Raw genomic sequence first — 113,292 nt, 5'->3', positions numbered from 1 at the left:
CGACGAGGAATTCCTCGCCCGTGTCCACGAGTTCGCCGGGTACCGCCACGAGGCGTTCGACGTGCCGGAACTGCGTGAAATCCTCCTGCCCGTTCTGCGCGCCGACGTCGCCATGCACGAGAACTACCGGCCGGCCGACGGCGAACCGCTGGCCGCGCCGATCACCGCGCTGCGCGGCGCCGACGACCTCCTGGTGTCCGCTCGGCAGTCGCGTGAATGGGCGACCTGGACCCGAGGCGCCTTCGCCTACCGGGAACTCCCCGGCAGCCACATGTACCTGGCCGAAAGCCCTGATCCGCTGCTGCGCGTCCTGTCCAGCACACGGCTCTGAGGGGGACGACACCATGAGACTCACGGGCAAGACAGCGCTGATCACCGGCGCAGCACGCGGCCTGGGACGCGACTGCGCCCTCAGATTCGCCGCGGAGGGCGCCGATCTGGTGCTCCTCGACATCGGACGGGACATCGACGGTGTCCCGTACGCCCTCGGTTCGCAGGCTCAACTGGACTTCACGGCCCAGGAATGTGAACGGGCCGGTGCCTGCGCCGTCGCCGTCACGGCCGACGTGCGCAGCCAGGACGACTGTCAGGCCGGTGTCGCCGCCGCCCTGGAACGCTTCGGGCGCCTGGACGTCCTTGTCAACAACGCGGGCATCGCCGCGCCTTCGGGAAAGCTCATGGAGGACATCACCGAGCCGGAGTGGTTGCTCATGATCGACGTCGATCTCTCCGGCGCCTGGCGCATGATGAAGGCGGCACTTCCCCATATGGCCGGGCAGCGTTCGGGCAGCATCGTCAACGTCTCCTCCACCGCAGGCCTGGTCGGGTACCGGCGCTTCGCCGGATACGTCGCGGCCAAACACGGACTGATCGGCCTGACCAAGGCCGCGGCACTGGACTACGCGCCCGCGCAGGTTCGCGTGAACGCCCTCTGCCCGGGATCGGTGCACGACGCCCCGGCGCGAGAGGGCCGCATGCTCTCCGAGATCGCACGGTCGCTAGATGTGTCCGTGGCGGAACATGAAACGATCTTCGTTCGTGACCAGCCCATGAACGCCCTGATCGACCCCGCCGATGTCTCCCATGCCGCCCTGTGGCTCGCGAGCGACGAATCCCGCCAGGTCACCGGCACCGTTCTCACGGTCGACGGCGGCTTCACGGCTCGCTGACGGTACCCACTCCCACTCACCTTTGCACCGGCGGAGGACCGTTCATGACCATACGCGCGATCACGGATACCGTGCCGCTCCAGCCGGGTGCGGCATGCCACAGCCTCGCTGTCAGGCTCGCGCTCGGCTTCGAAGCCGAGCGCACACGCGAACGGCTCGCCGAAGCCGATATGCAGACCGTGTACGGCGGGGCGAAGCTCTGGACCACCCGCGTGCACGCGCGGGTGGCGGCACCCGAGGCACAGCGCAGACGAGCTGCTGAGGCGGCGCGTCCGATCCGCGCAGGAGTCGCTCCGCTGCGTGCGGTGCTGCTGCGCTACGACGACGCGCACGATCTCATTCTGGTGGCGGACCGTTCCCGCGTACCGCTTCCGAGCCTGCGCCAGGCCGCCGCTGTGCTGACATCTCTGCTGACGTCCGAAGACCCCGCCTCTGGTGCGGTCCTGGCCTGCGACATGCTCCCGGAGCCTGCCCCGGACTCCGGCCGAGGGGACGCCCTTCGGCCCGCATGGGGACTCCCCGACCACCACGACGCATCCCCGACAGGCTGGACCTCGCTGAACCTCGCGCTGGAGAGCGCAATCGACAGGACGTCCCTCACCGGGGCCACGGCGCTGACCGTGGCTCGGTACAGCGGAGAGGAGACCGTCCGGCTCGGCACCCTGGACCCCGCCGAACATCCGGAGCCGCGCGTCATCACCCTCACGACGTATGAGGGCCGTCACGACGTGTCCGACCTGCTCGCCCGCGCCGCAGCCCGCCCCGAGGAACGAACGGATCACGAACCTCTGCCGAGTGTGGGCATCATCCACACCAAGGAGGGCCGAGAAGAGTACGAGCCCACACTGGGGCCGCTGTTCCCCCTCACCCTCCGCGTCACCGAACGGGCTGACGGAACGCTGGACGCCATCTGCCGATTCGAAGAGGCAGCCGTCTCCCGCACCATCGCCGAACAGTTCTGCTCCTATCTGGCCGGGGTCGCCGCGCAGCTGGGCTCCGGGACAGGGCGGCGGCTGCTCACTGAGGTCGACCCCCTGACCGGTGATACCGCACGCGACATCCTCGCCCTGGGGGGACTGGGCACCACGGCTCCCCCGTCGGATGGGGCGATTCACCAGCGCTTCGCGGAGATCGCCCGGACGTCGCCTCATGCCACGTGCTTGACGGCCGGCTCCACCCGGCTGACCTACCAGGAGCTCGACAGCCGTGCCGAGATCTGCGCGGCCGGACTCCGCGACCTGGGAGTCGCTCCCGGGGACCTGGTGGGTGTGTGCCTCGAACGCGACGCAGACCTCGTCGTGGTTCTGCTGGCCGTCCTCAAGGCCGGTGCCGCCTACGTCCCGATGGATACCCGACACCCGGTCGAACGCCTGCGATACACGGCTGCGGACGCGGGCCTGTGCGTCGTCGTCACGACGCTGGACACGTTTCCAGCACCGGACGGAGCGGTGGTGGTGAGCCCCGCCGATGTGGCCGAACGAGGCACCGCCGCGCCGTCGCCCGAGCTGGAGCCCTCGGCCGGCGGCGCGGCGGGCACGGCGTACGTGATCTACACCTCGGGTTCGACGGGACGTCCAAAGGGCGTCGTCGTGCCGCACCGCAACGTCATTGCCCTGGTGGAGGCTACGACAGCTGATCTCCGCCTCGGCCCGGACGACACCTGGACCCTCTTCCACTCAAGCGCCTTCGACTTCTCGGTCTGGGAAATGTGGGGATGTCTGCTCACCGGTGGACGTCTGGTGGTGGTGCCGTACTGGGTGACACGGGACACCGACGAATTCTGCAAGCTTGTTCTCACCGAGCGGGTCACGGTGCTGAACCAGACGCCCTCGGCGTTCTCCCAGCTCCTCCACGCGGGCAGGTTGCAGGAACGCGATACGGCGCTCCGGCTGATCGTCTTCGGCGGTGAACCGCTCGACACCGGGATGCTGGGAGCCTGGTACGCCCGCCGTTCGCCCGCGCACTGCCGGCTCGTGAACATGTTCGGGATCACTGAGACCACAGTGCATGTCACCTCCCACACCGTGACACCGAAGGACGTCGCCTCCGGGTCCCGTTCGGTCGGCAGACCTCTGCCCGGTTGGCACGTGTCCGTCCGCGACACGCACGGCCGGCTCCTCCCCCCGGGGGCGATCGGCGAACTCTGCGTAGGGGGCGCGGGAGTGGCCGACCGCTATCTGGGCAAGCCCGACCTCACCGCCGAGCGTTTCGTGCACGACCCTGTCACGGGCGAACTCATCTACCGAAGCGGAGATCAGGGGCGGATGCGGCTCGACGGCAGCTTCGACCACCTGGGCCGCTTGGACAACCAGGTCAAGGTGCGCGGCTACCGCATCGAGCTGGACGAAATCCGGGCCGCGTTGATCGACTCCAGCGGCGTTTCCGCAGCGGCTGTGGTCGTGCGTCAGGACGACCCGGCGAACCCGGCGAGCAGGCGGCTCGACGGCTATGTGGCCGCAGCGGACGACACATTGGACCTGGACGCGGTGCAAGCCCGCCTCCGAGCCGTGCTGCCTGACTACATGGTCCCGTCCACCTTGACGAGGCTCACCGAGATCCCTCTGACCATCAACGGCAAGCTCGACACGACCAGGCTGCCTGATCCTCGCGCTGCCGCCACTCGCCTCTCAGCGGTTTCCGCGGAAGTGGCACCGCAGACGGCTCGGGTCTCCCCTGCCGACCCGGCCGCAACCGTCATTCGCGTCTGGAGCGCCCTCCTGAAGACCGAGGTCGGACTGGATGACAACTTCTTCAAGCTGGGCGGCAATTCGCTCATGGTGGTCCAAGCCCTTGCCGCGCTCCGCGCCGAAGGGCTGCCCAAGGTCTCACCCAGGGAGCTCTACAGGAACTCGACGGCCCGCCAGTTCATTTCACTGGTGCAGCAGCTCACGGAAACCTCCCATTGATCGCGGACACCTGAAGACCGGGGCCTGAGGTTCCCGAGGGAAGTAGCACCATGCGGGAAGCAGGAACAACCGGAAGGAGCCACGCGCATGCCCACGTTCCCGTCTTTCGACGGCCTCGAACTCACGTACCACATATCCGGGGAGGGGCCACCGATCGTCTGTCTGGCGGGAGGTCCCGGACGAGCGTCCGCCTATCTCTCCGGAATCACCGCCGGCCTGCCCGGCAGCACCGTCATCCGCCTGGACAACCGTGGCACCGGGCAATCCGCCACCCCGGACGACCCCGCGACGTATCGTGCCGCCGCCTCGGTCCACGATGTCGAGGCATTGATGAGGCACCTCGACTACGAGCGCCCCGTTCTGCTCGCGCATTCATCCGCCGCCAACACCGCGATGCTCTACGCTCTGCGCCATCCTCACCGGGTCTCTCATCTCATCCTTGTCGCTCCCAGCAGCCGTCTCGTGGGCATCGACGTCAAGGACTTCCACGAAGCGCTGTTGCTGCGGACACACGAAGAGTGGTACCCGCAGGCCCGCCAGGCGATCGACGGCTGGGTCGGCTCCAGCACCATGGCGGAAACCCTGCCCTACCGAGTGCCTGCGGCTCCCTTCTACTACGGCCGTTGGGACGAAGCGGCGCGGACGCATGCGGAGAGCGAACCGGAGCAGATCAGCCTCGCCGCGGCCGAAGGCTTCTACGAGGGATTCGACTTCGACGCTGAATCCCTGCGCACGGCTCTGCGGCAGCTGCCCGTTCCCGTACTGGTGATCACCGGTGAGCTGGACCCCTTCCCCACTCCGAGCACCGGCGAACGGCTCGCAGCCGTATTCCCCCACGGGAAATCGTTCGTTCAACCGTCGGGAGGTCACTTCCCCTGGCTTGACGACCCTTCCGTTCTCGCTGAGGCGATCCATGACCACCTCAAGAGCGGCGGGGCTGCTTAGCGAACGTGAGGCTGTGGGTACCTGGTCGACAACCCGGGTGACCGGGACGCCGTATGTGTCCCTACTGATGCTCCCTGTGAACACACCAGGTCGAAACTACCCCGGTTGTCTATGCGCAGTGAGCTTTTTCAGCGTGGCCACTGATCGGGTGACGACGTCGGCGTCCGCAACGGACAAGGCTCCTATGCCGTTGAGAGAGGTGTTCGACGTCTCAACTCAATGGCGCAGGAGCCTTGTTGGTTCTCTATCCTGCCGCACTCGACCTGCCTCATGCCCTGGTCGAGTGGGTCACCATGCTCATCATCACCCGAGAGGGTGACCGCTGCTGCAAGCTCCCACCGCACCAGCGTGCCCTCGTCTGCCTGGTGTACTTGCGGCGGCACGACACCCTCGCCCAACTCGCGGCCGGCTTCGGCGTTTGTGTCGGCACCGCCCACGCCTGCACGGCAGCCGTCATCGACCTGCTCGCCGACCGGGCACCCGGGCTCCTGCGGACCCTGCGCGAAGCCGACCCTGACTACGTCCTGCTGGACGGCACCCTCGCAGAGTGCGACCGGGTCGGCGACAGCCGGGCCGACTTCTCACAAAAACACCGACGCCACGGGGTGAACGTCCAGGTGGTAACCGATCCAGCAGGACGACTGCTGTGGATCTCGCCCGCACTGCCCGGCCGCGCGCACGACCTGACCGCGGCCCGCACCCACCGAATCATCCGAATCTGCGAACGCCAGGGCATCCCAGTCCTCGCCAACCGCGCCTACATGGGAGCCGGTCCATGGGTGACAACACCTCTCAGACGCCCGCCAGGCCGCGACCTCACGCCCACCCAGCAAACCGTCAACCGCGCGCTGTCCGCAGCCCGGGCACCGGTCGAGCGCGGCGTCGCACGGCTCAAGTCCTGGCGGATCTTCCGCAAAGCCCGATGCATCCCGAATCGAATGTCGTCAATCGCCGCAGCCGTCCTCACCCTGGAGCGGCAACGCTGAAAAGGCTCAGTGATTCCTAATGAGGTCTGTCAAGCGGCGAGGGTATGGGGCGACGTGAAGCTTCCCCTTGATCGTGGACATCTGGAGACTGGGATCTTGAGGTTCCAGAGGAAGTAGCACCAGGTGGGAAGCAAGTACACGAAGCGGTACACCGAGGAGTTCAAGCGGGACGCGATCGCGCGCGTTGACTCGTCGGGCAGGACGGTCACCGCCGTCGCCCGGGAACTCGGCATCAGCTCCGAGTCCCTGCGCGCCTGGTACCGCCGGGCAAAGGCGGACCAGGGCGAGGACGAGTCCGGCGAGCTAACCAGCGCCGAGCGCGAGGAGCTGAAGCAACTGCGCAAGGAGGTGCGTGAACAGCAGCAGACGATCGAGATCCTGAAAAAAGTATCCATGGGGGCCCTGCGGGCCCGCACCGGCGCGCGATGAGAATGCGCCTCGGTGGCTGGTGCTCTCACGCGCCGCTGGGGTTGCTGCCGTGCGCTGGTGCGTGGGTCCCGCAGGGTGGGCGATCATCGAGGGGGCGTCGCCCGGCAGACGTCGGTGCCGTGTGGTACTGCGAGTCCGGAAAAAAGTATGACGCTGGGGCTTGAGGAACTTCTGACTGCTGCCACGAGCGCGAATCTCAGACTCTTCGAACCGGTAGGCCCCTTCGGGCGGCGTCCGCCAGCGATGCCGCGTGCGAGGGGAGGCCGGGATGGATGTGGTGGTGGCCCGCTGTGCGGGCCTGGACGTGCACCGCGACACGGTGGTGGCCACGGTCCGCTGGCCGGGCAAGCGCAGGAACAGCCGGGGTCAGGAGACGCGAACGTATCCCACGACCCAGCGCGGGCTGGCCGAGTTGAGCGACTGGCTGCTGGTCGAGCGGGTCGAGCTCGTCGGCATGGAAGCGACGGGGGTGTACTGGAAGCCGGTGTTCAGCGCGCTGGAGGAGCGGTTCACCTGCTGGTTGCTCAACGCCCAGCACATGCACAACGTACCGGGTCGCAAGACGGACGTGGCCGATTCCGTCTGGATTGCCCAGCTGCTCGAACACGGCCTGGTGCGGCCCTCGTTCGTCCCGCCGTGTGAGATGCGGGACCTGCGGGACCTGACCCGGTCGCGCACGGCGGTCACCCAGGAACGCAGCCGGATGATCCAGCGGCTGGAGAAGGTGCTGCAGGACGCCGGGATCAAGCTCACCTCGGTGGCCTCCCAGGCGTACTCGAAGTCCGCCCGGGCGATCCTGGACGCGCTGGTGGCCGGGGAACGCGATCCGAAGGTCCTGGCCTCGCTGGTCAAGGGCCGCCTGCGGTCCAAGCGGGAGAGGCTGGAGGAGGCACTCGGGCACCGTTTCCGCGTCGAACACCACGGGGTGCTCGCCCGCCGGCTGCTGGCCAACCTGGACACCCTTGATGCCGCGATCACCGAGCTGGACACCGAGATCGCCCGACGGCTGGAGCCGCATCAGCCGATGCTGGACCTGCTGTGCACGATTCCCGGTGTCGGGCCCAAGACCGTCCAGGTCCTCATCGCCGAGATCGGCCTGGACATGGGCATCTTCCCGACCTCCGGACACCTCGCCTCATGGGCCGGGGTTTGCCCCGGCAACAATGCCTCCGGCGGAAAGCGCCGCTCGGGACGCACCCGGCCCGGCTCCCGCTGGCTCAAGCAGGCCCTGACCGAGGCGGCTTGGGGCGCGGCCCGCACCAAGGGCACCTACCTCGCTGCCCACCATGCGCAGATCCGAGGCCGGGCCGGACGCTACAAGGCGATCGGCGCCACCCGGCACGACATCATCGTCGCCTACTGGCACATCGTCCGCGACCGGGTGCCCTTTCGGGAACTCGGAGCGGACTGGATCAGCCGGCGCTACTCGCCCGAACACCGTGCCCGCCGACTGATCGCCCAGCTCGAAGAGCTCGGCCTGAACGTCACAACCGAACCTGCCAACTGACTGTCGCCCACCCCGCTTCTCCGTTGCTGCCGGGTGACGGTCACCCCTGCCTACGGAACGGCGGATTCACATCTCAGACCACGGCGTGCGCGAGGCCTCCAGCGGCCCCGCCGACCAGGGAGACCCGGGCGGCTCGCCAGGTGGCCTGATCGGTGGTCTGGTCGATGCGCGCGCCTGCCGTGCGGTACCTGCCGAGCAAGAACGGGGCCATGGTGCCCGAGCGGACCTGGTCGGCGGTCTGCTTGTCGACCATGTACCAGCGCCTCATCCCCAGCAGCCGGCGGTCCTTCGAGGTGGCGAGCGATGCGATGTAGCTGATGCGGGCCGCTCGCACGCTGGCCACGCCCTTCGGCAGCGCGGCCAGGACGAGCAGCGGCAGCAGCACCGGGTGCACGGCGGTCAGCACGCACGCGGAGGCGATCAGCGACGCCGACGCCGACGCCGCGAGGATGTACTGCGTCTCCGTCAGGAGGTCCCGGGAGACCTCCACACCGCGGTCGGCCGCGTCCCACCGGTCGTTGTACCCGGGGTTGTCGTACGCGGACAGTTCCGCCTTGGTCGCCGCCTCGAGGAGCTCGAGCTCCGCTTCGCGGGAGATGCGGGGCGCCAACCGGGCCGACAGCGAGGACGAAGCGATGCCCAGGAGGGCGCGCAGACCGATGGCCCCAGTCAGAACGGCCAAGGACGGTGCCGCGTCCACGAGCTGGGCGCGGCCCACATGCCGGGAGGCGATCAGCGGCTGGATCGCTCCGGTGGTGGCCACCAGCCCGAACGCTTCCAGCACCCCGGAGAGGGCTTGTACGGCCAGCAGGGCGATGACCACCCTACGGTCGACCTGCCAGCCCAGCGCGAGAGCGCGGCGGATCAGCTCGGGCAGGCGGCGGGCCATGGAACGGCTGGTGATGGCGTTGGCAGCCTCGATGCGCCGGTCACCGGGGACAGCCAACCTCAATTCCTCGTCCGGTACCTCCGCGTCTCCGGACGGCGCGGACTTCGCGGTGGTTTTCGGAGTGGCCGTCATCGGTTCCATTCCTTCACCGGCGCGCGCCGGGACCGTAACTGGAGATCGTGGGAGAGCACAGGGCGTTGCACGGCATTGGTCTCAGCGACCATCGCCAACTCGGCATCGCCCGCGAACAGGTCGTCGAGGTACGGCAGGGGCTCGAGAGCAGCGGGCACCGGTCCGCCACTGCTGCCCGCCACACGCTGCGGAGAACCCGCAAGAGCCGCCTGGTTGAGAGGTGTGGTGAGATCCGTCGGTATGCCGGGGCAGATGCGTCGGCGGTAGGAGGAAGTGCCGGCGAAGGCGTTCACGAACTCCACCCGCCCCACGCGCGCGGACGGTTCTCCCGGCGCAGGTTCTCCAGCATGGTGTGGGCCTCGTCGACGAGGCCGATGTCATGGTGCCTGATCCCCCAGGACAGCGAGTCGAGCGCGTCCAGGGCCCCGTACGTCCGGCACGCCGCCAGCTCCTCCTCAGTGAGCCGACGGCCGTACCCGTGATGGAACGCGGCATTGAGGTCGGGACGGTGGAGCAGGATCCGGTAGCGCAGGCGGCTGAAGTCCCGTCGTGCGGCGGGCTGAAGTTCGGCCCGTTCGAAGTCGATGATCCGCAACCTCTGCTCGGTCTCGTCCCACAACCAGTTCCGTGGCATGTAGTCGCCGTGCCCGGCCACCTGCGGTAGACGCGGCGGCGCCTCCCGCAGGAGCTCTCGCACCGACGTGATCTCATGCCCGGGCACGTAACGCGCGGCCCTGTCGAGCAGTTCCGCGACCGTCGCGGCCCACGCCTCCTCCGTCATGTCTGCGGTCATCGGCCCGTCCGCCGCCGCGGCGTGGTGCCGGGCGAGGAGTTCCCCGGCCTGCTCGTAGGCCTTTCGCTCCTGCTCGGCCGGCAGGCGCAGGGTGTCCAGACTGCGCCCGGGCACTCCGGTGACCAGGACGGCGCGCATCTCCGTGTCGGAGGCGACCAGTTCGGGCGCGCGGTCGGCACCGAGGAAGACAGTCCATTTCCGGTACGCCACTTCGCGTCGGTGCAGTTTGGGACCGGCATGCTGCTTGGCGAACCACCGCTCGCCGCCCGGTCCGTCAACCTTCCAGACCGACGGCCGCATGTCGCTGGGCCGGGGATGTTCGGCTACGACGGTGTACGTGCCGGTCACCGACCCCATCAACCGATGGAGTGCACTGGGCATATCGGTCACGTCTGTACGCCCTTCCGTTGGCCAGGCACCCAGCTGAACCACGTTCGGTATTTGATCGGGTGCGTTGAGTGTTCACATGGGGTCGGTAGCTTGCCAGGAGCCACTGACAATGACCGGCGACCTGGTCGTAGCTGATTCGGCGGTCCCGATGCCGACTGGCGTCAGACGCCGTTCAGCCGGGCTGGTCGGTGGGCAGCAGACGAACAGGCAGTGTGCGGTGCCCGTTGACGATGAGGCTCGCAACCGGTTCGAGGTCTTCTGCGGGAACGGCGAGAGCCATGTCTGGGAAGCAGGCGAAGAGGGCGGGTAGCGCCGTTCGGGCTTCGGCTCGGGCCAGAGGTGCGCCGAGGCAGAAGTGCGCGCCGTGTCCGAAGGCGAGGTGCTGCTTGTCCTGCCGCGTGACGTCGAACATCCCGGCTGTGAGGCCGTGCAGGTTCGGATGGCGGCCGGCAGCCCCGTACGAGGCGAGGATCGCCTCGCCCTGGCGGATCACTGTTCCCTCGGGGAGGGGGATGTCCTCTACGGCATACCGAAGGGGCAGGTGGCTGATGGGCGCGGCGTAGCGGAGGGACTCCTCGATCACGTCGTCCCAGGTCGCTCGTCCCGCGCGCACATGGGCCAGCTGGTCGGGGTGGGCGAGCAGTGCCGTGGCGGCCTGGTCGAGCAGGTTGACCGTGGTCTCGTATCCAGCGCTGATGACCAGGAGCAGCGTGTCCAGGAGCTCCTGCTCCGTGAGGGCGGACCCGTCGCCCTCGTCGTCGCGCACGTCGATGAGCGTGGACGTGATGTCCTCGCCGGGTGTGGTCCGCTTCGCCGCGACCAGTTCGGTGAGGATGCCGTACAGCGCTGCGGTGTTGGCGGCGGCTTGCTCGTTGCTGAGCGTGGTGTCGAAGACGGGGTCGACCACGGTGCGGAACCTGGGCCAGTCCTCCTCGGGCAGTCCCATGAGGCCGCCGATGACCTGGATGGGCAGGGGGAACGCGAGCGCTTCACGCAGATCGACTACCTCGCCGGGTCCGGTCCTGGCCATGTCGTCGATGATGCGGGCCGTGATCTGCTCGATGCGCGGCAGTATCTCGGTGATGCGTCGCGCGGTGAAGGCCTTGCTGACGAGGCGCCGCAGTCGCCGGTGGTTGTCCCCGTAGGCGGTGAACATGTTGTCCACTCCGACCCACAGGGCCAGCGGCCACTTCTCGGTGATCTCGCCGCTGATGAACGCCGGCCAGTGCCTGCTGGCGTCCTTGGATACTCGGGAGTCGTTGAGGAGGCTCCTGAGGACAGTTGGGTCGCTGACGGACCAGGCCGGCACGCCGAGGAGATCCACGAGTATGGCGGGACCGCCGGCGTGGAGCGCGGCTTCCTCTGCGGGGCGGGCCAGGCCCGTGAGGTCGAGGACAAGGGGTTCGGTGCGGTCCATGGCAGCTCCTTAGGCCAGCGCGAGAGGCGGGGTCGGCGGGAAGTGGACGGGCAGGCCCGTCAGCGAACGGTGGAAGGGGCCGGGGCGGTACGTCAGTTGGTCCACGGGAACGGCCAGTTCCATCTCGGGAAGGGCGTCGAGGATCTGCTCGATGGCCGATTGCGCGATCAGATAGGCCAGGGACTGGGCGGGGCAGGCGTGCGGGCCGACACTCCACGTCAGGTGCGATCGGTTGCCCGCGAGGTGGTCGGACGCGATGGCGGGGTCGTTGTTACAGGCGGCCATGCTGATGACGACCGGCTGGTCGGCAGGTAGGACCAGGCCGTCCATCTCGACGGGGAGCGGGGGGTAGGAGACGCAGAAGTTGGCCAGCGGCGGGTCGACGAAGAGCAGCTCGTCGAGGGCGTCACGGACGCTGAGGCTGCCGCGCAGGACGTCGCCGGAGAACCGGTCGTCGCCGAGCATCAGCCGGAGGGTGTTGGCGATCAGGTTCGTCAGGGGCTCGATGCCGGCGCCGTAGAGAGTGACCAGTTGGTGCAGCATCTCCAGGTCGTCGAGCCGGGCTGGGTGCATCAGCAGTCCGGTGGCCACGTCCATGCCCGGATGGCGGCGCTTGAGGTCCACGAGCTCGGTGAGTGCCTGGGCGAGCATGACGTTGCCCTGCTCGGCGTTCACGCCCTCGAAGACGGCGGCCATCCCGGCGGCGACGCGCTGGCCGATTTCGGGCGGGCAGCCCAGGACCGCGTTGAGTACCTGGAATGCCAGGGGGTGCGCGTACTGGGTGAGCAGGTCGGCCCGACCCGTGACGGAGACCTGGTTGATCAGGGGCAGGGCGACCTGCTGCACCGTGGCGTGCAGGGCGTGCTGGCGGACGTTGTCGAGCGCGGAGACGTTCACGGCCCGGTAACGGTCGTGGGCGAGACCCGCGCTGCGCAGCGCGTTGGGCCGGTGCTCCAGCATCGGCAGGATCGGGCAGTGAGCGGGGACGGTCTGCTGCCAGCGCTGCGGGTCGGCGGGGAAACGCTCGGGGTCGTGGAGGATGCGGACCGCGGCGTGGTAGCCGATCACAAGGGTGGCGGGCACTTCCGGGTCGAGGAGCACCGGTGCCAGGGAGCCGTACCGTTCACGCATGTGCTTGTACGCGGCATAAGGGTCAGCTGCGAACTCGGGCATGTACATGGGGTATCGGTGCTGGCCTGCAGGGGCGGGCCAGCCGTGGGCGGGGGACGAGGTCGGCGTGTTCACGCGAGGTGCTCCAGTCGGCGGGATCGGTTGAGGAATTCGACAAGGGAGATCAGCGCGTAGATCGAGGATGTTTCGTCGCGCGCGTCGCAGGAGGTGAGCACCACGTCGTCCGGGAGTGCGAGGGCCTGGCGGATCTCGTCCAGGGAGTAGCGCGGGGCGCCGTCGAACTCGTTAACGGCCACGGCGAAGGGGAGTCCGCGTTCTTCGAACAGGCCGAGAACCTCGTCGGAGTCGTCGAGCCTGCGGGTGTCGACCAGGACCAGGGCGCCCAGCGCTCCGCGGAACAGGTGTTCCCAGAAGGGTGTGAACCGGTTCTGTCCGGGGGTGCCGAAGAGATACAGCGCCAGGCGAGGGCTGAGGGTTCGGCGGCCGAAGTCGAAGGCGACCGTGGTCTCGGTCTTCCCGGGTAGCCCCCTGAGGTCGTCGATGCCGACGCTGGCCTGTGTGATCGGCTCCTCCGTGCGAAGCGGCCTGATCTCCGAGACGCTGCCGACCAGTGTCGTCTTCCCCGCCCCGAAGTGGCCCGCGACGAGGATCTTCGCCGACCGCGTCACGGTGGTGGGCAGGTAGACGTGCTCAGACGAGAGCACGGAGTCCATCGAGTACTTCCTTCAGAATGTCGATGCTCGGGGCGTCATCCGGCACGAGAGGCGCGGGGGTGTCGAGGTGGCCGGTGTCGAGGAGACCTGACACGACGATGAGGGCGACGGTCGGGGGCAGATCCAGAAGTGAGGCGATCTCGGCCACCGACAGGGGCCCACTGCAGAGGCGCATTACGCGGACCGCGTCGGCGTCGAGACCCTGCAGGGGGCGGTCCGCGGCGCGGACCAGGGACGTCAGTTCCAGGTCGTCGCGAGACGGAGACGAGCGCCCTCTGGTTCTGACGTACGCCCGGATCATGTCCGGATCGCGCCGCGGACGGCTCACGACCGAGCGCCGCCTTCGCCATCCTGGCGCCGAGCCGGACTGGCCAGCTCCTCACCGACGCGTTCGGCCACACCGTTCATGCGGTGCGTGACCACCTGGGCGTCCACGAGATCGGTGGTCGAAACGGCCAACAGGGTGTTCACACCGGCCGTCTTGACGAAGAGGAGTCCCTCGTCGAACTCGCCCACCACCTGACGCAGGCCGTTGTCCGCGCCTCCGCAGAACGGCGCAAGCGCCACACCGATCGAGTGGAAACCGCTGGTGGACGCGGCGACCTTGTCCGCCGTGTCGCGGTCCACCGACTCCGAGTAGGCCAGGGCCATCCCGTCCGCCGCCAGCAGGACGACGAAGCGGACCTCAGGCATTTGCGCCAGATCGTTCAGCATCCAGCCGAGTCTGTTGCCGGTCCCGTTCACCTGCGTCGTCATGATTCCGATGACCTCGCTTCCTGCGTCTGGGCAGCCGTGTCCCGGCTGCTTCTGCTGCTCTCCTGCCAGGCGCCGATGACGCCCGGGCGGGCGGGCGCCGTGCTCACGCGCCTCGCAGTCGCGGGCTGCTGTTCTGCCGACGTGTGGCGGCGGCGCCGGATGCTCAGTCCGTTCTCGGTCACCGCGGAATCGGCGCCCGCCTCGACGACGGCCAGTGGAGTCGTCGCCGGTTCGCTCGGCACGCTGGTGAGCAGGGCCTCGGGGATGAAGACCGAGGCGCGCATGCCGCCGTAGCGGTTCGGCCCGGACAGGACGACCTCGATGCCGTACCGGCGTGCCAGCAGGGCCACCACCGACAAGCCGACCTTGGGATAGGCCTCCATGGCCAGGATGTCGACCTGACGCCGGCCTTCGAGGATCTGCCTTGCACGCTGGAGCTGCTCGTCGCTCATGCGCTTCCCGGCGTCGTCGATGAGGAGCGTGACCCCGTGATGACCGGCCTGGGCGCTCACCTCGACGTACGTCTGCGGCGGTGAGTAGCGGGCGGCGTTGTCCAGAAGATGGCTCAGGATGAGCCTCACCGGTCCCACCATCCGGCTGACGACCGCCGTGTCGGACGTGTAGGGCTGAACGCGTGCGTAGTCCCGGATCGCCCCCTGGGCCGCACCCACGACCTCGGTCAGCGTGCTGGCCGGCCACCTCTGCCCCAGCAGGCCGCCGGCCAGTACGACGTACGACTGGGCCTGGTGGAGCATCTGCTGTACACCGTGATCGATCCTGGTCAGCGTCGTGAAGACGGCGCTGTCGTGGTGTTGGCGGAGGGCCTGCGCGATCTCGCTGCTCACATCGATGCCCACGCTCACCATGGCCGTGGCGAAGGACTTGACCGCCGCCTGGGCCGCCTCGCGGGCCTCGTCCTCGACCTGGCGCCTCGTCGAGACCGCTGTCTCCGTCTGCACTCGCTGCAGATCGGCGACATACCGCTCCCCGAGCACGCGCAGGTCGTTCACGAACCCCGAGTCGGCCAGGCAGTCGGAGACGTCGAACTCCGTCGCAGCGGGCTGCGGCATCTGCACGGAGGATGCGACGGAGCCCAGCCCCTGGGCGACGAGACCGTGCAGAGCCTGGTCCCGTGCCACGACCTGCTCCTGCCAGTGGGCGGCCTGGGAGCGTTGGCTACGGGACAGCCAGGCGAAGTACGTGGCCAGTCCTGCGACGGCGACGACCAGGGCGGCCGAGCCCAGGGACACCACAACGGCTATCTCGTGACTCATCAGTTCTCTCACGGGGATCGAAGGGGCGGCGACAGCGGGGGAACGACGGGCAGTCGCATGAGGGCGGGCTGACGGCTGCCAGAGGGACGACCGAGCGATGTGGCCCGCGTTGGTCGCGGGCCGTCGGTGGTCGGCTAGAACCTGATCCCGCTGATCATGTTGGCGAGGCTCGTCACGGCCTGCGAGACGGTCGGCGCGATCGAGGAACTCGCGAGGTAGAAGCCGAACAACGTGCAGACGACCGCATGACCGGCTTTCAGCCCGCCCTTCTTGATCAACAAGAAGGTGACGATTGCCAGGAGAAGGACGGCCGAGATGCTAACCGCCATACGGCACCACCGAGTTGCGCGCTGCGGCGGACCGTGTCACGGAGATCCCGTGAAGGAGGCTGGCGCTGTCGGTGAACACGTGACGACCCTCAGGGGGAAGCAGCCAGACCCCCATGCAGGTCGAGTACGCCGATCCCTGCCTGTCGACCGAGCACACCCACGTTTCCGTACGGCACACGGTCTGCGGAGCGTGCCACCTGTACGCCGTCCCCGGTTCGACGGGGATGTGAACGAGGGAGTGCTTGATACAGCATAGAACCGGTCCAGCAGGAAGCCCTCGCTCGCGAACGCACTCCACCGCTCGCAGTCCCAGCAGCAGCCCCGCCTGCACGACGTCGGCAGCGCCGAGCTGCCGAAGCGGACTCATCCCGAGCTGAAGCCTCCACGGCAGTGCGGTCTGCCTCGGGTCCGGTGGCGTCGAACCCGCCAGCAGGGGACGGTAACAAGACGGGGACTCGCCGTACCCGGGCACGGCACGTAAAGCCGACGGCTGGGCGTCAGGCAGATCAGAGGCGGCTTCGAGCCGGCCTGGAGAGGCAATCACCGGGATCTCCCGTACGTCAGAACGCACTGACTGGGTCGTGGTCCAGGCGACTTCTCTCACCAGGACGCTCACTGATCCCCAAGACTGTTCACTGCAAGGTGATTACGCACATTCCGAGGGTGATATCACTTAGGTGATTCCGGTTCCGACAAGGGCCTGTCGGCCGCGCGCTCGGCCAGGGGAGGAAAGGGTGTTACAGCCGACGCAGCGACGTTGTGATCGATGCGGCTGCTCCCTGAGCCAGTACAACACGGACACGCTGTGCTCCGCCTGCGCTCGCTCACGAACATGGGAGGCGAGCATCCCCACCGTTCCGGAGCACGTCTGGTCCGACCAGGACGTCCGAAACGCCCTTTCTGCATGGAACTTTGGCCGAGCCAGCCGTCTTATTCGGCTCCGCAGCGGTCTCCGCCAAGAGGACATGGCCCAACTCACGGGCCTGAGTCAGGCATTCCTGTCCATGCTGGAATCAGGCAGCCGCCGCCTTACGAACATCGACAAAATCGTCGAATTCCTGACGGGCCTTGCCGTGCCCGCCGAGCTGCTCCCGCTGCCCATCCCCCGGGCGCCCCTCCCGGCCCGGCAGGAACCCCTGGCGCAGTTCGCCGGCGACGCCGATCCGACCCTGCCGTGGACCACGGCCCGTATGGTGGCAGCACTGGATACTGCGGTAGGAGGGAGCGCAATGAAACGCCGACGATTCCTCACCGCCAGCGGCGTGGCACTCACCGCCTTCGTCAACCAGTGGGACCGCGCGGAAGCCGAGCCTCTCCAACACGCCGCCGAGGGAAGCCAACTCACTCCGGACCTACTCGACAGCCTCCAGCGCACCACCGACGGCCTCCGGACCATGGACGCCAGCAGCGGCAGCGGCCCCCTGACCGAACTGGGCAACACGCACCTCAGGTTCCTGAGGCACCTCGTGGACCACACTTCCTACGACATGGCCACGGGACGGCGGCTCGCGGCGATCATCGCCGACACGGCGACCCAGACGGGCTGGTTCGCCTTCGACTCCGGCGAACGCGAGCAGACCCTCGGTTACCTGTACGCCGCTCTCCGCGCCGCCAAAGCCTCCGGAGACGTCCGGCTAGGAGCCGGCGCTCTCTCATACATCGCCATCCACGCCTACTCCACCGAGGCACCACATCACGCCGTCACCGCAGCACAGACGGCATGGGAGAAGGTCAGGAAGCTCGGCACACCTGCTCTCGAAGCCATGCTGCTCACTCGACAGGCCCGCGGGCACGCAAAGCTCGGCGAGCGGCAGGCCGCACTCGCCGCACTCGGACGCGCCGCGGAACTCTGCGCCCAAGGCCGCTCGGAACACGATCCGGAGTGGCTGTACTGGATCAACGAAGGCGAGATCCACGGACAGACCGGCAGCTGCCATCTCGACCTCGGTGATCCCCGGAGCGCGGTTGCCAGCTTCACCAAGGCACGGGAGGCCCTCAACCCCGGTGACCACCGGACCAGAGGCTTGTTCCTCTCTCGCGCCGCGACCGCGCACTTCGCCAACGGCGATCTCGAAGCCGGATCCGTCACGGCGCACGAAGCCCTCGACCTCGCTGACCAACTCCAGTCCGCCCGCCTGAACGACCACATCGACGTCATGCTCGGCCACCTCCGACCGGTGATCCACAGCCCGTACGCTCAAGGCGTACTGGAACGAGCCGCCGGCGCGGCAGGAACAGGGAGCCGAACTTGACGGAGACGCCGATGGTCCTTGTGCTGTGGGACATCGACCGCACGCTGGTGTATGTCGGCGACATCGACCGGCAGGTCTATCGCGAAACCTTCGCGGAAATCGTCGGGCGCCCCGCAGAACGCCTGCCTGCACGGGGAACCGGCGTGACCATGCCCCTCGCCATCCGGTCCCTGCTCCTGGACAACGGCGTCCCGGAACCGGACGTCCCCCACCTGGTACCGCGCATGGTGGAACTTCTTCCTGACCGCCTTGCGGCGCGCTCAAAGGATCTGCGCGAGCAGGGCGTCCTCATGCCCGGCGCCGTCGCAGCCCTGGAGGCAGTCCACGCGCAGCCGAACCTCGTGCCCACTGTCGTCACGGGAAACCTCAAGCCCAACGCGGTCCTGAAACTGGAAGCGTTCCACCTCGACAGGTACCTCGACACGGAGATCGGCAGCTACTCCTCGGACGACGACCACCGCCCCGCCCTCGTCGCCGTCGCGCAGAAGCGGGCCCAGGCCAAATACGGGTCGGCCTTCACCCGCTCCAACACCGTCATCATCGGAGACTCCCTCGAAGACGTCCGTACGGGACTCGAAGGAGGCGCTCCGGTTATCGGAGTCGCGTCCGGCAAGACAACCGCCGCCGAACTCGCCTCGGCCGGGGCCGACGTGGTCCTCGACGGCCTGGAGGACGTCCCGCGGCTCCTGAGTGCGATAGCCGCGACAGTCTCCGGCAGCTGAGGCGCGACGGACAGCACCAGACGTCAACTGCGCGTATTACAGGTGTGATAGCGGCCTACTCGTACCCCACGTACCCTGACGTGCGCAGACGAGAAACGGGGGTGCGATGCGACAGCACACTCGCGTGTGTGCAGACTGCGGATGCCGGTTGAGCCAGTACAACGACGAGGACCGGTGCGCCACGTGCGCACGTGGCAGGCGTCTTGGCTCCCGCTTCGAACCCCGGGTTCCGGACACCATCTGGCGGGATGAAGAAGTCCAAAAAGCCATCGCCGCGTGGGACTTCGGCCGCGTCAGCCGCCTCGTCCGGGAGCGGGCCAAGCTCCGCCAGGACGACATGGCCGATCTGACCGGGCTGAGCCAGGGCTTCCTGTCGATGCTCGAAGCCGGAACCCGTCGCCTGACTAGCCTCGACAAGGTCGCCAGGTTCCTCAGGGGCATCGAGACGCCTGATGCCCTCCTCCCGCCGCCGTTCCGCGAGCACCACGAGGGTTCGACGCACGTTCCCCTGTCGCACAGGAGACCATCAGTAACCGACCTTCAGGTTGCGACCGGCGAACGGACCGGCAACCTGCATGAACTCGCGGCACAGGCCGCGTCACAGTCGCTGCAGTTCACGGAAGAGGTCACGAAGAGCAACGTGAGCGACGTCGAGCTGGAGGCACTGGAATCCAAGATCACCCGCATCGCGACTGATTACGTTCACGCTCCTCTCCACCCGCTCTTCCACGACCTGTTGTCCACGCGAGACCGGCTCTTCTCGCTCCTGAGCGGTCACCAGCCGCCAGGGCAAACCCGCGAACTGTACCTTCTCGCCGGTACGAGTTGCCTGCTCCTCGCTCACGCCTCACAGAACCTCGGCGACCAGGACTCGGCGATCGCCCAGCTCCAGACGGCCTGGACGTTAGCCGATCACGCCGACCACAACGATCTCCGGGCATGGGTCAAGGGCACAGCCGCGCTGATCGCGGAGTGGTCGACTCACCGGTTCACGGCCCTGGAGTACACGCAACAGGCGATCCGGCACGCTCCCGACGGTGAGACGCGGATCAGGACCGCCGCCATCGAGGCCAGGGCAGCGGCACGTATCGGCGACCGGAACACAGCACTGACCGCACTCCGGGAGCTCGAACGCGCCCGTGAGCAACACACAGATCCTGACGGACTCACGCGTTTCGGAGGGCTGCTCACCTTCCCGGAAGCCAAGCAGGAGTACTACATCGGCGGGACGTACGCCCTGCTGGGCGAACACGAGCTGGCCGAGCACCACGCCGCCGCGGCGATCGAGTTGTACGCGACAGGCCCGGCGGAGCAGCGTTCGTACGGTGACGAGGCCCTGGCACGCCTCGACATCGTCACCGCGCGTATTGCAGCGGGCGAGATCGAGGGAGTCGGCGAACAGCTCCACCCCATCCTCGAACTGCCGGTGGACCGTCGCATCCGACAGCTCGGCGACGCGGTGCAAGGAGTAGCTAGGCTTCTGGAAGACCCACGGTTCGCCGGAAGCCGCGTTGTGCGCGAGCTTGCCGACGCCACCCGCGGCTACCAGGCGATCGACACCCGAGCGAAGGCCCTCATCTCATGACAATGACGGTCTCTCCTGAGTCCGCCGCCCGCATGGCCTGCCGGGCATCAGGTCTGACAGACCGATCCCTCGCCCATCTTCACCATCACGCCACCTCCGTGTTCCTCCTAACAGCGGAAGACATGGTGGTACGAGTGAGCCCTATCGCGCAGCAGCAGAACCTCGCGACGGCCGTCTCGCTCACGCGCTGGCTCGTCGCGAACGGCTTTCCGGCGACAGAACCCGCTGACGTGCCCCAGCCGGTGGTGTACGAGCCTTACGCCGTTACGTTCTGGCGGCACTATCCCCAGCCCACGCACGGCCGGCCCCCGACCGGCCGGTTGGGGGACCTTCTACGCGCCCTGCACTCCCTGCCGGCCCCGCCAGTGACGCTGCCGCAGTACCAGCCCCTTGCCTCGCTTAAGGCCACCGTGGAATCCAGCACATACCTTGGGCCCGACGTGCGAACGTGGCTCATGGAGCGCAGGCAGGAACTCCTGAACGCTTACGCAGGGCTCGAATTCCCCTTGGGCTACGGCCACATCCACGGCGACGCCTACCCAGGCAACACCCTCTGGGACGATCGGAGCATCAGGCTCGGGGACTGGGACGAGGCGGCGGTCGGGCCTCGCGAGATCGATCTGGCCAACACGTTCCAAGGGGTCCGCTTCGGGCGCACCTCCGCAGAACTGGATGACTTCAGCCTCCGATACGGCTACGACATCAGGGAGTGGTCAGGTCTCCCGGTCCTGGTCGGCATCCGAGACCTGCACACGCTCGGCTCCTTCATTCGGCGGGCAGACCACGGAGACACAGCCGCCGCCGACCAGCTGTCGTATCGCATTGAGACTCTGAGGAACTTGGACGGCCAAGCGAAATGGGGCTCGGCTTGAAGAGTCCGAGGTCGCTCCGGAACCAGCTGCCGTCTCCGTAAGGACCCAGGCAGAGACACCTGACGCAACTGGACGGACGCCCTGGGTGACGGCCTGGTCCGTGTAACCTTCAGGGTGCCCGCTGCTCAGTTCCACTGGGACGACCGGGTGTTCGCAATGATCATTTTTGGCTTGGAGGACGGGTGGCAGTACAGCGGATCTCGACCCGCAATGCCCGTTTCCAGCAGCTGCAGACGCTGCTCAACAACCGCACCAAGCGAGGGCGCGCCAAGGAGTTCCTGGTCCAGGGCGTACGTCCGATCACGATGGCCGTGGAGCACGGCTGGACCATTCGCTCCCTGCTCTACGACGCCAGCCGCCCGCTCTCCCGATGGGCGGAGGACCTGCTGCGCCGTGTCGGTGCCGAACGCGTGGCGATGGTGCCGCAGCTTCTCGCCGAGCTCAGCGAGAAGGCCGACGGAGCTGCGGAGGTCCTGGCGGTGGTCGAGATGGCACCGGACAGTCTGTCGCGGATCAAGGTCAACGACGACTTCCTCGGCCTGGTCTTCGACCGGCCCACGCAGCCCGGAAACATCGGAAGCATCGTGCGCTCGGCCGACGCGTTCGGTGCCGACGGGCTCATCGTGACGGGGCACGCTGCGGACCCCTACGACCCCAAGTCGGTGCGTGCCTCCACGGGGTCGTTCTTCGCCGTGCCCGTGGTGCGCAGCCAGTCGCACCACGAGGTCATGGAGTGGCTGGAGAAGGAGCGCGCCCAGGGGCGCCCAGTGGCCGTCGTGGGCACGGACGAGGACGGCGACGCCGACGTCTCGGAATTCGACCTGACCCAGCCGGTCCTGCTGCTCATCGGCAACGAGACCGCGGGCCTCAGTGCGGCCTGGCGTGAGCTCTGCGACCACGTGGTCAGCATTCCGATGACGGGCTCGGCCAGCTCCCTGAACGCGTCGAACGCCGCCTCCGTCGTTCTCTACGAGGCGCGCCGTCAGCGTCTCGCGAGGCAGCGTACGGCGTGATCTTCCGAGGTCACGTCCAGACCTCGCCGCTGACTGCTCTCTTGTAGACCGCCAGGTACTGACGTGCGATGGTGTGGTGACCCCATCGGTCCACCGCTGTTTCGCGCACGGTCCGGGCCGTAGGCAGCGATGCCAGCGCCCGCTTCGCGTCTCCGGGCGTGATCTCCTGCCCGACCGGGAGAATCATGCCGACACCGGGGACGATCTCGGGTAGGCAACCGTTGTCGCTTGCGATGACCGGGGTGCCGCTGGCGGCGGCCTCCGAGACCACGGTGGCGCCGGGTTCGATCCATCGTCCGCTGAACGGTCCTCCCCAGGGCTGTGACAGCACGAGCTGCGCTCGGGCTCGTGCGATCAGTCGGGTACGTGCGCTGCCGCCGACCTCGCCCACGTAGCGGACGGTGTGCGGGAAGTCCGCCAGTAGAGCGTCCAGGTAGTCCTTCTCCCAGGCTGGTCCGGCGACCGTCAGTGGCAGGCCGGCGGCGCGCGCGAACGCGGCCGCCTCACGTACGCCCTTGTGCGCGGAGACCCGGCCCAGGAAGAGGAGGTAGTCGTCCTTCGCTTCCTGGAACGGATATCGCGAAGGGTTGACCGGCAGCCTGATCACCGGGGCGGACTCGGCCCCTGCGGCGGTGCGTTGTGCCCGGGAGAGGTACACGCCGTTGATCTGACGCTCCGGCACGCCGTTGAGGTGGTGCGTGCTCACAGTCGGCCTGAGCCCGCCGGGTGGAAGTGCGGCGGCGTTCGAATGGTCATGGACGACGTCCGGGGCGAACGCCTCGATGGCGACGTGGATGTCGGTTCTCTCGACCGCGGTGGACACCGTGACACCGTCCTGTACTGGACTTTCAGGAGCTCCGAGCAGCAGGATCTCGCACCCGGCCTCCAGCAGCCCGTCCATGAGCGTGGCAACGACCCATTGGATGCCGCCGTAGCCCTGGGGTGGCACGGTGATCCACTCGGTGGGGTTGGCCCCGTACCGGTAGGGCGGAATGACCATGGCCACCTTCATCGGTCGCCCCTGGACTCGGTGTCGGCGGCGCCGGCCCGGCGCCGCGTGATGGCCTCCCAACAGACGCCAAGGAGGACGCTGGCGGTGTAGAGCACCGCGAGGGCGGCCCGCACTGGACGGGCACCGTCTCCCGACCGGTTACGGTCCCATTCCTTCCTGATACCTCCCCGCGCGTCGTTGCGCCGTGTTTCGCTGCGCCCCTGCCAGAAGGCGCGGCGCAACAGATAGGCAAGGGTCAGCCGATGGGCGGGGATCAGGTGTCGGACCTCGGCGTCGTGCAGGACCGTCGCGGTGGCGCCGCGGGTGGTCATCTCCCGTACGAAGGTGGTGTCCTCGGCGGAGGTGAGGGAGCTGCCGATCCGGCCAAGGCGTTCATCGAAGGCGACTCCGAGCAGGCGGGCGTGCTCGGAGTCGATGGCGAAACTGCCGCCCCAGATCGTCGCCGGCCGGGCAGGGGCGTGGGACCCGAGGTAGTGCAGCTGACCAGAGGTGAGGAACCACGGGCGACGGCGCCCCTGAAGATGGGCGGTGATCCGCGTCCCGGTGACGTGTGCGCCGGCGGCCAGAGCGGCCCGCATCTGCGTCAGGGCCTCGGCGGTGGGGACTATGTCATCGTCGAGGAAGACAAGGTGCCGCGTCGTGGCCTCCTTCATGGCCTTGTTGCGGCTGTAGGCGAGTCCCTGGTTCTCCTCGTTGCAGATGACGCGGATGCAGGACGGGGGCAGCGAGGAGCTCGCGGGCACCGTCGGAAGCTGCTGAGCGGGCATGTCCGCGATGATCAGCAGGCAGTCTCGCGGCCCGATCGCCGCGGCGGTACGAGCGACAGCTCCCGGCAGGCTATCGGGGCGGTTGCTGCAAATGACTATGGTGAGGGACAGGTTGGCGCCGAGAGTCACGGGTGCACCTCCTGGCTCGGCCATGGGCAGCGCTCTTCGCGGCCCACGGCCCAGAGCACATCGGTCAGGTCTCCGAGGGCCGCGACGGTCCAGTACCTCGTGCTGCCCTCAGCGGTGTGGCCCTGACGGCTTTTCAGTTCGCGGTAGGCGGCCACGATCTCGGGATCGACTCCCGCTGGCGCACGCCATCCGCCGTCGACGCTGACGATCGCTGCCGAGCAGCCGAGAGCGAGTGCCGGAGCACCATCGTGGTCGGTCCGGTCGCCGACGACCACGGTGTGTTCCGGCTTCCAGTTCAGACGATCCAGGGCCCACTCGAAGAGCCGGGGGTCGGGTTTGGCGTAGCCGACGAGGGAGTCGAGTGCGACCAGCCGGACCTGTTGCTCGATGCCCATGGCGCGCAGGGCGGAGAGGCATTCCAGGGGCTGGTTGGCGACGATGCACACCTCGTACTCCCCGGCAAGTTGGCTAAGCGCGTCGACGGCTCCAGGGATGGGCTGGACGAGCGAGGTCCAGCGTTCACGGACGCACTGCCAGCTCTTCGTGCCGTTGGGCGGGAAGAGGCTGGGCGGGGGTGTTCCAGGCGTGCGGTGGCGGTAGAAGTCACGCACGGCTTGGAGGAAGGCGTCCATGGTGAGGGTGGGATCGTCCTCCTGCGCAAACTCCCAGACGCCCTGGAGCCAGGCGAGGTCGAAAGGTTCGTCGTAGTAGAGGACGCCGCCGACGTCGACGGCGAGCGTGCTGCCCGTCATGACGTGACCGCCCGTCCCGAGGCCCAGGTGAACCACTCGGGCTTGTCCGCGGTGTCGTTCTCGATGCTGAGGGACGTCGCGGGTTCCACGGGGCCGTGCTCGCGGGCCCAAGCCGCGGTGCGGCGCAGTCCGTCAGTGAGCGGGGTGTCGGTCCAGTCGCCGAGCGCCCTACGAGCGAGGCTGTTGTCGGTGTACGCGGCGTGGACCTCGTGGCGGGCCGCCAGGTGCTTGATCGGGTGGTCGGGGACGCCCATCGCGGCGCGTACGGCGTGCGCCATGTCCAGCACGGTGGTGGTCTGTGAAGAGCCGACGTTGAAGACCTGGCCCCACGCGCTCGGCTGGTCGGACGCGGAGAGGAAGGTGCCGACGATGTCCGGGGCGTAGGTGAAGGCGCGGACCTGGCTGCCGTCTCCGTACACGCTGATCGGCTCGCCACGCATGATCTGGTTGAGGAAGATGGCGACGGCGTTGCGGTAGGGGTCGCCCATGTTCTGCCGCTCGCCGTAGACGTTGTGCATGCGCAGCGCGAAGTGCGGCAGGCCCTGCAGCTCCATGGTGACGGCGAGTTCACGCTCCACGGCGAGTTTCGCGTTGCCGTAGCTGTCGGCCGGGACGGGGTGCTCGTCCTCGCGCATCGGGACGTGTCCGTGGCCGTACACGGCGACCGACGAGGCGAAGCCGAAGAACCTGACCTTGGCGGCCAGCGAGGCGTTGATCAGGTTGATGCTGCCGAGCACGTTGACGGAGTAGTTGTGGTGCTTGACGGCGTGGCTGATGCCTTCGGCGGCGAAGGCGGCCAGATGGTAGACGCCGTCGAAGCGGTACGAGGCGAAGAGTTCGGCGACGGTGGCCTGGTCGGCGACCGAGCCTACGACGAGGGTCGCGTCGGCAGGCACGTTCTCGGTCTTGCCGCCGTCGAGGTTGTCCAGGACTACGACGTCGTCGCCGCGCTCGATCAAGGATGCGACAAGGTGGGACCCGATGAAGCCGGCGCCGCCGGTCACCAAATGCGTGGGCATGGTTGTCGTGTCTCCCTTTCATCAGTCGGTCCCCGCTGCTGTCCAGGAGCGGTTCACAGCGGGTCGTGCGGGATTCGGTGCAGACGAGCCGCGTGTGGAGCTGGGAAGTTCAGCCTGCGAGGAGCCTGTTGATCTGGGCGAAGTCGCTGCGGGCGCGGTCCGTGATCAGCGGGAGCCGCTGCTGCAGGGTGGTGCGCAGCACGGTCGCGTCGGTGTCGTGGACGATCCGGTCGATGACGGTGTTGTCCTGGGCGAAGGCCCGGACGTCTGCGTGGATGTCGTCGACGTCGACGGTGTCGCCGTAGGTCTCGGCGAGCACGCCGTTGAACTTGTGCGAGTGCCCGATCGCGATCGCCGGGACGCCGCCGGAGAGCGCACCGATCGCGGCGTGCAGGCGCTCGGAGATGACGAGTTCGGCGCGGGCGAGCACTCCCTTGTAGTCGGAGGCCGTCAGTGCGCCGGGCAGTGCCATGACCTGGGGCATGCCGGCGGCCTCGGCGATGCGGGCCGCGAGGATCCGGTCGTCGTTGTGGGGCCGGGAGTCGTGGCAGTGCGGTACGAGGAGGACCGGCATCTTCCGGGTGCGGACGAGAGCAGTGGCCAGTCGGGTCAGTGCGGCTGCGTGCTGCATCTCCCCCAAGGCGCTGAACCGGGTGATGCCCTGGCTGGGGGCGAGGCATATGTAGGGGTCCTCGGGGGTGAGCCCCAGGGGTCTGAGCACGGCCGACGTCCGCTCGTCGGTGGCTGTCGGCAGCAGGAAGGCGGGGTCGGAGGACAGTTGCACGCGGTGCTCGGGAAGACCGAGCTTGCCCACGAGGTAGCGGTGGGAGACGCTCTCCCGGACGGTGAGCAGATCGCACCGGTCTGCGACCGTGAGCCATGCCTCGGCGTCGGCGGGATCGCCGAAGGGGCCGACGGACTGGCCGATCACCGCTGTCGGGATGTCCCGCTGCTGCGCGGCGGTCAAGGCCCGCAGGTACGGTGTGGAGACCCCGTAATCGGAGGTGTGCAGGTCACCCCCGGTGGCGATGACCAGATCGGTTTCGGCGAGCAGCTGTTCGCTGCGTGCGATCAGTTCGGCAGGGCTCTCCTGAGGGCGCATCTGCTGCCAGGAGCGGGAGACGACGAAGGGATCGGCCACGCAGCGCGCGGTGGTGGAGGCGAGGGCTTCCTCGTCGAGCGCCGGGGTCTGGGTGAGGACGGTGACCCTGTTGCCTCCTTCGCTGGTCAGTTGCTCGGCGATGGCGCGGGCCAGGGCCTCGACACCCCGGCTCTCGCAGCTGGTGATACCGGTGATCAAGACGTTGGACACAGCGGACCTCACAGTGGTCATCGGGTGAACCGCATGAGTTCGGCCAGGAGGGCCTGGTAGTTGAAGCACTCGTGGACTCGGAGCTGGACAGCCGCCAGGCGCTCGCGGTATCGAGCCGGCTCGCGCATCATCCGGGAGAGGGTGTCGGCCGGATCGTCGCCGAGCAGGAAGAGCTCCACGTCGTCGCCGTAGAGTTCGGACAGGTAGTCCAGGCCCGGCCAGAGCGCGGTGATGCTGCCCGAGGCGAGGGTCTCGAACATGCGGGGGGTCAGGAGCCTCATCCGTGCGAGCAGCGGACGGGCCAGCACCGGTGTGATCGCAGCCTGGGACATGGCGGCGACCACATGCCCGAACGGAACGGGCGGCGCCACCTCGACACCGTGATCCTGCATCCAGCCGGGCTCGTTGGTGGTGGCGGTCAGGTGGTCGGGGTGCGGGTCGCCCGTCCACCAGCGTCCACACACCCGGATGCGCTCGATCGGTGGTTCGGCCGCGGCTGCGGCCTGGACAAGGCTGGTCATCGCCTCCCAGCGCCACCAGTTCGAGCCGACGTACTGCAGCTCGTACGCCAGGGACTGTGGGCCCGGGAGGTCCGTGGCGAGGCGGTTGATGTCCGGCATGCCGAAGTAGCTGAAGAACTCGGCTCCGTCGGGGAGCCGTTCAGCAAGGCGGGGCTGCAGGATCACGTCGCTGAGGTCGGCATACAGCTTGTGCCAGGACTCGATGGTGTCCGCGCCCGCGTTGTCGTCCAGGTCGGCGGTGACGTACGGGCCCCAGTGGCCGTCGGGGTCCAGGATGATGCGCCGACAGCGCGGCACGGCCTCGCACAGCTCACGCTGCTCGGTCGAAAGGAACTGCCGGCCCTCGAAGACGAGGACGAGGTGGGTGGCCCAGGAGAGGTCGTCCACGAGCGGCAGGTGGACGTTCACCGTGCCGTCCAGGCGTGACAGTTGGCTGGAGACGCCGACCTCGCATCCCACCTCTGAGGCGACCCGGGCGTACTCGGCGATCATGTGGCTGGAGCCCGCGTTCCAGTGGAATACACCGGCGAACAGGATCCGGGGTGTGGTCATCGCGCGCTCCTTGCCTGCGAACGACCGGCACCGACCGTCTGCCGGCCGAGCTGGTGGTGGGCGCGGCGGCGGGCCCTGATCAACGGTGCACGGCGCGCGAGCCAGCACACGGCTTCTGCGGTCTCCCATGTCCCGCGCCACCAGCTGGTCACCCCGCCCACGCCACGCCCACGCAGATCGTCGTTCAGCCACCGACCGGCCAGCCGCAGCATGGGCAGCGCGTGCCAGTCGATGTCGGTGAGGAGGTAGTAGTAGCGATTGCGGCGCATCTGGATACGCCGGTAGTTGCTGCCCGCGGTTCCGCCGCCACCGAAGTGCTGTATCCCGACGTCGAGCACGAGGGCGGCGCGCCACCCCGCCCAGCGGGCGCGACGGCACAGATCGGTCTCCTCGTAGTACGTGTGGAAGACCTCGTCGAAGAGTCCGACGGTGTGTAACAGCTCGGCGCGGACGAAGAAGGCCGCCCCTTGGACGTAGGCGTGCTCCAGGGTGTTCGGAGCACGGCCTTCGGGCGGGCTGGCAGGTGAGGGGTGGTTCGGCCAGTCGCCGGCGAAGGCGTGCTGCTCGCCCCAGCGCAGAGCCGTCTTCGACCAGTCGTTGTACGAGCCCAGAGCGGTGCCGCCCGACTCGTCGTACTCGTACTGCATGGGACCGACGACGCCGTAGTCGGCCCAGGCCTCCATGAACTCGGTCAGATCGCGTACCAGCGACTTCGGTGTCTGGGTGTCCGGGTTGACGAGGAACACGTAGTCAGCACCGTCGTCGAGCGCCGCCCGCATGCCGATGTTGTTGGCGCGGGCGAAACCTACGTTGCTCCGGTTCTGGATGACACGCACCTCGGGGAAGCGGTCCTCGACGAACGCCGTGCTGCCGTCGTCGGAGTCGTTGTCGACGTACCAGACCGTCAGGTCGATCCCGGGGGTGTCGCTGTCCACGAGTGTCGCGAAGCAACGCTCCAGCCAGCGGCGCTCGTTGGTGCCCACCGTGATGGTGGCCACCCTCACTCTCGGGCTCTGGCCAGCGGGGTTGGGGCTGGTCACGGCAGCTCCAGATCAGCGGGGGCGAACTCGATGACGATGCTGCGCCGGATCCGAGCCGAGCGGTTTCGGCGCGAGGCGTGGGCAATGCGCACGTCGTGTACGGCGACGTCACCGGCCGTCAGTGGGAGGGCGTGGACCGGGCCGCGGGCCTGGACCTCATCCACCTCCTCGTCGTCGGGCGCCAGGTGTGAGCCGGGGACGAATTCGAGGCATCCGTTGTCCGCGTCGGAGTCGTCGAGGAAGACGCTCAGGTTGCACACAGTGTGCGGCGGAACGTCGGTACGGTCCCGATGCCAGGGCACCGGGGCGGCCACCCCGGGCAGTTTGACGATCATGGCGCACGCGGTGGCACGCACGGGACCGCCCAGGATGGAGGCGGCCATCAGGTGCAGGGGACCTTCGTCGGTGTAGAGCCGTGCCACGGTCGGGGAGCCCTGGTTCTCCAGGTTGTGGATGCGGTAGAGGACGGGCGCGTCCATGCCGGCGGGCGTGAAGTACCAGTAGTCGTCCGAGCGGAACCCGTCCTGGGTGAAGCGCCGGATCAGGTCGTCGGCCTCGGTCCGCAGGGCCTCAAGTGCGTTCCCTGTGATCCTCTGGCGCAGGACCGCGTAGCCTTCCGTACGGAAGCCCTGGAGCCCGTCGTCAGGCCGGTGGTTCCGTAACGGCGTCTCGGCAGTCCCCGCCTGACGGAGTGCGTGTCGCGTCATCGTTCCCTCGCTGCGGTGTCGTTGAGCTGTGTGGCGAACCAGTCGATGGTGGTACTCAGTCCCTTGCGGGGATCGGTCTCCGGCTTCCAGCCGAACTGCTCCCAGGCGAGGGTGATGTCCGGTCTGCGGCGCCCCGGGTCGTCGACCGGTCGGGCGACGAACTCGATCGGGGCGGCGGACCGGCTCAGGTCCCGCACCAGATGTGCGAGCTCCAGGACCGTGGTCTCGGCGGGATTGCCCAGGTTGACGGGACCCGGGTGGCTGCTTGCGGCGACGGCGAGGATGCCCTGGACGGTGTCGTCGACGTAACACAGCGACCGCGTCTGCGAGCCGTCGCCGGTGACGGTCAGTGGCTCACCCGCTAACGCCTGGCGGATGAAGGTCGGTACGGCCCGCCCGTCCTCCGCGCGCATCCGCGGCCCGAACGTGTTGAAGATCCGTACGATCGCGGTGTCGACGCCGTGCCTGGTGCGGTAGGCCGTGGTCGCCGCCTCGGCGAACCTCTTCGCCTCGTCGTACACGCTGCGCGGCCCCACCGGATTGACGTTCCCCCAGTACGACTCCTGCTGCGGGTGCTGGAGCGGGTCCCCGTACACCTCGGAGGTGGAGGCGAGCACGAAGCGAGCCAGCTTCTGCCGAGCCAGTTCCAGGGCGTTGAAGGTTCCGAGAGAACCGGCCTGCAGCGTCTCGACCGGCAAACGCAGGTAGTCCTGCGGGGAGGCCGGCGACGCAAGGTGGAGTACCAGATCGACCTCACCAGGTACCGGGATCGGCTCCGTGACGTCGTGGACCAGCAACTCGAAGCGGTCGTCCGACAGGCAGTGCACGACGTTGTCCCCGGTGCTCGTAAGGAAGTTGTCGACGCACACCACCTCGACATCGCTGTCGAGCAGCAGGTCGTCGCACAGGTGCGAGCCGACGAACCCACAGCCGCCGGTGACGACGGCACGCCGGATAGGGCCGCCCCAGTTCGAGTGCGGGCCGTTCCTCCATCGGGAGGTGTTCATAGCGCCTCATTCTTCGTAACCAGGTTGAAAAGTGGCATGACTGCGCCTACGTGCAGGTGTGGCGAGAGGTGGGACGGGCTCAGCAGCGTCCTGCCGGGCAGGTTTCCGCGCCCGCAGGACCGTCGGGCTGCGTAAGGACCAGCGCCCACACGGGCTTGCCACGCGGGTCCGACGTCCAAGCCCAGTCCGGGGTGAGTTCACTGGCGGCTTGGTCAGCAACCTCGACGACGCCATCGTCATAGAGCGTCCAGGCTTCGGACTCCACGGCACCGAAGTCCCCCATGACCGTAACGGCGTTGCCGACCAAGCCGGTTGTGACCGGGCCATCGTCCGCGACGACATCCAGGCCCCGCTGGCCGCTGAAGCAGCGGCGAACGAGACTGCGGGCCAGACTCACAGCGACCGACCCAGCCGTCAGAGAGCACCGGGATCGACACGTCCTCGTGAACTGCCCGGTGTTGAGCGTCAAGGTCATCGTCTGGCACTCGCCAGACGTGGTCCCTTGCCTGAGCACGGCTTCACCTCCGTCGGGAGCCACCGCGAGATGTGGAGCCTGCGCGGTTGGCCCGCACTCCACGATGACGGCGAACCGTCCACATGCTTATGAGCGTTTATGAGCGTCCTGCCTTGCCCCCGCCCAGCAGGAGGTCTCGGTACTGGAGGACCGCCTGTTCGTCCACCTCGAACGTCAGCGCGTCGACAAGTTCGCGAAGGTGGACGGGGTCGTCCGTACCGACGGCGACCGCGCTTACCGTCGGGAGGTCGTAGGCGGCCCTGAATGCTGCCTGCATCTGGGTGACGGGGCCGGGAGGGTCTCGGAGGAAGACGCGGGCGTCGAACCTGCTCCATACAGGGTCGTGGGCGTTTCCGCTGAAGGGGCTCATGCCCCACACCTGGGTCTTGTGATCGCTCCACTGGCGTGCAAGCGACTCCGCCGCGCGGAGGGTGTGGACGCCAACGAATAGGCCACACCTGACCATCAGGACGGCCGGCTTGGCCACGGCGGCGTCGATCGCGTCGAGCAGCGGAGAGGGACCCCAGGTGGAGATGCCCCAGGCACCGCAGAGCCCCTTGTGCATGGCGTCTTCCAGTGCCGCGCACGCCTGGGCGAGAGTGTCGCGAGCAACCTCCGTAGCGGTGTCCCGAAGACTGCACTCCGGGTTGTGCAGGAAGACGAGGTCGGGTGCGCGGCCCAACTCATGGTTCGTCTGTTCCAGCGCCCCGATAAGGCGGGCCGGATCGAGTGAGTGCTCGGCCCCGCCTGGCCGTGGGAAGAAGCCGACCTTCGTGGAGATCGTGAGGCGGTCAAGCAGGCCGCGACCGACGTCCGCGAGGGTCGTGTGGGAGGTGAACCCTCGGTAGTTGAAAGCCGTGTCGATCGCGGTGATCCCCAGGTCGAGCGCATTGGTCAGCTGGTGGCGCTGGTGACGAGATCGGTGTAGCCCGAGGACAATTCGGCGGTCAGGGGCGCGCACAGCTCCTCCTCCGTAAGGATCTTCGCGACCTGCTCCACTTCGGCACCGACCTGGCTGGCTGCCTCGTCGATGTGCACGGGGTGGCCGCTCAGCAGGAGGCGCAGCGCGGGGAGCGCCTTGACCGCGAAGGTCAGCTTCTTGCGTGCCGCGACGACCTCGACCGTGTCGTCGTGCTCCACGATGCGCGGCGGGAAGTTGGTGATGCAGACGACGGACGTCAGGGGGCCGAAGAAGTCGACATACGGCACGTGCCGGGGCGGAGCGACTTCCTGTTCACGGGCGGCCAGGAAGTCCGCCGGGCTGCGCGATCCGATGAGCGAGACCGTGGCTTCGGCCAACTGTTGCTGCTGGGCCTCCTGTTCGTTCGCGCTGCCCCATCGGTCGAGGTCATGGCGGAAGATCTCGGTCTCGCGGGACCAGTCGGCGAGCCAGGACAGCCAGTTCACCCCGGTGCGCTTCTCGAACCCGAGTGTCATGTGCAGGCTCTGCCCGGAGCCGCGTCCGTTGCGCGTGGCCTGGTGCCAGTGGCCCCGCGGGATGTGCATGACGTCGCCCGTCTTCATGGTGCCGGCCCAGACGATCTCCTCGCTCGGGGAGTCGTTGCGTGCCGCGTCGCGGTACATCGGGTAGGGGCGTGAGATCCCACGGACCTCCCACTCCTTCTCCCCGGCGAGCTGGATGATCACGACATCGTGGTCGTCCCAGTGGAGCCTGAAGCCGGCGGCCTCGTTCGTGGTGAGGTAGATATTTGCCTGGACGTGTTCGCGGGACCACCACTGCAGCGCCCGGCAGGCCACCTCCATCGTGGGATCGAACACGTTGGACTGGTCCAGGACCATCGTGGCACCCTCGCGGAGCAGGCCCGCCAGGAGCCGCATGTTCACCATGTCGACGCTCTGGCCGCGGCGGCTGACTTCCTGGTTGAGGTACCGGCTCGGGTGCAGTTCCTCGCCGTCGCGGAACATGCGGAACTGCGGGTGGGCGAGGGTGCGCCGCATCGTCATGTCCAGCAGTCGCTGTGGGGTCAGCATTCGTTCGGTCAGCGCGGTGTCCGTGAGGCTGCCGCGGGCGAAGGCTCCTCCGAGACCCTCGGGGCCGTTCCACCCCAGCGCCTGCTCGATGCCACGTATCAGTCGGTGCTCCATGTTCTCCCCATCTTTCGAGTGGAAACGGGCTGCCCGGACGGGGACCGCGCAGGATCACACGGTCCCCGTCCGGGCGTGTGCTGGCTGCTACACGGGGTGGTTCAGGCCGTCGCCACCGGGCCACGGACCATCACCGCCGCCGCCCTGCGACGGGTCGGAGGCGCTGGTGTCGTTGCGGTCGTGTACGGCTGTCAGAACCTCGACGGCCACGAGCAGGCCACCAGGCGCCGGGGGTGCGTTCTCGTTCACCGCGTACTCCTTCCACTTCGTTGCCCACCGGGGCTCCGATGGGCGGTCTTGGGGGCCAGGTCCAACCTGGGGAGCTGTCCGGCTGGAACTGCAGAGGTCGGGCCAACGCGGTGCCGGGCACTGGTCGTCTTCCTGCACCAGCCCTCGCTCACCTCCGTGCCCAACCTGCTTCAGGCGGCGGGCAGTCGCACATCACGGCCGTGATATCTCTTCGGTGATCCAGTTGGTTTTGGACAGCGCCGAACAGCGGCGGGCCTCCGCACCGGACTCCCGTTGGGCCGGGCAGAGTTCAACCGAGCCTCGGCTGGTGGGTTTGGACGCAGGGACCGCGCGGCAAAGTAGATCTGCGGGACGTTGAACAGCTGGAGATGCGCCTGATCACCTAGTAGGGCTTTGTTAGGTCCTGTGGTGGGGTTCGGGTGCTGGTGCGGGTTGGCCGCATATCGAGCAGGCGCCGGTCCAGGTGGCCAGGAGGGCCTGGAGTTCGCGGAGGACCGCGTAGAGGGTCAGGCCGGCGCAGGGGCTTTTGGGTCGAGCCTGAGCATGGTGCAGAAGGCCTGGGCGAGGGACGCGAGGGTGACGTGGCGGTGCCAGCCGAGGTAGTTGCGGCCCTCGAAGTGGTCCAGGCCCAGACCGTCCTTGAGCTCGCGGTAGTCGTGCTCAACTCGCCATCGGATCTTGGCGATTCGTACCAGTTCGCGCAGTGGGGTGTCGGCGGGAAGCGTCGAGAGCCAGTAGTCGGTTGGCTCGGCGGAGTCGGGTGGCCACTCGACGAGCAGCCAGCAGTCGGGCAGGGAGCCGTCGGCGGCGCGGCGGATGGTGCGGTTGGCCGGTCGGACCCGCAGGGCCAGGAACTGCGAGCGCATCTCGGCGTTCGGGTTGCGTCTGGTGGCCTTGCTGCCCTGGCGCCAGGTGACGGTGCGGGTGGCCGCTCGGCCGACGGCCAGGGCCAGGGCGCGCAGGGTGGTGTGCGGTTGGGGGTAGGCGGACACGGGAGGGCGGCCCTGCCCGGAGTACGGCGGGCGTTGGGGTGTGGCATTGCCGGGGTGCGCGGTCGTGGTGGCTTTGACCGCGACCGCGTAGGTCAGGCCGCGCTCGGTCAGGCCCTCGCGAAAGCCGGTGGCGTCGCCGTATCCGGCGTCGGCGGCGACCGGAAGGTCGGGCAACTCCCAGTTGTCGCGCACCTCGTCGAGCATGTCCAGCGCCAGGCGCCACTTCTCCCGGTGCCGCTCGGTGTCCGGGATTCCCGCCTTGGCGCGGCGGCGCCGGATCGCCTCGGCCATCAGCGCGTCCTCGCCGTACTTGGTGTCGTCCCAGCTCTCGGGCAGGAACAGGCGCCAGTCGACAGCCGATGACGCACGGTCACTGACCAGGTTCACACTGACGCCGACCTGGCAGTTGCCGCGCTTACCCAGGGCGCCGCAGTACATCCGCGCCACCCCCGGTGAGTCGTAGCCGTCCTTGGGGAAGCCGACATCATCGATCGCGTACGCCTCGGGAGAAATGTGCGCGGCAGCCCAACGGGCCAGCCGCTCACGGACCTTGGAGTAGTCCCAGGTGGACGATGAGACGAACTGCTGCAGCTGCTGGTGGTCCACGCCCAGGCGCTCGGCCATCGGCTGCATGGACTTGCGCTTGCCGTCCAGCATCAGCCCGCGCAGATACAGCTCGCCCTTGGCCCGCTGGTCCCGACGCGCCAGCGAACCGAGCATCTCCGCCGCGAACGCCTCCAGGCGCGGGCGGACCGTCTCCATCTCCTCAGGTGTCACACCTGACAGAACATCACAATCTACCTGACGATGATCAATCGGGGTACCTAACAAAGCCCTACTAGAGGTGAGACCGGGATGGCTGGCGAGTTGGAGCGGCACTGCTCGGTGTGCCGTGCGACGCTCAGCCGTTTCAACGCGGGAACGCGGTGTGGGCCCTGTCAGAGGGGTGGCGCAGTGCCCCGCGTCGAGAAGGGGTTCTGGGCGGATCCCGCAGTTGAGGCAGCAGTCCGGGCCTGGGATCTTGGTGTGGTCGTGCGGCTCTTCCGTCAGCACACCGGCCTCTCACAGGCAGCAGTCGCTCGGCTCGTCAACATTGATCAGGCCGAAGTGAGTCGCCTTGAGCGGGGTCGGAAGAAGATCCGTGACCGCCGCCAACTTGCCCAGTGGAGCGAGGCTCTCGGAGTGCCCGTTGGACTCCTGGGTGCGCTACCCGACGCAGACCAGCCCTCGTCAACCGCGGACAGCCCCCGTGGCCGCCTCGCCCTTCAGGAAGGACCGGGGCAGCTCCTCCTGCCGGCAGGGCGGAACCTGCCGCCCACGGCACTTCCCACGCTGACCGGGTCAGCCGCCTCCTTACAGAGGGACGCCCTCTGGCTCACGTCCAGCCGGGAGGCCGAGGCATGGAGTCAGATGCCGCTCAGGGCGCTGTTCGCCGTGCGCCACGGCGAAGTCGGGACAGAGCGGCACTTCGTCATGGACGTGCGCGGGGGCGACCGCGACCAACTGGGCAGCTCTTTCGCGATCCCCGTGGCCTACGAACTCGACGATCTCACTTACGGAATCCTCTGGGCCACGGCAGGGTTCGACTCCGCAGTCCTCGGCGACGACGCAGCATTACACGGGAATCTCGCTCTTCTGTCCCAGCCCCGATTAGGAACTGACAGTCGACCGATCGCTGCTGATGCCCTCACTGACGGTTCCCAGATGCTCGTCGGCTCGCGAGCGTGCGCCCGCTTCATCCTCGACCAGCGCGATGAGCTGGCCAGCGATCCGGTCTTCTGGACCCGCGAACAGCGAGGGGAGGAGGCTGCGACCTGGCTGCTCTTCGAACACAAGCACCGCTACCTCCGGACGATGGCTCCCACGCGTGCACACGACAGCGTCGGACGAGCCTTCTGTATCCCCCACCAGGAGGTCGTCGCCTCGCCCTTGTACGAGCGCGTGTTGTTGTTCCTTGCGATAGCGTTGACGGAGTCGTACGGCGTCACGACCTGGGTGACCGACGAGGCGGACCTCCAGCAGACGGAGGGCTTCGCGCTTGTGCCGGGACACAGGGCCGCGATAGCGACCTGGGTACGCACCGAACGCGCTCCCCAGACCGCACTAACCGCCAGGGCGCGTTCGCTGCGAGCCTTCGCGGACATCACCGGCCACGCGCGAACCCACACCGTCACCACGGGAACGACTCCCGGGGAACGCCTGGCGGCGACTTCGGACTACCTGGGCCTTGACCGTGCCTGGCTGATCCGCCGCTGTGGAGAGCTTGCCGCTGTGGGCACCACCGGGCTCGCCAGGCCACGAAGCCGCCACCTCAGCCTCGACGCCTTGGACCGTGCCTGCGCATACGTGGCAGGCGAGTTGCAGCCCGAAGCTGGCGCTCCTGTAGGGGCGACCCGATAGCCTGCTCGGAAAGATCTCCGAGGAAGAGATCCAACCAGGCTGAGTCGGATGGGAAGTTGGGGCGATGGCGGGCGTGACGCGAACGGTGGCTGTCTACTCTCTCGGTGGCACCATCGCGATGACCACCGACCCGGCGACCGGAGGGGTTGTGCCGGCGCTCTCCGCGCATGATCTCCTGGCTGCCGTGCCCGGCCTGGACCGTCACGGCATCGACCTGCGTGTGCATGACTTTCGCCGGGTGCCCGGCGCCTCGCTCACCTTTGACGACCTCACGGAGCTCGGCGCGGCGATCGACAAGACCCTCGACGGCGGTGACGTCGACGGCGTTGTGATCACACAGGGCACCGACACCATCGAGGAGACCGCGTTCTTCCTCGACCTTCATCACGATCACGACCAACCGGTCATCGTCACCGGCGCCATGCGCAATCCCACCATGGCCAGCCCTGACGGACCGGCCAACCTGTACGCCGCCGTCATCGCCGCAGCTGACCCGCAACTGCGTGGCGCCGGAGTGCTGGTCGTCCTGAACGACGAGATCCACGCGGCACGCCACGTCCGTAAGTCCCATACCACCAGCCCTGCCGCCTTCACGTCACCCGGCGCCGGACCCGTCGGCCGGGTCGCGGAGGACCGCGTACGGCTGGCTTCCCCGCCGCCCACGCGAGTCGCCCCCCTGGCACCGGCTGCTCGTGACGCACGCGTGGGCCTCTACACGGTCAGCCTCGACGATGACGGCACGCTACTCGAGGCGTGGGACGGACGGTGCGACGGGCTTGTCGTTGCCGCCTTCGGTGTGGGACATGTTCCCCAGCGGCTCGTCGAGAACCTCGAACGGCTCGCCGGACGCATCCCCGTGGTCCTCGCCTCTCGCATCGGCAACGGCCCTGTCCTGACAGAAACCTACGGCTTTCCCGGATCGGAGAAGGACTTGATCGGCCGGGGGCTGATCCCAGCCGGCGACCTCGGCCCGTACCAGGCGCGGCTCCTGCTGCAGACGTTGCTCGCCCAGGACGCGGACCACGAGACGATCACCTCGAAGTTCTCCGCCTTCGCGCGCTGACCCACGAACCTCAGCCCCATCCGAGAGGACCCACATGCGTGCCCACGTGCTGAACACCGGCAGGACGTTCGGCGTCACCTTCGACCACGGCGAGGACTTCTTCGACGCGCTCTCCGCGTTCTGCCGTGACCATGGGGTGCGGCAGGGCTACATTCCCTCGTTCATCGGCGCGTTCGCCGAAGCCGAGATCGTCGGCGCCTGCGGGAAACTCGAAAACCCGGACGCCCCGGTCTGGGACAGGACACACGTCACCAACGTCGAGGCCTTCGGCGCGGGAACGATCGCCCACGATCCGGAGACGGGGGCCATTCTGCCGCACATCCACGTGTCCGCCGGCCTGAAGGCACTGTCCGCCGACGGACGCACCAGCCACCTCCTGAGCGCCAGGGTCCAGTTCCTGAGCGAGCTCTACGTCGTCGAGGTGATCTCGCCGGCCATGACCCGGCCTCGAAACCCTGAGTTGTACGACGTGCCACTGCTCACTTTCCGCACACCGGAGTGATGTCCTCGCCCGTCGAGCACCCGGCCAACGGATCCATCACGGCGCAAACGCTCAACGCGCTCGGAGATCCGCCACGATTCGATCCGCCTCGATCCGGGCGAGCCTCATCCGGGGATCACCCGGATCGGCATGCGGGCCAAGGATCTTCGTGCAGAAGAACAATGACATAAGCTTGCCGTCCCGACTCTCCAAGTCCCGCCGCCGCTCTCGCCGGACACGCTCGGCCAACTCCGGGAGAACGAGGGAGTTCCCCCACAGCCAGGCGGCATCCAGGCTCCGTGGAGCCATCCCCCAGTCCTCCCAGTCGAACAGGCAGAACTGCGGGGTGGTCATGTTCGCCCAGTTCAGGTCCGCGTGCGCCGGCGCCCACTCCCCGATGGTCGTGTCCGATACCCCCGGGAACGTCTCCTTGATCGCGGCTGTGACTCCTGCCTGAGTGATTGCGACGGTATCCGGCGTCGCCACGCGTGTCGTGCGCTGTTCAGCGAGAGCGTTCAGCGAGCTGTTCAGTGCCTTCCACCACTCCTCTGACAGTGCCAACACCGAGTCCGGACCCACTGGCTCCCCGGGAAGCAGCTCGGTCTCGTCGGCGCGCCACATCGCCGCTCCAGCCGTGTCGCTCCAGGACATACCCTGCAACCACGCGGGCTTCGCAACGCCATCCAGAACTGCGGCGCACTCCGTACCGTTCCAGCCCTGCCCTTTGACCTTATCGAGCGGACGCCGCTCGATCCGTACCCACGTTCCACGGTCCGTTCGCGCACCAACCGTTCGGCGCTTCCGGACCAGCGACTCCGGCTCCACACGCATGTCGAGCGCACGCTCCACGTGTTCGAGTACCTCGTCAACCGACTGAACGCGCAAATCGATGGAAGTGACGGTCGGCAATGACGCTGTCATGGAGATCCTTGGCTACTGTGCCGCGATACTGACAAGAAGCAGCCCCACGCGTGATCGCTCCTGCTCCGGTGCTTCTCCGTCCCAAGGTAACGAACGCTGTCCAGCTGCAATATCACGCACGTGATGTGCTCAGAGCAGCTCCGAGGTGCAGAGTTGGGCCGACAGGAGCACCGGATCCCGCGGTCGCGAAGCCCGCCACCTCTCGACTACGTGAAACGGCAGTCATGTCCGCTCACCGTGACCGCCCTGATGAAGCTGCCCTGACCTTCGGTCCCCCCGTAGCCGAAGGCCAGGGCTCTCTCCTGACGTACGGCCAGCACGTCGTCCACTCGAGGCTCTCCAGTGCCCTCACCTCGTCGCCGCTGTGGGGGCCTGCACGGGGCCACCAGACCGCCGATCGACATCACCAGTGTGGGCGACTATCAAGATGCGTACGGTCAGACGGATTCCCCACCCTGCGGTGACTTTCTGTAGTCTCACTCGCGGTCTGGCAACTGGTCCGAGGGGAGCAAGTCGGCATGGCACGCACGTGGTTGTCCATCCGCGTCGAGCTGGTGTCCGGTCACGGAGCGGATCTGTGGCCTCGCCCCGGCCGGATCCTCGCCGCGGCACGGACCCATTCCTTCGCCCAGCTCGCGGAGGCCATCGATCGCTCCTTCGCTCGCTGGGACCTGGCCCACCTGCACATGTTCACGCTGGCCGACGGAACGGGCGTCAGCCCGCTGGACTGGTGGGACGGTGAAGCCCCGGACGGCACCCTGGACGGCCACACCGCCAAGCTCAGCAGGCTGCAGGCCGGCGAGCAGTTCGCCTACGTCTTCGACATGGGAGACGACTGGGCGCATCTGTGCACGGTGGGCGACAAGCGCATCGATCCGCTGGAGGAGTTCGGCGAGACGCCCGGCAGCCCGGTTCCGTACTGGGGCTGGGGAAGTCTTCCGGATCAGTATGGTCGCCGCTGGGACGGTGACGACGGCGAGTCGCCGATGCCCAAGCGGCCCGCCCGAGGGCTGAGCGATCTGCCCCCGATCCTGCCTTGGTGGGGAGATCGGCGTCGCAGCTGAACTTCACGCTGTGTAGCTGAAATGGCGGACAGTGGGAATCGAAGTGGCCACGGCGAACTCGCCGCCAGCGCACCGGAGATTCGGAAACATCCCCTCCGAATGTCCGGCATCGGGACGCTTTCAGGCCGCTTGGTACTCGGCTCGTGCTCGTGCACCGACTATCGGCAAGGGCTTCGCCAGCACCGGAGGGGCGTTGCCTGTGCAGCTGGCCATGGCCTGCTCAGTCGGCACCTCACTATGCGCGGTCGCCACGGTCATGGTCGCTTCTGCTGAGGATGGCACTTCCAGTTCGAACCAGATCGTCTTCCCCGCGACGCAGGATTGCGAGCCCCACTCTGTTGCCAGTGCAGCAACGAGGAAGAGACCACGCCCGTGTTCGTCCACAGGCAGAGCTTGTGAGAGAGCCACCGGCGTGGGATCGACATCGGTGACTTCCACACGGAGCCGCTCTCCGGTCCACCGTATGCACACCACGCACGCGGCCTTCGTGTGCGTGACCGAGTTCGCGACCAGCTCTCCGGTGAGCAGCTTCAAGTCGTCGGTCAGTTCCTCGCCCAATTCCAGCCCAAGCCGCCGAGCACGGTCCGCGACGCGGTCTCGTGCTGCCGGCACCGCCTCGACCCGAGGCGGGACGGTGAACGCGTAGGGCGATTCCTCAAACGGGCGCGACATAGCTGGAACCTCTCAACGGGCAGGAGCTAGTGTCTCGTGATCCTGATTGTGTTACTTCGAGTTGTTATTGACGAGTTTCTTCACGCTGGTCTGGACGAGTCGGACCTTGGCGAGGATCTCGTCGGCGGTGGCGGTCCAGGTGAAGGGCTTCGCGTTTTCGTTCCAGGAGTTGATGTAGTCGCGGATCTGTTTGACCAGGACGTTGACGCTGGAGAACGTGCCACGGCGGATGGACTGCCGGGTGATGATCCCGAACCAGATCTCGTCGGGTAGGACCGCTGCATTGCTGCAGCGGTCCCCCCTCAGAACCGGCCGTGCCCGCTTTCCAGGCAACCGGCTCAAGCAAGCCCCTTGGGCTCGCGGGCGAACAGAAGTGCTGGTCACCGGCCGGGGCCAGTGGCCAGCCGACGCCGGCAGTGGGTGTGTATCAGGCGTGAGGCGGCGGGTTTGTCCGGCTTGCCGTTGCCCGCTTCGGCGGTGACCGCGTGTTTGCGGATCGCGATGCGGGTGACCTTGAGCCACTGCTCCCACTGGTCGGGAGTTTGCGGCTCGTGGTCGGCGTGCAGCAGCAGCCCTCCGCAGAGCGGACATCGGCCGTCTTGCATCTGCAACAGATGCAAGGTGCCCTTGCCCAGCGGGAGTTTGCCGCGGCGGCACCGCTTGGCCCAGAAGTCGGCCAGGGCGGGATCGTCGGTTGACGCCCTCCCTGGCACCATCCGGTGCCGGACGATCGGCGTCCAGGCGAACTTGTAGAGGTAGAAACCGCTGGTGCGGTCCCCGAATACCCATGTGTCCTGCCTGAACGGGTTGAACATGGCGAAGTACCGGGCAGTCACCCAGCGCATCGGCTTGTTCGGGTGGGAGAACTTGGCCCACTTGTAGACCAGTCTCCACACGTAGGCGTCCAGCGAGTTGAACGCCCGCTTGGACACCCCGATCCGGTAGTAGGCAGCCCAGCCCTTGATGATCGGGTTGAGCTTGGCGATCACCGCGTCGGCGTTGGCCCCTCGCAGGGCCAGCACCTCGGCGGCAAGCCGTTCCCGGATCCGCCGCAAGGCCGCGTTGCTCGGTTTGGTCAGCAGCTTGCTGCGGTAGCGTCGGATGTTGAACCCCAGGAAGTCGCAGCCCTCATCGAGGTGGACAATGCGCGTCTTGTCCTCGTTGAAGGCCAGGCCCCGGGGCGCGAGCCACACAGTCAGCCGCGCCTTGACCTGCTCGGCCTGTTCCCGAGAATGACACAGGGCGAGAAGGTCGTCGGCGTAGACGACCAGAACCGGAGAATCGCGCGCCAGAATCGTGGCATCACTGCCGAGATTCTGGTAGCGGACTCCAGCAGCCTTTCCCATGCCGTGCAAGGCGATGTTCAACAACGCGGGACTGATCACCCCGCCCTGGGGAGTTCCCTCCACCGTGGGGGTGAACCAACCTTTCTCGACCACACCCGCCTTCAGCCATCCGGCGATCATTCCCCTCCCGGGAAAGGAGCCCAATGACGCGAGCAGGTGATCGTGGTCGATTCGGTCGAATGCCGCTTTCAAGTCCGCGTCGAGCACCCACAAGCGTTTGGCGTTCTTGCCGCTCGCCGTCGTGTGGATGGCAACGATCGCGTCATGACAGCCACGGCCTGGACGGAAACCGTAGACCTTCGGTTCCAGCCGTGCCTCCCACTCGGGCTCCAGTGCATTCAGCGTCAGAGCTTGAAGGCATCTGTCGGCGATCACAGGAATTCCAAGTGGGCGCTGCTTCCCATTCGCCTTGGCTATATACACCCGCTTGACGGGCTTGGGCTTCCACGGGGCCGCGCCATGCTGGACCCAGTCGGCCAACTCGGCCTTTCCCTGGGGCAGCAGGACGACTTTCCCGTCGATGCCCGCCGTCTTGCGGCCAGCGTTGACTTCCGTGACCCGCCGCACACTCGCGAGTGTGTTGGCGCGGGAGCGGAGCATCAACTTCTGCAGATTCCTGACCTTGGCCAGGTCTCCTGCCTGCGATGCCGTGAAGATGCGTTGCCGCAGACGCCGTACGTCGTCCTCGACGGTCCGCCAGTCGATCGACGGCCAGTCGGTGATCTCGTCCTCCGGTCCGTTCGCCATGCCGGCTGCGGTCGCAGCGGCTTGCGCCGCCCCAGCCACGTGTGTCGTCACGGCGTCCAACTTGCCCTTCGGTTCAGGTGTCTTTGGTCATCGTTTCTTCACGGGCTCACCAGACCCACGTCAGCGCCCTTTCAGGCCGGGACATCGGCCCCTATCCGGCCAGTTATGCGGGGACCACCGACGGAGGTGTCAGCGCATGGTTCCCGGTTTCCTGTTGCCTTTCGGCGACCGGCATTCGCTTGCTGGGTCTTCCTGCGCCCGCTGGAGAGTTGGGCCTTCCTTGCGGTTGGCTTACCAGGTCAGAATTGCATTGCCTGGACTCCATCGGGGTTGTCACGTTCCGCATGAGAGAGATGCTGCCGGTGAGGGGGCCCTCTGCACCCCGGGGACGGCGGTGCACTCCCGACTGGCCAGATTTCCCCAGTCGGCGCCTGCCGATTTCCAGCGGCCAGTCCCTATCTCTCGCTGAAACGACCCATCGGCGAGAGTGCTCATGACGAGGCATCATCAAGGGTTCATTCGCATTCACCCGTCCGGCATTTCCCAGCCTGTAACCCCCGGATGGAACGAGGATCCTTGGGCATTTCCCCAGGCTTCGCACCCCGCGATTACTCACGACGCACGCTGAGGCGGGAACGAGCCCTGTGCACTGGCTCGGGAGCTACACCTTCGACATCAGTCGATCCTCCTTCGGTGAGTCCGCTCTTCTCAAGCGGCTTTCGTGTCGCACGATCTGGTTCAGCCACGAGGACCCGACAGGGGTGAAATGGAAGTGGACGTGCGGGTTCTTCGCCAGCCACGCCTTCACGTCCGGGGTGGTGTGCGTGGACAGGTTGTCCAGGACGACGTGGATCTCCTTTCCCGCATGCGGCTTGACGGCCTTCTTCAAAAACGCCAGGAAGTTCGCGCCGTTCCGGCTCGGCTTGCACTCGCCCAGCACCTCACCGGTCGTGACGTTCAGCGCGGCGAACAGGTTCGTGGTGCCGTGCCGGACGTAGTCGTGGGTGCGCTGCTCGGTGGCCGCGAAGGCCACCGGCAGCACCGGCTGGGTCCGGTCCAGCGCCTGCACCTGCGTCTTCTCGTCGACCGACAGCACCACGGCGCCACCGGGCGGGGCCAGGTACAGCCCGACGATATCGGCGACCTTCTCCGCGAACGCCGGGTCCTTCGAGATCTTGAAGGTGCCCGAACGGTGCGGTTTCAGATTCTCCTCACGCCAGACCCGGGCAACGTAATGCCAGGACACCGAAATGCCCTCGCGCCGCTTCAAGTGGTCGGCCAGCGATCGCGTCGACCAGTGCGAGAGCCCGGAATCCACCGGCGGGGACATCCTCGTCAAGGCGATCACCCGCGCCCGCACCCGAGGCGGCACCTGAGTCCGCGGCCCGCCCCGGCGTTTGTCCTCCAGCCCGGCAACACCACGCTCGGCATAGCGGGACTTGCACCGGTCCACCGTCAGCGGTGCCACACCGGCGAGCTCGGCGATGTCCTTTCGCCGCCGCCCTTCGGCCGACCACAACACGATCCGCGCGCGAAGCGCCACGACAGCTGGCACATGCCGCGAACCCGCCAACTCCCGCAGCTCAGCAATCTGTTCAGAGGAGAGATCCATACCAGACTCAACGATCACAGAGGCCTCAGGTTCCACAAACAGAATCACAAGACACTAGGGCGTCAACGCGATCTCCTGGAGGTGAATGGATCGCTCGCCGGCCTCACCGGGCATCCCTACAAGGTGACTGGGAGATTCGGTAAAGCCCGGCGCTGGCGGATGACCACCATGAACTACTGACCACCCAATTCCCAATTCCTCCGGTGATATCACCGTCGCGATGTCAATACGGCGCGGAGTCCTCACCGCAACCTGCCCGCGTCCGTCTGGGTCAGCACCATTGAGATCGAGTTTCCGGCCTGGGAGGGTTGGGGCAGGGGGCCAGGGCGTGGCCGCGAGCGGCAGCGGTGGGAGCAAACGAGGCCCGAGCTCGGCCGGAACCACGGGCCAGTAATCGGATCAGTCACGGCAGCTGTAGTTCGTGATCACGCCGCTGCAGTGACCTCGTTCCAGTAGCGGTGGCAGGTGGCGGCCCGGTGTTGGTGGCGTCGTCGCCAGTGTGACCAGTGCAGGACGTGTTGGGCGTCGGTGACGGGCTGCGGCAGGACGAAAGCCCGTAGAAGCCGCAGGAGTTCGGGTCGGGTGAGGGCGATCATCGGTTCGTGCTCGGTGTCGGGCTCACCGCTTTCGGTGTCGCCGGGGTGCCGGGCGGCGGCCACGGCGAGAAGGGAAGCGGCGATGAGGCTGATCAGACTCCAGCGCATCCAGGAGTTCCAGCAGGTCGCCTGCCCTTGGTCGAGCCCGGCCAGGGACTTCGCGGCCTGGAAATCTTCCTCTACGCGCCAGCGACAGCAGATGACTTCGACGAGGTCGGACAGGGTGACGGGGGTGGTGGAGTGGCAGCGATAGAAGGAGAGTTCACGGGTGTAGCGGTGGCGGCGGACAAGCAGGAAGCTGTGGCCCGTCTCGTGCCCCTGCGGGATGTCGTCGGCGGTCACCTCGATCATTACCCAGTCGTAGTGGCGGTCGCCCTTGGTGCCGTGGCCGGTGCGGATCCGCTGCCAGGCCCTGCGGGGCAGCTTCGCCAGCACGCCGGCGGTGTCGAACCGGCCGGCCGGGGTGGTCACACGGTGCGAGGCGGGTACGGCGACGGCGTAGTCGAAACCGAGCTCGCGTATGCGTCTGCGCAGGTCGACGCCACCGTAGACCTCGTCGGCGGCGACCCAGCGAGCCGGGAAGCCCTGAGCGCGGGCCTGGGCGAGCATCGCGGCGGCCAGCTGCGGCTTGGTCGCGAAAACCAGCTCGTCGGGCACCCCCGTAAGCAGCCGCCGTTCCTCGTCAGCGGCCCAGTCCCGGGTCAGGTACAGGGCGCGGTCAATCAGCGCGTGCCCGGCCGGGCCCACGTAGGTCAGATGGACGGCGACCTGGCACAAGCCGACACCGCCCAGCGCGCCAGAGTACTGATGGGCGGCGCCCACCGCATCGGTCGAGGACTTCGCGTCGCCGGTCTCGTCGACCACCAACATCGCCTGGTCATCAGCGAGATGTCCCACAGTGAAGGCGGCAAGACGCGCACGGACCGCCTCGTCGTCCCACACCGCCCTGGACAGGAAGTGCTGCAGCCGGTGCGGACCGCAGTGCCCGAGCGCCTCGGCCAGCGTCCAGCAGTTGATCCGCTCCAGCCCCATCAGTACCGCCTCGACCGTCTCCCGCAGCGTCCGCCGCGTCTCACGGCGTGGAAAGCAGTCCGCTACCAGCCCCATGGCCGCCCCGAAGCCGTCCCGCCACACCGCCTGCGCTACCGTGACCTCCACGGCCACCGCGTCCTGATTCGTCGTCACAAACGGTCATGATCACGGTGGCCGTACCCATGCCCGCAAGCAGCCTCGTGGAACCGCTGACCAGCCCGGATCCGTTACCGATCACGAACTACAGCTGCCGTGTCAGTGTGCCAGCGAAGCGTCATTTAGCACGTCGAAGCGAAGGGCCTCCTGTGGAACCGCTTGGCCGGTGACCAGCAGGCGACGTGCCTGATCGCGGACTGGGATGGGGAGCCATGCGACCAGCTCTCGGGCCTCGGCGTCCGGTGTGGGACGACCCGGGCGTGAGGGTTGAGCGGCGAGCAGGGCCCAGAGGCGTTCGGCCGGCCCTGCCTGAACACCGGCGTGCTCAGCCACGGCGCAGGCCGCAGTGGCGATCTGGAGACCGGCAGCATCCAGGTCGCCGAGGTAGTCCAGACGTGTGACGGCGAAGGGCAGCGTCGCAAGAGACTCCAGGGGCGCGGTGTTGCGGCCCTGGACCCAGGCGACGGCAGCCCAAGGTGGGACGGCGCGAGCGCGCAGGACGCGGAGAAGCGTGCGAAAAGTGGCGTGATTCTCGACGCAGATAACGGCACCAGGGTGGCGGATATCCGACGTGATTGGTTCCCAGACAAAGGGGGTCGGCAGGCGCTCGCAGCGCAGCAGCTCGAACGTCAGCCGGCCGGGCGCCCACAGAGTGCTTCCACCACGCGGAGGATTGGCATCGAACACCTTCTCGTCGAGGAGGAGTTCGTAGGCCCGTTCGGCGACGGACACGACCGGGACCTGCCCGCCGTCGGTACGCCGGAGCCAGTCGTTGACGGCCAGGAGGAGCTGTCGTTGTGTCGTGGAGAGACGGAGCGTGGCTGCCCAGCCGGCGAGTTCGCTACGCAGTGGTACGTCGACGGGCTGCAGCTTGTCGGCGGGGCGGGCCGTCCCCAGCAGGGTTACCGCCTTGGGTAGAACCGTTCGTCCCCGACGTACGGTCGTGGTCCGGCTCGCCGACCACAGCCCTTCCTGCTCCCCGCGCCTGATCGTGTCGTGGACGACTTCCGGCAGCGCGGACGCCTCGATTCCGGGATTCTGCGCGCCAATAGCGGCGGCGATGTCGTCGGCGTGGCGCCGGCCACCGCGCCCATCAGGGTCAAGGGCGGCGATCAACGCGGCCAGGTCAATGGAACTCATTCTCCGAGCACCGCCCTGACGTCGCGTTGCACCAGAACCAGGTCGACCAACTCGCGGGATCCGTCGTCCACAACCACGACCTTCTCGCCCGAGGACGGGCGCGAGCGCCGGCCGAGCATGATGGTGCGGTCGAACATCGACAGTGCGCCTTTGTCCTTGGGCGCGGCGGTGAACAGCAACTGCAGGCCGAGTTGGTCGGCAGCGCGTCGCATCGTCCGGACGAACTGGTCTGCGGACGCCTGGCCGAACGGGTTGTCCAGCCACAGCCAGCCAACCGAGGTGGTGTCCGAGAGGGCGCGGACTTTCGTCATCGTCGCGTAGAGGAGGACGCCTGCGGTCACTCGCTGCCCACCGGAGAAGTTCTTCAGCTCGGCGACATCCACGCGGTCGAGGGAGAGATCGATGTGCGGTTTGAGCAGGCGCACCCTGAAGGGCGCGTCGACCAGCGCCCGGGCGGCGGCGAACAGCAGCGACTGCGCGTCCGACCGGCCGGCGCCGGGCGTCAGCAGGGAGTGGACGACGCGGGCAACCCGGTCGATGGCGACGGATTCGTCGGCCGGAACCTTTTCGTGCTCGATGACGACGAAGCGCCGCTCGGACCACTCGCCCAGTCCGTCCGGGAGTCGGGACTGGTTCTGGTAGGCGCGAAGCCGGTCGAGCGCTCGCGATGCCTGCACGTGCAGCATGACTGCACAGGTGTGGACGTCCCGGTCGTGTCGGTCCAGGTCGTCCCGCAGCGAAACGGCCCGCTGTTCGAGTTCTCCCGCGATGCGCTCTGCCTCCGCGGGCAGCTGCTCGTCGCCGCGCAGCCGTGAGATCAGATCGGTGACACGGGAATCCTCCGCGGCCTCGACCTTGCGAGCCTGCGGGCTGTTGGCGTGCGCGCGGACTGTGCCGGCCTCTCTCTGTCGGGTCTGCTCGCTGTCCACCAGTTGCTTCCGTGACTCGCGAACGCGTTCGGCGAGGCCTGCGATTCGGGTGGTGAGTGCGGCGATGTCGTCCGCACGGCGGCCGGTCAGTGCCGGGTCGGCGAGGTAGCGCAGCCCGCTCACGCTTGCCTCGACGAGCTGGGCTGACTGACGTGCCGCGGTCGCGGCGGTCTCCGCGTTGCGGGCGAGTTGTTCTTCGGAGCGCTGGGTGAGCAGCGACTGAGCCGCCAGTTCGTCGAGTTGGTCGGCGAACCCCTCGGCCTCGTCGGCCTCAGCGACCAGATCGGCCGACGGGAATCCCTCGACGTCCGGGGAAGAACGGTCTGCCCGCTCCTCGGCCTGCCGCTGGTGTTCCCGCTTGGCCGTTTCGGCGGCCTGCAATGCCCTCGCGTACGCCTCGCGCGCTTCCGCCTCGCTAGCCTCAGCACGGCGGGTCGCCGTGCCGAGCGCAACAGGGTGCCGCGCGTCATCGGTGCCGACGAACCGCTCGGCCAGACGCCGCTGCTCGATGTCGGCGTCCAGTTTCGCGTCCAGGTCCGCGAGGCGTTGCCTGGTGTCAGTGATCTGCTGGCGAAGTTCCGGGTCGACCGCCGCGTCCTCCAGAGCCGACGTGACGCTCTCCAGGCGCGCTCGGATGGTGGGCACGTCCTCGGCGGGGACGGGGCCGTGGGTGGTGGCCGACAGTCCCGCTCTGCGTAGTTCGTTGGCAGCATCGTCCCGACGGCGCTCGTGGGTGCCCACACGGTCACGTGCTCGATCGACAACGCCAGCGAGGTCAGGTATCTGTTCACCAAGCTGGTCGATACGGCGACGGTGCTGGGCCTCGGCCGTACGCAGGCCCGGCAGCCGCTCACGGGCGCTGGAGAGGGCGTTTGCAGCGCTGATGGCGGGGACTAGACGAGTTATTCCGAATGCTGACGGTGCGTCCGGGAACGCAGACAGGGCGTCCAAGATCGTTGTGTGACGAACAACCTAGACGCCCTGCTGACCGCACTGTACGTGAAGATCGACGACGGGATCGGAGGCACCCGGTGGCTGGGCCGACCGCCGCGGCTGACGGACTCCGAGCTCGTCTGCCTCGCCGTCGCGCAGGCGCTGCTGGGTTTCACTTCGGAGTCGCGGTGGCTGCGGTTCGTGGACTCCCGGCTGGGCGCGATGTTCCCGTACGTGCCCAAGCAGCCGGGCTGGAACAAGCGGCTGAGGGCCGCGTTGCCGCTGGTCAAGAAGGCGATACGGCTGCTGGCCGCCGACACGGACTTCTGGTTCGACAACCACTGGATCGTCGACTCCACGCCCGTGGAATGCGGTCGCTCGCGTCCCACGGTGAAGCGGTCGGACATGGCCGGCTGGGCCGGATACGGGTACTGCGCCAGCCACAGCCGGTTCTTCTGGGGCCTGCGCCTGTTCCTGGTGTGCACCCCGGCCGGGATGCCGATCCTGTGGGCTCTGGCGACCCCGAAGATGGACGAGCGCGAGGTACTGACCGCGATGCTCGACCGTGAACCGGAGACGGTCACGGACCGGCCTGGGCTGCTGGTGATCTCGGACAAGGGCTTCGCCTCCAAGGAGTTCGAGGCCGATCTGGCCTTGAGGGGCGCCGAGTTGCTGCGGCCTTCGTTCAAGCGTGAGAAGAAACGCAAGGGCGAGAGCCTCCTGAAATCAGTGCGACAGCTGATCGAGTCGGTCAACGACACTCTCAAGGGCCAGCTCGACCTGGAACAGCACGGCGGCCGGACCTTCGAAGGCGTCGCAGTCCGCGTCGCCCAGCGCATCCTCGCGATGGCCGCAGCAATCTGGCACAACCACAAGACCCGCCAGCCGATCACCCGATCACTGATCGCCTACGACCACTAACCATTCGGAATGACTCGTCTAGGAGCCGTCGGGCCTCGGTCGCGCGGTCGATCAGTTCTTGTGCCGCGTCTCGTGCGGCCTGGTGCTCCTGCTTGAGCCGAGCAAGGTCCCGGAGGGCGTCCGCCGCGGCTTGTTCGTCGTTTCGGGCTGCTTCCATCCGTTCCTGAGCGGACCTGATCTTCTCCTGTATGGCGGTACGTGGGTCCTCGGGGAGGTCTTTCCAGAACTGGGTCAAAGCCGCGAGGGCGCTGCGGGCGTCGGTGGCGCGCCGGCCGGCTTCTTGGAGGCGCAGAGTCGCCGAGGTCAGCGCGTTCTCGGCGGCGGCGACCATGTCACGCGCCGCCTCCCGGTCGTAGGTACCTGGGTGCGGGAGGAGGACTCGGGCGAGTGTTCCGTCGGCGTGGTCGGCCGCACTCGGTGATACGGCGGCCTCCGGGTCGAGGACGGCACCGACCCAGACCGCCGTGTCGGTGTCGAGATCACCGATGGCGTCGAGGGCGCGGCCGAAGTGGTTGGGGTGGGAGACGACCACCCCGGACGCGATGTCGGGACGTGCCGTCGCGAAGGACAGGGCGGCGCGGGAGGTCATCGTGTCCGCCAGCCACCGCCATCCCGGCCAGGCCGGCACCTCGGCGTCCTGGCAGCGCCGGACGGCCTCCTCCACCAGAGCGGACCCCGGAAGCAGACCGTCGGCGCCGACCGCGTCGAGCGTGCGCCGAGCCTCATCGGCGGCAGCGCGTGCCTCGGCGGCGTCTCTGTCGGCTGACTCGGCCCGTTGGCTCAGTGCGTCCGTGAGTGCTGAGCGGGCGCTCCACAACTCGATGCCGCCGTCGCCAACCGCGTCCCGTATGCGTTCGTCGCCCTCCAGCGCGCGGACCCTGTCGTTCACCTGCTGTAGCTGACGCTCTCCGTTCTCCACGTCGTGCCGAGCGGCGACAAGCGCGTTCTGTGCCTTCGACATGGTCTTCCGCTGGGCATCAGTCTGTTTGTCGACGGTCTTGAGCGCCTCGTCAGCCGCTTCGCGGCTGCTCAGCGCCGAAGCGGCTTTCTCCACCCATTCGGCTTCTGCCACTGCCGGATCGGCGCCCTCCCGAACCAGACCGGCGGTGACCGCCTCGGAGAGGATCCGTTCGGACTCGGTGATCTGTCCACCAACGTGCCGGAGCTGCTCGACGGCCGTCGCGTGTGCCACGACGGCCCTGCGCTGTTCGTCCTGAGCCGTCGCGAAGGCAGCGGAGGCCCGTTCCCGTTGCTCCTCGGCGGCACGGAGATCGGCAGCGGCACGGTCGCGGTGGTCGGTGAGGAGGCGGGCGAGGGAGTGCAGATGCTGCTGCTCCTCCTCGCGGAGCTCCGCGGTGTGCTTCTCGGCGGCCTCAAGGCGGGCCGTGAGCCCGGCCAGCTGGGTCCTGGCCGTACTGGCGCCGAGTACGTCCTGAACGAGTCGCCACGCGGCCAGTTCGTGGACAGCCCGGTCGCGGTCCGCGCGGCGCTTGTCGGCCAGGGCTGCTGCGGCGGCGGCCCGGAGTTCGGCCGCTCTCAGCCGCATGCGCAACCGGTGTGCCTGTGCCCTGCGCGCGGTCGCGCCCGCCTCCCGACGCAGGCGTTCGTGCTCCTCGTGCTTCTCTCCGGCACTGGCCTCCTCGGCGGCCAGTTCGGCCAGGGTCACCTCGGAGTCGGCCACCACAGCCGCGGCGTTCGCCTCGGCGGTGGCCACCGCACGCCGGTGAGTGGCGACCTGATCATGCGCGATCGCGAGGCGCAGCAACGGTTCGGTGAGGCTCTCCCAGAGGGCGAGTTCGTCGGACCATCGGGGCCGTGCGGCTGCGTTCGCCCGCAGGACTTCGATGCTCTTGCCGATCTGCTCGACGGTCGTGGTCGGGGTGGTCGCGCCGATGAGCCACCGGACGCAGGCGTCGGAATCAGAAAACCGCATCACGTGGTCGACGCCGCCTTCGGAGGCGTTCATCTCGGACTGGAACCGCAGCTGCTCCACATCGACTCCGGCGGCGGCCAGCCAGTCGACCCATGTCCGTTGGTGGTCCGACGGGCGATGCGGCGGTAGCGCGCCGCCGTTGGGCAGCATCCCACGCACTGCTTCTACGAACTGCGCATGGGTTGCCCGTCGGCCGACGTTGGTGCGGAACGGCAGGTCATCGATGGTCGGCCCCGAGCCGTAGGTCACCCATCCGTAGAAGTCGCGCTGCAGCTTGCGCGGGTTGTCGAGGTCCTGAGTGCCGCCGTCTGCCCAGTCGGCGACCATGCCCATGACGATGCGCTGTAGTTCGCCGTCCACGACTCGGGTGGCCTGCTCGACCACGTGACAGACATCGCCTGAGCGCACCAGCTTCGCCAGGGACCGGTCGGATTCACCGCGAATGAAGTCCCGGGCATGCGGCAGGTACAGCCCGAAACGCAGGGCCGTGATCGTCGTCTTTCCTGTGCCGTTGTCGGCCCATAGCGCGGCGTGTCCGGTCGGCTCGAAGGGATCGGACCAGTTGATGCTGAGCCCCTCCAGCCGTGATTCGGGGAAGCCCGCGCCGGCCAGGTAGGTGCGTTCGAGGCGCCAGCCCGTCTGCATCATTCGCCCCTCTCGTCGAAGGGCTCGCCGTAGCCAGTGGGGACGGACGGACCCCGGCGGTCCTGTCGGTGTCCTTCCAACACCTGCGAACCGATGATCGTCTGCCACACGAGAGGGCCGCCGGCGATCGCGATGTGGGCGCGGAAGCGGTCCGTGGAGCGCCACACCTTCAACTCATCTCGCGGAGGCGGAACCGTCCTGTCGACCACGACCAGCCCGAACGACGCGTGAAGTTCCACCCTGTTCGTGGACAGCGGGTGGTTACGCTGCGGGGGTGAGGTCTTGCGTCGCCAGAGCTCTGGTTTCGAGCGGGGTGACGTAGCCGTACTCGGGGTGCTTGCGCAGGCGGGTGCGGTTGTACTCGACCTCGATGAAGCGGAACAGATCGGCTCGGGCGGTTTCGTGGGACTCCCAGACCGTGGTGCCGATCTCCGCTTTCAGCAGACCGCTCGACAACCGCGCAGGTCAAGACGCGAAGTACTGCTGGAGTACTAGTAGGGCTTTGTTAGGTACCCCGATTGATCATCGTCAGGTAGATTGTGATGTTCTGTCAGGTGTGACACCTGAGGAGATGGAGACGGTCCGCCCGCGCCTGGAGGCGTTCGCGGCGGAGATGCTCGGTTCGCTGGCGCGTCGGGACCAGCGGGCCAAGGGCGAGCTGTATCTGCGCGGGCTGATGCTGGACGGCAAGCGCAAGTCCATGCAGCCGATGGCCGAGCGCCTGGGCGTGGACCACCAGCAGCTGCAGCAGTTCGTCTCATCGTCCACCTGGGACTACTCCAAGGTCCGTGAGCGGCTGGCCCGTTGGGCTGCCGCGCACATTTCTCCCGAGGCGTACGCGATCGATGATGTCGGCTTCCCCAAGGACGGCTACGACTCACCGGGGGTGGCGCGGATGTACTGCGGCGCCCTGGGTAAGCGCGGCAACTGCCAGGTCGGCGTCAGTGTGAACCTGGTCAGTGACCGTGCGTCATCGGCTGTCGACTGGCGCCTGTTCCTGCCCGAGAGCTGGGACGACACCAAGTACGGCGAGGACGCGCTGATGGCCGAGGCGATCCGGCGCCGCCGCGCCAAGGCGGGAATCCCGGACACCGAGCGGCACCGGGAGAAGTGGCGCCTGGCGCTGGACATGCTCGACGAGGTGCGCGACAACTGGGAGTTGCCCGACCTTCCGGTCGCCGCCGACGCCGGATACGGCGACGCCACCGGCTTTCGCGAGGGCCTGACCGAGCGCGGCCTGACCTACGCGGTCGCGGTCAAAGCCACCACGACCGCGCACCCCGGCAATGCCACACCCCAACGCCCGCCGTACTCCGGGCAGGGCCGCCCTCCCGTGTCCGCCTACCCCCAACCGCACACCACCCTGCGCGCCCTGGCCCTGGCCGTCGGCCGAGCGGCCACCCGCACCGTCACCTGGCGCCAGGGCAGCAAGGCCACCAGACGCAACCCGAACGCCGAGATGCGCTCGCAGTTCCTGGCCCTGCGGGTCCGACCGGCCAACCGCACCATCCGCCGCGCCGCCGACGGCTCCCTGCCCGACTGCTGGCTGCTCGTCGAGTGGCCACCCGACTCCGCCGAGCCAACCGACTACTGGCTCTCGACGCTTCCCGCCGACACCCCACTGCGCGAACTGGTACGAATCGCCAAGATCCGATGGCGAGTTGAGCACGACTACCGCGAGCTCAAGGACGGTCTGGGCCTGGACCACTTCGAGGGCCGCAACTACCTCGGCTGGCACCGCCACGTCACCCTCGCGTCCCTCGCCCAGGCCTTCTGCACCATGCTCAGGCTCGACCCAAAAGCCCCTGCGCCGGCCTGACCCTCTACGCGGTCCTCCGCGAACTCCAGGCCCTCCTGGCCACCTGGACCGGCGCCTGCTCGATATGCGGCCAACCCGCACCAGCACCCGAACCCCACCACAGGACCTAACAAAGCCCTACTAGGACGTACCGCAGGGCCCGCCGAGGCCATAATACTCGGGTGACTCACCCCTCCCCCCACATCAACTCCCTTTCCCCGCAACGTTTTCCGGTCGTCGTCGTGGGCGCCGGGCCGGCCGGGCTGACGCTCGGCAACATTCTGCGGGCCGCGTCCGTCGACTGCGTGGTGCTGGAGGTGGAGAGCAGGGAGTTCATCGAGCAACGGCCACGGGCCGGGGTCCTCGAGGAGTGGGCCGTGCGCGGGCTCGAGCGGCGGGGCCTGGCCGGGAATCTGCTGGAACGCGCCCAGGTGCACACCCAGTGCGAGTTCCGCTTCGGCGGGCAGCGTCACCGGTTGCCGTACGCCGAACTGACGGGGCAACACCACTTCGTCTACCCGCAGCCGCTGCTGGTGACGGACCTGGTGCGCGAGTACGCCGACATACGCGCCGGGGACATCCGGTTCGGAGTGCGGGACGTCCAACTGCACGACCTGGACACCGACCGGCCCTCGGTGTCGTACACCTGCCCCGAGACCGGTCGACGTCAGGTGCTCCACTGCGACTTCGTGGCCGGCTGCGACGGGGCGCGCGGCGTGGCGCGGACCACGCTGCCACCGGAGCGGGTCCGCATTGCGCGGCACGACTACGGCATCGGCTGGCTGGCGCTGCTCGCCGAGGCGCCGCCGTCGTCCGACTGTGTCGTGTTCGGCATCCACCCGCGCGGGTTCGCCGGGCACATGGCCCGCAGCCCTCAGGTGACCCGTTACTACCTGCAGTGCCCGCCGGGCGACGACCCGGAGAACTGGCCGGAGGACCGCGTCTGGGCCGAACTCCAGGAGCGGCTCGGCGCGGCCGACACCCCACCGCTCACCGAGGGCCGGCTGATCGAGAAGCGCGTGCTCGACATGCACAACCACGTCGTCGAGCCGATGGCGTACGGCCGGCTGTTCCTGGCCGGCGACGCGGCCCACCTCACCGCGCCCATCGCCGCCAAGGGCATGAATCTCGCCCTCCACGACGCCTTCCTGCTCGGTGACGCGCTCGTCGCGTACCTCACCGAGGGCGACGCGAGCGGGCTGCACGGCTACTCGGCGGACAGCCTGGGCCGGGTGTGGGACTACCAGGAGTTCTCACAGTGGCTGTCCGAGGTGTACCACGGGACCGCCTCGGGCGACCCGTACCGCGCCGGCACCACCCTGGCCCGGCTGCGCCGCCTGTTCACCTCGCCCTCCGCCGCGACCGCCTTCGCGGAGCAGTACCTCGGCATGGAGGCGACGGTCTGACTCAGTCGTGCTCCGGCCGCCCGGTGAGCCGGTGGTCGGCAAAGCTCAGCGCTTCGTCCAGGACCCTGCGCAGATGGCCGTCGCGCAGGGCGTAGATCACCCGGCGGCCCTCCTTGCGCGGGGTCACCAGTCCCGCGAGCCTCAGCCGTGCCAGGTGCTGGCTGACCGCGGGCCGCGCCGCACCGCACGCCTCGGTGAGCGTGGTGACGTCGGCCTCACCACCGCTCAGGGCGTGCAGCAGGGTCAGGCGGGTGCGGTCACCCAGCAGCGCGAGGAGTTCGGCGGCGAGCGCGAACTGCTCCTCGCCCGGGGTGCGCGGATGCGCATCGTGCGCAGGTGACAGGTGCATGCGTGCGCTCATAGGCACATAATGTCCCCAGGGAGCGGGTGCGTCCACCAACGCACCGAACCCGTTCGTCCACCCCCGCGCATTGAGAGGGGATCCACGTGAGCGACCGGCACGACCACCTGCACGATCACGGACATCCGCACCGTCACGGGCACGGCGAGCACAGCCACAGGCATGAGGACCGCCCTGAGAACGGCCTCCGCCGTCTCGCCCACGCCCTCACCCCGCACTCCCACGACACCGCCGACAAGGTCGACACCGCCCTGGAGTCATCGGCCCGCGGGATGCGTGCGCTCTGGGTCTCACTGGCGGTACTCGGCGCGACCGCGCTGGCGCAGGCGGTCGTGGTGGCGGCGTCCGGGTCGGTGGCGCTGCTCGGCGACACGGTGCACAACGCCGCGGACGCGCTGACCGCCGTACCGCTCGGCATCGCCTTCGTGCTGGGCCGCCGCGCGGCGACCCGCCGCTTCACATACGGCTATGGCCGCGCCGAGGACCTGGCGGGCATCGTGATCGTGCTGACGATCGCCGCGTCCGCCGCCTTCGCCGGGTGGACGGCGATCGGGCGGCTGCTCGACCCCCGCCCGGTGGAGCACATCCCGGCGGTCGCGGTGGCTGCCCTGGTCGGTTTCGCGGGCAATGAATGGGTGGCGCGCTACCGGATCCGCGTCGGCCGCTCGATCGGCTCGGCCGCGCTGGTCGCGGACGGACTGCACGCGCGTACAGACGGATTCACATCGCTGGCGGTGCTGCTCAGTGCCGGCGGCGCGGCGCTGGGCCTGCAACTCGCCGACCCGGTCGTGGGGTTGGCGATCACCGCGGCGATCGTCCTGGTGCTGCGGGACGCGGCGCGCGAGGTGTTCCGGCGCGTGCTGGACGCCGTCGACCCGGCCCTGGTGGACCGGGCGGAGCGGGCGTTGTGTGAGGTGCCGGGCGTGCACGAGGTGGGCGAGCTGCGGCTGCGCTGGATCGGTCACCGACTGCGGGCCGAGGTCGCGGTCGTGGTGGACGGAGACGTGACCGTACGTCAGGCCCACGCGATCGCCGTCGAGGCCGAACACGCCCTGCTGCACGCCGTACCGCGCCTCACCGCCGCCCTGGTGCACGCCGACCCGGCCCACGCGCCGGGCGAGGCCGACCCGCATCTGGCGCTGGCCCACCACGCGACGGCCGCCTGAACTCAGGCGATTCCCAGCCCCTCCAGCACCGCCGCTCCCGGCAGTTCCGCGAACGCCTTCCCGGGGACCAGCAGCTTGCCGCGCCGTCGGCCGCTGCCGACCAGGACGTACGGCAGGTCGACCACGGCCGAGTCCACCAGCACGGGCCAGCCGTCCGGCAGTCCGATCGGAGTGATGCCGCCGTACTCCATGCCGGTCTCACCCGTGGCCGTGTCCATCGGGGCGAACGAGGCCTTGCGAGCACCGAGTTGGCGGCGGACGACGCCGTTGACGTCGACCCGGGTGGTGGAGAGCACCACACAGGCGGCCAGCGTCGTCTCGCCGCCGCGCCTGCCCGCGACCACCACGCAGTTCGCCGACCGCTCCAGCAGCTCCTGGCCGTAGTGCTCCACGAAGACGGCGGTGTCGGCCCACTGCGGATCGGTGTCGACGTAGACGATCTGGTCGGCGGGGACGCTGCCGCGCCAGTGCCGTACGGCGTCGGCGACCGGGCGGGTCAGTACGTCGAGGCAGTCGGGGGCGGGGGCGGCCTGGTCGAAGTGTCCGATGGGTGCGCGCATGTCGGCACGCTAACAGCCGCCCCACCACAGGAGACGGGGGGTCTCAATGCACGGGCGGCACCGAGACGGCCAGCACCATCTCCGTCGGTACGTCGCCGTCGTTGCCGTAGGTGTGTGCCGCGCCCGCCTCGAAGAACGCGCTCGCGCCCGCCGGTACGCGGTACTCCACTCCGTCCACGGTCAGCGTCAGCTCGCCGGCCGTGACATGGACGAGTTCGACGGTGCCGGTGGGGTGCGGGTCCGAGGAGCTGCTCTCGCCCGGCATCAGCCGCCAGTCCCACATCTCCAGCGGGCCGGGGGCCTCCGTACCGACGAGGAGTCGGCTGTAGCTGCCCGCGTCGGTGTGCCACAGCCGTACCACCTGCTCGGCCGGGACGACCCGCACCTTCGGCCCCTGCTCGTAGTCGAGGAGGGTCGTGACGCTGACCCCGAGCGCGTCGCCGATCTTGACGACCGTACCGAGGCTGGGGTTGGTCCGGGCCTGCTCGATCTGGATGAGCATGCCGCGGCTGACCCCGGCGCGGGCGGCCAGCGTGTCCAGGGTGAAGCCACGCTCGGTACGCCAGCGCCTGACGTTGCGCGCCAGGGACTGGTTCAGCAGATCGAGGTCCGACACATTCCGTCCAATAGTCTGGATGATTTGGTTCATTCTACTGAACTGCGGGTCAGTGCACCCCATGCACCTCGTTCGTGCGCCGCACTGCACTGCGCCGTCAGCGGCAGAGGTGTAGCCGGCCCCTCAGGACTCGAGGTCCAGCTCGGCGAGCTTCGCCGCCGTCTCCTCGTCGAGGCCGGCGAGCGCCAGCAGCTGATCGGACGTGACCCCGTCGGGTATGGGCACCGGCGCCGGGGTCCTGAGCGGCGGCTGCCAGCCGTCCGAGGGTGTCCAGCGCCGTACGATACGGGCAGGCGCCCCCGCCACCACCGCGTGGTCGGGCACCACACCGCGTACCACCGCCCCCGCGGCCACCACCACGTTCCGCCCGATCCGCGCGCCCGGCAGGATCACGGCGCCGGTGCCGATCCAGCAGCCCGGCCCGATCTCCACCGGCTCCATCCGCGGCCACTGCTTGCCGATGGGCTGGTGCGGATCGTCGTACGAGTGGTTGGTGGACGTGACGTAGACGTACGGCCCGAAGTAGCAGTCGCTGCCGATGGTGACCGTCGTGTCGGCGATGACGTGGCTGCCCCGGCCCAGGACGACACCGTCGCCTACGCGCAGGATCGGCTCGGGACCGAGGTCCAGGTCAGGCATCAGACCGGCGGTCAGGGTGACCTGTTCGCCGACGATGCAGTGGGCGCCGAGGTGGATCCAGGGTTCGCCGAAGACCGTGCCCAGGGGGAAGGCGAGCCTGGTACCGGTTCCCATCGCGCCGAAGCGGAACCGTCCCGGGTGTTCCGCCGTGACCGAGCCCGTGCGCTGCAACCAGGCCCAGCCCGCGTGGACGGCCCGCTGCGCCAGGCGGCGCCGCCAGGATGAGAACGTGTTCTTGCTCTTCGGCACCCGCTCACGGTACTCAGCGTCGGCTGCCCTCAAGGCGCGGTAGGGCTGTGATCTTCGCCCCACCGGGTGGCGTACCGTGCGTGTTGTTCACGACGAGGAGGCGGAGATGGCACAGCTGGCGTTGATCACGGGCATCGGCGGCAAGGAGCCGAAGGTCGATCCGGAGGCGTTCCTGGCGCCCACGGCTTCGGTGATCGGGGACGTGACGCTGGGGGCGGGGGCGAGTGTCTGGTACGGGGCCGTACTGCGCGGCGACGTCGAGCGGATCTCCGTCGGCGCGAGCAGCAACGTCCAGGACAACTGCACACTCCATGCGGATCCGGGATTCCCGGTCAGTGTCGGGGAACGGGTGTCGATCGGGCACAACGCCGTGGTGCACGGTGCGACGGTCGAGGACGACTGTCTGATCGGGATGGGGGCGACCGTGCTCAACGGGGCGGTGATCGGTGCCGGTTCGCTGGTCGCCGCGCAGGCGCTGGTGCCGCAGGGGATGCGGGTGCCGCCGGGCTCGCTCGTCGCCGGGGTACCTGCGAAGGTTCGGCGGGAGCTCAGCGTGGAGGAGCGGGAGGGGGTCACGCTCAACGGGACGATGTACGCGGAGTTGGCCAAGGCCCACCGCGAGGTGCACGAGTGAGGGAGAGTGCGGGCCGCGGGTGGCCGGTCGCGCCGACACGGCGAAGCCGCATGGCGCCCCTCAGGGGGCGCTGTCGCCGGCCGGAACCAGCTCCGCACCCGACTCCGGCTGCACGACCTGCGCCTTCTTCGCCTTGCGCTTGAGCACCAGCATCGACGTGAGACCGATCAGCACCGCCAGCACCAGTCCCACCCACGAGAACCGCTTCAGCCATGCCTCGGCGACGACGCCGACGTAGTAGATGACCGCGGTGGTGCCGCCGGCCCAGAGGATGCCGCCGAAGACATTGGCGATCAGGAACTTCCAGTACGGCATCCGCAGCACGCCCGCGAGCGGCCCGGCGAAGATGCGCAGCAGGGCGACGAAGCGGCCGAAGAAGACGGCCCACATGCCCCACTTCTCGAAGGACCGCTCGGCGGTCGCGATGTGCGCCTCGCTGAAGTGCCGCGGGAACTTCCCGCCGAGCCAGGCGAGCAGCGGCCGTCCGCCCTTGCGGCCGATGGCGTAGCCGATGGAGTCGCCGATGATCGCGCCGGCGCTGGCGCACGCGCCGAGGATGACGGGATCGATGTCGCCGTGCTGGGAGGCGAGCAGCGCGGAGGAGACCAGGATGATCTCGCCCGGCAGCGGGATGCCCAGGCTCTCCAGGCCGATGACCAGCCCCACCAGCGCGTAGATGCTGACCGCGGGTACGGTCTCGAGCCACTCCTGGACGTGCACCGCCGGTCCTCCGATTTGCGTGCCTTGGTGGAAGCCGCAGACATACGGCGTGCGCCCGTTTCGGGCGCACGCCGCGAAGCCTACCGGGTCCCACCGACACCTCCGCGGCGGATCACCCGAGGGCGGAGGCGACGGACACGGCACGGGACGTGACCGCATCCCGTACACCGGCCACGAGCTCGCGCGCGTCGGGCTCGGCTGCCGACGGCTCGGCGCTGTCGCAGCAGCCGGCCTGGGCCATTCGCGTCTCGTACCGCTCCGGCGGATCCTCGGGTCCCGGCTCGCGCGGGGCCTCGCCATCCGGCGGGCGCTGTTCACCGTGGTCCGACCCCCGCCCCTCGGGATCATCGGCGCCCGGATCGCCGCCCCGCGATTCTCGCTCGGCCCGGCCTTCCGCGTCCCGCTCGGCGTGCCCCTCGCCCTCGCTGCTCTCGCCGCCCTTCTTCGGCATCTCCTCCGCCTCGTCGGGCGCCGCCTCCAGCCGCCATCGCTGCCCCGCGGAGCCGTCCCGGTCGGCGACGACGACTTCCCCGTCCGGACCGGCCGCCAGGAGCTTGCCCTTGCGCCGACGGAGCAGGAGTTCACCGCGCGCCGTCAGGTCGTACTGCACCTGGCCGGAGTGCACCACGCAGTCGGCCGACCCGACCGCCCCCTTGCGGACGTGCGCGTCGAGGCAGAGCGTCGGGTCGGCGACGCTGCGCAGCAGACCGTCGTCCTGGTACGACCACTGCTGCGACGCGGCGGACGAACACACCGCCAGTACCGCCGCGGTCCCGGGCGCGCCCTTCCCGCCGTCGAGGCAGAGGTCGAGGGCGAGGTTGCGCAGCCGTCCCCGGGCGGCCTCGACGGGGCGCGCGGCCGAAGCGGCCGACGGTGTTCCGGCGGAGGGGGCCTCGGACGCCGGGCTCGGCCTCACGGTGCGGCTGCTGGACACGCCCCAGGTGGCGTCCGGACCGTGGGCGACACCGTTGTCGCCGGACCAGCTTCTGGCGACGAGCACCGTCGCGAGCAGTGCGAGGGAGGTCAGGCCGACGCCCACGACCACGGCCATGGAGGGTCTGCGCGACAGGGGTCCGGCCGGGACGGGCCGATGGCGCCCGCCGGTTCTCGGGCGGGCGGTGCCGGGGCGGGCCCGCGGGGGTGTCGGTGGTGCGCTGCGGCCGGGGCGTGAGTCAAGGTAGCGGCGGGCGCCCCAGCCGAGCACGGTTTCGGCGAGGAGCACGTCCAGGCCGCCGTCGAGACGGCTGAGCTGTTCGGCTGCGTGCCGACAGTAGCGGCATGCCGACAGATGCTGTTGCACATCCGGCAGCAGGGCTCCTCCGCGGCGCATGGGGACGTCGAGGAGACGGTTGTAGAAACGGCATTCTCCGGCCGGCGCGAGCTCCCGGTGGGCGCGTACGCAGCCGGCCCGGAATTGCTCGCGTGCCCGCTCCAGAGCAGCCGACGCGGTCAGCGCGTCCACGCCCAGCAGATCGGCCGGTACGGTTATGGGCTCGGCCTCGACCTCGGTGTGCCACAGCAGGCATTGGGAGGCTCCCGGAAGAGCGCGGAAAGCGCGCTCTGCGAGGAGCCGCTTTTCGGGCGTCACAGACCGCGCCGCACGCAGTCCGCGGCCGCCGGTGGGTTTGCGGAGTTCCGGCAGCAGGGCCGCCACATCGTCCTCGGCGGCCCATTCCCGGACGGTCTCCCGCACGGTCGCGAGGAGGTGCGGGCGCAGCGCACCGACCGCCGCTCCACGGCCGAGAACCTGCTGGAACGCGGCGGCGGCCGCCATCGGCGCCGACGCCGCCGAGGAGGCCAGGCAGATGACCGCGTACTCGTACACCGCGCGCCAGTGCCGGGCCAGCAGCAGGGCTGCGGCCCGGGTGCCCGGATCGGGCCCGCCCAGCCGGGCGACGAGATCGCGGTCGGACTCCCCCGGGCGCGAACCGGGTCTGGGCGGGTAGGGGGGACGTGGGGGGTAGGGGGGTTGCACTGGACCATTTCCTTCCAAGCCGCAGGACGCGACGCAATACACGTCCTTCGGAAAGCAGGTGCCTGAATGGTGCGTACTTATGAGCCCGGCCCAGCCTTTTGAGCCTGGCCTTTTACCTTCCCGCGGGGTGCCACACTTTCGCACACGCGTCTCGCAGGAAACAAGGAGTTCGGGTGACGGATGCTCAATCGGCCATGAATTGCCGCGTGTTACCCGAGGTATCCGCACCCGCATTCGAAATCGCCGATACGCCGGGCGTCAACTTGTGTGGGCGCAAAGCGAGTTGATCCACAGAATCTCCAACTCCCCGCCCTGACCAACAGCGCATTCTCATGCACCTCTCGGCGATCCCCCATCTCCGTGCCCCACCACGGGCCGCCCGGGCTCGAGGGCGGCTGCACCTCGAACCGGCGGGCCGCCGACCTGAGCGCGCGGGCGCACGGAAAGGGCCCCGCCGCAGTGACGGGGCCCGCGCGACCGCTCGGACTCAGCTGTTGGGACGAAGGGTCCAGACGACGGTCATCTCTGTCGTGACGGCGCCGTCCTCGCGCTGGATGGCAACGGCCACCGGGAACTCGGGGCGCTTGCCCTCGTCGAGTTCGGCGACCACCTCGGCGACGGGGCGGCCGAGGGTCGCGGTGGCCGTGACGGGACCCAGCGCGATCTTCTTGAACGCGATCTCGGCATGCACCGGCAGCGGTACCGCACGCGAGAGCTGGTCCCCGAACGCGGCCAGGACGATCGCGCCGCTGGCCGACTCACCGAGGGTGAACATGGCCCCCGCGTGCGGCCCACCGACGTGGTTGCGGTACTCGCTCTGGTCCGGCAGCGCCAGCACGGCCTTCTCCGGAGTGGTCTCCAGGTACTCGAGGTTCAGGGTCCGAACCATCGGCACCGTGGCGGCGAGCAACTCGCCGATCGACATCTGGTCTGCGCTCATGGCCGCATGTTACCCACGGGTAGCCTCGGCTGGCCAGATGCAGGTGGTGACGGGCGTATCGCGGTGGCCCATGTGGCAGGAGAGCAGGCGTGTCGGGCGGCCTGACCGTAGGGAGCCGCTCCGACTCCCTTTTCGCTACGTCCCTGACAAGGGGCAGTGACCGAATCGTGTCCACAGCGGCACTAGGGTTACCGCTCATGTGGCCAGGACAGCAGCCGCCCGGGGGCGAACAGAACCCGCAAGGGCAGAACAACCCGTATCAGCAGCCGGGATACCAGCAGCCGAATCCCTATCAGCAGCCCGGCTTCCAGCAGCCCAACCCCTATGCGCAGCAACCGCAGTGGGGCACACCCGCGCCGGCGGGGGCCCCGCAGCCGCAGCCGGGCGGCGGGGGCGACGGCAACCGGACGAAGCTGGTCGCGATCGTGGCGGCCACCGCCGTGGTGGTGACCGCCGGCGTCACCGGCTTCCTGGTGCTCGGCGGCGACAAGGACGACACGGCGGACGGCGGCACCAAGAAGAAGACGAGCCCGTCACCGTCGGCGCCCGCCGACCCGAGCGGCTCCGCGTCCGGCTCGGACGACAACCCGCGCGGCACCGAGACGGAGAAGCCGACGATCGACGGCTGGAAGGTGGTCGTCAACCCGAAGCGGGGCGTCGCCTTCGACGTACCGGCGGACTGGGAGGTCGAGTCGCCGGGCGTGAGCATCGGCTTCGAGGACGAGAAGTCGGAGGACGCCAAGCCACTCGCCATCATGTCGGCGCCCGCGTACTACAAGTCGAAGTGGTGCACGACCGACGAGAACAAGGACGGCCGGACCGAGGACACGGCGCTGGCCGCGGTGGGCTCCAAGGGCGCGGACGGCGCCAAGAACACCGACGAGGTCGCCGTGAACACGGTGGCCTGGTGGGTCTACGGCGGCTACACGCAGCCCGACAAGAAGAGCCTCACGTTCGACGAGAAGGCCAAGCCCTACACCACCACCTCGGGCATCGAGGGCAGCATCGCCTGGGCCCAGTCGACGAACACGCCCCAGAAGGGCAAGTGCGCCAGCGACGGCAAGGCGGTCACCTTCGGCTTCAAGAACTCGGCCGGCGACTTCGTTTCGTGGAACTTCTACGGCGCCAAGGGCGTCGACGAAGAGGTCCCCAAGGCGACCATCATGAAGATCCTCAGCACGGTGCGGCTGCACGGGGAACCGACCGGGGGCTGACGAGCGGGACGACCGGGAATCGGGTTGGCAAGCCGGGGGTCGGCCGGTGATAGTCGGCCGGTGACTTCTGCCCCCACCGCCCACCGCCGCCCCGCCTGGGCGGGCCGCAATTACACATTGCTCACCGCCGCCGCGGTGATCACCAGCCTGGGCAGCCAGGGTGCCCTGATCGCGGCGGCGTTCGCCGTCCTGGAGACGGGCGGTGACGGCGGGGACGTCGGCCTCGTGGCCTTCGCGCGGACCCTGCCACTGGTGCTCTTCCTGCTGATCGGCGGTGCGGTCGCGGACCGCCTGCCCCGGCACCGGGTCATGGTCGCGGCCAACACGCTCAACTGCCTCTCCCAGGCGGCCTTCGCGGCGCTCGTCCTCGCCGACGAGGCGCAGCTGTGGCAGATGATGCTGCTGTCCGCCCTGGGCGGCACCGGGCAGGCGTTCTTCAGCCCGGCGGCCGAGGGGATGCTGCTGTCCTCTGTCACCAGTGAACAGGCGGGCCGGGCCTTCGCGCTGTTCCGCATGGCGTCGACGGGAGCGTCCCTGAGCGGCGCCGCCCTGGGCGGGGCGCTGGTCGCCGTGATCGGGCCCGGCTGGGTGCTGGCGGTGGACGCGGCCGCGTTCGCGCTCGCCGGCGGGCTGCGTGCGTTCCTGGACGTGAGCCACATCCCGCCGCGTGCACCGGGCTCGGGCCTGCTGGCCGATCTCCGGGAGGGCTGGCGAGAGTTCACCGCCCGGTCGTGGCTGTGGGCCATCGTGGTCCAGTTCTCTCTGGTGAACGCCGTCATCGTGGCCGCTGACGCGGTCTACGGCCCCCAGGTGGCCCGGGACCACCTCGGCGGAGCGGGTCCCTGGGGCCTGGCGCTTGCCCTGTACGGAGCCGGCAACGCCGTCGGCGCGCTGCTGATGACCCGTTGGAAGCCCCGCCGGCTGCTCCTCGTGGGCACGCTCTGCGTCTTCCCCTTCGCCCTGCCGTCCGCCGCCCTGGCCGTACCGACCCCGATCGCCGTGCTGTGCGCGGCGATGTTCGTGAGCGGTCTGTCGATCGAGGTGTTCGGCGTCTCCTGGATGACGGCGCTGCACCAGGAGATCCCCGAGGACAAGCTCTCCCGTGTCTCCGCCTACGACTGGTTCGGTTCGGTGTCGATGGTGCCGCTCGCGACGGCGCTGGCGGGCCCGGCCGAGGCGGCCGTCGGGCGTTCGGCGGCCCTGTGGGGGTGTGCGGGGCTGACCGTGGTGGCCACGGCTGCGGTGCTGTGCGTACGCGACGTACGGAACCTCACCCTGCGCTCCAAGTCGGTGACCAATGGACCGGCCGAGATCGGACCCGCTTCATCCGATACCGAAGGCTCCGCCGGGCGGCTCGGGTGACGGTACGGCGTCCTCGTCCCGGACCGGCCGGGCCGCGCCGATGAACTCCCGCAGCCCGGCCCCGTACTCGACACGGGCCGGGAAGGCGTCGGCGGCGGTACGCCGGGCCAGGGCGCCGGTGTCCAGCGGGCGGTGTGCCGCGAGCAGCACCGCGTTGCCGAAGCGCCGGCCGCGCAGCACGGCCGGTTCGGCGATCAGCGCGAGCTCCCCGAACACCGAGGCGAAGGTGGCCAGTTGGGAGCGCAGGAAGGCGAAGGGCGTCGCGTCGGCCAGGTTGGCGAGGTAGACGCCGCCGGGGCGCAGCACCCGCTCGGCCTCGCAGGCGTAGGCGACGGACGTCAGGTGGGCCGGTACGCGTGAGCCGCCGAAGACGTCGGCGACCACAATGTCCGCGCAGTCCGTCGGGGCGGCGGCCAGCCAGGCGCGGGCGTCCGCAGCGTGCAGCGTGATGCCGGCGTCGGCGGGGAGCGGCAGGTGCTCCACGACCAGCTCCAGGAGCCCTCGGTCGGCCTCGACGACGTCCTGTCGGGAGCCGGGCCGGGTAGCGGCCACGTACCGGGGCAGCGTGAGCGCACCCCCACCGAGGTGCAGCACGTCCAATGGGCGCCCCGGCTCCGCGACCGTGTCCAGGACGTGCCCGAGCCGCCGCGCGTACTCGAACTCCAGATGCGTCGGCTCGTCCAGGTCGACGTACGACTGCGGCGCCCCGTCGACCGTGAGCAGCCAGGCCCGCTTCCGGTCGATGTCGGGCATCAGCTTGGCGGTCCCCTGATCGACGTCCCGGATCACGGGTATGGGCTCGTTCACGGATCCATTGTGACGGGACGGCGGGATTCGGCCGCCGCGCGGCCATGAGGTGGGCCCCGACGCCGGAGCACCGACGTGACCGGGGCCCGCCTCCGTTCGAGAGGCGGGCCCCTGCGTGCGTCAGCCGACGGCCGTCACCGTCCCCGCGCCGACCGTGCGGCCGCCCTCGCGGATGGCGAAGCCGAGCCCGGGCTCCAGCGGCACCTCGCGGCCCAGCTCGACCGTCATGGTGACGGTGTCGCCGGGGCGGGCGACCGCCGTCTCGCCGAGGTCGATGTCGCCGACCACATCGGCGGTGCGGATGTAGAACTGCGGCCGGTAGCCCGTCGACACCGGCGTCGCACGGCCGCCCTCGCGCGCCGACAGCACGTACACCTGGGCCGAGAAGCGGCGGCTGGGCGCCACACTGCCGGGCGCTGCCACGATGTGGCCGCGCCGCACCGCGTCCCGCGGCACTCCGCGCAGCAGCAGCGCCACGTTGTCCCCGGCCTGCGCCTCCTCCATCGGCTTGCCGAAGGTCTCCAGGCCGGTGACGACGGACTCCAGCCCGGCGCCGAGCACCTCGACCCGGTCGCCGACCCGGACCGTGCCGCGCTCGACGGCGCCCGTGACGACCGTGCCGCGGCCGGTGATGGTGAGCACGTTCTCCACCGGCAGCAGGAACGGCGCGTCCAGGTACCGCTCGGGCATCGGCACATAGGTGTCCACCGCGTCGAGCAGCGCCTCGATGGACGCCGTCCAGCGCGGGTCCCCCTCGAGGGCCTTCAGTCCGGAGACCCGTACGACGGGGACGGCGTCGCCGCCGTAGCCGTGCTCGGTGAGCAGGTCGCGGACCTCCAGCTCGACCAGGTCGGTCAGCTCCTCGTCACCGGCGTCGGCCTTGTTGAGGGCGACGACGATGTGGTCGACTCCCACCTGTCGGGCGAGCAGCACGTGTTCGGCCGTCTGCGGCATGATCCCGTCGAGTGCGGAGACGACGAGGATCGCCCCGTCGAGCTGCGCGGCGCCGGTCACCATGTTCTTGACGTAGTCGGCGTGGCCCGGCATGTCCACGTGCGCGTAGTGCCGGGTGTCGGTCTCGTACTCGACGTGCGCGATGTTGATGGTGATGCCGCGCGCCGCCTCCTCCGGGGCCCGGTCGATGCGGTCGAACGGCACGAAGGTGCCGGTGCCGCGCTCGGCGAGGACCTTGGTGATGGCGGCGGTGAGCGTGGTCTTGCCGTGGTCGACGTGGCCCATCGTGCCGATGTTGAGATGCGGTTTGGTGCGGACGTACGCCGTCTTGGGCATGGCGGTACCTCGAAGTCTCTGCGGAATGCTGAGTGATGGACCCGACGGAGCGCGTGGGCGAGCGGCCGGGACGGGGACCCCAGGAGACTTGCCGACCCTCCCCCTGCGGGGTCCGCCGGACGATCCGGGGAGGGTCAGCTTCGGGCGCCGTCGACGGTTGCCGTGACGATCAGGACGGCAGCCTTCGGGGCATCCGCTGCGGCGGATGCGGCGAGAACGAAGGCGTACCGGAACATGACGCAGATCATTGCCGACGGTTCGCCCCGCGTCGAATGGTTTTTCCCGCTGCTGCGGAGTCGGGCCCTCTCGCCCCGGCGTTCACGCCCCGATGTTCTTCAGCGCCTCCCGCACCGACAGCGGCGCGAACCGTCCGCCCTCGCGCGCGAGGAAGGCCCATACGGCCTCGGGGTCGGTCTTGGCGTACTCGCGCAGACACCAGCCGATGGCTTTGCGGACGAAGAAGTCGGGGTGGCCGGACTGGCGCAGGCAGTAGGTGAAGAGGCGTTCGGTGTCGGTGCGTTCCCTGTAGCGCAGCTGGTGGAGCAGGGCCGTGCGGGCGACCCACAGGTCGTCGTCCACGATCCAGGCGTCCATGTCACGCTTCAGCCCCGGGTCGGAGGCCACCAGGGCGCCCACCACGTGGGCGGCGATCAGGTCCACGGTGTCCCACCAGGAGACGGTGGTGACGAGCTGCCGGGCCACCGACAGGAAGGCGGACGAGCAGCGTCCCACGTGGCGGCGCAGATAGTCGACGGCGAAGTAGTGGTACTCGCGCTCCGGGAGCTGCCAGCAGCGCTGGGCGACGGCGGTGCAGTCGGCCTCGTCGGGGCGGGCCGTGCCGGCCACGACAGTGCGGGACAGGGCGCGGCGCACGGGCGTGGTCAGGCCGAGGAACGGCGCCACGTCCTTCATGTACGCGCGCATGGGCCCGGCACGCTCGGGGTCGGCGGCTGCGGCGTACGTCACAGTCAGCCGTTCCAGCAGCGTGTCTGCGAGCACGCTGCGCGGGACACCCACCGTTCCCGTACCTGTGACGCCCATGAGACGAACCATACGGCGATCACACATATTTGTCGGTTAGTGTCACCGGATGCTCGATGCCACCACCCGCTCCGGGGGCACCGCCACGGCCGCTTCCCAGGCCGCCATCAAGGCCTCTCCCCAGGCCACCACAACTGTCCCGGAACTCGCGGCCGCAGTCCCCGGCGCCGGCGCCGTCCCCGTCCGGCTCGGTCTCACCGCGCGCTGCGTGCGAGCCCTGCTCTCGCCCTGGTCCCGGTTCTCGCTGCTCGTCGCGCTGCTCGTGGGAGCCGCTTCGGCGGTGCTGCTCTTCGAGCCGCAGCGGCTGCTCGCGCACGGCTGGCCGCCACAGCTGGGCGGTGTGGCCGCGGCGCTCGTGTTCGCGGTGGCGTACGGACTGGTCACCGTGGCGTTCGTGCCGCGGCCGCTGCTGAGCCTGGCGGCGGGTGCGCTGTTCGGCTCGCAGCTGGGCATCGCGACGGCGGTCGCGGGTTCGGTGCTCGGCGCGGGGATCGCCTTCGGGCTCGGCCGGGTGCTGGGCCAGGACGCGCTGCGCCCGCTGCTGCGGGGCAGGGTACTGACCACTGTCGACGGGCAGTTCAGCCGGCACGGGTTCCGTTCGATACTGGCGGTGCGGCTGTTCCCGGGCGTGCCTTTCTGGGCGGCGAACTACTGCGCCGCCGTGTCCCGCATGGGCTGGCTGCCGTTCCTGCTCGCGACGGCGCTCGGGACGCTCCCGAACACCGCCGCGTACGTCGTCGCCGGCGCCCGTGCCTCCACGCCGACGTCGCCCGTCTTTCTCATCGCGATGGCCTGCATCGCCGTACCGGGCCTGGCGGCCGCGGTGGTGGCCTGGCGCAAGCGTCACCACCTGCGGGGGCGCTGACCGCCGGTCACACGGCTTGCAGGATCATCGCGTTGGCGAGGCCGCCCGCCTCGCACATCGTCTGCAGGGCGTAGCGGGCGCCACGCTCGCGCATGGCGTGCACGAGGGTGGTGGTCAGCCGGGTGCCGCTCGCGCCGAGCGGGTGACCGATGGCGATCGCACCGCCGTGCACGTTGACCTTGGCGAGGTCGGCGCCGGTCTCCTGCTGCCAGGCCAGAACGACGCTGGAGAAGGCCTCGTTGACCTCGAACAGGTCGATGTCGTCCAGGGTCAGGGAGGCCCTGCGCAGCACCTTCTCCGTCGCCGGGATGACGCCGGTGAGCATCAGCAGCGGGTCGGAGCCGGTGACGGCGAAGCTGTGCAGCCGGGCGAGGGGGCGCAGGCCGAGGCGGGCCGCGGTCTCGCTCGAGGTGATGAGGACGGCGGAGGCGCCGTCGTTGATGGGGCTGGCGTTGCCCGCGGTGACGTTCCACTCGATCTGCGGGAAGCGCTCGGCGAACCCGGAGTCGTAGTAGGCGGGCTTGAGGCCGGCCAGGATCTCCGGGCTGCTGCCCGGACGCACGCACTCGTCGCGCGCGACGCCCTCCAGGGGTGCGACCTCGGCGTCGAAGAGGCCGCCCGCCCAGGCCGCGGCGGCCTTCTGGTGCGAGGAGACGGCGAAGGCGTCCATCTGCTCGCGCGTGATGGACCACTTGGCGGCGATGAGCTCGGCGCTGATGCCCTGCGGAACCAGGCCCTCCGGGTAGCGCTCGGCGACGCCGGGCCCGAAAGGATCCTTGCCGGCCGGGACGTTCGACCACATCGGCACACGGCTCATCGACTCGACGCCGCAGGCGACCACGAGGTCGTACGCGCCCGACATGACGCCCTGCGCCGCGAAGTGCACGGCCTGCTGGGACGAACCGCACTGGCGGTCCACCGTGGTCGCCGGGACCGTCTCGGGGAAGCCGGCCGAGAGCACGGCGTACCGCGTGGTGTTCATGGCCTGTTCGCCGACCTGGTCGACGGTGCCGCCGATGACGTCGTCGATGAGCGCCGGGTCGACGCCGGAGCGCTCGACGAGGGTGCGCAGGGTGTGGGCGAGGAGTTCGACGGGGTGGACGTGGGCGAGCGAGCCGTTCGGCTTGCCCTTGCCCACGGGGGTGCGTACGGCTTCGACGATGACTGCGTCACGCATGGTGCGGGCCTCCTTGGCCGCCGGGACGATCACTGCAGCGATCAACGGCCCGACCGAACACCGATCGACCGGCCGGCGACCGGCTCGCTACTAGTGAGTAGGAAATCCAAACTCACCATAGCCCAGCAGGTTGGAAAATCAAACCCTCCCATATGCTGGGCTCCATGGCCGCCACCAAAGACCCGCGCCCCTGCTCGATCGCCGACGCCCTGGCACTGGTCGGCGAGAAGTACTCCCTGCTCGTCCTGAGAGAGGTGTGCCTGGGCAACGGGCGCTTCGACCAGCTCGTGCGCAACATCGGCGCCCCGCGCGACATCCTGGCGACGCGGCTGCGCCGCCTGGTGGACGCCGGAATCCTCACGAAGCGCGCCTACAACGAACGCCCGCAGCGCTTCGAGTACCGGCCCACCCAAGCAGGGCTCGAACTGGAGCCGGTCCTGCTGACCCTCATGGAGTGGGGCAACCGCCACCTGCGCAGCGAGGACGACCGCCCCATGGTGATGGAGCACGTCTGCGGCAACGAACTGGTCCCCGTGGTCACCTGCCGGGCCTGCGGCGACCCGGTGGCCCACGAGGACCTGACGCCCCACCCGCAGGCCCCCGGCTGGACGGTGACGGGGCCTGCGGCGGCGTGAACGGCGGCTAGCCGGCGGGATACACCTCGAGCCGCCCGCACATCCCGAACTTCCCGCGCGCCGAGGGCTGTTCCGCCCGTACGACGGCCCCGGCAAGGTGGGACACGTCCCCGCGTTCGAGCCGATCGAGCTGCTCCCCGGTCGCCGAGGCGGCCGCCTGGGCACCGCGGCGCCAGCGCTCACGCCACTCGGCGAGCCGGGGCCGGACCAGCGCGGCCGCGGCGCTGTGGAACTCGGCCAGGGCCTGCGGCCCCTCGGCCCGCAGCACCTGGTAGCCCTCGAGGGCGAGGTCACGCCGCGCGCGGGCGATGCGCTCCTGCTCCGCCACGGGCGCGTCGGCCGGGATCACCGTCGCGGCGGCGTACGTCTCCGGATCGGCGAGGTACTTCGGCGGCAGGGTCAGCACCGCGTCCCCCGCCTCCGGCAGCCCGCTGTTCTGCATCAGGACGGTGATGCGAAGATCGGCGTCGTTGACGAGGCGGTGGATCGTGCCGGGCGTGAACCACGCCACCGTGCCGGGCGCGAGCGGCGTGACCTCGTACCCGGACGTCGTGAGCGTCTGCACGGCACCCCGGCCGGCGGTGACGACGTACGCCTCCGAACACGTCAGATGCATATGGGGAGTTCCGCCGCACACCCCGTCCGCCGCCGGCCAGTCGTAGACGGACAGATGGGAGACGGCGACCCCGCCCGGGAGCCCGGTGAAGGCTCCGGGCGGTCCGGCGGACTCAGTGCTGCTCACCATGGATGCGCCTCCAGGTACTTGGCGGTCTCCTCCCGTTCCCAGGCTCCGTCGGCGACGACGACCCGGTAGCGGCGGGCGAGGGTGTCGCCGGGTGCCAGTTCCAGTTCCTCGTGGAAGGCCCAGGAGGGGGCGACGGCGGCGAACGGCTCGTTGCGGACGAACCAGTGCGCGGGGTGGGTGCCCCGGGCTCCGGTGTGGTCGTTCTCCGGGGCGTGCGCGAACACGAGCGTCGCGTGCCCGTCGAGGCCGTCGTGCTCCCCCGAGTACGCCAGCCAGGGGGCCTGCTCCCCCATCAGCTCCGGCCCCTCACTGTCGGGCCCGAGGACGCGCCCGTCCCGGAAGGCCCTCGGTCCCCGCCAGAACAGGCCCGTGTAGCCGGCCATCTCGCGGCCCGCCGTGGTCGGGCTGCCGAACAGCAGCGGCTCGTCCCGCCGGTTGGTGATGACGCTGGTCCAGGTCAGTGCCCACGAGCCGGCCGCCGGGTCCACGTCGTGCACCTCGATCCGGCGCTCCTCGTCGGCCCACAGCTCCCCGGTGTACGGGTGCCAGGTGAGCCGCTCGGCGATCACCGCGCGGGAACCGTCCGAGGTGACCTCGTCGAAGCCGACGTGCGCCATCGAGCCGACGCGTTCCGGAAGCGCGAGATATCCCTCGCCGTGAACATATGTGTTGCCACCCCACAGGTTCTGGCCGGAGAGATGGGAGGCCGTCATCTGCAGGCCCTTGTGCCACCGGTGGTCGTTGGGCCGGTAGTCCGTGACGACGGCGCCCGCCAGGGTCCGGATCGGGTGCAGATACGGCTTCGGGGCCTCCCAGGCCGACTCGGGCCGGTAGACGTAGCTGAAGAGTTCGACGCCGGTGGTGGGTTCGGTGACCGTGATCCGGTCGCCGTGCACGTGGACGATCTGCAGGCCGGTCATGCGGGCACCTCCTGGCTCGGGGCGGATTCGGGCACGACGGGTGCCCAGCCGGGGGCGCCCCCGTGCAGCGCCGTGTAGTACGGGTCGCCGGGGCCGATCTCACCTCGCCGCACCGTCGTGTCCGTGAACGCCGACTTGTACAGCGCGGTGATCAGCTCCAGGCTCTTGCGGCCGTCCGGCCCGCTGCTGCGCGGCCGCTCGCCCGCGCGCATGCTCGCGACCAGCTCGCGCAGCTGCGCCAGATGTGAGCTGGGCACGTCGGCGCCGAAGTCCTGCCAGGCCATGGCGTCCGCCTCCGGCACGTCCGACGCCGGGGTGATGCGCCAGTCGGCGTTGGCGTGGCCGTACAGGTGGGTGAGTTCGACGGTGGCATGCTCGCAGTCGACGCGGATGCGGCTCACCTCGTCGGGGCTGAGGACGCTGTTCACGACGGTCGCCATGGTGCCGTTCTCGAAGCGGACCAGGGCCGTCGAGACGTCCTCGGTCTCCACGTCGTGCACCAGCCGGCCGGCCATCGCGCGCACCTCGCTCCACGGCCCGAGCAGATCGAGCAGCAGATCCATCTGGTGGATCCCGTGTCCCATGGCGGGGCCGCCGCCCTCCGTATGCCAGCGGCCGCGCCAGGGGACGGCGTAGTAGGCGGCGTCGCGGTACCAGGTGGTCTGGCAGTGCGCCACCAACGGCCGGCCCATGGCCTGCTCGGCGAGCAGCCGGCGTACGTGCCGGGCGCCGGAGCCGAACCGGTGCTGGAAGACGATCGAGGCGTACGGCCCGCCGCTCTGCCCCTCCGCCGCCTCTACGGCGTCGAAGTCGGCGAGCGTGGGCACCGGCGGCTTCTCGCACCACACCCAGGCACCGGAGCGCAGTGCGGTGATGGTCTGCTCGCGGTGCAGCGTCGGCGGCGTGCAGATCGTGACCAGGTCGGGCTGCTGTTCCCGCAGCATCAGCTCCAGGTCGGTGTACGCGTGCGGGATCCCGCCTGTCGCGCAGAACTCCCGGACCGCGGCGGCGTCGATGTCGACCGCCGCGACGACCTCCGTCTCGCCCTCCTCGGCGAGCCGGGCCAGTGCGGGCAGATGGCAGCCGCGGGCGATGCCGCCCGTGCCGATGACGGCGGTTCTGACGGGGCGGTCGGAGAGCGGGGCGGAGGGGGATCGGGAGGCCTGGGGATCGTCTGTCGCGGATGTCTCGGACGCCGTGGGTGTCGCGGATGTCACACGTGTCACCGGTGTCGCGGGCGTGGGCATGGACCTGATCAGCACTCCTCCGGGGTTCCTGGGCATGTAGCAAGCGCTTTCCCCACCGCAACGTAGGCCCGCCGCCGCAACCGGTCAACACCCCGAACCGATCACTGTCGATCACCCCGCAAGCCCCTGTGCCGGGCCCGATCCCGCGGGACGCTACCCTTCCCCTCGACACAACCGATCACCGCGCGCGGAGACTCGGTGTGTCCGTCGTCCGTTCCACGATCGGCACTTGGACTCCGTAACTTCATGTCTTGGTTCGAATCACTCATCCTCGGACTCGTCCAGGGGCTGACCGAATTCCTCCCCGTGTCCTCCAGCGCGCACCTGCGCCTGACCGCGGCCTTCTCCGGCTGGGAGGACCCGGGCGCCGCCTTCACGGCGATCACGCAGATCGGCACGGAGACCGCCGTCCTGATCTACTTCCGCCAGGACATCGGACGCATCGTCTCCGCCTGGTTCCGATCCCTGTACGACAAGGCGTGGCGCAGTGACCACGACGCGCAGATGGGCTGGCTGGTGATCGTCGGCTCGATCCCGATCGGGCTGCTCGGTGTCACGTTCAAGGACCAGATCGAAGGACCGTTCCGAGATCTGCGGATCACCGCGACGATGCTGATCGTGGTCGGCGTGATCATCGGCATCGCCGACCGGATGGCGGCCCGCGACGAGAGCGGGGGCCGGCACCGGGCGCCGAGCCAGCGCAAGGAACTGAAGGACCTGGGCGTCAAGGACGGCCTGATCTTCGGCCTCTGCCAGGCCATGGCCCTCATCCCCGGCGTCTCCCGCTCCGGTGCCACCATCAGCGGCGGCCTCTTCATGGGCTACCGGCGCGAGGCCGCGGCCCGCTACTCGTTCCTGCTCGCGATTCCCGCGGTGCTCGCCTCGGGCCTGTTCGAACTGAACGACGCGATGGAGACCGGCCATGTGTCGTGGGGGCCGACGATCTTCGCGACGGTGATCGCCTTCGGCTCCGGGTACGCGGTCATCGCCTGGTTCATGAAGTTCATCTCGACCAAGAGCTTCATGCCGTTCGTCTGGTACCGCATAGCGCTCGGCATCGTGATCGTCGCGCTGGTGACGATGGGCGTCCTGAGCCCCCACGCGGCGGAGTCGGCGGGCTGACACGCCGGGGTGGTGACCAAGCCCATACGGGATGAGTAGCCGCCCGGTAGCGCAGTGTCAGTGCTTGCCCCTAGGCTTGCTCGCATGTCCCCTGAGTCCATGGCCCCTGGTTCCGTGCGGTCTGCTGCCGAGGTGAACGAGCAGATCCGTGAGCTGTGGCTGCGTGCGGGCGGCACGCTGTCGGCTCAGGAACGGGCGGAGTACGAACTGTTGGTGGTCGAGTGGGCCGCGGCCATCCGCGGCGAGGTCATCGAGGCGGCCTGAGGCAACGGCGTGGAACATCTCACCGACGTGCCACCGCGACGCGGTCTCGTCGTCTTCCTCAACGGCACGTCCAGTTCGGGCAAGTCGAGCATCGCGGCCGAGTTGTTGCGGATCCTCGACGAACCGTACTTCCACATGCCGGTCGACGCCTTCCACGCGATGCGGTCCCGCACCCCCGTCCCGCCGGACCAGCTCGACACGATGTTGCACCGGACCTGGCAGGGCTACCACCGCGCGGTCGCCGGAATGGCCGCCGCCGGCAACAACGTCGTCATGGACCACATCCTCAGCGCGCAGTGGCGGCTCCGGGACTGCCTGTCGCTGTTCGTACCGCAGGACGTGGTCCTCGTCGGCGTGCACTGCCCCCTGGACGAGCTGGAGCGACGAGAGCGTGAGCGCGGGAACCGGCCCGTCGGACTCGCCGCCCGCCAGCTGAAGCAGGTCCACGCCCACGGCGTCTACGACATCGAGTGCGACACCAGCGTCTCCGACCCCCTCGAATGCGCCCGCCGCATCAGGGACTTCCTGCCTGCCAGACCCACCCCCACCGCCTTCCAGCGCCTGCGCGCGGGCAACTGACGACGCTCACCGCCCGACACCCGCAACACCGCCCCCGTCGCACAGGAGGCGTCCACGACCACCGAATATCACGGCATGCCCTCTTGGCGCGGCCCGCCCCGTGCCCAACACTGAGCCGATGACGCAGCGCGTGGAGCTCGCGGCCGTGATGGACCGGCTCGCCGTCGACGGACTGATCACCGACTACGCCGTGGCAGTGGACGACGGCGACTGGGAGGCGTACCGAAATCTGTTCACACCGGACGGACGGGCGGACTACCGCTCGGCCGGTGGTATCGAAGGCGACGCCCGCCAGGTGGCCGCGTGGCTCGCCGAGAGCATGCGGCTGTTCTCGATGCGGCAGCACCTGATCGTCAACCGCCGGATGCGATTCGACGTTCTGGAGCGGGACACCGGCGACACGGCACGGGTCCAGGCCGACTACGTCAATCCGATGCGTTTCGCCGGCGAGGGCTCCGCGGAGCCCGACTTCGTGTGCGGCGGCCGGTACGCCTTCGGGCTGCTGCGGACCGACGACGGCTGGCGGCTGCGCGAGGTGATCGTCCAGGAGAAGTGGCGGCGACTGCCCGAGAGGGCCGAAGTACCCGTGATCAACTGAGCCGACGCCCTCTGTACCGAGATCGTCGGCAGCGCGCACACTGGAGCCACGGGTAGGGAGGCGCCGTATGAAGACGTTGGGCCGCTGGCTCGCCTCCCCGTGGCGGCGTTCCGCGGTCGCCGTGGCGGCGGGTGCCCTGCCCATGCTCGCCTTTCCCGCCCCGTCCCTGTGGTGGTTCGCCTCCGTCGCCCTGGTCCCGTGGATCCTGCTCGCCCGCACCGCGCCGACCGGGCGGCGGGCGCTGTACGACGGCTGGTGCGGCGGCTTCGGCTTCATGCTGGCCGTGCACCACTGGCTGCTGCCGAACCTGCATGTGTTCACGTTCGTCATCGCGGCGCTGCTCGGCGCGCTCTGGGCGCCCTGGGGGTGGCTGGTGCGGCGGTTCCTCTCCGGAGTGCCGGCGCCGGGCCGGATCGCGGCCGCCCTGCTCGTCCTGCCCTCGGGCTGGCTGGTGGTGGAGCTGGTCCGTTCCTGGCAGGGACTGGGCGGGCCGTGGGGCATGCTGGGTGCCAGCCAGTGGCAGCTGGAACCGGCGCTGCGGCTGGCGTCGGCGGGCGGGGTGTGGCTGCTCAGCTTCCTGCTGGTGGTCGTCAACGTCGCCGTCGCCGTCCTCGTCGCGGTGCGCAGGTCGCGGGTGCCCGCGGTGGCCGGTCTGCTCGCCACGGCGGCGGTCGGCTCGGCGGCGTGGATGTGGTCGCCGCGCCCCGAGGTCGACGGCCATGTCCGGGTGGCGGTCGTGCAGCCGGGGGTCGTGGGCGGCCCCGACCGCCGGTTCGACCGCGAGGAGCAGCTGACCCGACAGCTCGCCGGGCAGGACGTCGACCTGATCGTCTGGGGCGAGAGCAGTGTCGGCTTCGACCTCGGCGCCCGCCCCGACCTGGCGCAACGCATCGCGGCACTGTCACGCGAGACCGCGGCGCCGATCCTGGTCAACGTCGACGCGCGGCGCTCGGACCGGCCCGGCATCTACAAGAGCTCGATCCTGATCGGCCCCGACGGCCTGACCGGCGAACGCTACGACAAAATGCGGTTGGTCCCCTTCGGCGAGTACGTCCCGGCCCGCTCGCTGCTCGGCTGGGCGACGTCCGTCGGCGAGGCGGCGCGCGAGGACCGCAGGCGGGGCACCACGCAGGTGGTGATGGACGTGGGCGACGGGCTGCGGATCGGCCCGATGGTCTGCTTCGAGTCGGCGTTCCCCGACATGAGCCGTCACCTGGCCGAGGACGGCGCGGACATACTCGTCGCCCAGTCGGCGACGTCCACGTTCCAGCAGAGCTGGGCGCCCGCGCAGCACGCCTCGCTCGCCGCCCTGCGCGCCGCGGAGTCCGGCCGCCCGATGGTGCACGCGACGCTGACCGGCGTCTCCGCCGTCCACGGACCGGAAGGGCAGCGGATCGGCCCTTGGCTCGGTACGGACGCGAGCACCACGCAGGTCTACGAGGTGCCGCTGGCCGACGGTGTCACGCCGTACGTCCGCTTCGGCGACTGGCCGGTGTACGGGGCCGTGCTGGTGCTCGCCGCCCTCGGCCTCAGCGAGGCGGCGCGACGGGCCCGGCGGCCGCGCCCGCGCGCTCCAGGACCGCGTGTACCACCTGCTCGCACAGCTCGTGAGTCGCCAGCGCGTCCCGGGCGCTGAGCAGCCGGCCCGCGCGCACGGCGTCCAGGAAGGCCAGCACCGCCTGCTCGATACCGCGCTGCCGGGCCACCGGCACCCAGTCCCCGCGCCGTCGCACCGTCGGCTGCCCCTTGTGGTCGATCACCTCGGAGAGGTTGAGCACCTGCCGCTTGGTGTCCTGCCCGGAGACCTCCAGGATCTCCTCATTGGAGCCGCTGAGCCGGTTCATGACACCCAGCGCGGTGAAGCCGTCGCCGGCCAGTTGCAGCACCACGTGGTGGACCAGCCCGTGCTCGGTCCGGGCCCGCACCGTCACGTCGTCGATCTGGCCCGGCACCAGGAAGCGCAGTGTGTCGACGACGTGGATGAAGTCGTCGAGGACCATCGTGCGCGGCTCCTCCGGGAGCCCGATCCGGTTCTTCTGCATCAGGATGAGCTCGCGCGGATGCTCGGCGCACTGCGCGTACGCCGGCGCGTGCCGCCGGTTGAAGCCGACGGCGAGGCTCGCACTCCGCTCCTCGGCGAGCGCCACGAGCCGTTGGGAGTCGGCGAGTTCGTACGCCAGCGGCTTGTCGACGTACGTCGGTACGCCCGCCTGGAGCAGCTGGGTGACGATCTCGGGGTGTGCGTCGGTCGGCGCGTGCACGAAGGCGGCGTCGAGGCCCTGGGCGAGGAGGTCGTCGAGGGTGGTGTGCCGCCGGCCCTGCGGCAGGTGGAGGCTGTCGGCGACTCGGGCGAGGGTCGCCGGAGTGCGGGTCTGCAGGTGCAGGTCGACTCCGGGCTGGACGGCGAGCACCGGCAGATAGGCCTTCTGCGCGATGTCGCCGAGTCCGATGCAGCCGACCTTCACTGGTTCTCCTCCACCGCCTGCCTGCGCCTGTTCCGACGGAAGCATACGGCTGCTGCGGCGGCCGCCGGTCGGCGATGCCGCCGAAGCTGCGCAGGAAGAGCGCCGGTCCCGCCTGCGACAGGGCGGCCACAGCGGCATTGCGTACGGGGCCGCTCGTGAAACTCCTCGAAGAACCGGCGGAGTTGGGACAGGATGCGCATATGACGACCGAGCGCCGTGAGCCTGCCCAGAACGCCGACGAACGCACCATGCTGGAGGGATGGCTGGAGTACCACCGGCAGACCCTCGCCCTGAAGTGCGAGGGTCTGAGCGATGCCCAGCTCAGGACCGCGTCCGTGGAGCCGTCCGAGCTGTCCCTGATGGGGCTCGTGCGGCACCTGGCGGAGTGCGAGCGAGGCTGGTTCCGCAAGGTGCTGATGGGCGACGACCCGGGGCCGATCTACTACACCGAGGAGGACCGCGACGGCGAGTTCCACCTCACCGAGGCGGACACCTGGTGAGGAGGCGTACGCCACCTGGCAGGCCGAGATCGAGATCGCCCGGCGCAACGCGGCCGGCTTCGCCCTGGACGACCTGTCCAAGGGCCGCAGCAGGTTCACCGACGAACCCTTCAGCCTGCGCTGGATCTACACGCACATGATCGAGGAGTACGCGCGCCACAACGGCCACGCCGATCTGATCCGCGAACGCATCGACGGCGCCACCGGCGACTGATGTCACCCTCGCCGGGCCCGCGCCCTTCGTACGAGGGCGGGGGTCACCCGTCCGGAGCAACCTGCGCTCGTCCGCTGGGCCCGAGGGGCCCGGAAGCAGCAGAGTTGCGCGGGTGCATCGAACGACGACCACCGCAACGCTCCTGGTCACCGTGGCTGTCTCGGCCCTGGCCGGCTGTACGAGGGTCCAGGGCCCGCCTGTGGCCGGGCCGCCGACGGCGCCGTCCCAGCCGTCGCCGGCCGGCCCGGACGGCCGGACCGAGCCGCAGATCGTGCAGGCGCCGGCCCGTGAGGCGCTGGAGCTCATCGGCCCGTCCCGCCGACCGCAGCCCTCGGCACCCGCGACGCCGAGCCGTACGGCGGTCTCCACCCCGCCGCCGGTCCACCAGCCGCGGACGCCCCGCCCGCAACCGAGCCGACAGTCCCGACCGGAGCGTTCGGAGCCCTGGCAGTCGCCGTCTCCGGTCATCCGGCTCCCGGACGTGTCGGACACGCTCCGGGACACCACGAATGTGTGCGCCCTCGGCAGGAACTACGGCGGCTGGCGGCCGGACAGCGCCGAGGCGGTGATCTGCGAGCGGACGTACGGCCGTTGACAGATCACACCGCAGCTGCGCGCGGTCGTGCCGCGGGGCAGGGCGCCGACAGAGCCGCTGCCTGGGCGGCGGAGGCGCTAAGGCCGCTGCCTGGGTGGCCCCCACGTCGCCCCGCCGGCCGCCCCGTCCTCGCCCAGTCGTAGCGCCAGCCGTCCGATCGCCGCGCGCACTCCCTCCCCGTAGCTGTCGTCGCCGAGGGCGTCGGCCGCGCCGCGGGCCCGGTGCAGATGGGTGCGGGCGGCCTCGGAGCGGCCGAGCTTGACGTAGTCGGCGGCGAGATTGAGGTGCAGGGAGGGGTAGAGGGCTCGGACGGCGGTGGCGCCCTCGTGAGCGGCGAGCCGGTCGTCCGTGAGCTCCTCGGCGGCCGTCAACGCCCGTAGGTCCCAGGCCAGTTCGTCCGAGGGGTCGTCCTGGGTGTCGGCCATGTAGTGCGCCAGCGTGCACCGGTGCAGCGGGTCGCCGTCCACGCCGATCTCCGCCCAGAGTTGCAGGAAGCGGTGCCGGGCCTCCTCGCGGTCGCCCGCGTGATGCAGCATGACGACCTGCCCGATCCGCGTCATCACGGCATCCGGCGCCGTCTGCTCCTGTCGCTCCGCCACCGCACTCTCCCAGCACTCACCGACGTCCGATCCGTCCCGACGCTAGCGGCAGCCACCGGCAATCACGGCGAGGCGGGGCCGACCCACAGGATCGGCCCCGCCCGGACCTCCGAGGTCAGCCCAGGTCGCCCAGGTTCGGAATGCGCCAGTCGACCGGCTCGTGCCCCTGCGCGGAGATCGCCTCGTTGATCTGCGTGAACGGGCGGGAGCCGAAGAACTTCTTGGCCGACAGCGGCGAGGGGTGTGCACCCTTCACCACCACGTGCCGGCTCTCGTCGATCAGCGGGAGCTTCTTCTGCGCGTAGTTCCCCCAGAGCACGAAGACCGCCGGGTCGGGCCGCTCGGCCACCGCGCGGATCACCGCGTCGGTGAACTTCTCCCAGCCCTTGCCCTTGTGCGAGTTGGCCTCGCCGGCGCGGACGGTGAGCACCGCGTTGAGCAGCAGCACACCCTGCCGGGCCCAGGGCATCAGATAGCCGTTGTCCGGGACCGGCAGGCCGAGCTCTTCGTGCATCTCCTTGTAGATGTTGCGCAGCGAGGGCGGGGTCTTCACCCCGGGACGCACCGAGAAGCACAGGCCGTGGCCCTGGCCCTCACCGTGGTACGGATCCTGGCCGAGGATCAGGACCTTCACCTGCTCGTACGGCGTGGCGTCGAGCGCGGCGAAGACCTCCTCGCGCGGAGGGTAGACGGGACCCTTCGCCCGCTCCTCCTCGACGAACTCCGTCAGCTCCTTGAAGTAGGGCTTGTGCAGTTCGTCGCCCAGGACCCCGCGCCAGGACTCGGGCAGCATGGCGATGTCGGTCACGTCAACTTCCTTACGGTGTGCGGTCGCTTCCAGAGCACAGAACCTACCGGCGACCACTGACAATCGACGCGGCGGAGGACTCACCAGCTGGTCTTGCGGTACAATTCCCACACCATCATGATCGTCGACGGGTCCAACGCGCGCTCCCCGCCGGAGATCTCCCCGCTCGCGGCGACATACTGCTTACCCTGCCACAACGGCAGCAGGCGCGCGTCGTCGACGAGGATCTCCTGGGCCTCCTCGAATTCCCGCTCCACCTGGGCGCGGTCGCTCTCCTGGCGGGAGCGGGGCAGCAGCACCTTGGTGATCTCGGGCGCGGGGTACGGCGTGCCGAGGGCGTTCTCCTCGCCGACGAAGGGCGCGATGTAGTTGTCGGCGTCGGGGAAGTCGGGGAACCAGCCGCGGCCGAACACCGGGTACTCGCCCTTCTGGTAGCCCTCGACGTACGTCTTCCAGGGCCGGCTCTTGAGGGTGATCTCGAACAGGCCCGAGGCCTCCAGCTGCCGCTTCAGCTCCTTGAACAGAACGGCGGTCTCGGAGCCGTAGCGGTCGGTGGTGTACCAGAGGGTGAGCGGGACGGGCTCGGTGATGCCGGCCTCGGTGAGGATCGTGCGGGCCTTGTCCGGGTCGGGGTCGCCGTAGTTGTCGAAGAAACCCGTGGTGTGGCCGGTCAGGCCCTTGGGGACCATCGAGTACAGGGGGTCGACGGTGTCCTTGTAGATCCTGTGGGCGATGGTCGGCCGGTCGACGACCTGGGCGATGGCCTTGCGTACCGCAACGTTGCCGGCCCACTCGTCCTTCGGGTTGAACACCAGGTAGCTGATGTCGGTGCCGGCGCCCTCGACCAGTTGCAGCGTGTCGGAGTCCTCGCCCTCCAGGGCGACGATGTCGTCGGCGGCGAGGCCGCGGTAGGTCACGTCGATGCGCTGCTCCCGCAGGGCCTTGACCATGGCGCCGGAGTCCTGGAAGTAGCGGATGGTCACCGCGTCGTTTCTGCGCTCGGCGAAGCCCTTGTAGCTGTCGTTCCGGACGAGTTCGGCCTGACTGCCCTCGTCGTACGCCTCGAGCGTGTACGGCCCGGACCCGGTGACTCCGCCGTCCTCGCGCAGGGAGTCGGCGGGGTAGTCGTCGGGGTCGACGATGGACATGGCCGGGGTGGCGAGCACGAACGGGAAGGTGGCGTCGGTGGTCTTCAGGTGGAAGACCACCTCGCGGTCGCCCAGCGCCTGCACCCGGTCCAGGCTGCCCAGCAGCCCGGCGGGCCCGCCCGGCACGTTGATGGCGGTGATCCGGTCGATCGAGTGCTTGACGGCCTGCGCGTCGATCGCGCCGCCGTCGGAGAACGTCAGGCCCTCCCGCAGCTCGCAGCGGTACGCGCGGTTGGTGCCGTCGGTGAACGCACAGCTCTCGGCGGCGTCGGGCTGGGGCGTGGTGGCGCCGTTGGGGTAGCTCAGCAGCGTCTGGTAGACGTTGCGGAACAGCTCCCAGGAGCCGTCCCAGGAAGCGGCCGGATCCAGTGTGCTGGGGGCGCTGGTGGTCCCCACCACGATCGGCCCGTCGTCACCGGTCTCGCCGCCCGAGAACAGGCTGCATCCGGCCACCAGGGATATGGATGCGATCACGGCCAACTGCCGCAGGCCTCGGTTCCGGTTGAACACGCGCACGCTCCTCGATCTGCCATACCAAGGGTCGGCAGACCCTATCGCAGTGCTCGGCCGGCTGAACCGCAGTTACGCGAGGTACTTGATCGGCATCGTGATGACGACGTTGTCATCGCCCTGTGGAGTGCCTGTACATGGACAGGGGCGCCGTTTCCGTCAACGGATCCACGTCCCGCCGACGGAGCCGACGCCCCTGTGTGTCCTCGGCCCGGTCAGCCCACGCCGGCGTTGAGGAAGATGCCGCCGTCCACGACGAGCGTCTGGCCGGTGATCCAGTCGGCCTGCGCCGAGGTGAGGAACGCGGCGGCGCCACCGATGTCGGAGGGCACGCCGAGCCGGCCCAGCGGGTAGGCCGCAGCGGCCTCCGCCTCGCGGCCCTCGTACAGGGCCTGCGCGAACTTGGTCTTCACGACGGCCGGGGCGATCGCGTTGACCCGCACCTTGGGCGCGAACTCGTGCGCCAGCTGCAGGGTCAGGTTGATCATCGCGGCCTTGCTGATGCCGTACGCGCCGATGAAGGGCGAGGCGGAGACACCGGCCACGGACGCGATGTTGACGATCGCGCCGCCGTTGTCCTTCTGCCAGGCGTGCCAGGTGCGCTGGGCGAACCCGAGGGCCGAGACGACATTGGTCTCGAACACCTTGCGCGCGACATCGAGGTCGAGGTCGGCGATCGGCCCGAACACCGGGTTCGTACCGGCGTTGTTGACCAGGTAGTCGACCCGCCCGAAGGCGTCCATCGTGCGCTCGACGGCGACGGCCTGGTGGTCGACGTCGTGGGCCTTGCCGGCCACGCCGATGACCCGGTCGGCGCCGAGCTGCTCGACGGCCTCCTTGAGGGCGTCCTCGTTGCGGCCGGTGATGCACACGCGGTCACCGCGTGCCACGAGCGCCTCGGCGACGCCGTAGCCGATGCCGCGGCTGGCGCCCGTGACGAGCGCGACCTTGCCCGAAAGCTCCGGGAGTTCCATGGAAGTGATCCCCTTTAGTCGAGCGGTCCGCCGGCCACGTACAGCACCTGGCCGGAAACGAAGCCGGCCGCGTCGCCCGTGAAGAAGGCGATGGCGTTGGCGATGTCCTCCGGCTCGCCGACACGCTGTACCGGGATCATGGCGGCGGCCGCGGTCTTGAAGTCCTCGAAGCCCATGCCGACGCGTTCGGCGGTGGCGGCGGTCATGTCGGTGGCGATGAAGCCGGGGGCGACGGCGTTGGCGGTGATGCCGAACTTGCCGAGCTCCTTGGCGAGGGTCTTGGTGAAGCCCTGCAGACCGGCCTTGGCGGCGGAGTAGTTGACCTGGCCGCGGTTGCCGAGGGCGGAGGACGAGGAGAGGTTGACGATCCGGCCGAAGCCGGCGTCGACCATGTGCTTCTGGCAGGCCCGGGACATCAGGAAGGCGCCGCGCAGGTGCACGTTCATGACGGTGTCCCACTCGGCGACGCTCATCTTGAACAGCAGGTTGTCGCGGAGCACACCTGCGTTGTTGACAAGGATCGACGGCGCGCCGAGCTCCTCGGCGATGCGCGCGACGGCCGCCTCGACCTGTGCCTCGTCGGAGACGTCGCAGCCGACCGCAATGGCCCGGCCGCCCGCCGCGGTGATCTTCTCCACGGTGTCCTTGCAGGCGGCCTCGTCGAGGTCGAGCACGGCGACCGCGCGGCCCTCGGCCGCCAGGCGTACGGCGGTGGCGGCGCCGATGCCGCGCGCGGCACCGGTGACGACTGCGACCCGCTGCTCAGTGGTGGACATTGCTGCTACTCCTCGCCCTTGGATGCGGCTCAGCGGCACACTCTTCGATGAGCGACCGCTTAGTACCTTCAGCAGACGTGACGCTAGAAGCCCTGGCACCCGGTGTCAACGGCCCATCGGGTGCATGTGATCCATCACCTCACCAGCAGGTCGAGCAAACGCTCCGTCTCGGCCGTCGGATCGGCGGTCAACCCGGTGTGCACCGGGCCGGGCTGCACGACCGTCGAGCGGGGTGCGATCAGCCAGCGGAAACGCCGGCCCGCGTCGTCGCCGGCCGCCTGCCCGGCCGCCTCCCCGCCGCCGCACACGCTCTCGACGGCACGCAGCGCGGCGCGTACGCCGGCCACGTCGGCCGCCGGGTCTAGGGCCAGCAGCCGCGCCTCGTCGAGATGCGTGCGGGCACCGACGTACCCCTTGGCACGGCAGTACACGAGCACCCCCGCGTTGATGCACTCGCCGCGCTCGACGCGCGGCACGACCCGCAGGAGGGCGTACTCGAAGACGTCCCGGCCGCCGCCCTGGCCGGCCCTGGTGATGTGGCGCTCGCTCACTTGACCCCCTGAACGTGTTCGTGGATGACGGCGGCGCGCGCGAGCAGTGATCGCGCGTAGGCCCGGCGCAGGTCGTCGGGCGTGTCGAAGCCGGGCTCGCCGGTCAGCCACGCGTCGGGAATCTCGGCGGTGACCTCGGCCAGCAGTTCCTCGGTGACGAGGGGCGCGAGAGCGGCGGCGGCCGCGGTGATGTCCGGGGCGAAGGAGCGCAGGGCGTGGTCGGAGGCGTCGTAGGGCCGCAGCGCGGAAGCTTCGGCGCCGGGCCAGTTGTGGTGCCAGATCATGGTCGCGCCGTGGTCGATGAGCCACGGCTCGCCGTGCCACATCAGCAGGTTGGGGTTGCGCCAGGAGCGGTCGACGTTGTTCACCAGCGCGTCGAACCAGACGATCCGCCCCGCTTCCTCGGGGCTCACTGCGAAGGCGAGGGGGTCGAAGCCGAGGGCGCCGGACAGGAAGTCCATGCCGAGGTTGGTGCCGCCGCTGGACTTCAGCAGCTCCTGCACCTCCTGGTCGGGTTCGCCCAGCCCCAGCAGCGGGTCGAGCTCGACCGTCACCAGGCGCGGCACCCTGAAGCCCAGCCGGCGGGCGAGTTCGCCGCAGACGACCTCCGCCACGAGTGTCTTGCGGCCCTGGCCGGCACCGGTGAACTTCATGACGTACGTCCCTAGGTCGTCGGCCTCGACGAGCCCGGGAAGCGAGCCGCCCTCACGAAGAGGTGTGATGTAGCGGGTTGCGGTGACTTCTCGCAGCATTTTCCCAGGCCGCCCAATGTCTCAACCTTGCAATCGACAGCGGAGGATGGCGAGAGCAAGACGAGAAGTCGGCCGCGATCAGCCCTGGGAAGAATCTGGGGAGTTTCGGCTGGCACCCTGATCCTCCTGTCTCCCCAGCAGTCCGTCGATGGCGGTGCGCCCTTTGCTTCCGGCCTCCGGCATGAAGTGAGCATAGTAACCGAGCGTGATGGCTGGCGAAGAATGCCCGAGCCGTCGCGCCAGAGTCACCACGGACTCCCCCGCCTCCAGCATGACCGAGGCATAGGTGTGCCGCAGCACGTGGAAGCCGTCCTTCGGCGCCGCCTCCCACTGCCACGGTTTCGCGTCCTTGGGGCGCGGCGGAATGATGCCGGCCTCGGCCAGCGCGGGTTTCCACGTGTACGTGTTCCACGTGTTCACCGCCACGGCGTTACCGAATCGCGTGTCGAGGAGAAGGGAGAACTTCCTCTGGGGCCGGTCCGCCCCGGCCTCTCCCAGGGAAGCTCCACCCCGACCGGCGGGAATGATTCGATGTGACGCTTCAACTCTTCGGCCACCGAGGAGGGCATGTCGACGGTGCGCGTCTTAGCGCCCTTCGGCAGGGCGAAGTACAGCTTCCCGCCTACCGCCTGGACTTGGCGGCGGACATGAAGGACACCGCGGGCATAGTCGATGTCTTCCGGGCTCAGCCCGAACACTTCTCCCTGACGCAGCCCGCAGCCCAGCCCGAGGACCACGGCTATCCGGTTTCGCGGGCTGGTCACGTCCCGAACACGGAGCGCCGTCTCCAGCGACCACGCCTCACGCCGCTCCTTCGAAGCCCTGGGCCACCGGACAGACTTTGCATGCATCGGGTTCCTGGCCAGCCGATTATCGTCTACTGCGGCTTCCAGAATGCTGGACAACTCCGACAGGATGCCCCGCCGGTAGTCGACCGAGGAGACGGTGGCTTCCAACTTGGCTATGCAGGAGCGCAGCTCAGACGCCGTGATGCTTTTGAGCGGGAGTTCACCCAGGTGCGGAACGATATGAAGCCGCGCTCTCCGCTCCCGGTTGTTCTGAGTCTTCGGAGCGCCCCCTGCGCCTGGTGCCCAGTGCATCGCGATGTAGTCGGCCAGAGTGATGGATCCATCACGCGGATCCACGAACTCGCCGCGCTCCTCGTCCGTGGCCGCCCGACGGAGCCACGCCTTGACATCCTCCAGGGTATCGAAGGAGCGGTCTCGGACCCCAGGGATACCGGCGACCTTGTACCTCTTGCCCTTGCCGTAGCGAGCGGTTCGCTCCCTCTTTCCCGTGATCGGGTCCTTCTTCTTCTTGATCCAGCGGTCTTCGATATAGCCGGGCAGGTGAGCCTCCTTGTCGAGGGGGAAACTTCGCTCTCTGCGGCGTCTGGCGCCTCAGACGCTGGTGGTACGGCTGATCCGTTGCTGCGGAGTCGCGCTCACCGGGTTCAGGGCGGTGTTGGAACGGGAGTCGGCCTGTTCCTGTTCACGGATCCAGGCATCGAGGGCTTCCCGCCTGTACATGACGCGACCGCGAGGCCCCATGCGGAAGCTCGGCGGCCCCTGCCACCGGTGCCGCCAGACGTAGAGCGTGTGTGGTGAGAGGCCGAGGTACTTGGCAGCGTCCTGCACGGTGAGGAACGCGGAGCGCATAGCGCCCGGAGAAACGGGCGCGGACGAAAGACATGCAACGGATTTGCGGGCACGAGAGAATCTCTTTGGGGTGACGACGGTTGCAGGTCGGGTGGGCGGAGAGCTGGCTCTCCGCCCACCCATGACGTTTCGCACACCTCGTCGACGGTCAGCTTTGCCCCAGGTCGTGCTGCTACTGCCATGACTCCACCCCGCTGTTTTCATGAGCGTCGAGGAGGAGCTGGGCAGCCATCTCGCAGCGAAAGAGGGCAGGGGGTATCGCAAATCGGCACATGGGGTGGGGTTCCTTGCGAAGAGGCGCGTAGAGCGACAGAGCGGAATCAGCAACGCCGGGGCCCCGCCAGTTCGGCGTGGCATCGCTGCCTTTCAGCGGACAAGCGTTGCGTTTCGGTGCAGCACCGGCCGTGAACCGCTCATTACCTCCCTACGTCTTTGCGGCACGGTCATGCTGTTCGCCACGGCTCCACCGCCAAGCACAGCCGGGTACGAACACCATCAATGCTCTGCACGATCCCCGGTTTCGGTAACCGGGGATCGTGGTCTATATTTCGCCCCGCCTTCGAGGGCTACGAGGCCAAGCGGTAAGACCTGAGCGCGGGGTGTGCGTCGTCATCGACCAGGACCAAGAGCCCGTCCTCGGTGAGCCGGCTGAGATTGCGAGTCACGACACGCTCGGGGGCACCGACAGCTCGGGCAATGCCACGGGTCTCAGCACCAGGGTGGGCCGCGACGTGCGCGAGAACCATCAGGTCCTGGCGGTATCCGCGCTGCACCAAGTCCTCACCGAAAAGCCCAGCCGCACATACGCAGAAGCACAGGGCGGTGGAGAGAGCGGCGTAGTCGGACGTCGTCTGGGCGGTCCATGCGTTCATGGCGCCGAGCGCCAGGAGGACCGGGGCGGTGAAGCGGACCGATCGAAGTGTGGACTTCGGCAGGTGGGCCTCCTTGGTAGGGACCATGGCGCGAGACAGGGGACGGAGACCGGCGCCGGAACAGCTGGCACCCTCACCGCTTGGAACGTCTCTGAACTGACCCTATGAGGGCCGGGCCCCCTTCCCTGCTCAGCCCGGCGATACCTATCGTCCGGGTATGTACGGGCTCAGGAAGGAGGCCCTCGATGTCTGTCTACGTCGGTATCGACGTGCACCGCAAGCGGTCACAGATCGCGGTGGTCGAGGACGACGGTGCGGTGCGGGCCAACCGCAACGTGCCCAACGGGGTCGAACCGGTCCTGTCGGTGATCGGGGATCTGCCGATCGGCGCCCCGGTCGCCTTCGAGGCCGCCTACGGCTGGGGCTGGCTGGTTCAGCTGCTGGAGGACTACGGCTTCGAGCCGCATCTGGTCCACCCGCTGCGCTGCAAGGCGATCGCCTCCGCGCGGCTGAAGAACGACAAGGTCGACGCGGCCACCCTGGCCCAGCTGCTGCGCGCCGATCTGCTGCCGGAGGCGTGGATCGCCCCGCTGGATGTGCGGCAGCAGCGCGCGTTGGTGCGGCACCGCTGCCAGCTGGTGCGGTTGCGCACCCTGCTGCGCAACCGGGTCCACGCCGTCCTGGCGGACTACGGCTGCGACCGTCCCGGCAGCTGTTTCACCGCTCCGGGCCGCATCTGGCTCGACAGCCTTGATCTGCCCGACGCCTCGCGCCGCGTGGTCGACGACCTCCTGGTCCTGATGGACGCCCTCAAGGAGCCGATCGACACGGTGGACCGGCAGCTGCTCGCCACCGCACGGGGCGACCCCCGCATCAAAGCGCTCACCCGGCTGCCGGGGGTGGGCGTACTCACCGCGCAGGTCATGGTCACCGAGATCGGTGACGTCACCCGCTTCCCCTCCGCCCGCAAGCTCGCCGCCTGGGCCGGACTGACCCCCACCGTCCGCGCCTCGGACCTGACCGTGCGGCACGGACACATCTCCAAGCAGGGCTCCAACTGGCTGCGATGGATCCTGTGCGAGGCCGCACAGAGCGCCAAGCGGTCCCCGCAGTTCGCCCCCGCCTACCAGCGCCTGGCCCGCCGCCGCGGCAAGAAGATCGCCACCACCGCGATCGCCCGAAAACTGCTCACCCACGCCTACCACCTGCTGCGCGCCGTCCCGGCCCGGCAGGACCACCGGGGGGCGCGATGACAGCAGCACACGACAACCGCCACAGGCGGTCGCAAACCCCCGGGCGAGCTCGCAAAACACCATGAGACGGCCCTGTGGCCGCGCTCGATGACCTGACTGAGCAACCCGGATCCCCGCACCATGGTCATGGCGCCGGCCTGCGGCCGGACGCCGAATGGGTGTGTGTGAGACCACTCCGCCGACCAGCCGGTACCGGGGATGACAACGACCGTTTCTGCCAACATCCGTGACGCTTCCTCGGCCTCCATTCTCGGCCGCCGCTCGTCGGCGTCCAGCTCGTTCGTCCTCGCCCCGCTCGTCCCTCGCGGGGCTCCGGGCGCTCCAACTGGACCCCTCCCACGCGGCGGCCCCCCACAAAGACCGCGAGGAAGGTCCGCAAGGAAAAACGCCCCGGCATCCCACCGAAAAGCCGCAGGCGGGGGCCGTCTACGCCCCCTTGACAGGCCCGGCCCTCATGGGTGGTGTTTTCCGGGGGGTGTACGTTGACATGATCTCCGGGAGTGGTTCCAGTCCCTTGGCGCTCTTTCTCGTCTGCCGTGGGCGAATCCAGTGAGGCCGTCGGTGAAGGCCGTCTATCCCGGTGGGAGAAGGGGGCCGGCGCCTTCGTCACGGAGCATCTGCGTCACCTCGTCGATCAGGGCCTGGTCATCACCGACGGGCCGAGTGGTCCTCACGTTCACAGCGGGCCCGTGCTCCGGGCCGAACACCGCTGCCGAGACCTGCACTTGGGTGCCGGTCTCGTCATATGAGGCATGCACCGAGCAAGCCGTGTGGCAGTCCCCTCGCAGTTCGCCGAGGACACCCCGCTCGATGCCCCCGGCTCCGGCGCCGTGAGGTTGCGGGTGCGGTACAGCAGGAGCCGACGGCGGCCAGGCGCACGGTCGGCATCGTCGATGTGCACGCAGTGCGTGAACAGAGACTTGTCCGTCAGCAGACCGAAGCGGTCGTAGACGTCGATGTAGGAGCGTCCCCGGTAGATTTCGCGCACCGTGGCGATTTTTACGGCGGACGGCTCTCCGTCAGCCTCGACGAACTGATCGACGAACCCTGGCTGTAGCGCTTGGATCAGGCCCAAGGACGGCACTGTCACGCTCCTCCCGCCTCCCAGGGGGACGTGCGTACCGTTCGGATGTCATCGTGACCAGTGTCCTCCGGCAGATCTTCCCCGTCGGCCCGAGAGGCATCTCCTGTACACGGAGGAGGAGTTCGGGCAGCTTTCGACGTTCGAGGCCGCGTTCCCGTTCCAGGAACTCGTTGAGACTTTCCAGGGTGGGCGGTGGCGCGCCCGGTGCCTCGCGGACGCACGCGCACAAGCGCTCGCCCAGGTCGGCATCGGGTACGCCGACGCACGCGACCTCGGCGATGGCGGGATGCGCACCGAGTTCCCGCTCCACTTCCGCGAGGCTGATGTTGTAGCCACCGCGTACGACGATCTGCTTGAGGCGGCCGAGCACATGCAACCGGCCGTGTTGGTCCAGCATTCCTCGGTCACCGGTGCGTACCCAGCCCGTCGCGGTCCGGTAGCGGGCGTCAAGGTCGGGACTCGCGACGTAGCACAGGGGGGTCATCGGCCCCTTGGCGTAGATCTCACCCGGTTGCCCCGGAGGCAGCGGGTTGGCGTGGGCACGGCTGTCGGTGGCGTGGAGATCGACGATGCGGATCTCCGCCACCGCGGGGTCGGGAAGTCCTGTGCCGGTGTATGGGGAGAGCCCGGTGGCAGCCGTGTGGCAGTTGACGCCGTCCGACGATCCGTACACGGTGATGACAGGGCGGCCGAGCCGGCGACGGCACGCGTCGGCGGTGGCGCGAGGGAGCGCCGCCCCGCTGGACACCACTGCTCGCAGGGACGTGAAGTCCTCGTCCGGCAGGGCCGGTTGGTCGGCCAGGCGGCGCAGCATGGTCGGCACCCCGAAGACATGCGTGGGACGCTCAGCGGTGATCATGCGCAGGGTCGCGGCCGGGTCGAAGGATTCCCGTACCAACAGTGTTCCTCCGAGAGCCGCGATCGTGACGGAAGTTCCGCAGGAGCCGAACGACGAGGCGAGAGGGACCAGGACGAGGTTGCGCATCGGGGCGTCGCCGCGGTGGAGCGCACGCAGGTAGTTGGCGCGGCCACCGGCCATCGCGTTGTGCGAGTAGGCGATCATCTTGGGTTCGGATTCCGAGCCGGAGGAAACCAGGATCCGGGCCGGCGCCTCGGGGTCTACAGGCCGGGGATGCCAGCCGCGCCTGGAAGGCGTGTCGAGCGACAGCGCGCCAGGGCGTCCCCGACCGAACGTGAACACGGCTTCCAGATGGGGAAGCCGACGTCTCAGCGCGGTGTCGAGAGGGTCCGTGAAAATGGCCCCTCGGGCGCGGGACCTGCCCAGCAGGCTCAGCGTGTCCCGGCTGCCGCGCCCGGGCGGGTACGCCAGCGCCACAGCGCCGATCGCCGCCACCGCGAGCTCGGCGACCACCGCATGGCGGCCGTTGGGCAGGCGGAGGGCGATGATGTCCCGCTCCCCCAGCCCCACTGCGGCGAGCACGGCGGCGACCCGCCGTACGTGGGCGTCGAGGGACGCGTAGTCCATCGACCCGGCCGGGTCGATGACGGCCTCCCGGCCGGGGTGCTGCCGGACGTGCTCACGGAAGAGCGTGTAGAGGTCCCGGTCCGGGCAGTGTCCCTGTGCGGCCCACGCGCGCCGATCGGCCGCGGGCACGAGGTCATGGATCTCGACGCCGTTGTTCGACACCCACGCCTCGCTCATGAGAACTCCCACGGGGCCAGGGGAAACACGTGTTCCCCGACCGACAGTGCTCTGCTGAAACGCGGGTCCCTGGCCAGCTGCCGAAGGTCGGCGCACACCTCGGTCGCGGTCAGGCCCGCCTCGGCGAGCCGCCGCGACCAGAACGCCGTGGGCAGATTGCGGAGCTGCGAGGTGATCTCGGTGATGCCGGCGCAGGCGCCGAGCCCCGTGGCTGCCGCCAAGTGCTCCGGCCGTTCGCGAGCCTCGCGGCCCAGGGCAAGGTAGCCGTCCTCCGTACGCAGCGGCCGGTCCAGCGCCGTCCACTCGGCGCGCCGGGCGGGACGGGGCAGCACGGTCGCGGCGGAGTACAGGGACGAGTCGACGCGTCCGCCGTGCCCGGTGCGGATCCGGGCGAGCAGCGCCGCCAGCACGCCCTGTGCGCACACCAGCCCTCCGAGTACGTCGGTGAGCGTCATCAGGGAGGGCGCCGGCGGTTCGTCCGCGGGGCGCAGTGCCGCGGCCAGCCCGCTGTGGGCCTGTACCAGGAAGTCTGTGCCGAGCGGCGACGAGGAACCGAGGCTGTCACCCCACCCAGAGGCCCAGGCGTAGATCAGACCGGGGCGTGTACGGCGTAGATCGTCGGCGTCCAGTCGCAGCTGCGCCGCTTTCCCCGGCGCCCAGTTGTGCAGGAAGACGTCCGCTCCGGATACCAGCTCATGGACGGTCCGGCGCCCTTCGGCCGTCGTGATGTCGGCCTCTGTGACGGACTTGCCCGCGTTGAGCGCGCTGAAGCGGGCCGAGCAACCGCCCGCGATCGGTGGGATGCCGCGCATGGGGTCGCCTCCGGGTGGCTCGATGCGCACAACGTCCGCACCGAGCATCCAAAGGATGTGTCCGGCCATCGGGCCTTGCACCCGCCGGGTTGATTCGATGACACGTATCCCGGCGAGTGGTCGATCCGATACCGGGCCGGCCTCCGCGCTCTTCCTCTGGCCGGGCAGGCCCGAAGAGCCCTGGTCCGGGAAGGGAGCCAGCGTCCAGGGCCGAGCGGGCGCCGGCGGTCCCGGGTCCTCCCTGACCGGCAGTACAGAGGCTCCCGCGCCATCGGCCGCCGCACGGACGGTCGTGAACGATGTCCGCCGTACCGTCTCGTGCAACTCGGGGGGCAGGGGGCATGTGGCGGTTGCGAAGCGCTCCTGGAACGGCCGCCATCCGCGCTTGGCAGCGGCGGGGTCGGCGCCCAGCCGTGTCCAGAAGCGCAGCCACCGCTGCGGATCCAGCGTTTCGAACTCGAAGCGCACCCCGTCCGCGGAGACGAACGTGGAGCTGCCGGGGACGGTGGGTTCCCGCCAGTCGTCGTCGGCGGTCGCGGCCCCGAGGTACTGCGCGAGGACGAGCAGCGCGGCCTGGCTGACCGAGGTACGGACTGAGGTCACCCGCACGCCTCTCGACCGGGCGATCCATGCGGCGAGGATCCCTTGCGCCGCCAGGACGCCCGCCGCCGCAGAGGCGTAGTCGACGGCGAGCGGAGCGGGGCGTCCGGCGGCCCGTCCATGGACGTGCATGATGCCGCAGGCCGCCTGCACGGCGCGCTCGTCGGACAGCGGGAGGTCGACGGGGCCTGCCCAGCTGATCTCGCACTCCAGCGGGCCGGCCCCGGAGCCGTCCATCAGGTCGTCGAGGTCGGCCGGCTCTGCCACGAGACCCAGCGATCGCGCGGCGACCTGCGCCCCCGTCGCAGACTCCACGAGGGACAGGGAACGCGTCACAGGGCTGCCTCCTCCGCTCCCGGGCGTCGGCCCTGTACCGAGTACATGACGCTGGACGCGGCACGGAAGGACGGATCCCGCAGCAGTGTCCGCACCTCGTCGAGCTGCTGCTCGGTCATGCCCGCGGCGATCAGCTCGTCCCGCAGGTGGTAGGTGTGGTGCACTGCGAGCCGGAGACCGGCCGATCCGGCGTGCCACGAGGTGATGTGCGGCCGGGGATCGATGGCGACGAGGCCCGCTGCGCGCAGGGCGGCCGGTACGTGCCGTCCCCACTGCGGATCGACGCCGGCGGCCCGCATCACGGCGCACTTGGCGCGGAGGAACGCACGGTACAGCTGCGCCGCGTGCGCGTCCGGGGCGAGCAGCAGCGGTTCGTAGGAAGTGTCGAACTCGTCGATCTGGAGCCAGCCGCCCGGCTTGAGGGCGGCCACCAGCTTGTCGAGTACGGCCTGCCGGTCCGGCAGGTGCCGGAGAACGAGACGAGCGACGATGAGGTCGAAGGCCGCCTCTGGCAGCGGATCAGTGGTCACGTCGTGTCGGAGCACGACCATCCCCGGCCGGTCGGTGATGTGGTGCGGTTTGATGTCGGTGGCCACCACCTCTCCGGTCGGGGCGACGCGGTCGGCGAGCCACCGCGCGACGGTCCCGCCGCCCGATCCAACCTCCAGGCACCGCCATCCCCTCGTGACACCGGTCTCGACCAGTCGTCCGAGGGTCAGCGGGTCGTACGCCTCGGCGAGGCATCTGTGCTGTTCCCGGCTGTGCGCGTTGTCGTTGTCGAAGACATAACCGGTCTCCGCGGCGTCGAAGACACAACCGGTCTCCGCGGCTCCCTCGGCATCCGCGGCCAGGGGCTGACGCACTGGTGACTCCTCTCCGTTGTCGGCCCGTCGGTTCCGCCTCGATCAGGTCCATCGGCCGGACCCGCAGGTGTCGGTGCGCCCGGTGAGCTGCTCCAGCAGCGCTGTGCGCCGCACTTTTCCGGTGCCGGTACGCGGCACCTGCTCCCAGGTGAGGACGACCGGCTTCCGCAGGGGCGGAAGGTCGTGCACGGCGCGCTGCCAGCTGTCCTCGTCCAGTTCCCCGTCCCCGGTGACGACGACGGGCAACGGCGCCTCGCCCGGACTGTTGAGCACGACGCACTCGACGGCCTGCGGCAGCCGGTCTTCGAGCACGTCCTCGGTACGCAGGCAACTCAGCCGCGGTGTGTGGTCCACTTCGCGGTCGAGCAACTCGATGGTTCCGTCGTGGTGGCGCACGGCGATGTCCCCCGTGTTCCACCAGTCTCCGATCCTCTTGGCCAACCATCGGTCCGCCTCGCCCACGTAGCCGAGGGCGCAGGCGGCGGTCCTGGCCAGCACGAGACCTGCCTGTCCCGACGGAAGCGGCTGGAAGGTCTCGGTGTCCACCACCCGCAGCCGTGTCTTGACCGGGACGGGGCGGCCCAGGTTGCGGGTGGAGGAGCCGGGCGATCCCTTGGACAGGGAGCGCCGCGTGTGGAAGCGGAACGTCAGCGGGCCGGTCTCGGTCTGGCCCCATCCCTGCATCCACACCGGACCGCGGTGCCTGCTCGCCCGCAAGTAGGCGCGGATGGTGGGGGGATGCATGGCGTCGTAGGTGCTGACGAACGTGCGGACCTGTCGGAAGGGGTTGTCCAGTCGCTCGGTCAGCGGCTGGAAGCAGACGTACGACGCGGGCAGGGCCTCCATGACGGTCGGGGGATGGGCACGCAGCACCGGATCGGCGAGGTCCGGGTCCTGCCCCGTGATGATCACGATCTTCCGTGGGGCCAGACACATCGCGCTCGCCGTCCAGCAGAACGTCCTGCCGTGCGCGAACGCGCTCGCGTTGACCAGGGTGTCGCTGCGCCGCAGGCCGATCACCGGGTAGCGCACCGTCTCGAACCGCGCCAGCTTCCCGATGATCGTCCGGGTCGAGTGCACGACGAGTTTGGGTACGCCTGTGGTGCCCGAGGTGTGATGGATGACCAGGGGTTCATCGTCGTGCCGCCGCCGGGGGCGGGGAGCGGTGTGTCCCCGTACGTCGTCCAGTGCGACCGCACCAGGCACCGCCGCGTCCAGCACCAGGACGGTGGGGACGACGGAGGCGAGGTCGACGCCTTCGCCACGGCCGCGTTCCAGCACGCCGGCCGTCGTGACGAGCAGCGTGGGTTCCAGGCGTCCGAGCAGCGTCCTGAGCGTCTCTGCGGGAAGGTGCGCGGACAGTTGCGCGGGAACGGCGCCCAGGCGCACGGCCGCGCAGGCCAGCAGGTCGTAGTCCCAGTGGTTGTCCTTGACGATGGCCACGCGGTCGCCGTGACGTGCTCCGGTGGCAGCCAGCCAGCCGGCGGCGTCCCGGACCAGCGCGGCGAGTTGGACGACGCTGTGCTCGGTCCTGCCGCCGCCGAGCCCGGCTTCGTCGGCGTCGGCGTTGGTCGAGATGTCGAAAGGCCGGTCCAGGTGGACGCGGGTTCCGGCGCCGCGGTCCGCGCACGCGTCGAACAGGGTCCCCATGTCGTGCGGTTTCAAGCGGTCCTCCGCCCGTCGCCGGTCCGTACGGTCGTACGCGCAGTGGTGCGTGGGGGGTGCCGCAACCGGCTGAGGACCCGAGAGGCAGCGAGTGCTCCCGCCCGCACGGCGCCCTCACTGGCCGGTCGCAGCATCACCCAGTCGCCGGCGTACTCCACCGACCGGACAGCGCGTGCCATGAACCGCGCACGCCGCCGGAGCGCTTCGGGGGTGGCTTCCGGCAGGCCGTGGACGAAGGAGTGCACGAAGGTCCGCCCGCAGGCCGCTTCCAGTCCGGGGACGTAACGCCGAGCGGCGCGGACGAGCCTGCGCACGACCTCGTCCGCGGGTGCCTTGAGCAGGTCCGGGATGGTCCGCGCCGCGGCCGTGAGACTCAGCAGGCCCTTGCCCGCGGGCGCTCGGCCCGGGTGCTTGACGTGGTCGAAGATGATGCCGGAGAGCACGGGGTCCTCCGCTTCCGGGGTGAGGAGGATGTACATCGGTTCGCGTGACGACGGTGCGAGGGGCCGGTCCAGCAGGCAGCTCACCTTCAGGGTCGGCGTAAAGGTGCACGCCGAGAGATAGGGGAGCTCGTCCTCGGGCGCGTTGGCGTGGAGCCGGACCGCGATCGGGGCGGGCACGCACAGCACCACGGAGCGTGCGGTGACGATGTCGTCGCCGAGAAACAGCCGTGCGTGGTCGCGCTCGCTGACGACCTGGTGGACCCGGTGGCCGGTGACGACGTCGAGTCCCTCGGCGAGGCGCCGTGCCAGCAGGTCCATGCCGTCGCGGTACGTCCGCCAGCTCCCGGCAGGGCCCACGGACAGCAGCATGCTGACCATCGGCGCCGCCGCCGAGCGCGCCGTGTCCCAGCCGAAGAAGCAGCCCGATACCGGCTGGAACAGGTAGTCCTGCAGATCCCGGTGGTAGCGCGCGGTGAACTCCCTGATCGTCACCGCTCCCAGCGGAGTGCGCTCCGGGTGGTCGCAGTCGAACTCCGCGCGGCGCGACGCCGTCCAGGCCAGGAACCGTGCGAGATCGACCCGGGCGCGTGGTGACAACCCGGCACCCCTCAGCACCGCGGAACTGTCCGCCACTCCGGGGCGGGCCCGGCCGTCGCGCCATATTCCGACGGAGCTGCCGATCCGAGGCACGTCGCTCAGCGGTACGCCCAGTCGCCCGAGCAGTTCCCACGTCGCGCGGTAGCCGTGCGGCGAGATCTGTTCGGCGCCCTCGTCGACGGTGTATCCGTCGTGCCGGAAGTTGTGCATCCGGCCGCCGATGTGGTCCCGCTCCTCGAACACCCGGACGTCCAGGCCGGCGCGCCGCAACTCGTGCGCGGTGGTCAGCCCGGCGATCCCGGCCCCGACGACGGCGACATCGAGGTCGGGGCTCACGCGGCCGCTCCCCGTCCGAGGAGCAGATTCGCGGCGATCAGGAGCAGCAGGCTGACGCGGTGCACGGTGAATCCGAGTCTGCGGGCACGCATGATGTCGCCCTGCCGGAAGCCGATGAGGTACTGCCTCGCGCGCAGCACCGTCACGGGCAGCATCAGGGCCGCGAACCACCAGGGGGCGACACCGGTCACCGACACAGCCACGCCCAGGAGGAACTCGGTCACCGACAGGGCACCGATGAAGACGGCGTTGCCCTTAGGCGACACCAGGCACGCGACGGTCAGCCGCCCGACCCTGCGGTCCCCTTCTACGTCGTTGGTGTTGGAGTACACGCCGAACATCAGCGGCCCCAGCCCGAACAACACCCCTTGGAGAAGCACGAAGCCGGATAGCTCCCCCGTCGCCAGGCCGTACGGCGCCACCACCAGCGCCGCGCCCAGCGCGACGAGGAACAGTTCCTGGAAACCGTGATAGCTGATCTTCAGCCCGTAGGAGTACTGGAGGGAGAACACGAACAGGACGGCCACCAGCACCACGGTCCACACCGGCCGGTGCGGTGCGACCGCCACGGCCGCACCCCACAGCAGCGCGCCGACCGCGGCGGCGGACCACGCGAAGCCGAGTGCCTCACCTGGGGTCAGGGTTCCCGCCACCAGTGGTTTGCGCAGCTTGTTCCGCAGCGGGTTGTCCGGGCCGTAGTTGACGGCGTCGCTTCCGTCGCGGAAGCCGGTCACATCGTCCAGGGCGACCATCGCCATGACCACGCAGACCTCGCCGAGCAGGAACAGCGCGAGCATCCAGGCGGTGGCCGGTTCGAACCGTGAGACGGGCAGCAGCACCGCGGACAACGCGATCGCGATGCTTGGGTAGTAGTCGTAGACGTCCAGCTTGCCCAGGCGGGCATAGCTGCGCAGCTTGCTCTCCGGTCGTACGTGGTCGGCCGTACCAGGCCCGACGGCGTGGCCCGTCATCAACTACGCTCCTTCGACTTGGCTCAGGTCACCGAGTGGTCCCCGAGCGCGGGTACACGGCGCGCTCACTTCCCCGCGAACTCGCACACGGCGTCGGCGATGTACTCGACTTGGGCATCGGTCAGATGGGGATACACGGGAAGCGCCAGGGCCTGCGCACTGGCCCGTTCGGCGTTCGGCCACCGGTCCTGCGGCCCGGTGAAAGGGGCGAACGCCGCCTGCCGGGGCAAGGGCAGCGGATAGTACGCGTGGGAGCCGATGGCCCGGTGCAGCAGGTGCTTCTCCAGCTCCTCGCGGCGCTGCGCGAGCACCGCGTAGACGTAGTAGCACCTGCCGTTTAGGCCCGGTGGCGGCGGCACGACGCCCCGCGTGGACAGGGCGGCGAAGCGCTCGGTGTAGTACGCGGCGATGGCCGCTCGTCGTTCCAGCCGCTGGGGAAAGCCGGCCAGGCGGCGGCTTTGGAACGCGGCCTGGATCTCGTCGAACCTGCTGTTGTGGCCCACGACGTGGTGGACGAACCGCCGGATGCCGTCCTGCCCGTGATTGCGCAGCATCCGCACCCTTCGGCCGATCTCGGCGTCCCGGGTCACGACCGCCCCGCCCTCCCCCGGCATGCCGAAGGACTTCACCTGGACGAACGAGAAGACTCCGGCCTCACCCCACAGGCCCGCCGGGACGCCGTCGAGCGTCGCGCCCTGCGCGACCGCCGAATCCTCCACCAGCCGGACACCCCACCGCCGTGCGATCGCGGCGAAGCGCGGCATGTCCGCCATGACCGAGAACATGTGCGCGGGCATGATCGCCTTGGTGCGTGCGGTGATCCGCCGCTCCATCTCGTCGGGATCGGCGACCATTGTGCGCGGATGGATGTCCGCGAACACGGGCGTGGCTCCCCTGAGGACCACGGACGCGGCCAGCGGGGCGCAGCCGAAGGCCGGCACCACCACCTCGTCTCCCGGCCCCACGCCCATCGCGGTCAACACGAGGCCGAGCGCGGAGGTGCCGCTGCCGCAGGCGACCACGTCGGCGGCACCGAGGGATTCCCGGAGCAGGTCCTCGAACCTGCGCGTGTGCTCGCCCAGGATGAAGCGCTGTCCGGGCGCCGTACCGATCTCGCGCAGGAGACCGAGCATGGTGTCCCGGTCGTCGTCGAACAGGTCCGGCGGGAAGAAGGGGATCCGCGGGCCATGCCCGTTCCGCGCGCTCGGTGGCACCGACGCTTCGCTCGTCACATCGCCCTCCCGGTGTAGAACTCGCGCACCGACTCGCAGACGCGGTCGATCTGGGCGATGGTCAGGTCCGGATAGAGGGGAAGCGCCACCGCGCGTTCACTCGCCGCCTCGGCGTGTGGGAAGTCCCCACGGGAATGGCCGAGTTCCGCCAAGCAGGGCTGCAGATGAAGCGGGGTGGGGTAGTACACCTCGGTGCCGACACCACGCCTCGCCAGGTGCCCGACGAGTTCGTCCCGGCGTTCCGCTTCCACCAGGTACACGTAGAACACGCCCGAGGCGTCCGGTCCTCGGTCGGCCACTCCAGGCAGGCGTGTGATTCCGGGAACGTCCCGGAGCCGTTCCGTGTAAGCCTCGCTCAGCTCCGCGCGCCGCTGAATGTCCTCGTCCAGGCGGGTCAGTTTGGCCAGGAGGACGGCGGCCTGGATGTCGTCCATCTTGCTGTTGACGCCGGGCATTCTCGTCTCGGAGGAGATCCCGGGGAAGTTGTCGATCGTGGGGGCGAACCGGCCGTGGTGGCGCAGGCCCGCGACCCGTTCCGCCACCTCGGGGTCGTTGGTGAGCACGGCGCCCGCGTCACCGAGGGCACCGAGAGTCTTGCTGGGGAAGAACGACAGGACACCGCCCCGCCCGTGCAGACCCGCGTGAATCCCCCGCTGCCGCATACCGATCGCTTCCGCGCTGTCCTCCACCAGCGTCAGCCCATGGCGTCCGGCGACATCGGCCAGCGCCCCCATGTCCGCCATCTGGCAGAACAGGTGAGCGGGCATGACGAGCCGACTCGCCGACGTGACGGCCGACTCCAGCGACTTTGGATCCATGGCGTAGGTCTCAGGATCGATGTCGACGAACTCCGGCCGCCCCCCGCCAGCACCACGGACGTCGCGGTGGCCACGAACGAATAGGCGGGTACGAGCACTCCCTCACCGGGACCGAGCCCACACGCCCGTAACAGCAGGACCAACGCGTCCGTTCCGCTGTTCACACCGACCACGTGGCGGGCACCGGTGTACGTGACGAGCGCCTGCTCCAGTTCCGCGACCTGGCGGCCGTGCGAGAACTTCCCGTTGTCGAAGACCTCCCCCACGAGTGACTCGATGAGCGGCCACAGCTGATCGAAGGTGGCCGCCTGGGAGAAGAAGGGGACCTCCTCAGACGTCACGTCCGAACGGGCCCCGTCGCCACGGGACATCTCACTGAAGCCTCCGCCGAGAGACATGCCAACCCCACCCCCGGAACACATCGGCAGATCACGTGCGGCGGCACAACTACCCATCAAGCAAAGGGCATTACCGAAAGAGCAGCCTTATTCACACCTTGGGGTACAAAGATCCTGCATACCTTGACTCGTTCCCGTCGGCACGCGACCGTCGCTTGCCGGTGGAGCCGCGTCGAAGCCGGTCGGTTCCCGCCGCTCCCGCCGCGCGCAAGGCGTCCGCCCCCATGCCCTCACCTGACGGAGGACGATGCTGCAACCCCTCATCGTCGGACTCGGCCGATCCGGAGCCGGTCTGCATCTCAAGGTCCTCAACCGGATGGCCTCCTCGCCGGACGGTCCCCTGTTCGCCCGCCCTCCGATCGCCTGCGACCCACGCCCGGAGGCAGGCCGTGACCTGCACGGCGTGACGGTCACGGGCTCGATCGCGGACGCCTCCCGGCTCGTCTCACCCCCGTCCGCCGTCGTCCACGTCTGCACACCGCCGACTTCGCGGGTGCCCGTGCTCACCGAGCTCGCCGAACGCGGCTTCGTGAAGCTGCTGGTGGAAAAACCGCTGGCCACCGACCGCACAGAACTCGACCGCATCATCCGGCTGTGCTGTCGGCACGACCTCGAGCTCGTGGTCGTCTCCCACTGGCTGCACGCGAACCTCACGCACCGACTGCGGCAGCTGGTGCGGGAGCGCACACTCGGCCGCCTGCTCTCGGTCACCGTCGCCCAGGACAAACCGCGGTTCCTGCGGTCGCTGACCACACAGGGGCACCCGACCGCATTCGACGTGGAAGTCCCGCACGCCCTCGGTGTCGTCCTCGATCTGGCCGGTCCGGCCCGGCTCCTCGACGCGCAGTGGACGGACATGCGCTGCGGTGACACCGTCCGGCCCCGCATGGCAGGTGCGCGGCTCACCCTGGACCACGGCTCCGGCGTACGCAGCGATATCACCTCCGACCTCACGGCACCCGTTCAGCGACGCAGCATCACGCTCACGTTCCGGCACGGCCGCGCGATCGGCCACTACCCGCTGAGTGAGAACGACGACCACGCACAGCTGATGATCCTCGGCGACGGGCACAGTCGGCACACCGTGCGCGCCCACCACGTTTTTCGCGACGACGCGCTGACCACCTTCATGCGCCGGACGTACCAGCGCTTCGCCGAGGGCGAACGGGCCGACCCTTCCCCGCACCTCGATGTCGTCCGGCTGCTGTGCACGGCCAAGGACCACTGCCGTGCCGAGGACCGGCGCCGCACGCAGGACCGACCGCGAACGGAGAGCGCCCGTGCCCACTGAGCATGCCCCGCCCTGCCACCGGCTCACCGGAATCGGCGACGAGGCGGCCGCAGACCTCGAAGGACAGATCGCCGCCGTCCAGGCACTGGGCTGGTCCGCACTGGAACTGCGCACGGTGAACGGCACGGCGATGGCAGACCTCGGCCCGGCAGCCTTCCGCGGGCTCGTCGACCGGCTGCGGGACGCTCGCGTCGACGTGGTGTGCCTGGCCTCCCGCATCGGGAACTGGGCCCGGCCCGTCACCGGGTCGTTCGACGACGACCTCGCCGAGCTGGAAACACTCGCGCAGCAGTGCGCCGTACTGCGCTGCCGTCACGTCCGGATCATGTCGTACCCCAACGACGGGCTGGCGGAGGCCGAGTGGGCACGGCGCGTCCTGGACCGGATGTCCCGGCTCGCGCGCGTCGCCGAACAGGCGGGCATCACACTCGTCCACGAGAACTGCGCAGGCTGGGCTGCGGACCGCGCCGACCGGATGCTGCGTCTGGTCGAGGACACCGGCAGCCCCGCGCTGCGGCTGCTCTTCGACACGGGCAACGGCGTCCCCCACGGCTACGACGCCTATGAGCTGCTGGAGAAGGTGCTGCCCTACGTAGCCCACGTGCACGTCAAGGACGCCGTCCGTACGGGAGACGAGACGGTGTACACCCTGCCCGGTGAGGGCCGGGCACGGGTCGCCGCATGCCTGCGGCTGCTCCGGGAGTCGGGGTACTCGGGATGGCTGTCCCTCGAGCCCCACCTCGCCGTCCGTCCCCACAAAGGTCTGCGGTCGCACGGCGACGCGCCGGCGCTCTTCGTCCGCGCGGGACAGCGGCTCCGTCTGCTGCTGGACGCGCCGGCCGCGCCGGTACCGGCCGGCGATCGGGGAAGCGGCGCCGGGCGATGAGCGCGGGAACAACGCGAGAACCCGCTCTGCGGACGGGCCCGCCGACGAAACGTGACGTTCTGCTCGGACCCGGCGACCACGAGCTGCTCCTGCGGCTACTGCGGACACCGACCGTAGGGCCGCTGGAGGCTGGCAGCGGGGACGGGCCGACCCGGCTGTGGCAGGCACAGCGTGCCTACGCACTCGCCGCCGACACGCTCGGCATGCGGGTCGTGCATCACGCCTGCCCGCCCTCCGCGTCGGTGCGGCGCGACGACGTGCCCTCCGTCGTCCGGCACGCCGCCGAGGACCCCAGCTTCCTCGCGCAACAGCCCAGCCTGGTGCTGCGCCTGGGGCCGGAACTGCCGCCCGAGTCGACTGTGATGTTCAACGTGCACCTCGACACGGTCAGCGGCCTCGAACCCGTCACGTTCGACGGTTCCCGCTTCACCGGACGCGGCGCCGTCGACGCCAAGGGTCCGGCGGTGGCCCTGCTGGCCGGTGTGCGCGCGGCGGCCTGCCGGAACGCCTCCATCGGGCGGGACGTGGCGGTCCTCGTCCAGGCAGTCTCCGGCGAGGAGGGCGGCGCGATGGGCACCTACGGAACACGGCCCCTGGTCGAAGCGGGATTCACCGGGCGCCTCAACGTGTTCTGCGAGCCCACCGGTCTGCGCCATCTCCCCCGGTCCACGGCGTCCATGACGGCATGCCTCACCGTCGACGGCGAGGACGCGATCGACGACCGCCCGGACGCGGGACACAACGCCACGGTCCTGCTCGGATTCCTCGCCCAGCACCTGGCACGGGCGCTCGACTCGCCGGCGCCGGGCGGCAGGGTCTGTGTCGCCGGGCTGCACACCGGCGACCTGCACAACCGCGTCTACGGCCGCGGACGGCTGCTGCTCAACCTCTCCTACGGGTCCGCGGCGGAAGGCGCGTCGTTCGAGACGGCGGTGGCCGAAGCCGTCGCATCCGGCGTCCGGGAGTTCGGCGAACGCTTCGCATCCTGCCGGGAGTTCGGTCGTACGGCACGGGACGCCGCCGCGATCACCCGCCTGGAGTGGATCAAACGCGGGCTGCCCTGCCTGGACAACGCCGACCCGTGGTGCGAAGCGGTCCTGGAGACCGCGGGAGTAGCCCGATGGCCGGACCACGAACCCGCCTTCACCTGCGACGCCATCTGGATGGACGGGGTCCCCGGAGCCTTCACCACGGTGCTCGGCCCGGGCCTGCTCGACTCCAACAACGCCCATGCGCGGGGTGAGTTCATCAACCTCGCCGACCTGGACGCCTTCGCCTCGACGGTGTCCGGACTACTCATCGCCTTCGCCGAACAGAGGAGCCCCGCTTGACGGTCACACGACACGACATCCGACAGGACAGCGGGCAACGCCGGACCGTGCTGGTCGCCCACAACGACCTGCTCCGCGCCACGGCCGAAATGTTCGTCACCCGTGGAGTCCCGGCCGCCCGCGCCACCGCCGCCGCCACGGCCCTGTGCTACGGCGATCTCGCCGGCCTCGACTCCCACGGCGTGTTCAACCTGAGCCGCCTGTATCTCCCGCTCTTCGAATCCGGCCGCACCGATCCCACCGCGGAACCCGACATCCTCACCGACCTCGGGGCATGTACGGTCGTCGACGCCCGGCGCGCCCTCGGCCTGTGGGCGGCCTCCGAGGCGATGGACCTGGCCGTGACCCGTGCCCGCAGCCACGGAATCGGCCTGGTGTCGGTCCGCAACGCCACCCACTTCGGCTGCGCGGGGTTCCACGCGGCCCGCGCGGCGGACCAGGGCATGATCGGTGTGGTCGCCAGCAACTGCGGGGGCCAGCGCATCGCCCGGCCACCACGCGGGACGCTCGCCATGCTGGGCACGAACCCGCTCAGCGTCGCCGCGCCCGCGCTGGATGGTCATCCATTCGTCCTCGACATGAGCACGACTGTCGTACCGACCGGCAGGATCCGCATCGCAGCCCGTCGTGGCGAGGCCATCCCCGGAGGATGGCTCGAAGACCCCGCTTCCGGAGACCCGGTCACCGACCCCACCGCGTTCGACCGTGGTGAAGCCTGTCTGCGGTGGCTCGGCGGCGACCCGCACACCGGCGCCTACAAGGGATTCGGCCTGGGACTGGCCGTCGAACTGCTCGCCGCCGTCCTGCCGGGAGCAGCCGTCGGACCGGACCCTTCCGCGCTGGACGGCGACGGCCGTCCGCACGGCCGCGACGACGACATCGGCTTCTTCGTCCTCGCCATCGCACCGGCAAGACTGCGCGGGGAGGAGGACTTCCAGGCCGCGGCGCGCTCGGTCTTCACCACGCTCGTGGACTGCCCTCCGGTCGACGGGAGCAACCCCGTGCGCTACCCCGGCTGGTGGGAGGCCGAGCGCGCGCTGACACGCCAGCGCGACGGGATCCCGCTCCCGGCCTCCCTCCACGAGGAGCTCACCGGACTGGGACTCGTCCTCCCTGTGAACGGAGCGCTCTGATGCCGCCCCGCAACAATGTGCCGCCGACCCGCCGCGTCGGACTCGTCGGGCTCGGCGCCATCTCGACGTACTACCTGGCCGCGATCGACCGACTCCCCCGCTGGGACCTCGTGGCCGTGTGCGACGTACGGCCAACGGCACTGGCCCCGTACCGCGGACGACTGCGCTGCTACGACGACCATCGCTCGATGCTGGCGGAAGGGGACCTCGACGCCGTCGTCGTCACCGTGCCGAACGACGTCCACGCCGAGGTCTGCCGGAACGCCCTGCTCGCCCGCTTTCCGGTCTGCGTCGAGAAGCCGCTCGCCCTCTCCGCCGCCGAGGCACGCGAACTCGGCGCACTCGCCGGCGACCGGGGAATCGCGCTGCTGACCGCGTTCCACCGCCGTTACAACGACAACGTCCTCGCCCTGCGACGACGTCTGCCCCCGGAGGCCCCTGTCGCGTCGATGAGGGTCCGCTACCTCGAACGCATCGAGGAGCACATCGGATCGGACGCCTGGTACCTCGATCCCCGGCGCTGCGGAGGCGGATGTGTGGCCGACAACGGTCCGAACGCCTTCGATCTCGTACGGCTGTTCCTGGGGGACGTCGAGGTCACCGACGCGGTGATCCACCGCGACAGCCGGGGAACCGACCGGCAGGCCGTCATCGACCTGCGGGCCGCAGCAGGGGGCGGGGCCCGGGTCGAACTCGACTGGTCGCACCCCGGTGAGACCAAGGACGTCGAGGTGCGGCTGGAGGACGGCACGGTGCTGCACACGGACATGCTGACCGGCCACCGGGGATTCAAATCGTCACTGTGGCATGAGTACGTCGGCATCCTCGACGATTTCGACGCCGCCCTGCGGGACGGCCTGAGCGCCGACGACGGCCTGGCCGCAGTGGAGTTGGTGGAGGCCGGTTACCGCGCGGAACGCAACGCGGCGACAGCGGAGAGGACATCGTGACCGAGAACGCCGAGAACGGCGCCAAACGAGCCGTGACAGGACTCCTCGTCAAGACGCTCCTGCACCGGCGGACCGACCGCGGCATGGCCCTCGAACCCTACGCGAGCCGCTGCGTGCGGCGTGGCGAGCTGCACGAGCTGGTCACCACCGACCACCGCGAGACAGCGCCGGGATCCCAGATCGACCGCGTGGGGTTCCTCGGCTTCGCGGAGCTGACCTGTGGAGGAGTGATCGACCGCGGTGACGGGTTCTGGATCGGTGACACCCGCATCGGCACGGTGCTGGGATTCGACGCGTGCCACTTTCCCAACCACTACAACATCCTGATCAGCACGGACCGGCTCATCACCGGAGGCGACCTGGGCCTGCGGCCGGAGACTCCGGTCGGCTTCACCCCGGCGCCGGTCGCGGCCCCCTGACACGCCGCGGCCGGTGGTCCCGCTTTCGCGGAGACCACCGGCCGCGGCGCGCTACAGCACCGGCCGGGCGGTTCAGCCCAGCAGCTCAACCTCCAGGCGACCGAAGTGGTAGTCCCGTACCGCGGCGAGCAGTTCCTCGAGCGACAGCTCGCCGTCGCCGTCCGTGTCCACCCGGGCGAACGCGTCCCGGGCCTCCTCGCCGTTCACGCCGATCCCGGACAGCCACGCCCGGAACTCCTCGGCGTTGATCCGCCCGTCGGCGTTCTTGTCGCAGATCCCGATGATGGCCTTCACCACGGGGCCGAGCACGCGATTGAACTGCGCCTCGCCCTCCTTGAAGATCAGGTTGCCCGTGACGCGCAGGAAGTCGCCCTGGGAGAGCGCCCCGTCGGCGGGAACGCCGCTCTCCCGCGCCAGGTAGTCGAACAGGCCGTCGAAGGCGTCCCTCAGCGCCTGGACCTCGCGAGAGTCGGGTGCTTTGCCGAAGGCGTGGGCGATCTTGGCGGCTTCCTCCGTGAAGTCGGCCCGCTCCAGCTGTCCGTTGGCGTCCGCGTCCCACTTGTCGAAGCGCTTCTTGAGTCGCTCGTTCGCGAGGGCAGTGATCATCTATCTGCACTCCTTCCTTTTCGGGTTCGCCGGCAGACAACGACGCCGAATTCCGGTTCCGACGCCGTCTCGCGTGGACTCCACAGAAGTACGCACGCAAGCTTGCGGCCTGAATCTTTTCTCAGGCTTTTTTAGGAGCTGCTTCAGAGCAGGGTCACTTGTCTCCCCATGGCCTTTCCGCGAGTGTCCAGCAAGGCGCATTTCGCTCGAGCCAGCACGGCCATGTCATAAGCGGAATGGTCCTGCAAGAGAATCGCCAGGTCCGCAGCGGCCAGGGCATCGGTCAGGCATTCCATCCGCTCCACGACGGCACCATCCACTGTGAAGCGCGGTACCTGCGGGTCGTGGTAAACGGTCCGGTGTCCCTCGGTGAGGAGTCGCCGCGCCAGCGGAATGGCCGGCGACTCCCTGGTGTCGGCCACGTCCGGCTTGTACGCGACCCCGAGCAGCAGCACGGTCGCCCCGCCCTGCGGCTTTCCGAGTTCTTCGAGCAGAGCGGTCGCCCGGTCGGCCACATGGTGCGGCATCCACTCATTGACCATCCGGGCAGCGGCGACCATCCGCAGCGAGACCCCCTCGGCCTCCGCCTTGCTCGCCAGGTAACACGGGTCGACGGGGATGCAGTGCCCGCCCACCCCGGCGCCCGGGCTGAACGATGTGAACCCGAACGGCTTGGTCGAGGCGCAGTGCAGCACGTCCCACACATCGATACCGGTCCTGTCGCAAAACAGTGCGACCTCGTTGACGAGCGCGATGTTCACGAACCGGTAGGTGTTCTCCAGCAGCTTGGCCATCTCAGCCTCGCGCGTGCCTTTCGACACCACCAGCGTGTCCACCAGCCGGCTGTAGAAGGCGATGGCATGTTTGACGCACAGCGGGGTGCAGCCGCTCACCACTTTCGGAGTGTTGTGGATCCCGAAGACCGCGTTTCCCGGGTCGATCCGTTCGGGCGAGTAGGCGAGGTGGAACCCCTCGCCGACCCGAAGGCCACTGACCTGTTCGACAATCGGCCGCACGACCTCCTCGGTGGTACCCGGGTAGCTCGTGGACTCCAGCACGACGAGGGTTCCCGGCCGCAGGTGCGAGGCCACGCTGCGAGAGGCCGCCCGGACTGCGGCGAGATCGGGTTCCCGGCCCGCCGAAAGGCCGGTCGGCACACAGATCACCACCGTGCCGACGCGACTGATCACCGAAGGGTCGGACGTGGCACGGAATCCCACCGCCAGCATGTCGGAGATGTCCTCGTCACTGACATCGTCGACATGCGAGCGCTTCCCGGCGATCCCCTCCACCACCGACGCGGAGACGTCGTAGCCGACGACCGACAGACCCGCCGCGCACGCTCTTCTGGCGAGCGGCAGCCCGACGTACCCCAGGCCCACGACGACGAGATCAACGCCTTCACCGGTCTGCGGCAGGCCCATCAGATGGAGAAACTTCCGCTGCCCGCAGCCACATGCGAGCCATATCCGGGTTCCACGGTGAGGCCGGGGTCGAGGCACAACGGATCCGCGTGAATCCGGAGAGGCAGGTCTGTCCGGTTGGTGAGCACGTGGGCCGCGGCCGGCAACTTGTAGCATCCTTCGGCGGGATTCGTGTAAACCGTCAATGGAGCGGTTTCGACCTCGAAGACGACGACTTCACCAGTGGCCGCGTTCGCGGGAGCCGCCGTTACACCCAGGGCCAGAACAGCCGCTGCAAGTGCGGTGAGTGTGGAGCAGATCCGGCGCATTCGTTTCCCTCCCCTGGAAAATGCTGTCCGCTCTCAGCCTCTCCACCTGGCAATGCACTCAATGCTCGCGCCGCCCCATTACACCCGAACCGGTGGCACGACGCCGATAATCACATGTACGCGATTGCCGTCTTGGGGTTTCTGCGCTTCTCGGTAACTCCCGATACGAACCTCTGTATCGCTTTCGGTGGCCTGAAACCGGCGGCTGATTCCCACCCTTGTTTCTCAGAGATCTTTTCTCGTGTGTTTCGTCCCTGAATTGAGGTTTCCCGTGAGGCGGGATCACGCCAGGAGGCGGTGGCCCCACCGGTGAGGCGGCAGGGGCCATGTTTGTAAGCACTTGAGCTGGCCCCACGGTACGGACGAGTTTTGGCCCCACCCTCGAACTGGTGGCCGACGACTCACCCTCGCCCCTGACGGCCTCTTCTCGCTGGCTGCGCCTGTGCACCGGCCCTCCACCGGCCCGGCAGTCGAACTGCTGCCGGGGCCAAAAGAACCTGGTACGGCGGGGCCAGATCTCGTGCTTACAGACAGGTCGGGGTGCTCGGCGAGCCAGGCACGGACCTTGCGGGAGCGGTGCGCGGAGCGGCCGTCCAGGACGAGGTGGACCTTGCGGTCGAAGTGGCCCGCGAGCCGGTCCAGGAAGCGGCACATCACGTCGGCGTCGAAGGTCTCGGTGAAGACCATGAAGTGCATCCGGCCCTTCGTGCTGATCGCGGACATCGCGTTGACCGAGAACCGGTTGCCCATGCGGCGCACGACCGGCGTGCACCCCCTGGCGCCCCAGGTGCGGCCGGTGACCTGGTCGGAGCGGATGCCCGGCCTGGTCGGCGAAGAGCACCTCACCACCCTCAGCCTTCGCGTGGATCGCCGCCAGGTCTCCTCCCGCCAGACACGGACCGCTTCCGCGTCCTGCTCGACGGCCCGCTTGTCCGGACGCTGGAAGGACAGGCCCCAGCGGCGCAGGTACGTGCCCACCCCCTGCCCGGTCAGCCGCACCCGGTACAGCTTCGCGATCAGATCCCCCACCCCGGCCCGCGT

The 113,292-nt window shown here is 69.2% G+C and carries 110 protein-coding genes and 2 pseudogenes (2 of these 112 only partly in view); 39 read left to right on the top strand and 73 right to left on the bottom strand.

Translation table 11 applies throughout. The annotated features are described in order from the left end of the window. The 7 genes from ACKTSN_RS39405 to ACKTSN_RS39375 all read left to right on the top strand — a co-directional run. Positions 1-331: the final stretch of a thioesterase II family protein gene (locus ACKTSN_RS39405; RefSeq protein ID WP_409473446.1), read on the top strand. 377 nt of this gene lie to the left of the window's left edge; the window shows 331 of its 708 coding nt (coding positions 378-708); its start codon lies beyond the left edge, outside the window; it ends in the stop codon at positions 329-331. A 13-nt stretch (positions 332-344) separates the two neighbouring features. Beyond that, the gene (locus ACKTSN_RS39400; RefSeq protein ID WP_409473445.1) at positions 345-1,169 is read left to right on the top strand and encodes a mycofactocin-coupled SDR family oxidoreductase; all 825 of its coding nucleotides are present in this window, start codon (positions 345-347) and stop codon (positions 1,167-1,169) included. Positions 1,170-1,213: 44 nt separating this feature from the next. Beyond that, on the top strand, positions 1,214-4,075 hold the full coding sequence (locus ACKTSN_RS39395; protein WP_409473444.1) for a non-ribosomal peptide synthetase: 2,862 nt from the start codon (positions 1,214-1,216) through the stop codon (positions 4,073-4,075). 87 nt (positions 4,076-4,162) lie between these two features. Further along, entirely contained in the window at positions 4,163-5,020 is an 858-nt protein-coding gene (locus tag ACKTSN_RS39390; RefSeq protein WP_409473443.1) for an alpha/beta fold hydrolase, read from the top strand. 236 nt (positions 5,021-5,256) lie between these two features. Continuing rightward, on the top strand, positions 5,257-6,006 hold the full coding sequence (locus ACKTSN_RS39385; RefSeq protein WP_409473442.1) for a transposase family protein: 750 nt from the start codon (positions 5,257-5,259) through the stop codon (positions 6,004-6,006). Positions 6,007-6,129: 123 nt separating this feature from the next. Next, positions 6,130-6,435 (top strand): transposase, encoded by a 306-nt coding sequence (locus tag ACKTSN_RS39380; RefSeq protein WP_409473441.1) that lies wholly within the window; start codon positions 6,130-6,132, stop codon positions 6,433-6,435. 268 nt (positions 6,436-6,703) lie between these two features. Continuing rightward, a complete protein-coding gene (locus ACKTSN_RS39375; RefSeq protein WP_409473440.1) occupies positions 6,704-7,942 on the top strand; it encodes an IS110 family transposase in 1,239 nt (412 codons plus the stop codon). A gap of 73 nt (positions 7,943-8,015) precedes the next feature. On the opposite strand, the gene ACKTSN_RS39370 is transcribed toward ACKTSN_RS39375, so the two are convergent. The 10 genes from ACKTSN_RS39370 to ACKTSN_RS39325 form a co-directional block, all read right to left on the bottom strand. Further along, complete coding sequence (locus ACKTSN_RS39370) at positions 8,016-8,963, bottom strand: hypothetical protein (protein WP_409473439.1); 948 nt, start codon at positions 8,961-8,963, stop codon at positions 8,016-8,018. After that, positions 8,960-9,256, bottom strand: a complete 297-nt coding sequence (locus ACKTSN_RS39365) for a hypothetical protein (RefSeq protein ID WP_409473438.1) — start codon at positions 9,254-9,256, stop codon at positions 8,960-8,962. The genes ACKTSN_RS39370 and ACKTSN_RS39365 overlap by 4 nt, the downstream gene beginning before the upstream one ends. Then, complete coding sequence (locus tag ACKTSN_RS39360; RefSeq protein WP_409473437.1) at positions 9,253-10,113, bottom strand: aminoglycoside phosphotransferase family protein; 861 nt, start codon at positions 10,111-10,113, stop codon at positions 9,253-9,255. Before ACKTSN_RS39360 ends, ACKTSN_RS39365 begins: the two co-directional genes overlap by 4 nt. Before the next feature lie 205 nt (positions 10,114-10,318). Continuing rightward, complete coding sequence (locus ACKTSN_RS39355) at positions 10,319-11,563, bottom strand: cytochrome P450 family protein (RefSeq protein WP_409473436.1); 1,245 nt, start codon at positions 11,561-11,563, stop codon at positions 10,319-10,321. Positions 11,564-11,572: 9 nt separating this feature from the next. Next, positions 11,573-12,736 carry a cytochrome P450 gene (locus ACKTSN_RS39350; protein ID WP_409473435.1) on the bottom strand — a complete coding sequence of 388 codons (1,164 nt, stop codon included), beginning with the start codon at positions 12,734-12,736 and terminating at the stop codon, positions 11,573-11,575. 68 nt (positions 12,737-12,804) lie between these two features. After that, on the bottom strand, positions 12,805-13,407 hold the full coding sequence (locus ACKTSN_RS39345) for a GTP-binding protein (protein ID WP_409473434.1): 603 nt from the start codon (positions 13,405-13,407) through the stop codon (positions 12,805-12,807). After that, a complete protein-coding gene (locus tag ACKTSN_RS39340) occupies positions 13,385-13,735 on the bottom strand; it encodes a DUF742 domain-containing protein (protein ID WP_409473433.1) in 351 nt (116 codons plus the stop codon). Before ACKTSN_RS39340 ends, ACKTSN_RS39345 begins: the two co-directional genes overlap by 23 nt. After that, entirely contained in the window at positions 13,732-14,163 is a 432-nt protein-coding gene (locus ACKTSN_RS39335) for a roadblock/LC7 domain-containing protein (RefSeq protein WP_409473432.1), read from the bottom strand. The genes ACKTSN_RS39340 and ACKTSN_RS39335 overlap by 4 nt, the downstream gene beginning before the upstream one ends. Then, complete coding sequence (locus ACKTSN_RS39330; protein ID WP_409473431.1) at positions 14,160-15,437, bottom strand: sensor histidine kinase; 1,278 nt, start codon at positions 15,435-15,437, stop codon at positions 14,160-14,162. The genes ACKTSN_RS39335 and ACKTSN_RS39330 overlap by 4 nt, the downstream gene beginning before the upstream one ends. Before the next feature lie 134 nt (positions 15,438-15,571). Then, complete coding sequence (locus ACKTSN_RS39325) at positions 15,572-15,766, bottom strand: hypothetical protein (protein WP_409473430.1); 195 nt, start codon at positions 15,764-15,766, stop codon at positions 15,572-15,574. A 677-nt stretch (positions 15,767-16,443) separates the two neighbouring features. Here ACKTSN_RS39325 and ACKTSN_RS39320 point away from each other — a divergent pair. The 5 genes from ACKTSN_RS39320 to ACKTSN_RS39300 all read left to right on the top strand — a co-directional run bounded on the left by ACKTSN_RS39320 (position 16,444) and on the right by ACKTSN_RS39300 (position 22,210). Continuing rightward, complete coding sequence (locus ACKTSN_RS39320; protein WP_409473429.1) at positions 16,444-18,018, top strand: helix-turn-helix domain-containing protein; 1,575 nt, start codon at positions 16,444-16,446, stop codon at positions 18,016-18,018. An 11-nt stretch (positions 18,019-18,029) separates the two neighbouring features. Beyond that, complete coding sequence (locus ACKTSN_RS39315) at positions 18,030-18,740, top strand: HAD family hydrolase (RefSeq protein ID WP_409475029.1); 711 nt, start codon at positions 18,030-18,032, stop codon at positions 18,738-18,740. A gap of 148 nt (positions 18,741-18,888) precedes the next feature. Further along, positions 18,889-20,325, top strand: coding sequence for a helix-turn-helix domain-containing protein (locus ACKTSN_RS39310; protein WP_409473428.1), 1,437 nt, complete (start codon positions 18,889-18,891; stop codon positions 20,323-20,325). Beyond that, the gene (locus tag ACKTSN_RS39305) at positions 20,322-21,197 is read left to right on the top strand and encodes a phosphotransferase family protein (protein ID WP_409473427.1); all 876 of its coding nucleotides are present in this window, start codon (positions 20,322-20,324) and stop codon (positions 21,195-21,197) included. Before ACKTSN_RS39310 ends, ACKTSN_RS39305 begins: the two co-directional genes overlap by 4 nt. A 182-nt stretch (positions 21,198-21,379) precedes the next feature. Then, positions 21,380-22,210: an RNA methyltransferase gene (locus ACKTSN_RS39300; protein WP_409473426.1), complete on the top strand. Its 831-nt coding sequence runs from the start codon at positions 21,380-21,382 to the stop codon at positions 22,208-22,210. Between the two features lie 10 nt (positions 22,211-22,220). Here ACKTSN_RS39300 and ACKTSN_RS39295 read toward each other — a convergent pair whose 3' ends face one another. From ACKTSN_RS39295 to ACKTSN_RS39230, 14 genes are all read right to left on the bottom strand, one after another. Then, complete coding sequence (locus tag ACKTSN_RS39295) at positions 22,221-23,210, bottom strand: glycosyltransferase (RefSeq protein WP_409473425.1); 990 nt, start codon at positions 23,208-23,210, stop codon at positions 22,221-22,223. A gap of 8 nt (positions 23,211-23,218) precedes the next feature. Next, positions 23,219-24,118 (bottom strand): glycosyltransferase family 2 protein, encoded by a 900-nt coding sequence (locus ACKTSN_RS39290; protein WP_409473424.1) that lies wholly within the window; start codon positions 24,116-24,118, stop codon positions 23,219-23,221. After that, on the bottom strand, positions 24,115-24,870 hold the full coding sequence (locus tag ACKTSN_RS39285) for an HAD family hydrolase (RefSeq protein ID WP_409473423.1): 756 nt from the start codon (positions 24,868-24,870) through the stop codon (positions 24,115-24,117). The genes ACKTSN_RS39290 and ACKTSN_RS39285 overlap by 4 nt, the downstream gene beginning before the upstream one ends. After that, positions 24,867-25,889 carry an NAD-dependent epimerase/dehydratase family protein gene (locus ACKTSN_RS39280; protein ID WP_409473422.1) on the bottom strand — a complete coding sequence of 341 codons (1,023 nt, stop codon included), beginning with the start codon at positions 25,887-25,889 and terminating at the stop codon, positions 24,867-24,869. Before ACKTSN_RS39280 ends, ACKTSN_RS39285 begins: the two co-directional genes overlap by 4 nt. Positions 25,890-25,998: 109 nt before the next feature. Further along, complete coding sequence (locus ACKTSN_RS39275; protein WP_409473421.1) at positions 25,999-27,201, bottom strand: polysaccharide pyruvyl transferase family protein; 1,203 nt, start codon at positions 27,199-27,201, stop codon at positions 25,999-26,001. Between the two features lie 17 nt (positions 27,202-27,218). Beyond that, complete coding sequence (locus ACKTSN_RS39270) at positions 27,219-28,274, bottom strand: glycosyltransferase family protein (protein ID WP_409473420.1); 1,056 nt, start codon at positions 28,272-28,274, stop codon at positions 27,219-27,221. Then, a complete protein-coding gene (locus ACKTSN_RS39265) occupies positions 28,271-29,314 on the bottom strand; it encodes a glycosyltransferase family 2 protein (RefSeq protein WP_409473419.1) in 1,044 nt (347 codons plus the stop codon). Before ACKTSN_RS39265 ends, ACKTSN_RS39270 begins: the two co-directional genes overlap by 4 nt. Then, a complete protein-coding gene (locus tag ACKTSN_RS39260; protein WP_409473418.1) occupies positions 29,311-30,021 on the bottom strand; it encodes a phytanoyl-CoA dioxygenase family protein in 711 nt (236 codons plus the stop codon). Before ACKTSN_RS39260 ends, ACKTSN_RS39265 begins: the two co-directional genes overlap by 4 nt. Beyond that, the gene (locus ACKTSN_RS39255) at positions 30,018-31,028 is read right to left on the bottom strand and encodes an NAD-dependent epimerase/dehydratase family protein (RefSeq protein WP_409473417.1); all 1,011 of its coding nucleotides are present in this window, start codon (positions 31,026-31,028) and stop codon (positions 30,018-30,020) included. Before ACKTSN_RS39255 ends, ACKTSN_RS39260 begins: the two co-directional genes overlap by 4 nt. Positions 31,029-31,107: 79 nt before the next feature. Next, positions 31,108-31,425 carry a hypothetical protein gene (locus ACKTSN_RS39250; RefSeq protein ID WP_409473416.1) on the bottom strand — a complete coding sequence of 106 codons (318 nt, stop codon included), beginning with the start codon at positions 31,423-31,425 and terminating at the stop codon, positions 31,108-31,110. A gap of 214 nt (positions 31,426-31,639) precedes the next feature. Further along, a complete protein-coding gene (locus tag ACKTSN_RS39245) occupies positions 31,640-32,503 on the bottom strand; it encodes an aldo/keto reductase (RefSeq protein ID WP_409473415.1) in 864 nt (287 codons plus the stop codon). Continuing rightward, positions 32,437-33,648 (bottom strand): JmjC domain-containing protein, encoded by a 1,212-nt coding sequence (locus tag ACKTSN_RS39240; RefSeq protein ID WP_409473414.1) that lies wholly within the window; start codon positions 33,646-33,648, stop codon positions 32,437-32,439. The genes ACKTSN_RS39245 and ACKTSN_RS39240 overlap by 67 nt, the downstream gene beginning before the upstream one ends. Positions 33,649-33,735: 87 nt before the next feature. After that, positions 33,736-33,897, bottom strand: a complete 162-nt coding sequence (locus ACKTSN_RS39235; protein ID WP_171110862.1) for a hypothetical protein — start codon at positions 33,895-33,897, stop codon at positions 33,736-33,738. A gap of 506 nt (positions 33,898-34,403) precedes the next feature. Further along, the gene (locus ACKTSN_RS39230; protein ID WP_409467247.1) at positions 34,404-35,666 is read right to left on the bottom strand and encodes an IS701 family transposase; all 1,263 of its coding nucleotides are present in this window, start codon (positions 35,664-35,666) and stop codon (positions 34,404-34,406) included. 177 nt (positions 35,667-35,843) lie between these two features. On the opposite strand from ACKTSN_RS39230, the gene ACKTSN_RS39225 reads away from it, so the two are divergent. From ACKTSN_RS39225 to ACKTSN_RS39215, 3 genes are all read left to right on the top strand, one after another. Continuing rightward, a complete protein-coding gene (locus tag ACKTSN_RS39225; RefSeq protein ID WP_409473413.1) occupies positions 35,844-37,289 on the top strand; it encodes a helix-turn-helix domain-containing protein in 1,446 nt (481 codons plus the stop codon). A gap of 85 nt (positions 37,290-37,374) precedes the next feature. Further along, a complete protein-coding gene (locus tag ACKTSN_RS39220; protein ID WP_409473412.1) occupies positions 37,375-38,352 on the top strand; it encodes an asparaginase in 978 nt (325 codons plus the stop codon). Positions 38,353-38,386: 34 nt separating this feature from the next. Further along, a complete protein-coding gene (locus ACKTSN_RS39215) occupies positions 38,387-38,854 on the top strand; it encodes a PPC domain-containing DNA-binding protein (protein ID WP_409473411.1) in 468 nt (155 codons plus the stop codon). Positions 38,855-38,905: 51 nt separating this feature from the next. On the opposite strand, the gene ACKTSN_RS39210 is transcribed toward ACKTSN_RS39215, so the two are convergent. Beyond that, a complete protein-coding gene (locus ACKTSN_RS39210) occupies positions 38,906-39,754 on the bottom strand; it encodes a hypothetical protein (RefSeq protein WP_409473410.1) in 849 nt (282 codons plus the stop codon). 518 nt (positions 39,755-40,272) lie between these two features. On the opposite strand from ACKTSN_RS39210, the gene ACKTSN_RS39205 reads away from it, so the two are divergent. Beyond that, positions 40,273-40,818 carry an IS1096 element passenger TnpR family protein gene (locus tag ACKTSN_RS39205; RefSeq protein WP_409473409.1) on the top strand — a complete coding sequence of 182 codons (546 nt, stop codon included), beginning with the start codon at positions 40,273-40,275 and terminating at the stop codon, positions 40,816-40,818. A gap of 120 nt (positions 40,819-40,938) precedes the next feature. On the opposite strand, the gene ACKTSN_RS39200 is transcribed toward ACKTSN_RS39205, so the two are convergent. From ACKTSN_RS39200 to ACKTSN_RS39170, 7 genes are all read right to left on the bottom strand, one after another. Further along, positions 40,939-41,490 (bottom strand): ATP-binding protein, encoded by a 552-nt coding sequence (locus tag ACKTSN_RS39200; protein ID WP_409473408.1) that lies wholly within the window; start codon positions 41,488-41,490, stop codon positions 40,939-40,941. Between the two features lie 51 nt (positions 41,491-41,541). Further along, positions 41,542-41,832, bottom strand: a complete 291-nt coding sequence (locus tag ACKTSN_RS39195) for a hypothetical protein (protein ID WP_409467919.1) — start codon at positions 41,830-41,832, stop codon at positions 41,542-41,544. Positions 41,833-41,870: 38 nt separating this feature from the next. Next, complete coding sequence (ltrA, locus tag ACKTSN_RS39190; RefSeq protein WP_409467920.1) at positions 41,871-43,583, bottom strand: group II intron reverse transcriptase/maturase; 1,713 nt, start codon at positions 43,581-43,583, stop codon at positions 41,871-41,873. A gap of 661 nt (positions 43,584-44,244) precedes the next feature. Further along, on the bottom strand, positions 44,245-45,195 hold the full coding sequence (locus ACKTSN_RS39185; protein WP_409473407.1) for an IS630 family transposase: 951 nt from the start codon (positions 45,193-45,195) through the stop codon (positions 44,245-44,247). Positions 45,196-45,620: 425 nt separating this feature from the next. Beyond that, on the bottom strand, positions 45,621-46,976 hold the full coding sequence (locus ACKTSN_RS39180) for an IS701 family transposase (RefSeq protein WP_409468959.1): 1,356 nt from the start codon (positions 46,974-46,976) through the stop codon (positions 45,621-45,623). A 102-nt stretch (positions 46,977-47,078) separates the two neighbouring features. Next, positions 47,079-48,095 (bottom strand): hypothetical protein, encoded by a 1,017-nt coding sequence (locus ACKTSN_RS39175; RefSeq protein ID WP_409473406.1) that lies wholly within the window; start codon positions 48,093-48,095, stop codon positions 47,079-47,081. A 20-nt stretch (positions 48,096-48,115) separates the two neighbouring features. Then, positions 48,116-49,999 (bottom strand): hypothetical protein, encoded by a 1,884-nt coding sequence (locus ACKTSN_RS39170; RefSeq protein WP_409473405.1) that lies wholly within the window; start codon positions 49,997-49,999, stop codon positions 48,116-48,118. 9 nt (positions 50,000-50,008) lie between these two features. Between ACKTSN_RS39170 and ACKTSN_RS39165 the strand changes: the two genes are divergently transcribed. Further along, a complete protein-coding gene (locus ACKTSN_RS39165) occupies positions 50,009-50,902 on the top strand; it encodes an IS982 family transposase (RefSeq protein ID WP_409473404.1) in 894 nt (297 codons plus the stop codon). Here ACKTSN_RS39165 and ACKTSN_RS39160 read toward each other — a convergent pair. The 3 genes from ACKTSN_RS39160 to ACKTSN_RS39150 form a co-directional block, all read right to left on the bottom strand. Further along, positions 50,871-53,483, bottom strand: a complete 2,613-nt coding sequence (locus ACKTSN_RS39160; protein ID WP_409473403.1) for a hypothetical protein — start codon at positions 53,481-53,483, stop codon at positions 50,871-50,873. The two genes, ACKTSN_RS39165 and ACKTSN_RS39160, sit on opposite strands and share 32 nt — an antisense overlap. Continuing rightward, complete coding sequence (locus ACKTSN_RS39155; protein WP_409473402.1) at positions 53,480-53,647, bottom strand: hypothetical protein; 168 nt, start codon at positions 53,645-53,647, stop codon at positions 53,480-53,482. Before ACKTSN_RS39155 ends, ACKTSN_RS39160 begins: the two co-directional genes overlap by 4 nt. Before the next feature lie 94 nt (positions 53,648-53,741). Further along, positions 53,742-53,936: a hypothetical protein gene (locus tag ACKTSN_RS39150; RefSeq protein ID WP_409473401.1), complete on the bottom strand. Its 195-nt coding sequence runs from the start codon at positions 53,934-53,936 to the stop codon at positions 53,742-53,744. Positions 53,937-54,036: 100 nt separating this feature from the next. Between ACKTSN_RS39150 and ACKTSN_RS39145 the strand changes: the two genes are divergently transcribed. Beyond that, the gene (locus ACKTSN_RS39145; RefSeq protein ID WP_409467247.1) at positions 54,037-55,299 is read left to right on the top strand and encodes an IS701 family transposase; all 1,263 of its coding nucleotides are present in this window, start codon (positions 54,037-54,039) and stop codon (positions 55,297-55,299) included. 161 nt (positions 55,300-55,460) lie between these two features. Then, positions 55,461-56,684 carry a 4-hydroxybenzoate 3-monooxygenase gene (locus tag ACKTSN_RS39140; protein ID WP_409473400.1) on the top strand — a complete coding sequence of 408 codons (1,224 nt, stop codon included), beginning with the start codon at positions 55,461-55,463 and terminating at the stop codon, positions 56,682-56,684. Position 56,685: 1 nt separating this feature from the next. Here ACKTSN_RS39140 and ACKTSN_RS39135 read toward each other — a convergent pair whose 3' ends face one another. Further along, the gene (locus ACKTSN_RS39135; RefSeq protein WP_409473399.1) at positions 56,686-57,045 is read right to left on the bottom strand and encodes an ArsR/SmtB family transcription factor; all 360 of its coding nucleotides are present in this window, start codon (positions 57,043-57,045) and stop codon (positions 56,686-56,688) included. Between the two features lie 86 nt (positions 57,046-57,131). Here ACKTSN_RS39135 and ACKTSN_RS39130 point away from each other — a divergent pair, with 86 nt between their 5' ends. Beyond that, a complete protein-coding gene (locus tag ACKTSN_RS39130; protein WP_409473398.1) occupies positions 57,132-58,211 on the top strand; it encodes a cation diffusion facilitator family transporter in 1,080 nt (359 codons plus the stop codon). A gap of 2 nt (positions 58,212-58,213) precedes the next feature. Here the strand turns inward: ACKTSN_RS39130 and ACKTSN_RS39125 are convergent, their stop codons facing one another. The 3 genes from ACKTSN_RS39125 to ACKTSN_RS39115 form a co-directional block, all read right to left on the bottom strand. Beyond that, positions 58,214-58,771, bottom strand: a complete 558-nt coding sequence (locus tag ACKTSN_RS39125; protein ID WP_409473397.1) for a YbaK/EbsC family protein — start codon at positions 58,769-58,771, stop codon at positions 58,214-58,216. 43 nt (positions 58,772-58,814) lie between these two features. Next, positions 58,815-59,387 carry a helix-turn-helix domain-containing protein gene (locus ACKTSN_RS39120; RefSeq protein WP_409473396.1) on the bottom strand — a complete coding sequence of 191 codons (573 nt, stop codon included), beginning with the start codon at positions 59,385-59,387 and terminating at the stop codon, positions 58,815-58,817. A gap of 123 nt (positions 59,388-59,510) precedes the next feature. Then, positions 59,511-60,275 (bottom strand): acyltransferase, encoded by a 765-nt coding sequence (locus ACKTSN_RS39115; RefSeq protein ID WP_409473395.1) that lies wholly within the window; start codon positions 60,273-60,275, stop codon positions 59,511-59,513. 106 nt (positions 60,276-60,381) lie between these two features. Here ACKTSN_RS39115 and ACKTSN_RS39110 point away from each other — a divergent pair, with 106 nt between their 5' ends. Beyond that, positions 60,382-60,909: a gamma carbonic anhydrase family protein gene (locus ACKTSN_RS39110; protein WP_409475028.1), complete on the top strand. Its 528-nt coding sequence runs from the start codon at positions 60,382-60,384 to the stop codon at positions 60,907-60,909. 60 nt (positions 60,910-60,969) lie between these two features. Here the strand turns inward: ACKTSN_RS39110 and ACKTSN_RS39105 are convergent, their stop codons facing one another. From ACKTSN_RS39105 to ACKTSN_RS39095, 3 genes are all read right to left on the bottom strand, one after another. Then, complete coding sequence (locus ACKTSN_RS39105) at positions 60,970-61,629, bottom strand: DedA family protein (protein WP_409473394.1); 660 nt, start codon at positions 61,627-61,629, stop codon at positions 60,970-60,972. Positions 61,630-61,741: 112 nt separating this feature from the next. Continuing rightward, positions 61,742-63,604 (bottom strand): ricin-type beta-trefoil lectin domain protein, encoded by a 1,863-nt coding sequence (locus ACKTSN_RS39100; protein WP_409473393.1) that lies wholly within the window; start codon positions 63,602-63,604, stop codon positions 61,742-61,744. Positions 63,605-64,091: 487 nt separating this feature from the next. Continuing rightward, positions 64,092-64,529, bottom strand: coding sequence for a DUF4442 domain-containing protein (locus ACKTSN_RS39095; protein ID WP_409475027.1), 438 nt, complete (start codon positions 64,527-64,529; stop codon positions 64,092-64,094). Between the two features lie 212 nt (positions 64,530-64,741). On the opposite strand from ACKTSN_RS39095, the gene ACKTSN_RS39090 reads away from it, so the two are divergent. Both ACKTSN_RS39090 and ACKTSN_RS39085 read left to right on the top strand, forming a co-directional pair. Next, entirely contained in the window at positions 64,742-65,758 is a 1,017-nt protein-coding gene (locus tag ACKTSN_RS39090; protein WP_409473392.1) for a hypothetical protein, read from the top strand. 60 nt (positions 65,759-65,818) lie between these two features. After that, positions 65,819-67,120, top strand: coding sequence for an MFS transporter (locus ACKTSN_RS39085; protein WP_409473391.1), 1,302 nt, complete (start codon positions 65,819-65,821; stop codon positions 67,118-67,120). On the opposite strand, the gene ACKTSN_RS39080 is transcribed toward ACKTSN_RS39085, so the two are convergent. From ACKTSN_RS39080 to ACKTSN_RS39070, 3 genes are all read right to left on the bottom strand, one after another. Beyond that, positions 67,082-67,927 carry a spermidine synthase gene (locus ACKTSN_RS39080; RefSeq protein WP_409473390.1) on the bottom strand — a complete coding sequence of 282 codons (846 nt, stop codon included), beginning with the start codon at positions 67,925-67,927 and terminating at the stop codon, positions 67,082-67,084. The genes ACKTSN_RS39085 and ACKTSN_RS39080 overlap by 39 nt on opposite strands. A 120-nt stretch (positions 67,928-68,047) precedes the next feature. Further along, positions 68,048-69,217, bottom strand: a complete 1,170-nt coding sequence (gene tuf / locus ACKTSN_RS39075; RefSeq protein ID WP_224736970.1) for an elongation factor Tu — start codon at positions 69,215-69,217, stop codon at positions 68,048-68,050. 318 nt (positions 69,218-69,535) lie between these two features. After that, entirely contained in the window at positions 69,536-70,258 is a 723-nt protein-coding gene (locus ACKTSN_RS39070) for a DNA alkylation repair protein (RefSeq protein ID WP_409473389.1), read from the bottom strand. 49 nt (positions 70,259-70,307) lie between these two features. Between ACKTSN_RS39070 and ACKTSN_RS39065 the strand changes: the two genes are divergently transcribed. Then, positions 70,308-71,123, top strand: a complete 816-nt coding sequence (locus ACKTSN_RS39065) for a TVP38/TMEM64 family protein (protein WP_409473388.1) — start codon at positions 70,308-70,310, stop codon at positions 71,121-71,123. A gap of 7 nt (positions 71,124-71,130) precedes the next feature. On the opposite strand, the gene ACKTSN_RS39060 is transcribed toward ACKTSN_RS39065, so the two are convergent. Next, entirely contained in the window at positions 71,131-72,300 is a 1,170-nt protein-coding gene (locus ACKTSN_RS39060; protein ID WP_409473387.1) for a thiolase family protein, read from the bottom strand. Positions 72,301-72,464: 164 nt separating this feature from the next. On the opposite strand from ACKTSN_RS39060, the gene ACKTSN_RS39055 reads away from it, so the two are divergent. After that, entirely contained in the window at positions 72,465-72,935 is a 471-nt protein-coding gene (locus ACKTSN_RS39055; protein WP_129796678.1) for a winged helix-turn-helix transcriptional regulator, read from the top strand. A 7-nt stretch (positions 72,936-72,942) separates the two neighbouring features. On the opposite strand, the gene ACKTSN_RS39050 is transcribed toward ACKTSN_RS39055, so the two are convergent. From ACKTSN_RS39050 to ACKTSN_RS39040, 3 genes are read right to left on the bottom strand one after another with little or no spacing between them, the layout of a single operon-like run. Then, positions 72,943-73,680: a cupin domain-containing protein gene (locus tag ACKTSN_RS39050; RefSeq protein ID WP_409473386.1), complete on the bottom strand. Its 738-nt coding sequence runs from the start codon at positions 73,678-73,680 to the stop codon at positions 72,943-72,945. Beyond that, complete coding sequence (locus ACKTSN_RS39045; protein WP_409473385.1) at positions 73,674-74,600, bottom strand: PmoA family protein; 927 nt, start codon at positions 74,598-74,600, stop codon at positions 73,674-73,676. The genes ACKTSN_RS39050 and ACKTSN_RS39045 overlap by 7 nt, the downstream gene beginning before the upstream one ends. Next, positions 74,597-75,817: a Gfo/Idh/MocA family protein gene (locus tag ACKTSN_RS39040; RefSeq protein ID WP_409473384.1), complete on the bottom strand. Its 1,221-nt coding sequence runs from the start codon at positions 75,815-75,817 to the stop codon at positions 74,597-74,599. The genes ACKTSN_RS39045 and ACKTSN_RS39040 overlap by 4 nt, the downstream gene beginning before the upstream one ends. Positions 75,818-76,093: 276 nt before the next feature. Between ACKTSN_RS39040 and ACKTSN_RS39035 the strand changes: the two genes are divergently transcribed. The 5 genes from ACKTSN_RS39035 (at position 76,094) to lnt (ending at position 80,046) form a co-directional block, all read left to right on the top strand. After that, a complete protein-coding gene (locus tag ACKTSN_RS39035) occupies positions 76,094-76,969 on the top strand; it encodes an undecaprenyl-diphosphate phosphatase (RefSeq protein ID WP_409473383.1) in 876 nt (291 codons plus the stop codon). An 84-nt stretch (positions 76,970-77,053) separates the two neighbouring features. Next, positions 77,054-77,233 carry a hypothetical protein gene (locus tag ACKTSN_RS39030; RefSeq protein WP_409473382.1) on the top strand — a complete coding sequence of 60 codons (180 nt, stop codon included), beginning with the start codon at positions 77,054-77,056 and terminating at the stop codon, positions 77,231-77,233. Between the two features lie 9 nt (positions 77,234-77,242). Beyond that, positions 77,243-77,812, top strand: coding sequence for a chloramphenicol phosphotransferase CPT family protein (locus ACKTSN_RS39025; protein ID WP_409473381.1), 570 nt, complete (start codon positions 77,243-77,245; stop codon positions 77,810-77,812). A 118-nt stretch (positions 77,813-77,930) separates the two neighbouring features. Then, positions 77,931-78,410, top strand: a complete 480-nt coding sequence (locus tag ACKTSN_RS39020; RefSeq protein WP_409473380.1) for a nuclear transport factor 2 family protein — start codon at positions 77,931-77,933, stop codon at positions 78,408-78,410. Between the two features lie 67 nt (positions 78,411-78,477). Then, the gene (lnt, locus tag ACKTSN_RS39015; protein ID WP_409473379.1) at positions 78,478-80,046 is read left to right on the top strand and encodes an apolipoprotein N-acyltransferase; all 1,569 of its coding nucleotides are present in this window, start codon (positions 78,478-78,480) and stop codon (positions 80,044-80,046) included. Here the strand turns inward: lnt and ACKTSN_RS39010 are convergent. Beyond that, a complete protein-coding gene (locus tag ACKTSN_RS39010; protein ID WP_409473378.1) occupies positions 79,940-80,875 on the bottom strand; it encodes a Gfo/Idh/MocA family protein in 936 nt (311 codons plus the stop codon). The genes lnt and ACKTSN_RS39010 overlap by 107 nt on opposite strands. A 200-nt stretch (positions 80,876-81,075) precedes the next feature. Here ACKTSN_RS39010 and ACKTSN_RS39005 point away from each other — a divergent pair. Together ACKTSN_RS39005 and ACKTSN_RS39000 are read left to right on the top strand one after the other, a co-directional pair. Then, a pseudogene (locus ACKTSN_RS39005) lies at positions 81,076-81,589 on the top strand (DinB family protein). 112 nt (positions 81,590-81,701) lie between these two features. After that, entirely contained in the window at positions 81,702-82,184 is a 483-nt protein-coding gene (locus tag ACKTSN_RS39000) for a hypothetical protein (protein ID WP_409473377.1), read from the top strand. 77 nt (positions 82,185-82,261) lie between these two features. Here ACKTSN_RS39000 and ACKTSN_RS38995 read toward each other — a convergent pair whose 3' ends face one another. The 11 genes from ACKTSN_RS38995 to ACKTSN_RS38945 all read right to left on the bottom strand — a co-directional run bounded on the left by ACKTSN_RS38995 (position 82,262) and on the right by ACKTSN_RS38945 (position 90,919). After that, positions 82,262-82,783, bottom strand: a complete 522-nt coding sequence (locus tag ACKTSN_RS38995; RefSeq protein WP_409473376.1) for a hypothetical protein — start codon at positions 82,781-82,783, stop codon at positions 82,262-82,264. A 115-nt stretch (positions 82,784-82,898) separates the two neighbouring features. Then, a complete protein-coding gene (locus ACKTSN_RS38990) occupies positions 82,899-83,591 on the bottom strand; it encodes a uracil-DNA glycosylase (RefSeq protein WP_409473375.1) in 693 nt (230 codons plus the stop codon). Positions 83,592-83,671: 80 nt separating this feature from the next. After that, complete coding sequence (locus ACKTSN_RS38985; protein WP_409473374.1) at positions 83,672-85,255, bottom strand: ABC transporter substrate-binding protein; 1,584 nt, start codon at positions 85,253-85,255, stop codon at positions 83,672-83,674. 209 nt (positions 85,256-85,464) lie between these two features. Continuing rightward, positions 85,465-86,223, bottom strand: a complete 759-nt coding sequence (locus ACKTSN_RS38980; protein WP_385781693.1) for an SDR family oxidoreductase — start codon at positions 86,221-86,223, stop codon at positions 85,465-85,467. Between the two features lie 14 nt (positions 86,224-86,237). Continuing rightward, the gene (gene fabG, locus ACKTSN_RS38975; RefSeq protein ID WP_409473373.1) at positions 86,238-86,999 is read right to left on the bottom strand and encodes a 3-oxoacyl-ACP reductase FabG; all 762 of its coding nucleotides are present in this window, start codon (positions 86,997-86,999) and stop codon (positions 86,238-86,240) included. Positions 87,000-87,133: 134 nt separating this feature from the next. After that, a complete protein-coding gene (locus ACKTSN_RS38970; RefSeq protein WP_409473372.1) occupies positions 87,134-87,550 on the bottom strand; it encodes a DUF3037 domain-containing protein in 417 nt (138 codons plus the stop codon). After that, on the bottom strand, positions 87,547-88,302 hold the full coding sequence (locus tag ACKTSN_RS38965; protein WP_409473371.1) for a HipA family kinase: 756 nt from the start codon (positions 88,300-88,302) through the stop codon (positions 87,547-87,549). The genes ACKTSN_RS38970 and ACKTSN_RS38965 overlap by 4 nt, the downstream gene beginning before the upstream one ends. Before the next feature lie 78 nt (positions 88,303-88,380). Continuing rightward, entirely contained in the window at positions 88,381-88,728 is a 348-nt protein-coding gene (locus ACKTSN_RS38960) for a tyrosine-type recombinase/integrase (RefSeq protein WP_409473370.1), read from the bottom strand. Next, a complete protein-coding gene (locus ACKTSN_RS38955) occupies positions 88,719-89,447 on the bottom strand; it encodes a site-specific integrase (protein ID WP_409473369.1) in 729 nt (242 codons plus the stop codon). Before ACKTSN_RS38955 ends, ACKTSN_RS38960 begins: the two co-directional genes overlap by 10 nt. Before the next feature lie 255 nt (positions 89,448-89,702). Continuing rightward, entirely contained in the window at positions 89,703-89,960 is a 258-nt protein-coding gene (locus ACKTSN_RS38950; protein ID WP_409473368.1) for a helix-turn-helix transcriptional regulator, read from the bottom strand. Positions 89,961-90,526: 566 nt separating this feature from the next. Next, positions 90,527-90,919: a winged helix-turn-helix domain-containing protein gene (locus tag ACKTSN_RS38945; RefSeq protein WP_409473367.1), complete on the bottom strand. Its 393-nt coding sequence runs from the start codon at positions 90,917-90,919 to the stop codon at positions 90,527-90,529. A 158-nt stretch (positions 90,920-91,077) separates the two neighbouring features. Here ACKTSN_RS38945 and ACKTSN_RS38940 point away from each other — a divergent pair, with 158 nt between their 5' ends. Next, positions 91,078-92,085 (top strand): IS110 family transposase, encoded by a 1,008-nt coding sequence (locus ACKTSN_RS38940; protein ID WP_409467772.1) that lies wholly within the window; start codon positions 91,078-91,080, stop codon positions 92,083-92,085. Between the two features lie 1,019 nt (positions 92,086-93,104). On the opposite strand, the gene ACKTSN_RS38935 is transcribed toward ACKTSN_RS38940, so the two are convergent. The 8 genes and pseudogenes from ACKTSN_RS38935 to ACKTSN_RS38900 form a co-directional block, all read right to left on the bottom strand. Continuing rightward, positions 93,105-94,832 (bottom strand): class I adenylate-forming enzyme family protein, encoded by a 1,728-nt coding sequence (locus tag ACKTSN_RS38935; RefSeq protein ID WP_409473366.1) that lies wholly within the window; start codon positions 94,830-94,832, stop codon positions 93,105-93,107. Then, positions 94,829-96,580: a CoA transferase gene (locus ACKTSN_RS38930; protein WP_409473365.1), complete on the bottom strand. Its 1,752-nt coding sequence runs from the start codon at positions 96,578-96,580 to the stop codon at positions 94,829-94,831. The genes ACKTSN_RS38935 and ACKTSN_RS38930 overlap by 4 nt, the downstream gene beginning before the upstream one ends. Next, positions 96,577-97,443 (bottom strand): methyltransferase, encoded by an 867-nt coding sequence (locus tag ACKTSN_RS38925; protein WP_409473364.1) that lies wholly within the window; start codon positions 97,441-97,443, stop codon positions 96,577-96,579. The genes ACKTSN_RS38930 and ACKTSN_RS38925 overlap by 4 nt, the downstream gene beginning before the upstream one ends. A gap of 42 nt (positions 97,444-97,485) precedes the next feature. Then, complete coding sequence (locus tag ACKTSN_RS38920; protein ID WP_409475026.1) at positions 97,486-99,093, bottom strand: class I adenylate-forming enzyme family protein; 1,608 nt, start codon at positions 99,091-99,093, stop codon at positions 97,486-97,488. An 11-nt stretch (positions 99,094-99,104) separates the two neighbouring features. Continuing rightward, positions 99,105-100,484 carry a protoporphyrinogen/coproporphyrinogen oxidase gene (locus ACKTSN_RS38915; protein WP_409473363.1) on the bottom strand — a complete coding sequence of 460 codons (1,380 nt, stop codon included), beginning with the start codon at positions 100,482-100,484 and terminating at the stop codon, positions 99,105-99,107. Continuing rightward, positions 100,481-101,455, bottom strand: coding sequence for a UbiA family prenyltransferase (locus ACKTSN_RS38910; protein ID WP_409473362.1), 975 nt, complete (start codon positions 101,453-101,455; stop codon positions 100,481-100,483). The genes ACKTSN_RS38915 and ACKTSN_RS38910 overlap by 4 nt, the downstream gene beginning before the upstream one ends. A 65-nt stretch (positions 101,456-101,520) precedes the next feature. Then, entirely contained in the window at positions 101,521-102,588 is a 1,068-nt protein-coding gene (locus ACKTSN_RS38905; protein WP_409475025.1) for a DegT/DnrJ/EryC1/StrS family aminotransferase, read from the bottom strand. A gap of 95 nt (positions 102,589-102,683) precedes the next feature. Further along, positions 102,684-103,876 (bottom strand): annotated as a pseudogene (locus tag ACKTSN_RS38900) (DegT/DnrJ/EryC1/StrS family aminotransferase). A gap of 274 nt (positions 103,877-104,150) precedes the next feature. On the opposite strand from ACKTSN_RS38900, the gene ACKTSN_RS38895 reads away from it, so the two are divergent. The 6 genes from ACKTSN_RS38895 to ACKTSN_RS38870 are packed head-to-tail and all read left to right on the top strand — an operon-like array spanning position 104,151 to position 109,913. Continuing rightward, entirely contained in the window at positions 104,151-105,194 is a 1,044-nt protein-coding gene (locus ACKTSN_RS38895; RefSeq protein ID WP_409473361.1) for a Gfo/Idh/MocA family protein, read from the top strand. Further along, positions 105,184-106,080, top strand: coding sequence for a sugar phosphate isomerase/epimerase family protein (locus ACKTSN_RS38890; RefSeq protein ID WP_409473360.1), 897 nt, complete (start codon positions 105,184-105,186; stop codon positions 106,078-106,080). Before ACKTSN_RS38895 ends, ACKTSN_RS38890 begins: the two co-directional genes overlap by 11 nt. Further along, complete coding sequence (locus tag ACKTSN_RS38885; protein WP_409473359.1) at positions 106,077-107,411, top strand: M20/M25/M40 family metallo-hydrolase; 1,335 nt, start codon at positions 106,077-106,079, stop codon at positions 107,409-107,411. The genes ACKTSN_RS38890 and ACKTSN_RS38885 overlap by 4 nt, the downstream gene beginning before the upstream one ends. Continuing rightward, on the top strand, positions 107,408-108,544 hold the full coding sequence (locus ACKTSN_RS38880; RefSeq protein WP_409473358.1) for an Ldh family oxidoreductase: 1,137 nt from the start codon (positions 107,408-107,410) through the stop codon (positions 108,542-108,544). The genes ACKTSN_RS38885 and ACKTSN_RS38880 overlap by 4 nt, the downstream gene beginning before the upstream one ends. Further along, complete coding sequence (locus ACKTSN_RS38875) at positions 108,544-109,494, top strand: Gfo/Idh/MocA family protein (RefSeq protein ID WP_409473357.1); 951 nt, start codon at positions 108,544-108,546, stop codon at positions 109,492-109,494. Before ACKTSN_RS38880 ends, ACKTSN_RS38875 begins: the two co-directional genes overlap by 1 nt. Beyond that, complete coding sequence (locus tag ACKTSN_RS38870) at positions 109,491-109,913, top strand: DUF6917 domain-containing protein (RefSeq protein WP_409473356.1); 423 nt, start codon at positions 109,491-109,493, stop codon at positions 109,911-109,913. Before ACKTSN_RS38875 ends, ACKTSN_RS38870 begins: the two co-directional genes overlap by 4 nt. 72 nt (positions 109,914-109,985) lie before the next feature. Here ACKTSN_RS38870 and ACKTSN_RS38865 read toward each other — a convergent pair whose 3' ends face one another. The 4 genes from ACKTSN_RS38865 to ACKTSN_RS38850 all read right to left on the bottom strand — a co-directional run. Continuing rightward, positions 109,986-110,519: an EF-hand domain-containing protein gene (locus ACKTSN_RS38865; protein ID WP_409473355.1), complete on the bottom strand. Its 534-nt coding sequence runs from the start codon at positions 110,517-110,519 to the stop codon at positions 109,986-109,988. Between the two features lie 143 nt (positions 110,520-110,662). Beyond that, complete coding sequence (locus tag ACKTSN_RS38860) at positions 110,663-111,943, bottom strand: nucleotide sugar dehydrogenase (RefSeq protein ID WP_409473354.1); 1,281 nt, start codon at positions 111,941-111,943, stop codon at positions 110,663-110,665. Then, complete coding sequence (locus tag ACKTSN_RS38855; protein ID WP_409473353.1) at positions 111,943-112,251, bottom strand: hypothetical protein; 309 nt, start codon at positions 112,249-112,251, stop codon at positions 111,943-111,945. Before ACKTSN_RS38855 ends, ACKTSN_RS38860 begins: the two co-directional genes overlap by 1 nt. Before the next feature lie 282 nt (positions 112,252-112,533). Continuing rightward, positions 112,534-113,292: the 3' portion of an IS630 family transposase gene (locus ACKTSN_RS38850; RefSeq protein WP_409473352.1), read on the bottom strand. It continues 312 nt past the right edge of the window; only the last 759 of its 1,071 coding nucleotides appear in the window; its start codon lies beyond the right edge, outside the window; it ends in the stop codon at positions 112,534-112,536.

It is taken from the genome of Streptomyces flavusporus (genome assembly GCF_046267975.1).
In the GTDB taxonomy this organism is placed as follows: domain Bacteria; phylum Actinomycetota; class Actinomycetes; order Streptomycetales; family Streptomycetaceae; genus Streptomyces; species Streptomyces flavusporus.
The sequence above is the reverse complement of the archived record's forward strand: the minus strand, read 5'-3'. Positions and strand labels throughout refer to the sequence as shown.

What these genes read in the sequence shown, in the direction of transcription:
- ACKTSN_RS39400 (WP_409473445.1), top strand. Translation starts at nt 345, where the DNA reads ATGAGACTCACGGGCAAGACAGCGCTGATCACCGGCGCAGCACGCGGC.
- ACKTSN_RS39395 (WP_409473444.1), top strand. Translation starts at nt 1,214, where the DNA reads ATGACCATACGCGCGATCACGGATACCGTGCCGCTCCAGCCGGGTGCG.
- ACKTSN_RS39390 (WP_409473443.1), top strand. Translation starts at nt 4,163, where the DNA reads ATGCCCACGTTCCCGTCTTTCGACGGCCTCGAACTCACGTACCACATA.
- ACKTSN_RS39375 (WP_409473440.1), top strand. Translation starts at nt 6,704, where the DNA reads ATGGATGTGGTGGTGGCCCGCTGTGCGGGCCTGGACGTGCACCGCGAC.
- ACKTSN_RS39370 (WP_409473439.1), bottom strand. Translation starts at nt 8,963, where the DNA reads ATGACGGCCACTCCGAAAACCACCGCGAAGTCCGCGCCGTCCGGAGAC.
- ACKTSN_RS39360 (WP_409473437.1), bottom strand. Translation starts at nt 10,113, where the DNA reads ATGGGGTCGGTGACCGGCACGTACACCGTCGTAGCCGAACATCCCCGG.
- ACKTSN_RS39355 (WP_409473436.1), bottom strand. Translation starts at nt 11,563, where the DNA reads ATGGACCGCACCGAACCCCTTGTCCTCGACCTCACGGGCCTGGCCCGC.
- ACKTSN_RS39350 (WP_409473435.1), bottom strand. Translation starts at nt 12,736, where the DNA reads ATGCCCGAGTTCGCAGCTGACCCTTATGCCGCGTACAAGCACATGCGT.
- ACKTSN_RS39345 (WP_409473434.1), bottom strand. Translation starts at nt 13,407, where the DNA reads ATGGACTCCGTGCTCTCGTCTGAGCACGTCTACCTGCCCACCACCGTG.
- ACKTSN_RS39335 (WP_409473432.1), bottom strand. Translation starts at nt 14,163, where the DNA reads ATGACGACGCAGGTGAACGGGACCGGCAACAGACTCGGCTGGATGCTG.
- ACKTSN_RS39330 (WP_409473431.1), bottom strand. Translation starts at nt 15,437, where the DNA reads ATGAGTCACGAGATAGCCGTTGTGGTGTCCCTGGGCTCGGCCGCCCTG.
- ACKTSN_RS39325 (WP_409473430.1), bottom strand. Translation starts at nt 15,766, where the DNA reads ATGGCGGTTAGCATCTCGGCCGTCCTTCTCCTGGCAATCGTCACCTTC.
- ACKTSN_RS39315 (WP_409475029.1), top strand. Translation starts at nt 18,030, where the DNA reads ATGGTCCTTGTGCTGTGGGACATCGACCGCACGCTGGTGTATGTCGGC.
- ACKTSN_RS39305 (WP_409473427.1), top strand. Translation starts at nt 20,322, where the DNA reads ATGACAATGACGGTCTCTCCTGAGTCCGCCGCCCGCATGGCCTGCCGG.
- ACKTSN_RS39295 (WP_409473425.1), bottom strand. Translation starts at nt 23,210, where the DNA reads ATGGTCATTCCGCCCTACCGGTACGGGGCCAACCCCACCGAGTGGATC.
- ACKTSN_RS39285 (WP_409473423.1), bottom strand. Translation starts at nt 24,870, where the DNA reads ATGACGGGCAGCACGCTCGCCGTCGACGTCGGCGGCGTCCTCTACTAC.
- ACKTSN_RS39280 (WP_409473422.1), bottom strand. Translation starts at nt 25,889, where the DNA reads ATGCCCACGCATTTGGTGACCGGCGGCGCCGGCTTCATCGGGTCCCAC.
- ACKTSN_RS39270 (WP_409473420.1), bottom strand. Translation starts at nt 28,274, where the DNA reads ATGACCACACCCCGGATCCTGTTCGCCGGTGTATTCCACTGGAACGCG.
- ACKTSN_RS39260 (WP_409473418.1), bottom strand. Translation starts at nt 30,021, where the DNA reads ATGACGCGACACGCACTCCGTCAGGCGGGGACTGCCGAGACGCCGTTA.
- ACKTSN_RS39255 (WP_409473417.1), bottom strand. Translation starts at nt 31,028, where the DNA reads ATGAACACCTCCCGATGGAGGAACGGCCCGCACTCGAACTGGGGCGGC.
- ACKTSN_RS39240 (WP_409473414.1), bottom strand. Translation starts at nt 33,648, where the DNA reads ATGGAGCACCGACTGATACGTGGCATCGAGCAGGCGCTGGGGTGGAAC.
- ACKTSN_RS39215 (WP_409473411.1), top strand. Translation starts at nt 38,387, where the DNA reads ATGCGTGCCCACGTGCTGAACACCGGCAGGACGTTCGGCGTCACCTTC.
- ACKTSN_RS39210 (WP_409473410.1), bottom strand. Translation starts at nt 39,754, where the DNA reads ATGACAGCGTCATTGCCGACCGTCACTTCCATCGATTTGCGCGTTCAG.
- ACKTSN_RS39205 (WP_409473409.1), top strand. Translation starts at nt 40,273, where the DNA reads ATGGCACGCACGTGGTTGTCCATCCGCGTCGAGCTGGTGTCCGGTCAC.
- ACKTSN_RS39200 (WP_409473408.1), bottom strand. Translation starts at nt 41,490, where the DNA reads ATGTCGCGCCCGTTTGAGGAATCGCCCTACGCGTTCACCGTCCCGCCT.
- ltrA (WP_409467920.1), bottom strand. Translation starts at nt 43,583, where the DNA reads ATGGCGAACGGACCGGAGGACGAGATCACCGACTGGCCGTCGATCGAC.
- ACKTSN_RS39185 (WP_409473407.1), bottom strand. Translation starts at nt 45,195, where the DNA reads ATGGATCTCTCCTCTGAACAGATTGCTGAGCTGCGGGAGTTGGCGGGT.
- ACKTSN_RS39160 (WP_409473403.1), bottom strand. Translation starts at nt 53,483, where the DNA reads ATGATGCAGACGGGCTGGCGCCTCGAACGCACCTACCTGGCCGGCGCG.
- ACKTSN_RS39135 (WP_409473399.1), bottom strand. Translation starts at nt 57,045, where the DNA reads ATGAGCGCACGCATGCACCTGTCACCTGCGCACGATGCGCATCCGCGC.
- ACKTSN_RS39125 (WP_409473397.1), bottom strand. Translation starts at nt 58,771, where the DNA reads ATGCGCGCACCCATCGGACACTTCGACCAGGCCGCCCCCGCCCCCGAC.
- ACKTSN_RS39110 (WP_409475028.1), top strand. Translation starts at nt 60,382, where the DNA reads ATGGCACAGCTGGCGTTGATCACGGGCATCGGCGGCAAGGAGCCGAAG.
- ACKTSN_RS39095 (WP_409475027.1), bottom strand. Translation starts at nt 64,529, where the DNA reads ATGTCGATCGGCGAGTTGCTCGCCGCCACGGTGCCGATGGTTCGGACC.
- ACKTSN_RS39090 (WP_409473392.1), top strand. Translation starts at nt 64,742, where the DNA reads ATGTGGCCAGGACAGCAGCCGCCCGGGGGCGAACAGAACCCGCAAGGG.
- tuf (WP_224736970.1), bottom strand. Translation starts at nt 69,217, where the DNA reads ATGCCCAAGACGGCGTACGTCCGCACCAAACCGCATCTCAACATCGGC.
- ACKTSN_RS39070 (WP_409473389.1), bottom strand. Translation starts at nt 70,258, where the DNA reads ATGGGCGTCACAGGTACGGGAACGGTGGGTGTCCCGCGCAGCGTGCTC.
- ACKTSN_RS39065 (WP_409473388.1), top strand. Translation starts at nt 70,308, where the DNA reads ATGCTCGATGCCACCACCCGCTCCGGGGGCACCGCCACGGCCGCTTCC.
- ACKTSN_RS39060 (WP_409473387.1), bottom strand. Translation starts at nt 72,300, where the DNA reads ATGCGTGACGCAGTCATCGTCGAAGCCGTACGCACCCCCGTGGGCAAG.
- ACKTSN_RS39055 (WP_129796678.1), top strand. Translation starts at nt 72,465, where the DNA reads ATGGCCGCCACCAAAGACCCGCGCCCCTGCTCGATCGCCGACGCCCTG.
- ACKTSN_RS39050 (WP_409473386.1), bottom strand. Translation starts at nt 73,680, where the DNA reads ATGGTGAGCAGCACTGAGTCCGCCGGACCGCCCGGAGCCTTCACCGGG.
- ACKTSN_RS39045 (WP_409473385.1), bottom strand. Translation starts at nt 74,600, where the DNA reads ATGACCGGCCTGCAGATCGTCCACGTGCACGGCGACCGGATCACGGTC.
- ACKTSN_RS39035 (WP_409473383.1), top strand. Translation starts at nt 76,094, where the DNA reads ATGTCTTGGTTCGAATCACTCATCCTCGGACTCGTCCAGGGGCTGACC.
- ACKTSN_RS39030 (WP_409473382.1), top strand. Translation starts at nt 77,054, where the DNA reads ATGTCCCCTGAGTCCATGGCCCCTGGTTCCGTGCGGTCTGCTGCCGAG.
- ACKTSN_RS39020 (WP_409473380.1), top strand. Translation starts at nt 77,931, where the DNA reads ATGACGCAGCGCGTGGAGCTCGCGGCCGTGATGGACCGGCTCGCCGTC.
- lnt (WP_409473379.1), top strand. Translation starts at nt 78,478, where the DNA reads ATGAAGACGTTGGGCCGCTGGCTCGCCTCCCCGTGGCGGCGTTCCGCG.
- ACKTSN_RS38980 (WP_385781693.1), bottom strand. Translation starts at nt 86,223, where the DNA reads ATGGAACTCCCGGAGCTTTCGGGCAAGGTCGCGCTCGTCACGGGCGCC.
- fabG (WP_409473373.1), bottom strand. Translation starts at nt 86,999, where the DNA reads ATGTCCACCACTGAGCAGCGGGTCGCAGTCGTCACCGGTGCCGCGCGC.
- ACKTSN_RS38965 (WP_409473371.1), bottom strand. Translation starts at nt 88,302, where the DNA reads ATGCTGCGAGAAGTCACCGCAACCCGCTACATCACACCTCTTCGTGAG.
- ACKTSN_RS38950 (WP_409473368.1), bottom strand. Translation starts at nt 89,960, where the DNA reads ATGCGCTCCGCGTTCCTCACCGTGCAGGACGCTGCCAAGTACCTCGGC.
- ACKTSN_RS38945 (WP_409473367.1), bottom strand. Translation starts at nt 90,919, where the DNA reads ATGGTCCCTACCAAGGAGGCCCACCTGCCGAAGTCCACACTTCGATCG.
- ACKTSN_RS38940 (WP_409467772.1), top strand. Translation starts at nt 91,078, where the DNA reads ATGTCTGTCTACGTCGGTATCGACGTGCACCGCAAGCGGTCACAGATC.
- ACKTSN_RS38935 (WP_409473366.1), bottom strand. Translation starts at nt 94,832, where the DNA reads ATGAGCGAGGCGTGGGTGTCGAACAACGGCGTCGAGATCCATGACCTC.
- ACKTSN_RS38920 (WP_409475026.1), bottom strand. Translation starts at nt 99,093, where the DNA reads ATGGGGACCCTGTTCGACGCGTGCGCGGACCGCGGCGCCGGAACCCGC.
- ACKTSN_RS38910 (WP_409473362.1), bottom strand. Translation starts at nt 101,455, where the DNA reads ATGACGGGCCACGCCGTCGGGCCTGGTACGGCCGACCACGTACGACCG.
- ACKTSN_RS38905 (WP_409475025.1), bottom strand. Translation starts at nt 102,588, where the DNA reads ATGCTCGGTCTCCTGCGCGAGATCGGTACGGCGCCCGGACAGCGCTTC.
- ACKTSN_RS38895 (WP_409473361.1), top strand. Translation starts at nt 104,151, where the DNA reads ATGCTGCAACCCCTCATCGTCGGACTCGGCCGATCCGGAGCCGGTCTG.
- ACKTSN_RS38885 (WP_409473359.1), top strand. Translation starts at nt 106,077, where the DNA reads ATGAGCGCGGGAACAACGCGAGAACCCGCTCTGCGGACGGGCCCGCCG.
- ACKTSN_RS38875 (WP_409473357.1), top strand. Translation starts at nt 108,544, where the DNA reads ATGCCGCCCCGCAACAATGTGCCGCCGACCCGCCGCGTCGGACTCGTC.
- ACKTSN_RS38865 (WP_409473355.1), bottom strand. Translation starts at nt 110,519, where the DNA reads ATGATCACTGCCCTCGCGAACGAGCGACTCAAGAAGCGCTTCGACAAG.
- ACKTSN_RS38860 (WP_409473354.1), bottom strand. Translation starts at nt 111,943, where the DNA reads ATGGGCCTGCCGCAGACCGGTGAAGGCGTTGATCTCGTCGTCGTGGGC.
- ACKTSN_RS38855 (WP_409473353.1), bottom strand. Translation starts at nt 112,251, where the DNA reads ATGCGCCGGATCTGCTCCACACTCACCGCACTTGCAGCGGCTGTTCTG.